The 88,682-nt window shown below is 60.2% G+C and carries 95 protein-coding genes and 2 pseudogenes; 60 read left to right on the top strand and 37 right to left on the bottom strand.

Going from position 1 to position 88,682, the window contains the following annotated elements; translation table 11 throughout:
• Nucleotides 1-239, top strand: a 239-nt coding sequence (locus tag ROSMUC_RS16615; RefSeq protein ID WP_146005704.1) for an IS6 family transposase, incomplete at its 5' end; no start/stop codon positions are given.
• 197 nt (nt 240-436) lie between these two features.
• On the opposite strand, the gene ROSMUC_RS16610 is transcribed toward ROSMUC_RS16615, so the two are convergent.
• The 4 genes from ROSMUC_RS16610 to ROSMUC_RS16595 all read right to left on the bottom strand — a co-directional run bounded on the left by ROSMUC_RS16610 (nt 437) and on the right by ROSMUC_RS16595 (nt 3,518).
• Nucleotides 437-1,507, bottom strand: a complete 1,071-nt coding sequence (locus tag ROSMUC_RS16610) for a DUF1513 domain-containing protein (RefSeq protein WP_037275472.1) — start codon at nt 1,505-1,507, stop codon at nt 437-439.
• Between the two features lie 4 nt (nt 1,508-1,511).
• Complete coding sequence (locus tag ROSMUC_RS16605; protein ID WP_146005703.1) at nt 1,512-1,931, bottom strand: imelysin family protein; 420 nt, start codon at nt 1,929-1,931, stop codon at nt 1,512-1,514.
• Nucleotides 1,932-2,124: 193 nt separating this feature from the next.
• Nucleotides 2,125-3,249: an MFS transporter gene (locus tag ROSMUC_RS16600; protein WP_281256636.1), complete on the bottom strand. Its 1,125-nt coding sequence runs from the start codon at nt 3,247-3,249 to the stop codon at nt 2,125-2,127.
• 8 nt (nt 3,250-3,257) lie between these two features.
• Nucleotides 3,258-3,518, bottom strand: coding sequence for a metal-sensing transcriptional repressor (locus ROSMUC_RS16595; protein WP_007120627.1), 261 nt, complete (start codon nt 3,516-3,518; stop codon nt 3,258-3,260).
• A 501-nt stretch (nt 3,519-4,019) separates the two neighbouring features.
• Between ROSMUC_RS16595 and ROSMUC_RS16590 the strand changes: the two genes are divergently transcribed.
• The 12 genes from ROSMUC_RS16590 (at nt 4,020) to ROSMUC_RS16535 (ending at nt 12,160) form a co-directional block, all read left to right on the top strand.
• The gene (locus tag ROSMUC_RS16590; RefSeq protein ID WP_009820205.1) at nt 4,020-4,748 is read left to right on the top strand and encodes a HupE/UreJ family protein; all 729 of its coding nucleotides are present in this window, start codon (nt 4,020-4,022) and stop codon (nt 4,746-4,748) included.
• A 17-nt stretch (nt 4,749-4,765) separates the two neighbouring features.
• The gene (locus ROSMUC_RS16585) at nt 4,766-5,389 is read left to right on the top strand and encodes a hypothetical protein (protein ID WP_037275469.1); all 624 of its coding nucleotides are present in this window, start codon (nt 4,766-4,768) and stop codon (nt 5,387-5,389) included.
• Between the two features lie 775 nt (nt 5,390-6,164).
• Complete coding sequence (locus ROSMUC_RS16575; RefSeq protein WP_245875214.1) at nt 6,165-7,484, top strand: multicopper oxidase family protein; 1,320 nt, start codon at nt 6,165-6,167, stop codon at nt 7,482-7,484.
• Nucleotides 7,485-7,524: 40 nt separating this feature from the next.
• Nucleotides 7,525-7,980, top strand: a complete 456-nt coding sequence (locus tag ROSMUC_RS16570; RefSeq protein WP_009820203.1) for a DUF411 domain-containing protein — start codon at nt 7,525-7,527, stop codon at nt 7,978-7,980.
• 66 nt (nt 7,981-8,046) lie between these two features.
• Nucleotides 8,047-8,181 (top strand): hypothetical protein, encoded by a 135-nt coding sequence (locus ROSMUC_RS21610; RefSeq protein WP_007121580.1) that lies wholly within the window; start codon nt 8,047-8,049, stop codon nt 8,179-8,181.
• Between the two features lie 149 nt (nt 8,182-8,330).
• Nucleotides 8,331-8,756 carry a c-type cytochrome gene (locus tag ROSMUC_RS16565; RefSeq protein ID WP_037275465.1) on the top strand — a complete coding sequence of 142 codons (426 nt, stop codon included), beginning with the start codon at nt 8,331-8,333 and terminating at the stop codon, nt 8,754-8,756.
• Entirely contained in the window at nt 8,753-9,349 is a 597-nt protein-coding gene (locus ROSMUC_RS16560) for a DsbE family thiol:disulfide interchange protein (RefSeq protein WP_009820201.1), read from the top strand. Before ROSMUC_RS16565 ends, ROSMUC_RS16560 begins: the two co-directional genes overlap by 4 nt.
• Nucleotides 9,346-9,858 (top strand): TlpA family protein disulfide reductase, encoded by a 513-nt coding sequence (locus ROSMUC_RS16555; protein ID WP_037275463.1) that lies wholly within the window; start codon nt 9,346-9,348, stop codon nt 9,856-9,858. The genes ROSMUC_RS16560 and ROSMUC_RS16555 overlap by 4 nt, the downstream gene beginning before the upstream one ends.
• Before the next feature lie 82 nt (nt 9,859-9,940).
• A complete protein-coding gene (locus tag ROSMUC_RS16550; protein ID WP_037275462.1) occupies nt 9,941-10,231 on the top strand; it encodes a hypothetical protein in 291 nt (96 codons plus the stop codon).
• Nucleotides 10,231-10,935 carry an SCO family protein gene (locus ROSMUC_RS16545; RefSeq protein ID WP_037275461.1) on the top strand — a complete coding sequence of 235 codons (705 nt, stop codon included), beginning with the start codon at nt 10,231-10,233 and terminating at the stop codon, nt 10,933-10,935. The genes ROSMUC_RS16550 and ROSMUC_RS16545 overlap by 1 nt, the downstream gene beginning before the upstream one ends.
• On the top strand, nt 10,932-11,423 hold the full coding sequence (locus tag ROSMUC_RS16540; protein ID WP_037275459.1) for a hypothetical protein: 492 nt from the start codon (nt 10,932-10,934) through the stop codon (nt 11,421-11,423). The genes ROSMUC_RS16545 and ROSMUC_RS16540 overlap by 4 nt, the downstream gene beginning before the upstream one ends.
• Entirely contained in the window at nt 11,420-12,160 is a 741-nt protein-coding gene (locus tag ROSMUC_RS16535; protein ID WP_037275457.1) for a cytochrome c biogenesis CcdA family protein, read from the top strand. The genes ROSMUC_RS16540 and ROSMUC_RS16535 overlap by 4 nt, the downstream gene beginning before the upstream one ends.
• On the opposite strand, the gene ROSMUC_RS16530 is transcribed toward ROSMUC_RS16535, so the two are convergent.
• The 6 genes from ROSMUC_RS16530 to ROSMUC_RS16505 all read right to left on the bottom strand — a co-directional run bounded on the left by ROSMUC_RS16530 (nt 12,157) and on the right by ROSMUC_RS16505 (nt 18,481).
• Nucleotides 12,157-13,266: a permease gene (locus ROSMUC_RS16530; RefSeq protein ID WP_037275456.1), complete on the bottom strand. Its 1,110-nt coding sequence runs from the start codon at nt 13,264-13,266 to the stop codon at nt 12,157-12,159. The genes ROSMUC_RS16535 and ROSMUC_RS16530 overlap by 4 nt on opposite strands.
• An 87-nt stretch (nt 13,267-13,353) precedes the next feature.
• Nucleotides 13,354-14,127 (bottom strand): glutaredoxin, encoded by a 774-nt coding sequence (locus ROSMUC_RS16525; protein WP_281256635.1) that lies wholly within the window; start codon nt 14,125-14,127, stop codon nt 13,354-13,356.
• Nucleotide 14,128: 1 nt separating this feature from the next.
• Entirely contained in the window at nt 14,129-14,998 is an 870-nt protein-coding gene (locus tag ROSMUC_RS16520; RefSeq protein ID WP_052115426.1) for a DUF305 domain-containing protein, read from the bottom strand.
• Between the two features lie 99 nt (nt 14,999-15,097).
• Nucleotides 15,098-15,514 (bottom strand): ion channel, encoded by a 417-nt coding sequence (locus tag ROSMUC_RS16515; RefSeq protein ID WP_037275452.1) that lies wholly within the window; start codon nt 15,512-15,514, stop codon nt 15,098-15,100.
• An 11-nt stretch (nt 15,515-15,525) separates the two neighbouring features.
• Nucleotides 15,526-15,948: a Cu(I)-responsive transcriptional regulator gene (gene cueR, locus ROSMUC_RS16510; protein ID WP_009820195.1), complete on the bottom strand. Its 423-nt coding sequence runs from the start codon at nt 15,946-15,948 to the stop codon at nt 15,526-15,528.
• A gap of 13 nt (nt 15,949-15,961) precedes the next feature.
• Nucleotides 15,962-18,481: a heavy metal translocating P-type ATPase gene (locus ROSMUC_RS16505; protein ID WP_037275450.1), complete on the bottom strand. Its 2,520-nt coding sequence runs from the start codon at nt 18,479-18,481 to the stop codon at nt 15,962-15,964.
• Nucleotides 18,482-18,618: 137 nt separating this feature from the next.
• Between ROSMUC_RS16505 and ROSMUC_RS16500 the strand changes: the two genes are divergently transcribed.
• Nucleotides 18,619-18,825 (top strand): heavy-metal-associated domain-containing protein, encoded by a 207-nt coding sequence (locus ROSMUC_RS16500; protein WP_075571761.1) that lies wholly within the window; start codon nt 18,619-18,621, stop codon nt 18,823-18,825.
• A gap of 201 nt (nt 18,826-19,026) precedes the next feature.
• Here ROSMUC_RS16500 and ROSMUC_RS16495 read toward each other — a convergent pair whose 3' ends face one another.
• Both ROSMUC_RS16495 and ROSMUC_RS16490 read right to left on the bottom strand, forming a co-directional pair.
• Nucleotides 19,027-19,521 (bottom strand): c-type cytochrome, encoded by a 495-nt coding sequence (locus tag ROSMUC_RS16495; protein WP_245875213.1) that lies wholly within the window; start codon nt 19,519-19,521, stop codon nt 19,027-19,029.
• A complete protein-coding gene (locus tag ROSMUC_RS16490) occupies nt 19,503-20,891 on the bottom strand; it encodes a multicopper oxidase family protein (protein WP_037275448.1) in 1,389 nt (462 codons plus the stop codon). The genes ROSMUC_RS16495 and ROSMUC_RS16490 overlap by 19 nt, the downstream gene beginning before the upstream one ends.
• 122 nt (nt 20,892-21,013) lie before the next feature.
• Here ROSMUC_RS16490 and ROSMUC_RS21225 point away from each other — a divergent pair, with 122 nt between their 5' ends.
• Nucleotides 21,014-21,235 carry a hypothetical protein gene (locus ROSMUC_RS21225; protein ID WP_206018470.1) on the top strand — a complete coding sequence of 74 codons (222 nt, stop codon included), beginning with the start codon at nt 21,014-21,016 and terminating at the stop codon, nt 21,233-21,235.
• Between the two features lie 4 nt (nt 21,236-21,239).
• On the opposite strand, the gene ROSMUC_RS16485 is transcribed toward ROSMUC_RS21225, so the two are convergent.
• The 5 genes from ROSMUC_RS16485 to ROSMUC_RS16465 form a co-directional block, all read right to left on the bottom strand.
• Nucleotides 21,240-21,698, bottom strand: coding sequence for a c-type cytochrome (locus tag ROSMUC_RS16485; RefSeq protein ID WP_037275446.1), 459 nt, complete (start codon nt 21,696-21,698; stop codon nt 21,240-21,242).
• Between the two features lie 31 nt (nt 21,699-21,729).
• Complete coding sequence (locus ROSMUC_RS16480) at nt 21,730-22,308, bottom strand: L,D-transpeptidase (RefSeq protein WP_037275444.1); 579 nt, start codon at nt 22,306-22,308, stop codon at nt 21,730-21,732.
• Nucleotides 22,309-22,759: 451 nt separating this feature from the next.
• Entirely contained in the window at nt 22,760-23,080 is a 321-nt protein-coding gene (locus tag ROSMUC_RS16475; RefSeq protein WP_075571760.1) for an SHOCT domain-containing protein, read from the bottom strand.
• Nucleotides 23,077-24,486, bottom strand: coding sequence for an ATP-binding protein (locus tag ROSMUC_RS16470; protein WP_037275442.1), 1,410 nt, complete (start codon nt 24,484-24,486; stop codon nt 23,077-23,079). The genes ROSMUC_RS16475 and ROSMUC_RS16470 overlap by 4 nt, the downstream gene beginning before the upstream one ends.
• Entirely contained in the window at nt 24,486-25,208 is a 723-nt protein-coding gene (locus ROSMUC_RS16465) for a response regulator (protein WP_037275440.1), read from the bottom strand. Before ROSMUC_RS16465 ends, ROSMUC_RS16470 begins: the two co-directional genes overlap by 1 nt.
• Nucleotides 25,209-25,406: 198 nt before the next feature.
• Here ROSMUC_RS16465 and ROSMUC_RS16460 point away from each other — a divergent pair, with 198 nt between their 5' ends.
• The 5 genes from ROSMUC_RS16460 (at nt 25,407) to ROSMUC_RS16440 (ending at nt 28,836) form a co-directional block, all read left to right on the top strand.
• Nucleotides 25,407-25,964 carry an EF-hand domain-containing protein gene (locus ROSMUC_RS16460; protein WP_245875212.1) on the top strand — a complete coding sequence of 186 codons (558 nt, stop codon included), beginning with the start codon at nt 25,407-25,409 and terminating at the stop codon, nt 25,962-25,964.
• Between the two features lie 145 nt (nt 25,965-26,109).
• Nucleotides 26,110-26,496 (top strand): DUF302 domain-containing protein, encoded by a 387-nt coding sequence (locus ROSMUC_RS16455; RefSeq protein WP_037275483.1) that lies wholly within the window; start codon nt 26,110-26,112, stop codon nt 26,494-26,496.
• Between the two features lie 38 nt (nt 26,497-26,534).
• Nucleotides 26,535-27,221 (top strand): TVP38/TMEM64 family protein, encoded by a 687-nt coding sequence (locus ROSMUC_RS16450; RefSeq protein WP_099911740.1) that lies wholly within the window; start codon nt 26,535-26,537, stop codon nt 27,219-27,221.
• A 96-nt stretch (nt 27,222-27,317) separates the two neighbouring features.
• Entirely contained in the window at nt 27,318-28,241 is a 924-nt protein-coding gene (gene lgt, locus ROSMUC_RS16445) for a prolipoprotein diacylglyceryl transferase (RefSeq protein WP_037275436.1), read from the top strand.
• 31 nt (nt 28,242-28,272) lie between these two features.
• Complete coding sequence (locus ROSMUC_RS16440; protein ID WP_037275434.1) at nt 28,273-28,836, top strand: RNA polymerase sigma factor; 564 nt, start codon at nt 28,273-28,275, stop codon at nt 28,834-28,836.
• 46 nt (nt 28,837-28,882) lie between these two features.
• On the opposite strand, the gene ROSMUC_RS16435 is transcribed toward ROSMUC_RS16440, so the two are convergent.
• Nucleotides 28,883-29,569: a DUF6629 family protein gene (locus tag ROSMUC_RS16435; protein ID WP_037275433.1), complete on the bottom strand. Its 687-nt coding sequence runs from the start codon at nt 29,567-29,569 to the stop codon at nt 28,883-28,885.
• A 358-nt stretch (nt 29,570-29,927) separates the two neighbouring features.
• Here ROSMUC_RS16435 and ROSMUC_RS16430 point away from each other — a divergent pair, with 358 nt between their 5' ends.
• The 6 genes from ROSMUC_RS16430 to ROSMUC_RS16405 are packed head-to-tail and all read left to right on the top strand — an operon-like array spanning nt 29,928 to nt 37,740.
• Nucleotides 29,928-32,294 carry a heavy metal translocating P-type ATPase gene (locus ROSMUC_RS16430; protein WP_008282905.1) on the top strand — a complete coding sequence of 789 codons (2,367 nt, stop codon included), beginning with the start codon at nt 29,928-29,930 and terminating at the stop codon, nt 32,292-32,294.
• A 16-nt stretch (nt 32,295-32,310) separates the two neighbouring features.
• Complete coding sequence (locus ROSMUC_RS16425) at nt 32,311-33,759, top strand: YfcC family protein (RefSeq protein ID WP_037275431.1); 1,449 nt, start codon at nt 32,311-32,313, stop codon at nt 33,757-33,759.
• A 23-nt stretch (nt 33,760-33,782) separates the two neighbouring features.
• The gene (locus tag ROSMUC_RS16420) at nt 33,783-35,012 is read left to right on the top strand and encodes an arginine deiminase (protein ID WP_008282903.1); all 1,230 of its coding nucleotides are present in this window, start codon (nt 33,783-33,785) and stop codon (nt 35,010-35,012) included.
• A 23-nt stretch (nt 35,013-35,035) separates the two neighbouring features.
• Nucleotides 35,036-36,037, top strand: a complete 1,002-nt coding sequence (argF, locus tag ROSMUC_RS16415) for an ornithine carbamoyltransferase (protein WP_008282902.1) — start codon at nt 35,036-35,038, stop codon at nt 36,035-36,037.
• Nucleotides 36,038-36,039: 2 nt separating this feature from the next.
• Entirely contained in the window at nt 36,040-36,951 is a 912-nt protein-coding gene (gene arcC / locus ROSMUC_RS16410; protein WP_008282901.1) for a carbamate kinase, read from the top strand.
• Nucleotides 36,952-36,969: 18 nt separating this feature from the next.
• Nucleotides 36,970-37,740: an SDR family NAD(P)-dependent oxidoreductase gene (locus tag ROSMUC_RS16405; protein ID WP_008282900.1), complete on the top strand. Its 771-nt coding sequence runs from the start codon at nt 36,970-36,972 to the stop codon at nt 37,738-37,740.
• Between the two features lie 45 nt (nt 37,741-37,785).
• Here ROSMUC_RS16405 and ROSMUC_RS16400 read toward each other — a convergent pair whose 3' ends face one another.
• The 3 genes from ROSMUC_RS16400 to ROSMUC_RS16390 form a co-directional block, all read right to left on the bottom strand.
• Nucleotides 37,786-38,820: a type II glyceraldehyde-3-phosphate dehydrogenase gene (locus ROSMUC_RS16400; protein WP_198133620.1), complete on the bottom strand. Its 1,035-nt coding sequence runs from the start codon at nt 38,818-38,820 to the stop codon at nt 37,786-37,788.
• 5 nt (nt 38,821-38,825) lie between these two features.
• Nucleotides 38,826-40,166, bottom strand: coding sequence for an SAM-dependent methyltransferase (locus tag ROSMUC_RS16395; protein ID WP_099911744.1), 1,341 nt, complete (start codon nt 40,164-40,166; stop codon nt 38,826-38,828).
• 242 nt (nt 40,167-40,408) lie between these two features.
• The gene (locus ROSMUC_RS16390; protein ID WP_008282897.1) at nt 40,409-41,077 is read right to left on the bottom strand and encodes an RNA polymerase sigma factor; all 669 of its coding nucleotides are present in this window, start codon (nt 41,075-41,077) and stop codon (nt 40,409-40,411) included.
• Nucleotides 41,078-41,332: 255 nt separating this feature from the next.
• Between ROSMUC_RS16390 and ROSMUC_RS16385 the strand changes: the two genes are divergently transcribed.
• The 19 genes from ROSMUC_RS16385 to ROSMUC_RS16300 all read left to right on the top strand — a co-directional run bounded on the left by ROSMUC_RS16385 (nt 41,333) and on the right by ROSMUC_RS16300 (nt 58,431).
• The gene (locus ROSMUC_RS16385) at nt 41,333-42,223 is read left to right on the top strand and encodes a DMT family transporter (RefSeq protein WP_008282896.1); all 891 of its coding nucleotides are present in this window, start codon (nt 41,333-41,335) and stop codon (nt 42,221-42,223) included.
• 220 nt (nt 42,224-42,443) lie between these two features.
• Entirely contained in the window at nt 42,444-43,070 is a 627-nt protein-coding gene (locus ROSMUC_RS16380; protein ID WP_008282895.1) for an RNA polymerase sigma factor, read from the top strand.
• A 92-nt stretch (nt 43,071-43,162) separates the two neighbouring features.
• Complete coding sequence (locus tag ROSMUC_RS16375; protein ID WP_008282894.1) at nt 43,163-43,498, top strand: hypothetical protein; 336 nt, start codon at nt 43,163-43,165, stop codon at nt 43,496-43,498.
• Nucleotides 43,491-45,281 (top strand): DUF3141 domain-containing protein, encoded by a 1,791-nt coding sequence (locus ROSMUC_RS16370; protein ID WP_237183599.1) that lies wholly within the window; start codon nt 43,491-43,493, stop codon nt 45,279-45,281. Before ROSMUC_RS16375 ends, ROSMUC_RS16370 begins: the two co-directional genes overlap by 8 nt.
• A complete protein-coding gene (locus tag ROSMUC_RS16365; RefSeq protein WP_008282892.1) occupies nt 45,265-45,444 on the top strand; it encodes a hypothetical protein in 180 nt (59 codons plus the stop codon). Before ROSMUC_RS16370 ends, ROSMUC_RS16365 begins: the two co-directional genes overlap by 17 nt.
• Entirely contained in the window at nt 45,437-46,279 is an 843-nt protein-coding gene (fabI, locus tag ROSMUC_RS16360) for an enoyl-ACP reductase FabI (RefSeq protein ID WP_008282891.1), read from the top strand. Before ROSMUC_RS16365 ends, fabI begins: the two co-directional genes overlap by 8 nt.
• On the top strand, nt 46,276-46,878 hold the full coding sequence (petA, locus tag ROSMUC_RS16355) for a ubiquinol-cytochrome c reductase iron-sulfur subunit (protein ID WP_008282890.1): 603 nt from the start codon (nt 46,276-46,278) through the stop codon (nt 46,876-46,878). Before fabI ends, petA begins: the two co-directional genes overlap by 4 nt.
• A gap of 39 nt (nt 46,879-46,917) precedes the next feature.
• Nucleotides 46,918-47,613 carry a CBS domain-containing protein gene (locus tag ROSMUC_RS16350; RefSeq protein ID WP_008282889.1) on the top strand — a complete coding sequence of 232 codons (696 nt, stop codon included), beginning with the start codon at nt 46,918-46,920 and terminating at the stop codon, nt 47,611-47,613.
• A gap of 158 nt (nt 47,614-47,771) precedes the next feature.
• A complete protein-coding gene (locus tag ROSMUC_RS16345; protein ID WP_008282888.1) occupies nt 47,772-48,239 on the top strand; it encodes a phospholipase D-like domain-containing protein in 468 nt (155 codons plus the stop codon).
• Nucleotides 48,240-48,705: 466 nt separating this feature from the next.
• Nucleotides 48,706-49,071, top strand: a complete 366-nt coding sequence (locus ROSMUC_RS16340; RefSeq protein ID WP_008282887.1) for a DUF5676 family membrane protein — start codon at nt 48,706-48,708, stop codon at nt 49,069-49,071.
• Complete coding sequence (locus ROSMUC_RS16335; protein WP_245875211.1) at nt 49,068-50,285, top strand: MBL fold metallo-hydrolase; 1,218 nt, start codon at nt 49,068-49,070, stop codon at nt 50,283-50,285. Before ROSMUC_RS16340 ends, ROSMUC_RS16335 begins: the two co-directional genes overlap by 4 nt.
• A complete protein-coding gene (locus ROSMUC_RS21440; RefSeq protein ID WP_245875210.1) occupies nt 50,209-50,451 on the top strand; it encodes an MBL fold metallo-hydrolase RNA specificity domain-containing protein in 243 nt (80 codons plus the stop codon). The genes ROSMUC_RS16335 and ROSMUC_RS21440 overlap by 77 nt, the downstream gene beginning before the upstream one ends.
• A complete protein-coding gene (locus tag ROSMUC_RS16330) occupies nt 50,448-51,956 on the top strand; it encodes a thymidine phosphorylase family protein (RefSeq protein WP_008282885.1) in 1,509 nt (502 codons plus the stop codon). The genes ROSMUC_RS21440 and ROSMUC_RS16330 overlap by 4 nt, the downstream gene beginning before the upstream one ends.
• A complete protein-coding gene (locus ROSMUC_RS16325; RefSeq protein WP_008282884.1) occupies nt 51,953-52,900 on the top strand; it encodes a ribose-phosphate diphosphokinase in 948 nt (315 codons plus the stop codon). The genes ROSMUC_RS16330 and ROSMUC_RS16325 overlap by 4 nt, the downstream gene beginning before the upstream one ends.
• Complete coding sequence (locus ROSMUC_RS16320; RefSeq protein ID WP_175545319.1) at nt 52,897-55,251, top strand: copper-transporting P-type ATPase; 2,355 nt, start codon at nt 52,897-52,899, stop codon at nt 55,249-55,251. The genes ROSMUC_RS16325 and ROSMUC_RS16320 overlap by 4 nt, the downstream gene beginning before the upstream one ends.
• A gap of 15 nt (nt 55,252-55,266) precedes the next feature.
• A complete protein-coding gene (locus ROSMUC_RS21700) occupies nt 55,267-55,536 on the top strand; it encodes a DUF2933 domain-containing protein (RefSeq protein WP_075571759.1) in 270 nt (89 codons plus the stop codon).
• Entirely contained in the window at nt 55,536-56,189 is a 654-nt protein-coding gene (locus ROSMUC_RS16310) for a methyltransferase family protein (protein ID WP_037275426.1), read from the top strand. The genes ROSMUC_RS21700 and ROSMUC_RS16310 overlap by 1 nt, the downstream gene beginning before the upstream one ends.
• A gap of 85 nt (nt 56,190-56,274) precedes the next feature.
• Entirely contained in the window at nt 56,275-56,979 is a 705-nt protein-coding gene (locus ROSMUC_RS16305) for a ferric reductase-like transmembrane domain-containing protein (protein ID WP_009820153.1), read from the top strand.
• Nucleotides 56,980-57,087: 108 nt separating this feature from the next.
• Entirely contained in the window at nt 57,088-58,431 is a 1,344-nt protein-coding gene (locus tag ROSMUC_RS16300) for an APC family permease (RefSeq protein ID WP_008282879.1), read from the top strand.
• Nucleotides 58,432-58,442: 11 nt separating this feature from the next.
• Here ROSMUC_RS16300 and ROSMUC_RS16295 read toward each other — a convergent pair whose 3' ends face one another.
• Entirely contained in the window at nt 58,443-59,147 is a 705-nt protein-coding gene (locus ROSMUC_RS16295) for a hypothetical protein (protein ID WP_230802100.1), read from the bottom strand.
• 128 nt (nt 59,148-59,275) lie between these two features.
• Here ROSMUC_RS16295 and ROSMUC_RS21220 point away from each other — a divergent pair, with 128 nt between their 5' ends.
• From ROSMUC_RS21220 to ROSMUC_RS16245, 10 genes are all read left to right on the top strand, one after another.
• The gene (locus ROSMUC_RS21220) at nt 59,276-59,578 is read left to right on the top strand and encodes a hypothetical protein (protein ID WP_037298739.1); all 303 of its coding nucleotides are present in this window, start codon (nt 59,276-59,278) and stop codon (nt 59,576-59,578) included.
• Between the two features lie 179 nt (nt 59,579-59,757).
• Entirely contained in the window at nt 59,758-60,180 is a 423-nt protein-coding gene (locus ROSMUC_RS16285; RefSeq protein ID WP_008282876.1) for a hypothetical protein, read from the top strand.
• Between the two features lie 49 nt (nt 60,181-60,229).
• Nucleotides 60,230-60,475, top strand: a complete 246-nt coding sequence (locus ROSMUC_RS16280; protein ID WP_232279254.1) for a hypothetical protein — start codon at nt 60,230-60,232, stop codon at nt 60,473-60,475.
• A complete protein-coding gene (locus ROSMUC_RS16275) occupies nt 60,475-61,938 on the top strand; it encodes a TolC family protein (protein ID WP_008282874.1) in 1,464 nt (487 codons plus the stop codon). Before ROSMUC_RS16280 ends, ROSMUC_RS16275 begins: the two co-directional genes overlap by 1 nt.
• Nucleotides 61,939-61,949: 11 nt before the next feature.
• Entirely contained in the window at nt 61,950-63,308 is a 1,359-nt protein-coding gene (locus ROSMUC_RS16270; protein WP_102106004.1) for a multicopper oxidase family protein, read from the top strand.
• Nucleotides 63,309-63,354: 46 nt separating this feature from the next.
• The gene (locus ROSMUC_RS16265) at nt 63,355-64,071 is read left to right on the top strand and encodes a copper-binding protein (protein WP_037275420.1); all 717 of its coding nucleotides are present in this window, start codon (nt 63,355-63,357) and stop codon (nt 64,069-64,071) included.
• Nucleotides 64,072-64,178: 107 nt separating this feature from the next.
• Nucleotides 64,179-64,712: a cupredoxin domain-containing protein gene (locus tag ROSMUC_RS16260; RefSeq protein WP_008282871.1), complete on the top strand. Its 534-nt coding sequence runs from the start codon at nt 64,179-64,181 to the stop codon at nt 64,710-64,712.
• 8 nt (nt 64,713-64,720) lie between these two features.
• A complete protein-coding gene (locus tag ROSMUC_RS16255) occupies nt 64,721-66,025 on the top strand; it encodes an ABC transporter transmembrane domain-containing protein (RefSeq protein ID WP_008282870.1) in 1,305 nt (434 codons plus the stop codon).
• Nucleotides 66,022-66,480, top strand: a complete 459-nt coding sequence (locus tag ROSMUC_RS16250; RefSeq protein ID WP_008282869.1) for a c-type cytochrome — start codon at nt 66,022-66,024, stop codon at nt 66,478-66,480. Before ROSMUC_RS16255 ends, ROSMUC_RS16250 begins: the two co-directional genes overlap by 4 nt.
• 96 nt (nt 66,481-66,576) lie before the next feature.
• A complete protein-coding gene (locus tag ROSMUC_RS16245; RefSeq protein ID WP_232279253.1) occupies nt 66,577-67,341 on the top strand; it encodes a sialidase family protein in 765 nt (254 codons plus the stop codon).
• A 19-nt stretch (nt 67,342-67,360) separates the two neighbouring features.
• On the opposite strand, the gene ROSMUC_RS16240 is transcribed toward ROSMUC_RS16245, so the two are convergent.
• From ROSMUC_RS16240 to ROSMUC_RS16210, 7 genes are all read right to left on the bottom strand, one after another.
• Nucleotides 67,361-68,977, bottom strand: a complete 1,617-nt coding sequence (locus tag ROSMUC_RS16240) for an ISL3 family transposase (RefSeq protein ID WP_075571758.1) — start codon at nt 68,975-68,977, stop codon at nt 67,361-67,363.
• A 215-nt stretch (nt 68,978-69,192) separates the two neighbouring features.
• Nucleotides 69,193-70,305 (bottom strand): ABC transporter permease, encoded by a 1,113-nt coding sequence (locus ROSMUC_RS16235; RefSeq protein WP_008282866.1) that lies wholly within the window; start codon nt 70,303-70,305, stop codon nt 69,193-69,195.
• Nucleotides 70,306-70,308: 3 nt separating this feature from the next.
• Nucleotides 70,309-73,050 carry a ribosome-associated ATPase/putative transporter RbbA gene (rbbA, locus tag ROSMUC_RS16230; protein WP_008282865.1) on the bottom strand — a complete coding sequence of 914 codons (2,742 nt, stop codon included), beginning with the start codon at nt 73,048-73,050 and terminating at the stop codon, nt 70,309-70,311.
• Entirely contained in the window at nt 73,047-74,090 is a 1,044-nt protein-coding gene (locus ROSMUC_RS16225; RefSeq protein WP_008282863.1) for an HlyD family secretion protein, read from the bottom strand. The genes rbbA and ROSMUC_RS16225 overlap by 4 nt, the downstream gene beginning before the upstream one ends.
• A 133-nt stretch (nt 74,091-74,223) precedes the next feature.
• A complete protein-coding gene (locus ROSMUC_RS16220; protein ID WP_008282862.1) occupies nt 74,224-74,712 on the bottom strand; it encodes a luciferase domain-containing protein in 489 nt (162 codons plus the stop codon).
• Nucleotides 74,713-74,735: 23 nt separating this feature from the next.
• Nucleotides 74,736-75,629, bottom strand: coding sequence for an NAD(P)H-binding protein (locus ROSMUC_RS16215; RefSeq protein WP_008282861.1), 894 nt, complete (start codon nt 75,627-75,629; stop codon nt 74,736-74,738).
• 28 nt (nt 75,630-75,657) lie between these two features.
• Nucleotides 75,658-76,470, bottom strand: coding sequence for a DODA-type extradiol aromatic ring-opening family dioxygenase (locus ROSMUC_RS16210; RefSeq protein WP_008282860.1), 813 nt, complete (start codon nt 76,468-76,470; stop codon nt 75,658-75,660).
• Between the two features lie 128 nt (nt 76,471-76,598).
• On the opposite strand from ROSMUC_RS16210, the gene ROSMUC_RS16205 reads away from it, so the two are divergent.
• From ROSMUC_RS16205 to ROSMUC_RS16185, 5 genes are all read left to right on the top strand, one after another.
• Nucleotides 76,599-76,949, top strand: a complete 351-nt coding sequence (locus tag ROSMUC_RS16205; protein WP_037275416.1) for a winged helix-turn-helix transcriptional regulator — start codon at nt 76,599-76,601, stop codon at nt 76,947-76,949.
• 193 nt (nt 76,950-77,142) lie between these two features.
• Nucleotides 77,143-77,739 (top strand): TetR/AcrR family transcriptional regulator, encoded by a 597-nt coding sequence (locus ROSMUC_RS16200; protein ID WP_232279252.1) that lies wholly within the window; start codon nt 77,143-77,145, stop codon nt 77,737-77,739.
• Nucleotides 77,740-77,892: 153 nt separating this feature from the next.
• Nucleotides 77,893-78,435 (top strand): TetR family transcriptional regulator, encoded by a 543-nt coding sequence (locus tag ROSMUC_RS16195; RefSeq protein ID WP_008282857.1) that lies wholly within the window; start codon nt 77,893-77,895, stop codon nt 78,433-78,435.
• Nucleotides 78,422-79,570: an efflux RND transporter periplasmic adaptor subunit gene (locus ROSMUC_RS16190; RefSeq protein WP_102106002.1), complete on the top strand. Its 1,149-nt coding sequence runs from the start codon at nt 78,422-78,424 to the stop codon at nt 79,568-79,570. The genes ROSMUC_RS16195 and ROSMUC_RS16190 overlap by 14 nt, the downstream gene beginning before the upstream one ends.
• Nucleotides 79,571-79,602: 32 nt before the next feature.
• Entirely contained in the window at nt 79,603-82,689 is a 3,087-nt protein-coding gene (locus tag ROSMUC_RS16185) for an efflux RND transporter permease subunit (protein ID WP_008282855.1), read from the top strand.
• Nucleotides 82,690-82,925: 236 nt separating this feature from the next.
• On the opposite strand, the gene dctP is transcribed toward ROSMUC_RS16185, so the two are convergent.
• The 8 genes and pseudogenes from dctP to ROSMUC_RS16145 all read right to left on the bottom strand — a co-directional run.
• Nucleotides 82,926-84,017 carry a TRAP transporter substrate-binding protein DctP gene (gene dctP, locus ROSMUC_RS16180; protein WP_008282854.1) on the bottom strand — a complete coding sequence of 364 codons (1,092 nt, stop codon included), beginning with the start codon at nt 84,015-84,017 and terminating at the stop codon, nt 82,926-82,928.
• A 15-nt stretch (nt 84,018-84,032) separates the two neighbouring features.
• Nucleotides 84,033-85,355: a TRAP transporter large permease gene (locus ROSMUC_RS16175; RefSeq protein ID WP_198133619.1), complete on the bottom strand. Its 1,323-nt coding sequence runs from the start codon at nt 85,353-85,355 to the stop codon at nt 84,033-84,035.
• Nucleotides 85,345-85,845 carry a TRAP transporter small permease subunit gene (locus ROSMUC_RS16170; RefSeq protein WP_008282852.1) on the bottom strand — a complete coding sequence of 167 codons (501 nt, stop codon included), beginning with the start codon at nt 85,843-85,845 and terminating at the stop codon, nt 85,345-85,347. The genes ROSMUC_RS16175 and ROSMUC_RS16170 overlap by 11 nt, the downstream gene beginning before the upstream one ends.
• Before the next feature lie 495 nt (nt 85,846-86,340).
• A complete protein-coding gene (locus ROSMUC_RS21605; RefSeq protein ID WP_008282851.1) occupies nt 86,341-86,535 on the bottom strand; it encodes a hypothetical protein in 195 nt (64 codons plus the stop codon).
• A gap of 44 nt (nt 86,536-86,579) precedes the next feature.
• Nucleotides 86,580-86,780: a transposase gene (locus tag ROSMUC_RS21600; protein WP_425442833.1), complete on the bottom strand. Its 201-nt coding sequence runs from the start codon at nt 86,778-86,780 to the stop codon at nt 86,580-86,582.
• A gap of 500 nt (nt 86,781-87,280) precedes the next feature.
• Nucleotides 87,281-87,568, bottom strand: a pseudogene (locus ROSMUC_RS16155) (transposase); the annotation flags it as partial.
• Between the two features lie 71 nt (nt 87,569-87,639).
• Nucleotides 87,640-87,936: pseudogene (locus ROSMUC_RS16150) on the bottom strand (transposase); the annotation flags it as partial.
• 16 nt (nt 87,937-87,952) lie between these two features.
• The coding region (locus ROSMUC_RS16145) for an IS110 family transposase (RefSeq protein WP_052115425.1) at nt 87,953-88,682 on the bottom strand (730 nt) is incomplete at its 5' end.

Here is an 88,682-nt window from a genome sequence, read left to right as displayed (position 1 = left end):
GGACACACAAGGGCTTGAACAACCGGATCGAGGGCTCACACCGACCAACGCGAAGGCGAGAGAAGATCATGGGGCGCTTTAAGTCCCAACGACAGGCACAGAGATTCCTCGCCGCCCATGACCAGATCAACACCCTCTTCTGCCCACGCCGCTATCGTCTCACCGTCTTTTCAAACCGCCACGCACGGGCCGACGCCTTCAGCCTGTGGGACGAATATGCGCTAGAGATGACCGCATGAGCGGTCACGCCCCGCACCCTTGCGCCCACGATCACGCAACTTGGCAATGCCTTTGACGGAAATACTACTTTGTTAGTGAACGTTAGAGATGCGTACCGGTCCTGGAGTCCTGCGGTCACAATCGCGCTCGGAACATTGCAATTTTGGCCGGCACTTAATTTTTGAGGATTGAAATGACGTCTGACGGAGGCGCCTTTTCACAATGCTACGATGTGATTGTCCCAAGCCACTGAACTTTGTGCCAGTGGTTCAGAATGTGAGCCGTCCAGCGCAAGCATGCCTCCCAGACCGTCACCGAGGAGGAAACCATTCGCACGCGGCGCGAGGCCGCAGACATCGGCGCGTGCGAGCGCGCCGAGGAAGCGACCCTCGGGCGAGAAGCGGTGCAGCCGTCCGCCGCGTGGAGAGGTGATGGCCACCTGCGCGCCATCCCCGCTGAAGGCGACGCTGCCGGCATAGCCCTGCATGGCGATTTCTGCACCCAACGGTGCCTCGGCCAATAGAGGCTCACCGCCGCGCCGGTGCAGGCCGAGGAGTGGCGGTGCGGCACCGTCTGCGCCTTCCCACTGCATGGCAAAGGCCAACAGCCCGTCGTCGCGCAGAGCAAGATGCCGGATGGAATTGTGATGCAGGTTATTGGGCAGTTCCACCCGCTCTAGCAGGTCACCCGCGAAGTCGAGATAGCTCAGGTTCGGGCGCATCGTGTCGATATTGAGCTTGGTGCGGTCCGTGCTGTCGGTGGCAATGCCGCCATTGGCAACCGCCAACGTGGCCCCATCGGGCAGGAGGCATATCTCATGTGGTCCAATGCCGCCCGAAGAAAACTCTCCGATCCGTCGATAACCTACCGCCACGTCCCAGACGCCAACGCGCCCCGCGCTAGTGGCGCTTTCCTGCTCCGCGGTGAAGAGCCGCGTGCCGTCGCGGTCATAGCAGCCATGACCGTTGAACTGACGACCCTCGGGTGGGCGTAGGTATTGGCGCACTCTGCCTGTCACGCAGTCGATCACGAGCGCATAGGTACCCGGACGTCGGGCAAAGGCAACCGCTTCGGCGTGGATGGGGTGGCCTGCCCCTGCGTGGCCGCGCGCGGGCAGGGCAATTATAAATAGGCTTAGCCCATTCCCATCCAGCCCGTGCAACGCAAAGCTTCCCGAAGCGTCGCGGGCTGCCGCCAGATAGGCTGGATTGCCTGCTGCTGCCCAGCCGAGATGCGGCGTGGCCCCCGTCGCGAGAAGCGAGGCGATAAAGGCGCGGCGCGTGGTCATGGCTTTAGTCTCCGTCCTGTGCGTTGAAGCCCGGTGCGATCCCGAGTCGTGTGCCGATCTCTTCGGCGATGGCCTCATGTAGGGCCTTGACCGCCTGTTGCAGCACCTCGACGCGCAGCCGCGCTTGCGGGTAGGTGACATCCTGAAAGGAAGGGTCCTTGATCGCTTCGGCGGTCTTCTCCAATTGCACCAGCGCGGCGTCGCTCTTGGGCAGATCCCAATCGGCAAGCGCGGTCGCCAGACTATGCGCGGCCTGCGCGGCGAGCCACACTTGCCTCAGGCTGCGGCCCGAGCGGCGTGCCTCGGCCAACGCCGGGCGCGGGCGCGCGAATGTCCCCAATGGCAGGCCGAGCCGCTTGTTCGCGGTGAACTCCAGCGTGCTCAGGACTTGCGTGTAGAGCGCGCGTTGCGCTTCAGCTGTCATTGTTCCCTAATTAATCAGAATCCGGCCTGAAATTGTCCCATGGAATCAATAGTGATTTGTACCCTTAATTTTAATATTGTACCGTTAATTACCATACTGTACCCTTAATTGCCAGACGGTTGAAACTGTGGATAACCTAACCGCTTCGTGTAGCGCGCCAACAGATATTGCCCTTCTAGGGAGCGTAAAACGTTTAGTGTCGGCCTGCAGTACGGGCTGTGGAAATATTGTAATTAGGGGTACAATCTCGCCCCAAATCGCCCTGAATCCACAGAATCTGATTAATTAGGGTACAGTGACACCCGGCGTGGGCGGAACGGCGCAGCAGTCGGCCGGAAGGGGTGAGGACAGCGGAATATCCGAGCCCCACCAGCAACCAGGCTGTCAGAAGGATGGACCAGCCAAGGCCCGCTCCAAGGACCGTCAACGCCAGACCGACCAGAGTAGCCACCATCAGCGTGGCTCCGCCGAACATCACGGGCCGGTCCGGCAACACATCGAGAACACGCGGCAGGACCAGCGCGGCGATCATCGACCCTGCGCCGAAGGCGAACATCGTCCAGGCCAGAGCACTTTCCGAAAGGCCGAGCGAGCCGCGCACAAGAACGACGGTATTGACCAGCACCATCGCACCTGCCGCCGCCGCCGCGAGGTTCAATGCCAAGAGCCCGCGCAAGCGGGGCGTGGCCAGATAGATGCGGATGCCGCGCGTAGTGCGGTCATAGACACCGCGCGGCTCGGATGGGCGGGGACTGGGCAGCACGACCGAAACAACCAGAAGGGCCGATGCGGCGAAACCGAGGACCGTGCCGAGGAAAAGCGAATTGTAGGACATCACCGCGAGCAGAAGGGCCGCCAGCGTCGGGCTGACGATGTTTTCCAGATCGTAGGCCAGCCGCGACAGCGACAGCGCGCGGGTATAGCGCGCCTCTTCGGGCAGAACGTCCGGGATCGTCGCCTGAAAGGTCGGCGTGAAGGCGGCGGAAGCCGATTGAAGAAGGAAGATCAGGACGTAGATCTGCCAGACCTCGGTCACGAAGGGCAGTGCGAGCGCGACACCGGCACGCACCAGATCGAGCGTCACCAGAAGCGCGCGGCGCGGCACGCGGTCTGCGAAAGCCCCTGCAATGGGCGCGATGCCCACATAAGCAACCATCTTGATGGTGAAGACTGTGCCGAGGACCAGCGCCGCCCCGTCGCCCGAAAGATCAAAGGCGAGCAGGCCGAGTGCGACTGTGGCGAGTCCGGTACCCAGAAGGGCTACGACCTGTGCCAGAAACAGGTGCCGATAAGTGCGGTCGGAGAGAATATCGAGCATGGTCAGCCTCAGAGATATCGGGCGATCGCCCGCAACTCGGCGCGATCAGTTTCAGAACTTTCAACGTCGATACAATGGTCCATGTGATCATGGATCAGCGCACGCTTGGCGTTCGTCACGGCCTTTTCGACCGCTTGCATCTGCTGAGCAATCTCCAGACAGGGTTTGCCCGCCTCGATCATTTCGATCACGGCGCGCAAATGGCCGTCAGCGCGTTTCAGCCGGGCGACAAGGGCGGGATGGGTTGCATGGACTGGATGTTTTGTCATAAAGTAGTTCTATCCCCCCCGGGAGGATAGAACAAGATGGTGCCACGACGCACCACGCTAGAGACGGGCAGACGGGCAGATCCTATGGATACCTTGAGGACAGTTGTAAACGCCGCGTTTGCGACACTCTTATGTTTGGCCGTACTCCTCTGGTCTGTGGTGCCCGCAACCTCGCACGCACCCTCAGTCATCGGCGTCCTTCAAGAGCACGCAGAAATGGTTGCTGAGCACGGTCATTCGCATGGACTGGAAGAAGACCTCGCCTGGGCCATGCATGGACATAGCCATGACAGCATCGATCACGATCACAGTCAGGCGGTCGTGCCTGGCCCCGACCGATCGCCGCACCCGCTCGATATTTATAGAGCCGCATGGCCGTTGAGTTCGGCCACGTCGAACACCTTGCAGACATACCAAATCGAAAGACCTCCGCGCGTCTGATCGACTGCGTGCCAACAGCGCGCTGCATTCGATCATCAACACATATGCGGAGTTCAATCCATGAATACAGTCCACCAGGGCTGGACCGATCCCGGCATACGCCGGATCGTGATCCTGTCCTTCATTGCCCTTTCGGCGCTCGTCCTGGGTGCGGAAAACGCTCTTGCCCATGCCGTCACAGAAGGTGACGCAGGCTATATCCAGGAAATCTGGGGGGTGAACATCATCCCCTTCATGTATCTCGGCGCCAAACACATGGTCACGGGATACGATCACATCCTGTTCCTGCTCGGCGTCGTCTTCTTCCTCTACAAGATGAAGGATGTAGGCATCTATGTCAGCCTCTTCGCCCTCGGGCACTCGACCACGATGCTGGCCGGTGTCTGGTTCGGCTGGGGCATCAACGCCTACATCATCGACGCGATCATCGGCCTTTCGGTCGTCTACAAGGCGCTCGACAATCTCGGGGCTTATCAGCGCTGGTTTGGGTTCCAGCCGAACACCAAGGCCGCAACGCTGATCTTCGGCTTCTTCCACGGCACGGGCCTGGCCACGAAGATCCTAGACTACGAGATCGCGTCAGAGGGCCTACTGGCCAATCTTCTGGCGTTCAACGTGGGCGTCGAGCTTGGCCAGATCATGGCGCTTGCCGTGATCCTCATCGTCATGGGCTTCTGGCGGAAATCCCCAAGCTTCTTCCGCCAAGCCTACACCGCCAACGTCGTCATGATGTCCATGGGATTCATCCTCATGGGCCTGCAAATCACCGGCTACTTCGTAGCCACCTGAGAATTTAGGAGACCAAAATGTTTAACGCAAAAAAACCGAGCCTTGATGAGCTTCCCAGCTCCGCGCAGCTTATCCGTTCCACTGCCATTGCGGCGGCCAGCGCCGTTGCGATCCTTGTGACCGTCGTGCTGCCTGCCGAATACAACATCGACCCGACCGGGATCGGCGGGGTTCTCGGGCTGAGCGAGATGGGTGAGATCAAAGCCCAGCTTGCGGAGGAGGCCGAAGCCGACAGGCTGTTGGAGATCGAAGCCGAAGAGCAGTCGAGCCTTATGAACGATATCTTTGGACTTTTTGTCGGCACGGCATATGCACAGGACGCCGAAATCTGGCGTGACGAAACCACCTTTACGCTTGCACCCGGCGACAGTGCCGAGTGGAAGCTGGTCATGGAAGAGGGCCAGACGGTGGAATACCGAATGCTGGTCGATGGCGGTCGGGTGAATTTTGACATGCACGGCCACGGCGGCGGCAATTCGGTGACCTATGAAAAGGGCCGCGGTTCGACGGGCGACGAGGGCGAGATCATCGCGGCATTCGACGGCGAACACGGATGGTTCTGGCGGAATCGGGACAGCCAGCCCGCAACCGTGACTGTCCAGGTGCGCGGCGAATACACCGAATTCAAAGACGCAAGTTGACACAAGGGCAGCCACCCGCATGAAAAGATGCGGGTGGTTGCCTGGCTCCGAAACAGACCTTGGATGAGTCCGCAGTCTCGCCTCAGATTTTCCCCCGAAACCAACCTCGGGCATCTTTTGGCCAATCAGTGAGTACCCGCGTGGCAATGTCACGCCTATGTTACGGGATACTTCTTGACCTCCCCCTACTGGAAGCTTGCATAAGGATCGCATGATCTGCGTTTTCCGCCTCATTTTGATTCTTGCATTGAGCTTCGGTGCCGTGGTTGCGCCGGATGTATCGGCAGCGAATGCGGCTGAGGCAGCAATGGCTCAGATGGTGGGCGCTGAAAGCGGGGACGACCATTGCGGCGGATGCGATCCGATCGGATTTGCTGACGGGATAACCTGCGAGGGTGGGTGTACAGTCCCTTGTGGCGCGGGAACTACGGCCGGTATCGTAGCTCGTACGTCAGCGATGACGCTTGAGATGGCCTTCGGTGTTGTCATCCCGGTCGCGGGACCTGTGATCCCGATTGGCGCGGTTCCCTCCCTTGATCCATTTCCTCCCAAGCTGCCTGTCTGAACCTGATAGCGGCCTCGCTTGTTGCGGGGCCTGACCGTTGCCTTGGCCGAAGCTGGCTGAGTGCGACCCTTTCAGATCAAGGCAGAAGTAATGACCCTCAACAGACTGATTTCACGACGGCACGTGCTGCGCACCGGTGCCGCTTTCACGGCCATATCCACTCTGTCACCGGCACGAGTAGCGATGGCAGGTCCGACAGAGGACCCATTCTTGCTACGCGCTGCGGCCGGACAAGCCGCCCTGCGACCGGCACCCTACGGCCCTACCGACGTCTGGAGCTACAACGGATCCCTCCCCGGCCCCGAGATCCGGGTGCGGCAGGGAGACCGAATTCGGGTTCTGGCCCGGAACGGGCTAAATGAAGGGACGACGGTCCACTGGCATGGCATTCGCACACCCAATGCGATGGACGGTGTGCCGTTCCTGACACAGGACCCGATCCCGGTCGGTGGCGAGTTTCTCTACGAATTCGATGCGCTGGACGCAGGTACATTCTGGTATCACCCGCACCAGCGCAGTTCGGAACAGGTCGGGCGCGGGCTTTACGGGCCGCTGATCGTCGAGGAAGCAAACCCGATCCGCGTGGATCGCGATTTGACCTGGATGCTCGATGACTGGCGGATGACCGGCGACGGACAGATTGCGACAGATTTCGGAAGCCGGCACGACGCGATGCACGGCGGTCGTATCGGCAATTCCGTGACGATCAACGGCCAGATCCCTGACCGTATCGCGGTGCGATCCGGGGAACGCATCCGCCTTCGGCTGGTCAATGCAGCGAACGCGCGGATATTCGGGCTGGATTTCGGGGGGCTTGCGCCGGTCGTGGTCGCTCTGGACGGTCAACCCGTGTCACCTCATGTACCAGACGATGACATCGTGGTGGTCGGTCCGGCCATGCGTGTCGATCTGGTGATTGATATGACCGGCAAGCCCGGAGAGAGCCTGACCATCACCGATGTCTTCTACAGGGATCTGGAATACCGTCTGGTCGATCTCGCCTACGGGCCGGATCGGTTACGGGACGCGGTCCCGGACTGGTCGATGGAACTGCCACCCAACCCGCTGGCCGAACCCGATATGCAAGCTGCCACGCGGCATCAGATCATCTTTAATGGCGGCATGATGGGGCAGATGATGATGGGCGGCGGCATGGGGTCCATGATGGAGCAGATGCGCGAAGGCAACATGTGGTTCATCAACGGCAAAGCAGCAACGGGGCACATGATGGATCCATTGCTGGTCCTGCCGCAGGGCACGTCGCATGTGCTGCAGATGGACAATCGCACCGCGTGGCATCACCCGATGCATCTTCATGGACATTCGTTCCGTGTGATCACACGGAACGGGCAACCGACACGGCATCGCGAATGGCAGGACACCGTCCTGATGGCACCGGAGGAACGGGTCGAGATCGCCTTCGTGGCGGACAATCCGGGAGACTGGATGTTCCATTGTCACATCTTGGAACACCAGGCGGCCGGCATGATGGGCATCATACGTGTCGATCCTGGCACGACCAAAACCTGAAACAATCTCACGTAACGATCACCACGAAAGGAAAGAACCGATGAAGAAACTAATTGGACTTGCCAGTCTTGGCACCGCAGGTGCTGCCGCTGTCCTTGCAATGAGCCTGAATGCCGCGCCTGCAGCAGCGCAAGAGGCCACGCTCTACAAGAACCCGCAATGCGGATGCTGCGAGAGCTATGCGGACTACCTGCGCGAGAATGGCTTCACGGTCGAGGTAAAGCCGACCCATGATCTGGCTCAGATCAGCCGTGATGCAGGTATCCCGGACGATTTCCAGGGCTGCCATACGACCTTTCTGGGTGACTACGTCGTCAGCGGTCATGTGCCAATTGATGTCGTCAACAAGTTGCTTGATGAGCGCCCGGACATTGCCGGTCTGACACTTCCCGGCATGCCGTTGGGATCGCCGGGTATGGGGGGCGCGAAGCAGGAACCGTTCAAGATTTACACCGTCGAAGAAGGTGTGAACCCGACCGTCTATGCGGTCGAATGATTAATTGCGCGGACTGGTGCGATCCCGTGCCTGACCGGTTTCAAGGGAAAACAAAGGATGAAGTGCATGATGATGGATGGTGGAATGATGGGTGGCGGCATGATGATCGCGATGGGACTGGTTTGGTTACTCATCGTGGCGGTGCTGGTGCTCGCGGCAATCGCCTTGGTCAAATACATCCGCTCGGACAGCGGAAAATAGAAATGCGCCAAGATGCGGAATGAGGGCGACAGCAACGGCGACGGCCTGTTGTCGATGGGGATTGGTCTGGGGGCGTGCGTCCTGCTTGTCGTGGCATCGATAGTAGCACTCTCGTTGTATTTGGATAGCCAGAAGAAGGCACAAGCGACATGAAAAACACCATTAGGCTCGCCGCGGTCTTGCTCGCCACAACGGTCTCTCCCGTTTCGGCGGAGAGCGACTTGCGCATGGGCGAGCGTCTCTATCAGGAGAATTGTGCCAGTTGCCATGGCGCAAACCTGGAGGGGCAGCCTGATTGGCGCACCCGATTGCCGAACGGCAGATTGCCTGCCCCGCCGCATGATGCGTCGGGTCATACCTGGCATCATACGGACCGCGTATTGTTCGACATCGTGAAACGCGGACCGGCGGCGATTGTCGGGGCCGGTTATGAAAGCGACATGCCCGGATATGAGGGCGTACTGACAGATGACGAAATCACGTCGATCGTCGACTACATCAAGAGCACCTGGCCCGACAAAGAACGTGCCTTTCAGAGTGAGCGGACCCGCGAGGACCAGCAAGCAAAGCCATGACCAGCTATCGTGACAATATGACTGTTCCCACGCCCCGCCGGAGAAATCTCGGCTTTGTGCTGGTGCCCGTCGTGGCTTTGGCCCTTATGGTCCTGTTTGGCTGGGGGCTTTTCAGCGAGGGCGATGATCTGCCGTCCGCGCTTATCGACAAGCCCGTACCGGAGTTTGCACTCGCTCCGGTGCTCGGCCGCGAGGAAGGTCTTTCGACGCAGGACCTGATCGGCCATGTTTCGCTGGTGAACGTCTTCGCCTCGTGGTGCGTGCCCTGCCGCGCCGAACATCCGCTATTCATGGAATTGAGCGCCACGGGCGAAGTGCCGCTCTACGGGATCAACTACAAGGATCCGCCCGAACAGGCGCGCGCCTGGCTAGACGAACTGGGTGATCCCTACACCCGCATCGGGGCCGACATAAACGGACGTGCGGGCATCGAGTGGGGTGTTTACGGCGTGCCTGAAACCTATGTCATCACGTCCGACGGCACCATTGCCTACCGCCATGTCGGCCCCATCACGCGAGCGATTCTGGAGGAAACCCTTTTGCCGATCGTCCGTGATCTGAAAACCCAAGCCGGCAAGGAGCCAACGCCATGAAATATCTAAAAACGGCGCTGCTCGTCTGGGCATTGTCCGTCGGCGCTGCGTTTGCCGGGCCGCAAGGCTTCGCACTGCACGACACGCCGCAGCCGGTGATCAATGTGCGCTACGAGACCGAGGACGGCAGCCGTGGGGACATGGAGGATTTTCGCGGCAAGGTGATCCTCGTGAATGTTTGGGCAACCTGGTGCGTGCCATGCCGGGAAGAGATGCCGACGCTGGATGCGCTTCAGGCGGAACTTGGCGGCGACCGGTTCGAAGTGGTCGCCCTGTCCATCGACCGGGCCGGATCGCCCGTCGTGCGGCGTTTCTACGACGAGATCGGTGTCACCAATCTCAAGATATATGTCGACAAGACCATGCTGTCGATGACCGCGCTGCGCACCGTCGGTCTGCCGACAACGATCCTGATCGACGCGCAGGGGCGGGAGCTTGGGAGACTGGTCGGCCCGGCCGAATGGGATGATCCCGAGATGGTCTCCTTCTTGCGAGGCTTTATCGAATAAGCGCCCCTGAAAGAGCGCCGCCCGCCCTTGACCGCCCAGTTATCAGAATGACCAGTACTCAAACTTCAGAAGGATTTTCCGGATGACCGACATATCATCTTCCAACGATGCGGGTGCCGCCGACATCGAAAGCGCAGGCAACTGGCCCCGGTGGTTGACACGCAGACGATTGCTGTTCGTCGGTGCGGCAACCGTGATGGGCGGCGGCATGGCTCTGAACTGGGGATGGCTCACCGCGATCGGGCTCGCGCCTGTCCTGGTCTCACTGGCACCCTGTGCCGCGATGTGCGGGCTTGGTCTGTGCATGAAGGGCGGGTCCGGCGGGAAATGCAACGATGCGGGTAGTGGCACGCCCGATCAATCCGAAAGGTGATGCAGTTGATTATCTATCTGACCCGGCGCGCCGCCTTGGTCACACTTGCGGCCACGATCTCCTTTCCGGCCTCCGCCAATCATCCGGGTGAAAATCTGGATGCGCGGATGTTCGAGATGGAGCCATACTTCCAGGCCATCGACGCAGCACAGGCCCCGGATTTCGAGTTGCGGAATGCGGAGGGCAATCCTGTGCGCTTGGCGGATTTCAGCGAAAGGGTCGTCATCCTGCATTTCATCTACGCCAACTGCCCGGATCTCTGCCCGCTCCATGCGGAAAAGATCGCGGCGGTCCAGGCTTCGATCAACGACGGGCCGATGAGCGATCTGGTGCAATTCATCTCGATCACGACCGATCCCGTGAATGACACGCCGGACGTTCTGCGCGACTACGCGGACCGGCATGGGCTCGATCCGAGCAACTGGGTCATTCTGACCAAACGGCCCGATCAGAGCGACGACGCGACGCGCCTTGTGGCGCGGGACTATGGGCTCGAGTTCACCACGACCGCCGACAGCGACATGATGATGCACGGTGCGGTCACCCATGTCGTGGATATCGGCGGGCGGTTTGCCGCAAAGTTCCATGGCATGGATTTCAAGAATGTGAACCTGATCCTCTATGTCAGCGAGTTGATCAACAATGCCCAGCATCGACGCCGGGAACGCAGTTGGTGGGACCGGGTGACAGGGGTGTTTCAATGAGTGTCACCGCGACTGGCGTCAGGCTGTCCTCGACAGACGGAATTTCACTGACAGCCCTGCGTCGGTATTTTTCGGTAATCATCCCGGCCAATCTGGTCTGGGAGTTCGCGCACATGCCGCTCTACACGATCTGGAACGAGGGCACCTGGGGTGAGATCGTCTTCGCTGCGGTTCATTGCACGGGTGGCGACATCCTGATTGCCATGAGCGCGCTGGTGCTCGCCTTGATGATGTCGGGCCGAGGCTGGCCCATTGTCGCTTCGACGCGACGCTCGGTAACCGTCCTGACGGTGGTGTTCGGGTTGGGATATACGCTGTTCAGCGAATGGCTCAACATCGTGATCCGCGCGGCTTGGGCCTATTCGGACCTGATGCCGATCATTCCGGTCCTCGATGCAGGGCTGTCGCCCGTGCTGCAATGGATCGTAATCCCGCTGATTGCCTTCTGGTGGGCATCACGGCCCTTTAGCGGACATGGAAACGCATGATGGATATTTCCGGCATCGGCATCTTCGCGGCCTTTCTGGCGGGGGCCATTTCGTTCCTGTCGCCCTGCGTCCTGCCACTGGTTCCGGGCTATGTTTCCTACATCGCTGGCCAGCCGGATTTGCGCACGACACGGTCGGTCGGTCTGCGGGCGCGCGCCGGGGCACTGGGCCTAAGCACCTGCTTCGTTCTGGGGTTTTCGACGGTTTTCGTCGCCCTCGGGGCCGGGGCCAGCGCGATCGGATCATTGCTGCTGACATGGCGCATCGAGCTGAACTATCTGGGCGGCGCGATCATCATCCTGTTCGGACTGGTCATGTTGGGCGTCTTTCGTCTGGATGCCTTCTCGCGCGACACCCGCTTCACACTCGACATTCCGGGGGGTCGCCCGCTTGGAGCCTACGTCCTGGGCTTGGCCTTCGCCTTTGGTTGGACCCCCTGCATCGGACCGATCCTTGGCGCGATCCTGACACTCAGTTCGACTTCCGGCGGTATGTCGGACGGAATCTGGCTGCTGTCGATCTATTCCGCGGGGCTGGGCGTGCCGTTCCTGTTGGCCGCGCTGTTCACCGACGCCATCGCCGCGCGGGTCAGACAGATCGGCAAGGCCGGTCGCTGGCTCTATAAGGGCGCAGGCGTCGCCATGATCATCATGGGCGTTGCCATCATGACCGGCCAATTGTCCCGGTTTGCCTACTGGCTTCTGGGAACCTTCCCATTCTTGGCCTCAATCGGTTAGTCTTCCTCGGCATTCCTGATGTGAAGCCAGATCAGTGCTGACCCGATGACGAGAAAGATCAGGTTGAGGAAGAACGTGTAATCGATGCTGAACCGGACCATTTCCTGAAGCGACGGCCGCTCGGTCGGGATCATCCCTACGAGAGCGAACAGGTAATGCACCGTAATTCCCGCAGCGACCATGCACAGGTACAGCAAGCCTGAAAGATAGAGCGCATACTGCCAGCCGTAATACTTTGCGCGCACCCAGATCACCGTGGCAGCAACAAGATCGGCTCCGAGAAAGGCGATCACGCCTCCGAACGACGCGTCGCGCGACCAGAGCATCGCGGCCAGGGGGACATTGCCCATCGACCCGATGAAGGTGAAGAAGGCCACGACCGGTGCCACCAGCGCGTTTTCAAGAACGATCAGGAAGCCCGGCGCGTCCTGCGCACCGCCATCTCCGACCAGAAAGATCGCGTTCCAGAAGCTCTGCGGCACAAAGACGGAAATGAAACCCGCGACCGTGAAGCCGAAGAGGATCTCCTTCCAGACCATCTTCCATTCCATGAAGAAAGCGCGGGCGATCCGGTCCCATCCTTCGCGGGACAGCAGTTTGTCGCGGAACGAACCCTTCATGGTCTGGTCCCTCTCCATACCTTCGTCGGACTGGGCCTTCTCCGCATGCTCTTTTGCGCTTTCGACAAACGACCTTGGAAGCCATATCAGGGTGAGGGCATAGGCGTAGATCGTCATCAGGATGCCAAGCATGAAATTTGCCACCATGAATTTCCAGCCCAGCAGGACCAGAAGGACGATTCCAAGCTCGATCACCAGATTTGTCGATGAAATCAGGAAGGCGATCGAATTGACCGGATGCGCACCCTTCACGAGGATCGAACGCGACGCGGCAAGAGCCGCGAAGGAACAGGACGATGACACAAACCCAAAGAAGCCGGCAATGCCTGCCTTCCTGGCACCACGGTCGCCAAGAACACGCGCCATCTGATCCCGTGTCACGAAAATCTGGATGCCTGCGGAGATGATATACCCGAAGATGAGCGCCCAGAGCGCCTTCCAGAGCATGCCCGCCCCGGTCGTGAATGCTTCGATTATCTGGTCCATTCAGCTTGACCCTTTTTCGCAGTGCTGTCCGACTTGCGCATCTATCGGGAGAACGAGTCCGAGGGATATGAAAACGGCACCCGCCTTTCAGCCGATCAGATAGACCCTAATCGGCATCCAGATCCCCATGACCATCATCATCAGGTTCTCTGTGAGCGAGACAAAGCCGAGCGGTACGTTGCTGTCGCCGCCGACGCAGGCGCACTTCAATTCACGCTTGTCGATATAGACCGCCTTGAAAACCGATACTGCGCCAACAGTGCCGATGAACAAGGCCACCGGTGCCGAAAGCCAGGTCAGCGCCCCAGCGACCATGAGGATACCTGCGAAAGCCTCTCCGAACGGATAGATTTTGCCATATCGTACCCACCGACGCGCCAGCAGGTCGTAGTTCAGGAACATGGTCGAAAAGCTTTCGACATCCTGAAGTTTTTGTACGGCCAGAAAGCACATCGAGATCGAGATGAACCATTCCAGGGCGCGCAGGGTGAAAATGTTCTCGAAGCTGTACCACGACAAACCGAGCGCCATCAGGAACGCGACGGCAAAGATCGTGATCACGGGCTGGTAGGACGTGTCCGAGCGTTCGTCTTCCGGCGCATCGATGCCGAAATGGACCCGAAGGTCGTCATATCCGCCGATCCGCTCTTCCCCGATCCAAGTTTGCGGGGTGGTTTCGACGCCGTGCTCTTCCATGAACGCGTCGGTTTCCTCACGCGTGGTCAGATGGTGGTCCTCAACCTCATACCCTTGCCTCTCCAGCAAGTCTTTGGACTTCAGACCGTAGGGGCAGAGGTGGCCCGGCATGACCATGCGGTACAGCGTCGCCGACTGCGCTTGTGTGCTTGAATGGTGCTTCATGTCATGCCCCGCAACTGTAGAATCCCCGGAATCCGGCGGTCAGACCGGCATCGAGCTCGATCGTCAGAGTCGCATCGACCGGTTCGGTACCTGCGGTTTCGAGCGCAGCACCGTCTTGGGGAACGCCAAGGCGGATCGACAGGCCTTCTGTGCCCAATTCGCCGGCTGCATTCTGTTCGACCCGGACGAGATCGCCGCTCAGCTTGACGAGCCCGACGGCTGCGCCATCGATCTCACCCAATGCCAGTGAGGCCGGACTGCCGGTTGTATAGTTGAATGTGCACGCCGCGCCATTCGGCAGAAGCTGCGCGATATCCTCCTTCGTCAGGAAGCCGGGGTCGAGCACTGCGACGTTTGCTGTTGACAGGGCTTGATCCAAGCTCACAATACGGGGGCTCTCGACACTTGCAGTCTCGGATGTGTCGCCGGATGCATCGATATCGTTGATCAGATAGCGCATCTCCGCGATTTCCTTATCTTGCGCATAGATGATCTCGTCCGCGAGCTTGCGCACGCGCGGATCCGAGATATCGGCGCGGCTCGATGTCATGATCGCGATCGAATGGTGTGGGATCATCGCGCGCATGTAGCTGGTATCGCCCACCGTGACCTGGCTTCGTACGAGCCAGAGCGAGGCGGCGAACACGACGACGGCACCGCTGAAAATAGCGGCATTTACGGTCTTGCTCGAATACATTGAAAGCATGAACGCCAACATGATGATCGCCATCGTCGCACCCATCAACAGCGCCATATAGGCTCGGGTTTCGGACCAGAAAACATGGGTCAGAAGATAGGTGTTGAGATACATCAGCCCGAACATCACGACCGTCGAGGTCGCGATCATGGCGGTAAATCTCCAATATGACATGACGTGCTCCTTTCGCTTGTTCCATCCCCGTTCAGAACATCAACAACCTTCCAGCGATGGAGGGTTCCAACTCTTTTGGGATGAGGTTTTGTGGCGCTCCTAATCCATCTTTCTCGTGACCACGAGGAAGATTGTAGAGGCCGAGCAGCTGATGAGGAGAAAGCCATTCAGGGCCTCGATGCCGGCAAGAAAGCGCAAATGACCCGTGGGATAAATATCGCCAAGCCCCAGAGAGGAGTAATTGACGATGGAAAAGTAGAAAACATCCATGAATGAATCGACGTTGTCTTGAGCGAAACCGCCAATACCTAAGAACTCGCCGAAACTGAAACCCAGTGCGTAAAGCCCGGCTTCACCTATGTGGGCGGTCGCGAGTGTATAGAGGGCAAATAAGAGGCGGCTTAATTGTGTGAATGGAGTGCGTTTGGTGGCCGTCATGACGAAACTCATCGCACGGACATGCACAAGTCCGCTCAAACCGAAGAGCACAATCGCAAAGAGGATCGCCCAAGCCAAACGCTCGCACCCTACAACGCAGTATTCTTGAGTTGCTCTTCGCCGCGGTGTTTCGTTGCCAAATCGGCGAGGATTGGGCAATCCGGGCGGTGATCCCCGGCACAGGCGTCCACTAGATGTGCTAGCGTCGCGCGCATTTCCTTCAGCTCCGCAATCTTGTCGTCGATCCGTTCAAGATGCTGCTCGGCGATATCCTTGACTTCGGCGCTGGCGCGTTTTTCGTCCTCGTACAGAGCAATAAGGTTGCGGCAGTCTTCAATGCTGAAGCCGAGCGCCCGGGAACGGCCGAGAAACGCGAGCTTGTGCGCATCGCTTTCACGGAATGTGCGATAGCCGTTCGTGCTGCGAAGAGGCTTCACAAGCCCGACATCCTCGTAGTATCGGATCGTCTTGGCTGGGAGGCCAGAAAGGGCGGCGACATCTCCAATATTCATGATCAGGTTCTCCTTATTCAGCGGCGACAGGGTTAGGGGATAGTAAAGTGGCCTCTTCACCACCGCGCGCTCTGGCTTCTTCCATGATGGGACGGACCCTGCGTAGCCGAAGGGCGTTGGTCAGCACGAAGACCGAACTCAGTGCCATGGCTCCGGCAGCCAGGACTGGCGAGAGCAACAAGCCGAACGTGGGGTAGAGCACACCCGCAGCCACCGGGATCAGCGCGACGTTGTAGCCGAACGCCCAGAACAGGTTCTGACGGATGTTGCGCATCGTGCGGCCTGATACTTCAAAGGCGTTGACCACGCCGCGTAGATCGCCCGACATCAGCACCACATCGGCGGATTCGATGGCCACATCGGTTCCCGTGCCGATGGCGATACCGACATCCGCATGTGCCAGCGCGGGGGCGTCGTTAATGCCGTCGCCGACGAAGGCGATCCGTCGGCCCCCTTGGCGAAGCTCGTTTAGTGCGGCCACCTTGCCATCGGGCAGAACGCCGGCGATCACGTGGTCGATGCCGGTTTCGCGTGCGATGGCATCGGCTGTCTCGCGCTTGTCGCCGGTGATCATAGCGACCTCCAGCCCAAGGCGGTGCAGCGCGCCAATGGCGGCCGCGCTGGCGGGTTTGACCGGATCGGACACGCCGAGGACCGCTGCAACCCTGCCATCCACCGCGGCAAACAATGCCGTGCGGCCCAGCACGGCCAAGCGGCCCTCCGCCTCGACCAGCGACCCGATGCTCAGTCCTTCGCGGACCATCAGGCGATCTGCACCGACAAGCACCTCGTGGCCGGCAACCTTGGCCCGAACGCCGTAGCCCGTGATGGATTCGAAGCTCTCGACGTCGTGACGTGCCGCGTTCTCGGCCTGGGCCGCGCGCACGATGGCTTCGGCGATGGGATGCTCGGACTGCGTCTCGACCGCCGCCACCAGTGCCAGGATGTCGGCCCGGTCGACCCCGTCGGCCAGGACCATATCGGTCAGTTCGGGGCGCCCTTGGGTGACGGTGCCGGTTTTGTCGAGCGCGATAACATTCACCGACGTCAGTCGTTGCAGCGCGTCGCCCTTGCGGAAAAGCACACCCATCTCGGCTGCGCGCCCAGTACCGACCATGATCGAGGTCGGCGTGGCCAGTCCCATGGCGCAGGGGCAGGCTATGATGAGAACCGAGACCCCGGCCACAAGCGCGTAGGACAGGGAGGGCGAGGGGCCGACCAGCAGCCAGACCAGAACGGTCAACGCGGCCAGTGCCATGACCGCCGGCACGAACCACAGCGTGATCCGGTCCACCAGGCCCTGGATCGGCAACTTGGCGCCTTGCGCCTGCTCCACCATGCGAATGATTTGCGCGAGCGTCGTGTCGGCGCCGACACGTGTGGCGCGGAACTGGAAGCTGCCGGTGCCGTTGACGGTGCCGCCGGTGACCGGATCGCCCTCGGACTTGGAGACGGGAACCGGCTCTCCGGTGATCATGCTCTCGTCGACATGGGCGCTGCCTTGCGTGACGTCCCCATCCACCGCAATGCGTTCGCCGGGACGCACAACGAGGATGTCGCCGGTGCCGATCCGTTCGATGGCGACGTCCTGCGGCTCCCCGTCCACTAGAACTCGCGCAGTGCGGGCCTGAAGGCCAAGAAGCTTCTGGATCGCGGCACCGGTGCGGCCCTTGGCGCGCGCCTCCATCCAGCGGCCCAGAAGGATCAGCACGACGATGACTGCCGCTGCCTCGAAGTAAACGGCACGGGACGCCACGGGCAGCAGCGCAGGCGCAAAGAGCGCGGTAAGAGAATAGAGATAGGCTGCGCCGGTGCCAACGGCGACGAGGCTGTTCATGTCGGGCGCGCCCTTCAGAAGCGCGGGGAAGCCCTTGGCGTAAAAGTGGCGTCCGGGCCAGAACAGCACAACTGTCGTCAGTGCGAACTGGATCATCCAACTTGTCTGGTGACCGATGGTGCGGCCGATCATCTCGTGCATCCCCGGCACTAGGTGTGCACCCATCTCGAGCAGGAAAACCGGCAGCGCCAATGTCGCAGCGAAGGCGGTCTTACGGGCCAGATCGCGCGCTTCGCCTGCCTTGCGGGCGCTGTGCTCCTCGGGCAAGACACTGTCCGCCGGTTCAGCAGGGTAGCCGGCGTCTGTGGCAGCTTTCATTAGATCGGAGATCTTCATCGCGCCCTCGACATAAGTCACGGTTGCGGTCTCGGAGGCGAGATTGACGTTGACCTCCAGAACGCCAGGCACTGCCGCCAGCGCCTTATCGACACGGCCGACGCAGGACGCGCAGGACATGGACGAGACGTTCAGGCGAATAGTCTGCGTCCGGACGGGATAGCCGGCCCGATCCAGCGCGTCGATCAGCTCCGGTATCCGGGTTTCCGAGTCGATTCGGACCTGCGCAGTTTCGGCCGCAAGGTTCACATTGACTTCTTCGACCCCGGGCAGCGCCGAGAGCGCGCGCTCGACCCGACCGACACATGATGCGCAGGACATGTTCTGGACAGAGACCCGCAGGTCTTGTGTGACTGGCATGAGCGTCTCCTTCGTCTCTGGGTAAGATATCTAGGGCTTCCACCAACTGGAAGGTCAAGCTTTTCAGAATATTTTTTTGCCCTTGACCTTCCTCCGCTGGAAGCGCCCACCTGAAGATAAGAGAGAAGGAGACGTATATGAGCAGCTTCACAGTTCCGGGAATGAGTTGCGGGCATTGCACCGCAACAATTGACAAGGCGATTAGGTCTATTGACCCAACTGCGACCGTTTCGTGCGACTTGAGCACGCATACCGTTTCGGTCGAGAGTTTTCTCAGCGTCAGGGCGGTGTCGGAAGCGATCAAAAACGCAGGATACGATGTGTCGGCGCCAGCCGCGACCTGAATAACCCTTGGGACTGCAATTACTGGTGCAAAACTTGCCGGATCACGTACCCAGCGTCCTGTCGTGCCAAGTCGATTAAGCGCACTCGACCAAATGATTGTCCTTGGATGGGCGGTAACTCGATTGCGTCATACCTTCGCTCGACAACCAGTCCAACTTTTCCTCGACCTCAAGATATTCAGCGCCTTTCTCGGACGCGGTTCAGTTGCCTTCCTGCTGTCGCTGGTCAGCACTTCGTTCGGCTTGAATAGCGCGCTGACGCTCCGGCCACGTTGATTGGATGTAAGCGATGATGTTCCAGATTTCGGCGTCCGACAGCTGGTCGCCGAACCCGGGCATGCCGCTTTCGAGCTCGACCCCTTGGAGGGCAAGAGCGGCCTTGCCGCCCAGCTTGGTGTAGTCAAACAGCACGCCATCGGGATGATGCCAGGTATGACCGGTTTCGTCATGCGGCGGTGCAGGCAGGACGCCATCTGGTCCGGCCGACCGCCAATCCGGCTGTCCTTCCAAATCGGCACCATGGCAGGCCGCGCAATATTCTCTGTAAAGATCTTCACCCTGTGCAATGTCGGCGGCTTCCGGCGTGGATTCGGTCAGCACACCGGCCGTGCTCATGAGCCAGGCTGCGGCTCCGCCACCGCCCAGAAAAATCACCGACAGCATCAGGTATCTTCGCATCACGTCACTCGCATCCATGTCATCATGCCGGCGGCCGCGTGGCTGAGCATGTGGCAGTGAAACAGCCAGTCGCCTGGATTATCGGCGACAAAGACAACGGTCCGCGTTTCGCCCCGGAACATCGTTATCGTATCCCGGAGCGGCCCCAATGTGGCATCCTCGCCGATTTCGCGGAAATGCATCCCGTGCAAGTGCATCGCGTGCGGGAAGGACGTGTCGTTGCTAATCTCAAGCTTGACGGTCTGCCCGAGAGCGAGACCGGCAAGCGGTGCATCGGGCATTCCGACGGTGCCGTTTAAGGCCCAGTATTCGTTTTCGTCGACCAGATCGCGGAAGGATTTCCGTTCACCGTTCAAGACCGCCGATTGCATCCGGCCCATCGCACCGCCCTCGATGTTAAGGCGAACGGGAACCGCATTGTCTAGGCCCGGAACATCCATATTCGCATTGCTCGGCAGGGCAGGGGGGTCATCCCGGCGTACGGCGGACGCCCGACCGGTCACGGTAAGGGCAACTTGTGACATACCTTCCCCATTGTCGAGGCGCACCAGATGGGCCGTTTCACCGGAGTCGGCAGTCACGTCGACGATCAGATCGGCGCGCTGGCCGGGGCCGAGAATGAGGGGTTCGCCGAGCCTCTGGGGTTGCGCCAGTGGCATCCCGTCCAACGCGATGGTCCAGCCTTCCATTCCGGCGATATCAACGACGAAGATCCGCGCGTTGGCCGCATTGATCAGACGCAGTCGAAGCCGTTCATTCTGACGCACATCGATCGCAAGACCGTACTGTCCGTTCGTCGCAACGAAATTTCCCATGCGGCCTGCGTGGCTGCGGGAATGCGCAGAGGTGAAGTCGGGATTGATCTGTGCGGTTTCGGGATCGAGAAGCCAATCGTCCAGGATCAGAACCTCCTCGCGATCCACTTCCGGAGCTTCCGCTTCCTCAACAATCAGCGCGCCGTAAAGCCCTCGGGCGACCTGTTCGAAGGACCTCGCATGGGCGTGATACCAATAGGTTCCGGCATCAGGTACAACGAAGTCGTAATCGAAACTCTCGCCCGGTTCGACGGCGGCTTGGGTCAGCCCGGCGACGCCGTCCATCGCGTTGTCGATCCGGATTCCGTGCCAGTGGACCGAGCTTGCCTGTGGCAGCGCGTTCAGTAACTTTCGCTGAACGCGGGCACCCTGCGCGATCCGCAACTCCGGGCCGGGCATCATGCCGTCATAGCCCCATATTTCCGTCTTTGGATAAGGCGGCGGCGCGAGCTGGACCGCGCTCACTTGAGCTTTGAATTCGTCAAATTGAGGCGTCAATGCGCGCCCCGCTCTGGGCAATGGAAGGACAGCGGCCGCCGAAGCGCTACGCAAAAGGAAATCCCGACGTATCATGTTCTCTCCTAGCCTTAAATAGTATGGAGCTCTGGCGCGCCCCGTCGCTTTGATCGTAGTTCGGCTGCGACACCCGTAAGGTGATTTTCTCTTCTGCTTTCAGCAACCTGATAGCCAGAAGATTGACCGACATCGCAGGCAAGTCGAAAATAGGGAGGAACCGAGTTTCGGTTTACACGACCGCGCCGAATTCCACCGAACACGTTGCCCTGCCGAGTCAAACTGCCGAGCAAATCATAGTTCAGGTCCGCGACGGTCCAGCCGCGCACGGCAAGAAGCTCTGGAAGAGTCGCGGTCGGTGGCGATTGGCCAACTTCCCGGTAAAAAAAAATTTTACCCTTTAATCTGTTAGAAAATGCCATTCGCTTCTTGGAGTTCCCGGACGAATTGCGTGACCATCTTGACATCAGCGTCTGTCAGTCCCTTGACCGGAGGCATATTCCCGAAATTCCAGTGATGCGACCGGACACCGTTTTTCGCCGCCAAGACGAAAGCCATGTCCGAATGATGTGAAGGCTCATAGATCTTGTGCACAAGTGGCGGCGCAACACCATTCTGACCTGCTGCGTTGGCGCCATGGCATTCGGCACATTTCGCCTCGAATGCGCCTTTTCCGATCTGTGCATTCGCTGACAGGTCCGTCGGCACCGAAACCTCCACGATGGGTGCCCCTCGGGCCACGCCGCTTGTGTCCGGTGGCACCATCGAGTGACCGGCCGACTGTTGCCTGGATGGGGCCGCGTTCCAATAAACGGCGAGGCCCCCGATCAAAAAAAGGGCCAGAATGGCCAGAAGCATCTTGTTCATTCTTTACTGTCCCTCGCGAGAACCACTCTGCTCAAATCAGCTTCACCTGCGTTCCCAGAGCCGTTCGTTCAAAGACTTCCTCGATATGTTCGTTGTAGAGGCCAATACATCCGTTCGACGACTTGCGCCCGATCTTCCGAGTATCCTGCGTTCCGTGGATCCGGTAATACTGCCAAGACAGATAGAGCGCACGGGTGCCCAGCGGATTGGCGGGGTCTCCGCCTGGAATAAGTGCTGGCCATTCGGGGTTGCGCTCACGCATCGACGGCGTTGGCGCCCAGCTCGGGTTCTCCCTTTTTTCGACAACCTCGGTATAGCCCCGCTTTGTCAACTCATCGGTCAGGGGAACCGATGTCGGATAGATTCGCATTTCGCCATCGGTGGTCCAATGCTGCAACACTTTCGTGATCGTATCCGAAATGATGATACCTTTGTCCAGGGACTCGAAATGGTCCCGCCACTCGTGCGTGCGGAAAGACGATAAGTTCCGACGCGTCGTTTCCACTCCCTGCGCCCGGAGTAACGACGGCGCAGCCAACGCGATTACGCCGCTCGCCGCAGCCAGTACGAAACGACGTCTATGGATTACAAAGGGTGCCTGCTCTACCATGGCATTCCTGCTACTGATTTCTTGCCTATCAGGTGTGCATAAACCACCTTCCAGCACTGGAGGGTCAAGCGAGCTCGTCTGACATAACAGTGAATTTTGTATCAGTTCGTAGCATCGCAAAAAAGTGCGCGCGAACCCGGCTGTCACCAGATCGTGATCCTCAAATATCTACCTTCGGCTTACTGACATCACGCGATTTGTTGCCGTGCCAAAATGACCTGAATGCGAGGCCTGTAAACACGAACGGCGCGCAATATGCATCCATGGAACATTGCAACCCTCATGGGCAGCACGGTTTGGAACACTGCGGTGTCGAAGCCGAAGGCGAAAACAACCTGTCCGATTTCCCAATCATTCGGCCGTTCCCTTAGTGGACACAGCGTTCCATGGCGGGAAGGTCGATAGTTAATGATTCATAGTTCGGTGGGCATCAAAAGCATCAGCCTTGGCGTCACAATTCGAGTTTCGCCTTGCGGCGCTCGTACTCCTCTTCGTCAATCTCACCTTTGGCATAGCGTTCGCGAAGAATCTCGGCCGCGTCGGATTTGCCGCCTGAGCGGGACCCGGCCGAGAACCCGCGGACGGCCAACACGATCAATGCGATGATCGCCCCCCAGAACAACAGCATCATCAAACCGCCAGCCATGCCGAATCCACCTCCCCACATCATGTGACCGAAACCGTTGCCCCAACTGTCCGCAGGATCGGCGAGCGCGGCTCCGGCGGACAATACTAGGGCTGACGGGGTTACAGCGGATACCATTTTTATCATGAGGTGTTCCTTTCTTGCTGATCAGGTTCTGTTTCGAGTGGTAAAGTGACGGTCACGAGAAGACCGCCTTCGGTGCGGTTCGTCAGCGCTACGTCGCCGCCATGGGCCCGCACAATCGTTCGCGCGATCGACAGGCCAAGACCGGTCCCACCGGTTTCGCGCGAGCGGGATTTTTCGAGCCGGAAAAACGGCTCGAACACTTGCTCGAGTTCGGCTTCGGGAACCCCAGGTCCGTTGTCGGAGACCCGTATCTGGACGTATTCGGCGTCATGTACGAAGGTGACCTCCGCCCCCCCGCCATAGCGCTGCGCGTTCTCGATGATGTTGCGCAGGGCGCGGCGCACCGATTGGGGACGCAAGCGAACGCTTATGCTGTTGGCTGTATCAAGGGTGAAGCCGTCGATCATGTCGGCCTGCAACTGCTTCAGGTAGGTTTTCAGATCCACCGTCTCGTAGACTTCGGAGCTGGCCATGCCCCGTGCAAAGGCAAGCGTTGCATCGACCATCTCCTGCATTTCCTCGATTGAGGCGACAAGACTTTCACGCGTTTCGTCCTCGTCCACCATCTCCGCCCGCACCCGCATGGCGGTCAGCGGAGAGCGCAGATCATGGCCCAATGCCGCAAGAAGTCTTGTCCTGTCCGCGACGAAACGCGTCAGTCTCGCCTGCATCCGATTGAAGGCCTGCGTGAGGCCGCGCACCTCGCTCGGACCGATCAGTGGCAACGGATCGACGGCTTCCCCCTTTCCAAGCCTGTCGGCTGCGCGCGAAACGCGCAGAAGCGGTCCGGTTAGCCGGGTCAGAAGAAACCAGCAGGCCGAGACTAGAATGATCGCCGCCGTGATTCCGAAACTGACGATTGAAGCCCATGGCCACTGCAACGGCGGCCGCTCGAACCTTGTTCCGACATTCAGCCACTGCCCGTCCGCCAGGGCGATCGACAGTTGCATTTCGATCGCGGAAAGCTCGCCCCGCATCATCGCGAGATGCATTTCGGCCATCTCCGGCGCGAGATGTGGCATCGGCGGAATGCCTTGCTCGACCTCGTGCAATTCCACGCGGATTTCTCGATCGTTCGCGCCACCTAGTAGTCCGCGAACGCGCGCCTCTACGGCTCCACCGTCTGCATGGCTTTCATGATCGACAGCGGGAATGTCCGAAAGATCGAAACGTACCAAAGGGGAATTCGCCGCTCTCAGGATCGCCTGCTGCAAGGACTCCGGCGCCTCTTCGAGCAAGAGCGCGACGTTCGCGGCCCGGCCTGCCGCTTCGAAACCCAAGGCGGCGCGCACGGCGAGACCACGCTCGTCGACGAACAGCCACAGGCTGATCGTCTGTGCGACAGCAAGCGCCGCGACGATCAGCAGGACCAACTGCCCACGAAGATTATCGAAGGGGCGCGGCATCAGCTCAACTCGTGGACATCGGCAGCCAGGCAATAGCCGCCGCCGCGCACAGTCGTGACGATGCGCGGCCGCGACGGATCAAGCTCGATCTTCCGGCGCAGTCGGCTGATCTGATTGTCTATGGTCCGGTCAAATACTGACGCTGCGCGGCCTGCCGTCAGATCGAGCAACTGATCGCGGCTGAGGACAAAACGAGGACGTTCCAGCAGGACGGTCAAAAGCTTGAATTCCGCGCTGGTCAGATCGATTTGCTCACCGTCCTCGTTCGAAAGTACCCGACTGTCCGTGTCCAGAATCCAATGGGCAAATGCGATACGTCGGCCCGAAAGTGTACCTGCATAGGGTTCGGCTTTCGTCGAACGGCGCAGGATGGCCTTGATCCGGGCGACCAGTTCACGCGGGTTGAAGGGTTTCGCTAGGTAGTCATCCGCGCCGATTTCAAGGCCAACAATCCGGTCGGTTTCCTCCCCGAGCGCGGTCAACATCAGGATCGGAACGGATCCACTTGCCGAAAGTCGGCGGCACACGGAAAGACCATCTTCCCCCGGCATCATGACATCGAGGACGATGAGGTCGTACTTGCCGTTCGCAAGCTTCGCATCCATGTCGACCGCGTCGCGCGCGGACGTTGCGCGCATCCCGTTCTTTTCCAGGTAGCGCGTCACGGCATCGCGGATTTCGCGGTGGTCATCGACGACAAGAATGTGCGGCGGTTCGCTCATAAGCCTTCCTTTAGATGAATGCCGGGTGCTTTCCCGAAGAGATTTGTCACGAAGTGTAACAGGCCCCGCGTTTGCGACCTGCCGATACAAAACGCCTGCGCTCCCTGCATTCCTTCGCGACAGGCATCTGCCATATGTTCTGTATCGCAACACTGACACGAGGTAACCTAAATGAAACGCAATACTCTACTCGCTGCAATGACCCTCACTGCAACCGTCCTTGGCGGTGCCGCGTTCGCGGAGTCCCACCACGGACACGGCGGAAAATCCGGACCCGGTGCCGCGCAAGGAGGTGCCCCCGGCATGATGGGCATGATGGAGGGCATGGATGGAATGATGGATATGATGCAGCGCATGCATGGCAACATGATGGGCGGCGGCATGATGGGCGTTATGGGCCCGATGGGCGGAGGCATGACGAAGATGCTGGACGCTGATGGCGACGGCAAGGTCACTCCTGAAGAGATGCGCACGCAGCTGCAGGCCAAGCTTGCCGAATATGACGGCGATGGCGACGGCTCCCTCTCGATTGCAGAGTTCGAAACGCTTCACAGCGCGATGATCCGCGAGATGATGGTGGACCGATTCCAGCACCTCGATGCCGACGGTGACGGCGCGGTGACGGCGGAAGAGATGGTGGCGCCTGCCGAAATGATGGAACGGATGCAGATGATGCGGTCGAACATGGCGCAGTCGCAGGGTCAGCCCGGCAATGGCCAGGGCATGGGCGACGGCACCATGATGAACGACAATTGAGAGGTTCGGCGCCAGCTCTGACTGGCGCCGCTTCCCCAAACGTCTGATCCGAAAACATCCGGACGCAACACCAGACCGCGTCCGGACTTGCCAAGTCCAGGCAATGAGCAGCAACCACAGAAAATCCGAAAGGGAGAAAATCGAATTGGCCTATACCTATGATCGTGTCTTGAAAGATGTCGCCTTGGGCGACGCTGAAATGCGCGTCCGCGATGCATTGACAGAAAAGGGCTTTGGCGTACTGACCGAGATCGACGTGAAGGCGACGATGAAAAAGAAGCTGGGTGTGGAGATGGCGCCCTATCGCATCCTTGGTGCCTGCAATCCGGGCATGGCCCACAAGGCCATCGAAATCGAGCCGCGCATCGGCGCGATGCTGCCCTGCAATGTGATTCTGCGCCAGATGGACGGAGGCACCGAAATCAGCGCCATTGACCCTGTGGCCTCTATGCAAGCGGTAGAGAACGCCGAGTTGCACGAAGTCGCCGATCAAGTCCGCGATTTGCTCCGGGCCGCTTTGGACGCGGCCTGAAGTCTCTCTCGATGCCCTTGACCTGACATGAGGCGCAGATGAACCGTAACAATACGCTCACACCAACCGTCAAGACCGCCATCGCGCTGGCATTCGCGGCGGCCTTGCTGGTCCTTGCGTTCGGACCGCTGCCCGACACCCTGACCCGCCTGAACGGCGACAGGATCTCTGCTTGGGTCATGGCTGCAGGTATCTGGGGGCCAATTTTAGTCGTCGGACTGATGACGATAGCGATCGTGGCCACGCCGATCCCAAGTGCACCCATCGCACTGGCTGCAGGCGCGGCCTACGGCCACACCGTCGGAACAGTTTACATCGTTCTCGGTGCCGAATTCGGCGCTCTTGCAGCCTTCGTTCTCGCCCGGTTTTTGGGTCGGGACGTATTGCGGCAATGGTTTGGCGACAAGATCGATGTTGGCTGGCTTGGCTCTCAGAACGCGCTAACATTCACGGTTTTTATCAGTCGGCTGTTACCATTCGTTTCGTTCGATATTGTCAGCTATGCAGCGGGGCTCAGCCGACTGCATTTCTGGCGCTTCGGACTGGCCACGTTAGCCGGAATTATTCCTGCCAGTTTCGTACTCGCGCATTTCGGCAACGAAGCCGTCAGCGGAGACACCTCCCGTGCTGCCTGGGCTGCAATCGGACTGGGCGCTCTGACCCTGACCCCGCTCGTCTTCATCGGCGTCAGGGACTGGCAAAGATGTAGATTACGCCATGACTGATCGTGACGCACACCATCTTCTGAAACGAGCACCATGGATTGAGCGCCAGGGGCATTTCGGTTTTCGGTTCCAAAGCAAAGAACAGGGACTCCCTCAATGTTGACCGCAGCGATACCATTTCCGGACATCGGAACCGATCTGTTCTCGATCGAAATCGGCAGTTTCACATTCGCGCTGCGTTGGTACGCGCTGGCCTATATCGTCGGCATCCTCATCGGATGGCGCATCTGTCTGGCCGCAGTCAATCGCCCGGCACTCTGGCCCCCGGCCGGTCCGCCACTTGATCGCGAGCAGATCGAGAACCTTCTGACATGGATCATACTGGGCGTGATCGTGGGTGGGCGCCTGGGTTTCGTGCTGTTTTATCAGCCCGGCTATTACCTGGCCAACCCGCTGGAAATCCTCAAGGTGTGGCAGGGCGGCATGTCGTTCCACGGCGGTTTTGCGGGTGTAGGGATTGCGGCGCTGATATTCTGTCTTCGTCAGAAAAGATCCCTGCTCAGCACCGCAGACCTGCTTGCGCTGGCAACTCCGCCGGGGCTGTTTCTGGGACGGCTGGCGAATTTCACCAACAACGAGCTTTGGGGGCGGCCTACGGACGTTCCTTGGGCGATAATCTTTCCGGGCGAGGCGGCGCAAGTCTGTGACGGCATCACCGGGCTCTGCGCCCGACACCCTTCGCAGCTATACGAGGCGCTTCTGGAAGGGCTGCTGCTCGGAACACTCCTGCTCTATCTCGCCTGGCGGCGCGGCTGGCTGAAGGCCCCCGGTGCTCTGACCGGGGTTTTCCTTACTGGGTACGGCCTTGCCAGAAGCTTCGTGGAACTGTTCCGGCAGCCGGACATGCAGTTCGTGACCGCCGAGAATCCGATCGGTCACGCGCTTCATTTCGGCGAATGGGGGCTGACGATGGGTCAAGTGCTTTCCGCGCCGATGATCGTGACAGGACTGGCTCTGATTTTTTACTCCTTCAGTCACTTCGGAAGCGCGGCCGACCAGAGGCCAAATACCGTCGTGTGATTAAGTGGAGCCAATAAAAGGAGGAACTCGAATGAACAGCAATGTGGAAGAACAATATAGTGGAACAGCGACCGAGAACGCACTGGTCGAAGGGCGAAAAGCGTTTCTCGGCTTCCTCGCGAAACGGGTCGGCAACCGCGCGGATGCCGAGGATGTTTTCCAAGAGTTCTGCATTCGGGTGCTGACTCGCAAGGATCAGCTTCGCGACGTGGAACGCATGGATGCATGGCTATACGCGATCCTCCGGTCCACCATGAACGATCATTTTCGCAAAGCCACTCGGCGCAGCCGCTTGGCCGTAGCTGTCGCACGAGACCCACATCAGTTGGTTGCCGATGCGCCGGTGCAGATGGCGCGGCTGTGCACTTGTCCGAGCAGGCTGCTTACCGAGCTTCGTACCGTTGATGCCAAATTGATCCGGCGGATCGATTTCGGTGAAGAGGATCGGAAAATCGTGGCCGCCGATATGGGGTTGAACCGCAATGCCCTTGGCGTTCGGCTGCACAGGGCGCGCGCTGCTCTGCGCGAGGCGATCCAATACCATTGTGGAGCCTGCTGCCTGGAGGATCCCGATGATTGCTACTGCCCAGTCTAGCGCCGAAGCGATCCCCTACTGCGACAAGCAAAGCTAGGCGACGGAATCAGGCGAACAATTCAGGGCATTCACGGGCGCATTTGTTGGTCAAAATGATGTACACCAGATGCAGCGTTGCGAGCCCCGCCAGCAGGCAGAAAAACGAAATGTAGGCAAACTGGAGAAAGGCGATATCGATCACGATCACCGCCACCAGCGTCAGGGCGAAATGGCGCATATGTTTGTAATGCGACAGCGCTGGCGGCAGGGTGATAAGGGTCACATAGATCGTATTGGTCAGCCAGCGTGGCATCATGTAATCAAGCCACATTGATTTTTCATAGGCCAGCGACTGGTTGTTGATCTCGACCACGACCATGCTGCTGTTCAGCCCGTGCGGGATGTAAAGCAATAGACCGAAGGCCAGTCCGATCAACGCCATGAGGCGGAACAACCGCTTCCGAGGGCTGTCGTCCGGTTCCAGAACGTAGACCGAGTATGGCACCCAGATCGGCCACATGAACCAGGTGAAAAAAATGAACCCCATAGCTCCCCATAAGACCGTCAGGGGATCGTTTCCGTTCATGCCGACCCAGACAAAACCCTCGGTAAACTGTTGCAGTCCGGCAAAAAGCGGCATCAGGGCAAGCGGAAGATACCGTTTGTTTCGCCGCCACGCCACAATTGAAATGGCCGTGCCGCCGCCAACAAGAAAAACGCTGGCGGCAAAGCTGACTTGCGCGGACAAGCACATGGAATTCTTTCTCCGACATATTTTTTTGGGACGGCCCAAAGTGCAAACCTAAGGCACAAACTGGGCGTTGAAAAGCAACCGGCTCATTACGGGAGTCCTCTCGGCGCCGCTGACCACCCATTGCGATGGGACGGTCGCGGGCGCAGCTCAGTCGCGATTACCTCCCTGAGCACGAGGCCTCTGCGGAGACTTGGCGCGCCCCGTCGGCAAAGTATTCGAATTGCCGAGTTGAGGAATCGCCAGTGGCTTTCATGCAAATCAATGCCTTTCGGATGGAACTGTAAGGTTTGGAGACCGGCAACGTCTATTTACCTAAACGGTCGTTCTCGATCGCAAGGAAAATCGACAGGAGCCAACATTGAAAAAATTGACCCTTGAGGTCCGCGGGCTGTTCGAGGAACTCGATCATCTCGCGGTCGAACGCCATTTGTCAGCTCTCGGCGGCGTGCACAGCGCCGAAGCGAACCCGGCATCGGCAAGCGTGACAGTCCACTACGATGAGACGGCAGTGGGCGAGGAAGAGCTGCGCAACACGGTTGAGGCCTGCGGATTCCACTGCGCCGGGGAGCGGGTTCCGAACCATGTCTGCCACGCCGACCATCAAATGTCTGGCGCGGAGGCCCCGGCTGGCCACGACGCGATGGCGCACGAGATGGGCCACGGCGGTGGTATGGACATGGCCAGCATGGTCCGCGACATGCGCAACCGCTTCTGGGTGGCGCTGCTGTTCACCATCCCGATCTTCACTTATTCGCCGATGGGTGGCCTGTTCACGCCACCCGCGCCGCCCTTCGGGCTGGAACTGGATCTGTGGCTGTTCTTCCTGGGTAGTGCCGCGATTATCTGGCCAAGCTGGCCGTTCTTCGTCGCCGCCTGGCGCGCCCTGCGCAACGGCATCCTGAACATGGCGGTCCTGGTCGTGCTGTCGGTTGGCACCGGTTATGTGTTCAGCGTCGGGTCTACCTTCTTCTTTCCGGGCGTGCAATTCTACGAGGCGGTGGCGGTGCTGCTGGTGTTCATCCTGTTGGGTCACTGGCTGGAGATGCGCGCGCGGGCCGGGGCGTCCGCTGCAATCCGCGCACTGCTCGATCTTGCACCGCCGATGGCGACCGTTATCCGCGATGGGCAAGACGTTGAGGTGCCTACCTCCGAAGTACTTGAGGGCGAGATCGTGCTGATCCGGCCCGGCAACAAGATCCCGGTGGATGGCGAGGTTGTCGAAGGCGCGTCGCTGGTCGACGAATCCATGCTGACAGGCGAATCCATGCCGGTCAACAAGGCCGTCGGCGACACCGTGATCGGCGCCACCATCAACAAGAGCGGCAGTTTCCGGTACCGCGCCACCAAGGTCGGGGCCGACACCGCGCTGGCGCAGATCGTCAAGCTGGTGCAGGAGGCGCAGAACTCCAAGGCACCCGCCCAGCTTCTGGCCGACAAAGCCTCACAATGGCTGGTGCTGATCGCCGTCGTGATCGGACTTGCAACCTTCGCGGTCTGGTTCTGGTGGATCGGCTCTCCGCTTTTGTTCGCGCTGACGCTGACGATCACCGTCTTCGTCATCGCCTGCCCGGACGCGCTTGGGCTTGCTACGCCGATGGCGGTGATGGTGGGCACAGGGTTAGGGGCGCAGCACGGTATCCTGTTCAAGAATGCCGGTGCGCTGGAAGACGCGACCAAGCTTGACGTGATCGTCTTCGACAAGACCGGCACGTTGACCATGGGCGAACCGCGCGTGGTCGAGGTCGTTGCCGCCGAAGGCGGCGCGGAGGATGACGCGCTGCGGGCTGCGGCGGCCGTCGATCGCGGCTCGGACCACCCGCTGGCGCTCGCCATTGTCGAACGCGCGGCGGACCTCGACGTCCCGCAGATGGCCGAGTTTCTCAACCTCGAAGGCCGCGGCGCGCGCGCCGAAGTCGCAGGCAAGACCGTGCTGGTCGGCAATCGGCGCCTGATGGACGAGGAGGGTATCGACGTCGGCACCCTGACGGCGGAGGCCGAGCGCCTGAAGGGCGAGGGCCGCACGGTTGTGCATGTGGCGCAGGGCGGACGGATGCTGGGCCTGATCGCCATCGCTGATGCGCCGCGTCCGAGCGCCAAGGCCACCGTGGCCAAGCTGCGCGCACGCGGCGTCGAGGTGGCGATGCTGACCGGCGACAACGAAGGTACCGCAAGGCGGATCGCGGGCGAGCTGGGCATCGACATTGTGCTGGCAGATGTTCTTCCGGGCCAAAAGGCCGAGAAGGTCAAAGAGCTTCAGGCCCAGGGTAAGAAGGTCGGCATGGTCGGTGACGGTGTCAACGACGCACCCGCGTTGACCCAGGCCGATGTCGGATTTGCCATCGGTGCGGGCACCGACGTGGCGATGGAAAGCGCCGATGTCGTGCTGATGAAAAGCGATCCCTACGATGTCGTGGGGGCCATCGAGTTGTCGCGCGCCACCTTGCGCAAGATGCACCAGAACCTGTTCTGGGCCGTGGCTTACAACGTGGTCGCCTTTCCGATGGCGGCAGGGGTGTTTTATCCGTTGATCATCAGCCCCGCCGTGGCAGCACTTGCCATGTCGGGCAGCTCCGCGCTGGTGGCGGTCAACGCGCTGCTGCTGAAACGAACGCGGCTGGAAGGTATTGGTGCGGGCAAGAGTGGGTCCGCCAGCGGCGGCGGTCAGGGCGATGCGCAGGCAGGCCAGGTGCCGCTTCACGCCGGACACTCGCAGAAATCACATTGAATAAGGGGGACTTGAGATGTCTGACACATCATCGACCAAGACACCGGACGGGAAGGGCATGGCGGCGCGGTTTCCCACCGCGTATTCCATCCTGTTCGGCCTGATCATCGTTGTCGCGGCGCTGACCTGGATTATCCCTGCGGGCCAATATGACCGCGCCATGAACGAAGAGGTCGGGCGCGAGATCGCCGTGCCGGGTACGTATCAAACGGTCGAGCCCAATCCACAGGGGGTCATCGACGTCATGCTGGCACCGGTGGCGGGGTTTTATGATCCCGACAGCTATGCCGCAAATGCCATCGACGTGGCGCTGTTCGTACTGCTTTTGGGCGGCTTTCTGGGCGTGGTGAATGCCACGAATGCCATCGACACCGGCATCCAGACGGCGATGGTGCGGCTGAAGGGGCGCGAGATCTGGATGATCCCGATCCTGATGTCGCTCTTTGCCCTGGGCGGCACGACCTATGGCATGGCCGAGGAAACGCTGGCCTTTTACGCGCTTCTGATCCCGGTGGTGATCGCGGCGGGCTACGATTCCGTGACCGGCGTGGCGATCATCCTGATCGGTGCCGGGATCGGCACGCTGGGATCGACAATCAACCCCTTCGCCACGGTGATCGCGTCTAACGCGGCAGGCATCCCGTTCACGGATGGTATTGCGCTGCGGCTGGTCCTTCTGTTGGGCGGCCTCGCGATCTGCGTGGCCTACGTCATGCGCTATGCCTCGAAGGTTAAGGCCGACCCGGCCCGGTCCGTCGTCGCTGCGCAACGCGACAGCGACCGGCAGTTTTTTCTGAACGAGACGGATGCAACGTTCGAGGAGCCGAAGCTGAGCGGAACTCAGAAGCTGGTCCTGATCCTGTTTTTTACGACCTTTGCGGTAATGATTTGGGGTGTCTCGAGCCAGGGATGGTGGATGGCTCGGATGGGCGCGCTGTTCTTCGGCATGGCCATCGTCGTCGGGCTGGTCGCCCGCATGGGGGAGAAGAAGCTAACGTCGTCCTTTGTCGACGGAGCGAAGGATCTTCTGGGAGTTGCGCTGGTGATCGGTCTGGCGCGCGGCATCGTGGTGATCATGGAGCAGGGCCTGATTGCCGACACGATCCTGAATAGTGCCGCCGATACCCTCGGCGGCCTGCCGGAAGTCGCGTTCATCAACCTGATGCTTTGGATCGAGATCGGGATGAGCTTTCTCGTGCCGTCGTCGTCCGGCCTGGCCGTCCTGTCGATGCCGATCCTTGCCCCGTTGGGGGATTTCGCGGGGGTCGGCCGTGACCTCGTGGTGACGGCCTATCAATCGGCGAGCGGGCTCGTGAATCTGATCACGCCCACCTCTGCGGTTGTGATCGGCGGTCTGGCCATCGGGCGCGTGTCGTTCGACCGCTGGGTCGTCTTCGTCTGGCCCCTGCTGCTGATCCTCGTCGTCTTCATCTCGGCCGGGATCAGCCTGGCCGCCATTCTCTGATTAGAAAGAAGGAGGCATTCCAGATGTCTGAACCAAAATTGGGCGTTCATTCCGAAGCCGGTACATTGCGGCAGGTGATCGTATCGCCACCCGGCCTGGCGCATCGCCGTCTGACACCGGACAACCGCGAAAACCTGCTGTTCGACGATGTGTTCTGGGTCAAACAGGCGATCAAGGATCACGCCGTCTTTGCCGATGTCATGCGCGGCGAAGGGGTCGAGGTGTTGGATGCGATGGCGCTGCTGGGCGAGACGCTGGACATTTCCGACGCGCGCGCCTGGGTTCTCGACCACCGCATCACCCGCAATGACGTCGGCGTGGGGATGCGGGACGACTTGCGTGCCTGGATGGAGGGTCTGCCCGGCACGGAACTGGCCCGTTTGCTGGTCGGCGGCATCCGGGTGGACGATCTGCCTTTCACGCCCTCCGGCATGTTCGGCAGCTACCTTGGCCCCCACGGTTTCGTGCTGCCGCCGCTGCCAAATTTCATCTTTACCCGCGACAATTCAGCCTGGGTTTATGGCGGCGTGAGCCTGAACCCGATGCATTTCGCGGCACGGCGGCCCGAAACGCTGCTGATGGCAGCAGTCTACCGGTTTTATCCGACATTCGCGGATCGAGTGCGGGTCTGGTTCGGCGATCCGACGCGGGAATTCGGGACGGCCACGCTGGAAGGCGGCGACATCATGCCAATCGGGCACGGTGTCGTCATGGTCGGCATGGGCGAACGATCGACCCCGCAGGCGGTGGGCCAACTGGCCGAGGCGCTGTTCGAGGGTGGCGACGTGACGCGGGTGATCGCCTGCCAGATGCCCAGTTCGCGCGCGGCGATGCATCTGGACACCGTTTTCACCCATTGCGGGGGCGATGTGGTGACCACTTTCAAGGAGGTGGCGGATGCGATCACCTGCTATGACCTGCGCCCCGGTCAGGGCAAGGCCGCGCTCGATATCCGCCGGGATGCGCGCCACATATTCGAGATCACCGCTGAAATTCTGGGCCACAAGAAACTGCATCTAGTGCCCACCGGCGGGGCCGACGCCGCGGAGCAATCGCGCGAACAGTGGAATGATGGCAACAACGTGCTGGCGCTGCGCCCCGGCGTCGTCATCGGCTATGACCGCAACGACGACACCAACGCCGCACTGAAGGAGGCCGGGATCGAGGTGCTGGCCATCCCCGGTGCCGAACTCGGCCGGGGCAGGGGCGGCAGCCACTGCATGAGTTGCCCGACGATCCGCGACGCAATCTGAACCACCGACGATAAGGAAATCCCATGTCCTACAATCTGAGAAACCGCCATTTCCTGGCCCTGCGCGACTTCACGCCGCAGGAAATCAGCTTCTTGCTGAAACTCTCCGCCGACCTGAAGGCGGCGAAATACGCCGGCACTGAAGTTCCGCGCCTGACCGGCAAGGAAATCGCCCTGATCTTCGAGAAGGACAGCACCCGCACCCGCGTCGGCTTTGAGGTGGCGGCCCACGATCAGGGCGCGCATGTGACCTATCTTGGCCCCTCGGGGTCGCATCTGGGCAAGAAGGAAACCGTCAAGGACACCGCGCGCGTGCTAGGCCGGGTCTATGACGCGATCGAATATCGCGGATTTGGTCACCCTATCGTCGAGACGCTGGCGCAATACGCTGGCGTGCCCGTCTATAACGGGCTGACGGACGAATTCCACCCGACGCAGATCCTTGCCGATTTCCTGACCATGCAGGAACATTCCGACAAGCCGCTGCGCGAGATCGCCTATTGCTTCATGGGCGATGCGGGCAACAACATGGGTGACAGCCTGCTGATCGGCGGGGCGAAGATGGGCATGGATGTGCGCCTGTGCGCGCCCGAAAGCCTGTGGCCGGGCCAGGCGATCCGCGACGAGGCCGATGACGTCGCCGTGCAGACCGGCGCGCGGATCACGATCACCGAGGATGTGGACGCCGCGGTGAAAGACGTCGATTTCGTCTATACCGATGTCTGGGTGTCGATGGGTGAGCCCAAGGAAAAATGGGCGGAACGGATCGAGCTGCTGACGCCCTATCAGGTGAATTCCGATGTGATGGCCAAAACCGGCAATCCGAGGGCCAAGTTCATGCATTGCCTGCCCGCCTTCCACAATGCCGAGACCGAAGTCGGCGCCGATATCGAAGAGGAATTCGGCATCACGGCGATGGAAGTCACCGAAGAGGTGTTCGAAAGCCCGGCCTCCATCGTGTTCGATCAGGCCGAGAACCGGCTGCACACGATTAAGGCGGTGCTCGTCGCCACGCTGGGCAACTAGCGGTGCTGGTTGTCGCCGCATTGGGGGGCAATGCATTGTTGCGCCGTGGCGAGCCGCTGACCGCCAAGGCGCAGCGCGAGAACGTCGCCACCGCGGCTACCGCGCTGGCGCAGATCATCAAGGCCGGACACCGGCTGGTCGTCACCCACGGCAACGGGCCGCAAATCGGCCTGCTTGCATTGCAGGGTGCGGCCTACAAACCCGATGCAGTGTTCCCGCTGGATGTGCTGGGGGCGGAAACCGATGGCATGATCGGTTACATGATCGAGCAGGCGCTTGAAAACGCCCTGGGCCATGACCGCCCGGTCGCGACCCTGCTGACCCAGATCGAGGTCGATCCCAAAGACCCGGCCTTCGCCAAACCCACCAAGTTCATCGGCCCGGTCTATGACAAGGCGGAAGCCGAACGGCTCGCGCAGGCGCGGGGGTGGAGCATTGCTGCGGATGGCGCGCATTGGCGCCGCGTGGTGCCGTCGCCGATGCCGAGTGGCATTCCCGACCTGAAAGTGCTGGAACTGCTGCTCGAGCAGGACGTGACGCTGATCTGCGCAGGCGGCGGTGGCATTCCGGTCGTCCGGCGTGCCGACGGTTCGCTGATCGGGGTCGAGGCGGTGATCGACAAGGATCACGCGACGGCGCTTCTGGCACACAAGCTGAACGCCGACGCGCTGTTGCTGCTGACTGACGTCGAGGCCGTGTTCCGCGACTTCGGCACCGAAACGCAATCGGCTATTTGGCAGGTGTCGCCGGAGGACGCAGTGCGTCTGGACTTGCCCGACGGCTCGATGGCGCCGAAGGTGGCCGCCGCCGCGACTTTCGTATCCGATCGTGCGCGTTTCGCCTCCGTGGGTCGCCTGGAGGATGCGCTTGCCCTGCTAGATGGCAAGGCGGGCACGATGATCGTAAACAACTGAACCCAAGGAGCATATTCGATGAAACGTCTGGCAGAAAAAGTCACCCTGATCACTGGAGGAGCGGCAGGCATCGGTCTGGAAACCGCCCGGCTTTTCTTGAGTGAGGGGGCCAAGGTTGCGCTTGTGGACCTCCACGTTGACGACCTGTCGGATGCTGCGGGGGATCTGGGCAATCCGGACGACCTGCTGACAATCGCCGCCGACGTCTCATCGGTCGAAGATTGCAAAAGATACGTCGCGCAGACCGTCGAGAAGTTCGGGCGCATCGACGTGTTCTTCAACAACGCCGGAGTCGAAGGCATGGTCGCGCCGCTGGTCGATCAGAAGATCGAGGATTTTGACCGCGTGATGGCGGTTAATGTGCGCGGCGCTTTCCTTGGGTTGCAGCATGTCTTGCCCGTGATGACTGGGCAGCAATCGGGCAGCGTGATCAACATGTCGTCGATCGCGGGCCTCAAGGGCAGCCCGAACGTCGCGCCCTATATCACGTCGAAACATGCCGTTGTCGGTTTGACGCGCGCCGCCGCGATAGAGGTCGCAGGCCACAACGTGCGTGTCAACTCGGTGCATCCCTCGCCGGTCAACACGCGGATGATGCGGTCGCTGGAGGAAGGGTTCAATCCCGGCCACGGCGACGAAGTGAAGCAACAGCTTGCCGGCACGATTCCGCTGGGTCGCTATGGTGAAAGCATAGAAATCGCCAATCTGGTCCTGTTCCTCGCCTCCGACGAGTCCGCCTTCATCACGGGAGCGCAGTATCCCATCGACGGGGGCATGTCGGCGGGCTGATCGGGTCTCTGCCCTATGGGTTTGGAACCTGTTGCTAGGGGGCTGTCAGGTCGCCGTAAATGTCCCGACCCCAAGCGCCGCGTTCGTACGCGCAATCGACGCCGATCCGTCTCGCTCGGCTTCCGTCAGGGCGCGGATCGCGTCGATGGTTTCGGGGATCACGATGGCTTGGTTGTCGACCATGTAGGCATAGTACAATTCGTCGCCCTCGACCTTGAGCATGTCCTCCCACAGAGCCACCTCATAGAGGCTGTCGTTGGGACGCCCGAAATCGGCCATCATCTCCTTGACCGCGTTAAGTGCGCCCAGCCCGTCCGCCATCCGGATCAACGCGATGCGGGAGGAGGCGCGGAACGCTTCGAGTACCTCGTCTTTGGACGCCTTGCGCGGCATCCTGACCGACCAATAATGCAGATGGGCAAGGGTCTGCGGCACCTTCACGGCCATCGTGATCACGTCGAGATCGGGATCGACGCTTTGTGCATCCGGGCCCTGATGGCTGGGAATATCGGGTTCGGGCACAAGCGTGTTCATGATTCCACCCAGATGGCTTTCCCACGGGTCGGTGGCGCGCCGCAGGAGCGTTCCGCGCGCTGAGCCAAGAAGCCCTGCAACTTTCAGCGCTGTGAGGGTGCGGACGATCGACGTCGTGTTGCAGGACACCACGCGGGTGCGATCGCGCCCAATCGCGCTTGCATAGTTTGCTTCGGCAACAAAGGAATGGCCGGTCACCTCGTGTTTTTCGCCGCCATGAACGATGAACCGGATGCCTCTTTCGCGATAGGTTTCCACATTGCGCACAGCCACTTTCTTGGGCGTGCTGTCCACCACGATGTCTGCGGTAGCAAGCAGGTCGTCGAGCCCTCCGGCCACGTCAAGGCCGGCCTCTCGCATGGCCGGGGTGCGATCCGGGTCGGCGGCATAAAGCGCGAAACCCTTCGCGCGCGCCATGCGGGCGCGCCAGTCGGAGGTGACATCCGCCACGCCAACGAGGTCCATGTCCTCTTGTGCGACCACTGCGTCTGCCACACGTTTGCCGATCACGCCGTATCCGTTTACGGCAACTCTGATAGGTCTCATGTCAGTCATCCCGCTCTCGTGAATTCTGTGCCGGTCGAAATATCCCAGGCGGATTCGCCTGCCTTGACCTTGGCGATATAGTCACGGGTCAGCGGAACCGCATCACGGCGCTTGGCAAGCTGGATCTGGAAGACCATCAACCGCCCATTCCGGAACGCCATTTCGCAGACAGCCAGATAGAATTCCCACATACGGCAGAACCGCTCGTCGTAAAGCATGCGCGCTGTTTCGCGTTCCTGGGCAAATCGTTCGGACCAGTGGCGCAGAGTCTCGGCATAATGCAACCGCAGGACCTCGACATCCGTGACCCACATTCCCGCACGCTCTGCTGCCGCGATGGTTTCGGACAGCGTGGGCAGATAGCCCCCGGGGAAGACGTATTTGCGGATCCACGGATCGCTGCCGCCTTTGGGCGCCATCCTGCCGATCGCATGCAAAAGTGCGACGCCATCGGGCCTGAGAACGCGCTGAAGGGTGGTAAAAAACGCATCGAATCCGCTGCGGCCCACATGCTCGAACATACCTACGGACACGACGCGATCGTATAGCCCATGCTCTTCGCGGTAATCGCGCCGTTCAAAGGCCACCTGATCAAACAGGCCGGTTTGCTGGGCACGTTCGCGGGCAGCGGCAATCTGTTCGGTCGAGAGGCTGAGCCCGGTCACGCGCGCCTCGTGTTGCTGGGCAAGCTCCATCGCCAGCCCGCCCCAGCCCGAGCCGATGTCGAGAACCTCCAGACCGGGTCGCATCAAGAGCTTTGCTGCGATGTGCTTTTTCTTGAAGGCCTGGGCCTCGTCCAACGTTTCGGTCCCGATCGGGAAGTAGGCGCAGGAGTATTGTCGATCCGCATCCAGAAAAAGGTCGTAGAGTTCGGTCGAGATGTCGTAGTGATGCGCCACGTTCGCGTGAGACCGGCTGATCGGATTATGATGCAGCCTGCGGCTCAGGAATGCGTCCAGCCAGCGGGTCAATCGTCTGCCAGGCAATGCGTCGATAGTATCTATGTCGGTCATGCAGATCGAGAGGAGGTCGCGCAGGCTGCCAGTTTCAATGCGCAGCGTCCCGTCCATATAAGCCTCGCCAAGTGCAATGCTGGGGTTCACCAGAAGTTGCACAGGCAGCACCTTTTCGGTCAAACGGACGGAAACGGCGGGTTCGCCGCCGGGGCCGAAATGCCACGTCTGGCCGCAGGGATCGTAGATGGTGAGGCGTCCGTTTTGAACGAGGCGTCGCAGCGATTTGGCGAGCAACCACATGGCCGCCCGTCCCGGTGCGAGACGTCCGGTTTCAATCCGGCTACCTTCTTGTTCAAAGCGTTCGTCGGGAGAGGTTTCGCTATTGGACATGATCGCTTGCTCCGTCTTGTTTTTTGTCGGCAGGCGGCGTCAACCGCCGCTTTCTGATAAAACAGACGAAAGATGACAAGGTTCATTACAGCGCAGCGGCCTGCCGACACGGTGCCCGCGGTGCACAGGCGTGCGTAGGCGGAACCCTTGGAAAACGGATCGGCGTGTCCTCGCTGGCGGACAATAGAACGCGATCCGTGAATTGCAGACACGCCGGTGAGAGAGGGCCAGCACATCGGGGCTCAGTCCGTCGTTTTCGCTCCGGCGTCGTCCTTCATCGCTTGAAAACGAGCGCGGGCCTTTTCCGCTGCGTCGCAATCGCAATCGAGAAAGCCATGAACCGGGCAGGTCAGGCACATCTGTTCCAACCTTGTCTTCAACGCCTGCCGACCCCGGTGAAGGCGGACCGTGATGTTGTTCAAGGTGATGCCAAGGTCTTTGGCGACAGCATCGCGCGGCTGCTCCTGAAGATCGACGCGCCAGATTACTTCGGCATATTCCGGTCTGAGCGTCGGCAACAGCTTGTACAGACAATTGCATATCGCCTCGTCGAGTTCTTCGTCGAACCCGTTTTGGACGCTGTCCAGGTCGGTTGGGGCCATGACTACCTCCCTCTGGCGCCTTCGCGAAACCTTGCGACCGTAGTCGGCGATGGACGACGCCAGAATCTGGCCGAGCCAGCCACGAACGGCGCGCACATCGCGAAGTTGCTCGGAGCGGTCAATGGCGCGCAGCATGAACGTTTGCAGGACATCCTCGGCTGCCTCCGGATCTCCCAGTCGCCGACGCAGGAAATTCAGGATATGCTGCCGACCTTCCACCAGCGAGCGACGGACAGCGATGTCCGCATCCTTGGCGGCTGTGTTGGGCTGATCTGCTGTGGATAACCGATCATTCGGGTCGTGATTCATGATACACCTCTGAAAAGTAAGACGCCGAACCATCGAGAACGTTACACTTTTTCGGGTGCTTCGGGTGACCTGATTGTTGGTGGTTTTGCTGTTGGGTATGCACAGGCGCGGTCTTTTGGAACCCGGGCCAACGGGCGTATGCCCAGGAATGCGTAAGGTTTCGGCTGCCGCAGCGTCTTCTTACTTCGCCCCTGAGTTGGCACATCGGAAAATTTCTGCAATTCCTGCCACTTCTGACTTGGAAAGGAAATCTCGATGTCGCCGACTGTCATAACCAAAATCGTTTTGGCCATGTTCCTGTGGGCGGCGTGCTTTCCGCTGATCACGGCGGGGCTGCAATACGCGCCGCACCTGACCTTTGCGACGATGCGGGCAGGTCTGGCAGGCGCGGCTCTGGTGGGGTTGGCCATGATTTTGCGCAGACCATTCCCGCGCGGTTGGCGCACGTGGTTGACCTTGGGGATCGTCGGGATTGGTGCGACAAGTTTGGGATTTCTGGGCATGTTTCATGCAGCAGAATTCGTGTCTCCGGGCCTCGCCACGGTCATCGCAAACGCGCAGCCGCTGCTGGCCGCAATACTGGGTGTTGTATGGCTTGGCGAAAGGCTGCCGAAGGTCGGTTGGGTCGGCCTTTCGATCGGATTCATGGGAATCCTCGTGATCGCGCTGCCGCAATTGCTTGATGGAGGGCAAGAGGGGTCGGCCATCGGTTTCGCCTATATCGTTTTGGCCGCGGTTGGGGTGACCATCAGCAACGTGGCCATCAAGTCCATCGCCGGCAAAGTGGACGGGCTTTTTGCAATGGGGTTACAGTTGCTCATCGGCAGCGCGCCGCTCGCGTTCGCAGCCCTCGCGCTGGAAGATCAAAACGCCATTCAATGGAACGCGGTCTTCACGGCATCGCTTTTGGGGCTGGCCCTGTTCGGCTCAGCGCTGGTGTATTGGCTCTGGTTTTCCGTGCTGGAGGCAGTTGAGCTGAACCGGGCGATTGTGTTCAGCTTTCTTGTTCCAATCTTCGGTCTTTCAATTGGTGCCTTGTTTTTCGGGGAACGCCTGTCCGGGATTCAATTTTCCGGTATTGCGCTGGTCATTTTGGGGATCGTGTTCGTCAATCTTAAGGGAGCACGGCGGTCTCAAGGTCGATAATACAGAACAACCTGTTAACCTGTTTTCAAACGGTCGTTTTGGCTATTGTCTTCGTCGAAAGCCTGTTTGCTTCGATACGAATGTGTGTTGCTTATTCAGAGTGACGCGCGGAGGGGCAAATTGTTCTTAGAATGACTGCGCGCATTGTACGTTAGAGAGACAATGCTCGAATCAGCGCTGATCGCACCTTCGCAAACCTCTTGGAAAGGGCAGAGACATCATGGCATCGCAAGACAGTGGCAAGCCCGATGTGCCCGACGCTTCGCCGGAACGCGCCCTGTTGGACGGGCGCGGAGCGTTTATGGGATTTCTGGTCAAACGGCTTGGCAACCGCGCAGATGCAGAGGATGTCCTGCAAGACTTCTGCATCCGCGTGCTGTCACGCAAGGATCAGCTCCGAGAGGTCGAACGAATGGATGCGTGGCTCTACACAATCCTGCGGTCCACTTTGAACGATCACTACCGCAAAGGGACCCGGCGTAGCCGGCTGGCGGCGGCGGCGGCGCGCGAACCAGAGGAATGGATTGCCGATGCGCCCTCACAGATGGCGCGGCTGTGCACCTGCCATGGCGGGTTGATTTCCGAACTGCGCCCGGCGGATGCCGAACTGATCCGGCGCATCGATTTCGGCGAAGAAGATCGCGAAAGCGTGGCAGCCGATCTGCGGCTTAACCGCAACGCACTTGGTGTCCGGCTACACCGGGCACGCACTGCTTTGCGCGAGGCGCTTACAACGCATTGCGGCAAGTGCTGCCAAGAGGACCGGGACGATTGTTACTGTCCGCCCGAGGGCTGCGAGAACGACAAACACGAGACTGATTGCGAAGAAGAGGGACAGGAACACTGATCGCCCTGTCGGCGGGTCTGTAACGATTTCCTTCTTCCGGCGTCTTCTTCTGTGACCAAGCCCGAAGGCTCAACCACAGGAGTCGCCTAGCCATGCCACGCAAGACGATGGATCGGAAATCAGGGGGAACCCGTCACTCATCATCCGACGACGATGATCTTCGGATCTTGTTCTCGCAAATGACCTGTGCCTGTGCCGAGACCTGCGGGCATGCCGACGCCCCGATGGCGCGGGCGTTGTTCAACCGGGTCGAAATGATGAACCAGCCCCCGTCACTCGCGGCGCGCGCGTTGGGCATCGAGCCCGGCGATGCGTCCTATCTGCTGACCGGTCTGCGCGAGGATGTGGCGAAGGATTTCGTGCGTGTGATGCTCGCTGGACGACCCTCCATAGACACTACCAATCAAGAGGAAGCTGATGATGAATAAGAGCCTGCGCCTTGCGACAGTGACCCCGGAACAATTTCTTGCACCCGTTTCCGGTAACGCAACGACCGCTAGTAACGTGCCTTACGTCCAAGACGCCTTTGAACGCTGGGTGCTGCTTCTCGACACGCTGCGTGAACGCGCCGACAATATGATCGCGCATGAGCGGCAGGGCATGCCGCCGCTTCTGGATTTCGATTACGAACTGCTGCTGGACGCACGCACCTTTGAGCGGTCGGCCAACTACGCGCTGCTCAGGATCACGCGGGTCGGCGACGATTGCTGGGACGATTGCGTGGACGAGGCCAAGCCGCCGGTGATCGTGATCGATCCGCGCGCCGGGCACGGGCCCGGTATCGGCGGCTTCAAGCGCGACAGCGAGGTCGGCATGGCGATGCACGAAGGCCACCCGGTCTATTTCGTGATCTTCTATCCCGAGCCCATGCCGGGTCAGACGCTGTCGGACGTGCATTATGCACTGCGCGATTTTGTATTGGAGGTCGCGCGCCGTCACCCGGACACAGCCCCCGTGCTCTACGGCAATTGCCAGGCCGGTTGGGCGGCCACGCTGCTGGCGGCGGATTGCGACGGCCTGACCGGTCCGATTGTGCTGAATGGCTCACCGCTCAGCTATTGGTCGGGCGAGGCGGCAAGCAGCCCGATGCGGATGATGGGCGCGCTCTCGGGAGGGGCCTGGGCCGCGCATATGATATCCGATCTGGGCGATGGCCGGTTCGATGGCGCCTGGCTGGCGCAGAATTTTGAGACCCTGCAACCGGAAAAGGCGATCTGGGATAAGTACGCGACCCTCTTTGCCCATGCCGACACAGAGCGTGAGCGGTTCGTCGAATTCGAACGCTGGTGGAATGGCTACTACACGCTCAGCCGCGAGGAAATCCTCGGCATCACGCAGAACCTGTTCATCGGCAACCGGCTGGAACAGGGCGAGATGCAGCTGGATGCGCATTGCACCGTCGATCTTAAGCGCATCAGCAATCCGCTGATCATCTTCGCCTCGGACGGTGACAACATCACGCCGCCCGAACAGGCAATGGGGTGGATTGGCAAGCTTTATCCCGATACCGATGCGCTCAAGGCAGCCGGGCAGCGCATCGTCTATATGACGCATCCGCGTGTCGGGCATCTGGGCATCTTCGTCTCCGGCTCCGTCGCGCGGCTCCAGCATCGTGCGATTCTGGAAAGCCTGGACGATGTCGAGGCCCTTTCCCCGGGTCTCTACGAGATGGTGATCGACAACCCGTCGGGTGACCCGGACTGCGAGACCGGCGATTTTGAGGTGCGATTCGAACCGCGCGAGGTCGATGATCTGGGCATTGCATCGGACGATGCGGCCTTGAAACAAGTGGCGCAGATATCGCGGATCAACGAGGCGGTCTATTCGATTTTCGTCAGTCCTTGGATCCGCGCCGCGACGACCCCGGCCAGCGCTGAGGCGCTCCGTGCGCTGCACCCCATGCGCTGGACCAGAACGATGTTCTCCGAACAGGTGAACCCGTGGATGGCCCTGATCAAGTCCACCGCCGAAACGCTGCGCGAGACGCGCTCACCATTGCCGGACGACCACCCCGCGATCGTGGCCGAGCGTGCGCTGTCGGCGCGCACCGGCGAGGGTATAGGCGCATGGCGCAAGGGACGCGATGCCTGGATCACCCATGTCTTTGGCGCGATGTTCGGCAATTTCCCGTTCGCCGCAGCAACCACACAGGCGGAAAAACCGTCGGCCTCATCAAAAAAAGGAATGAACAATTATGGAATGGCTTTTTGAAAACTGGGTTTTGGTTCTCGTCTTCGGCGGAATGGCCGCAATGCACCTTTTCGGGCACGGACATGGCGGACACAAACATGGCAAGTCGGCCAAGCGTCATGGTGCGCACGACAAGAAGTCCGAAGCTTCCGCCGATACCGAGGCAGTGTCGGAGGATGCCTGAATTCGACGCATGCTGCGATCCTGCGGAACTGCTTGATCTGTCCGGCCGGAAGGGTCTGGTTGTCGGCATCGCCAATGATCGCAGTCTGGCGTGGCCTGCTGCCCTGCATTTCCGTCAAGCGGGTGCCGAGCTCGCCATCACCTATGTCGATGAGCGCACCAAACCTCATGTGGTGCCATTAGCTGCACGTCTCGAAGCGCCGATCCTGCTGCCCTGTGACGTGAATGCGCCGCACGAACTCGACGCTGTCTTCGACGCCATCACGGACCGCTGGGGAAAATTGGATTTCATCCTTCATGCCGTGGGCAGCGTGCCGCCCGGCGACCTTCATGGCCGCCTGACTGACTGTTCGGCTGCAGGGTTTTCCCAAGCGATGCATGTGTCCGTCCATTCGCTGATCCGCATGGCGCATCTTGCCGAGCCCCTGATGAAAAGCGGCGGCAGCCTGATCACTCTGAGCTATCTGGGTGGCGAACGTGTGGTGGAGAATTACAACGTGATGGGGCCGGTCAAGGCGGCGCTTGAGGCCACCGTGCGCTATCTGGCTCACGAACTCGGGCCGTCGAACATCCGCGTCAACGCCATTTCGGCGGGACCCGTGATGACCCGCGCGGCGTCCGGGTTGACCGGCTTTGCGGGTCTTCTGGACGCGACCGCGCGAGTTGCCCCATTGCGGCGCAACGTCACGGCCGACGAGGTGGGCCGCGCCGCCCTGCTGTTCGCCAGCGACTATACCGGCGGCATCACGGGCGAGGTGCTGCATGTCGATGCGGGTGTTCACGTCGAAAGCCCTGTCGCCGCAGCCAAAATGAACGTCAAATCGGAGGAATCATGATGCGCCAGACCATTGACGAAACCAATCAATTGCCCGCAACAGAGCGCCGCGATTTCCTTTATTATGCAACGGCCTCAACCGGCGCGATTGCCGCAGGCGCGGCGGTCTGGCCGTTGATCAATTCGATGAACCCCTCGGCCGACGTGACCGCGTCCGGCACGGTCAAGGTTGATCTTTCCGGCGTCGAACCGGGCCAACGTATTACCGTGAAGTGGCAGGGCCACCCGGTCTTTGTCTGGCGCAGGTCTGAGGCAGCGATCCAGGCTGCACGGGCCGTCGATCTCGACCAGCTTCCCGATCCTGTTGACGAAGCGGGCGAGAATCCGAACACAAGTGGCGAGGAGCCAGCGCTGGATGAGAACCGCGCGGCGGGCGAGGATGGCGAATGGCTGGTCGTTATCGGTGTCTGTACCCATCTCGGCTGTATCCCCTTGGGCCAGGATGGGTCGGCGGTCGGCGAATTCGGCGGTTGGTTCTGCCCGTGCCACGGATCGCATTACGACACCTCGGGCCGGATCCGGAAGGGGCCGGCCCCACGCAACCTCGACATCCCACCTTACGATTTGGGCGACGACCTGCAACTCGTTATCGGCACCTGACGTGCTGAACAAGCCAAAACTCAAGAAGGAGACTATGACATGCTCGCCAAGGATATCATGACAACATCGGTGATCTCGGTCCCGCTGGAGGGACAAATCGAGGACGCGGTACGCTTGATGCTCGACCACAATATCAGCGCGCTGCCCGTCGTTGACGCCGAGGGCGACCTCAAGGGACTTGTCAGCGAAGGCGACCTCATGCGGCGTGTCCGCGAAACAGACGGACCACGCCGGTCATGGTGGCTCGAGGTGCTTGGCGGGGCAAGCGAATCCGCACAGGATTTCGTGAAGCTCAAAAGCCACCGGGTCGAAGACGTGATGACAAGGGATGTGGTTTCGGTAGAAGAGGATACGAATGTCGCGGAAATCGCGCGTCTTCTGGAAAAGCACCGGATCAAGCGCGTGCCGGTGGTGAGATCCGACAAAGTGGTCGGCATCGTCAGCCGTGCGAACCTGCTCCACGCCTTGTCGGCGCTTCAGGATGGGGCGCTGCCGGAGCCGTCGGAGGACGACCGCGTGCTGCGTGCGAAGATTGAAGAGGCTCTGAAAGAAGTGCCCGGTGCAGCGGTCAACCTCATCAACTACACGGTGGACAAGGGGAATGTCGCCGTCTGGGGTGTCGCCGACAGCGATTTCGAGGAGAATGCGATCCGGGTTGCCGTCGAAAACGTGCCCGGTGTCAGGATGGTTGAGGTCCATATGGGACGACTGCCGGCCTGGGCTTACGGGATCTGACTCACATTGCGCAGATAAACCCGGCCTGGCAGGACGCCCGCCCGCTTCCATCAAACGCCATTCCCGAAGAGGCCGACGCAATCGAAGGACTGCTGGTACCGAGCTATTCGCGCAAGTGTCAAAAGAGGCTTGCCTGTCTGCACGCGGGACTGATCGGGATGGCACAGACCTGCGTTTATCTGACGTCGCCCTATTTCGGTCCGGGCACCGTGGTCGACCGGGCGCTTCAGGATGCCGCGCGTCGCCGCGTGGACGTCCGTCTGCTGGTGCCTCGCACGAGCGATCCTATGGTCGCTGGCTGGGCGACGCGGGCGGCATATGCGCAGCTTCTCTCGGCGGGCGTGAGGGTCTACGAGTATCTGCCCCGTCCATTGCATGCCAAGACGTCGGTCGTCGATACAGGCTGGTCGATCATCGGGTCAGCTAACCTCGACTACCGAAGCCTGTTCGTCAATCAGGAGCTGGTTCTGGTCGCACATGACCGCGTCCTGGCAGGGCAGTTGCAGGCGCAATATCTGCAAGATCTTTCGGATGCCCGCGAAGTCCCTCTTCGGGCTTGGCATTCCCGCAGCTGGCGCGCGCGAGGTTTCGAGGTGATCGGATGGGCCGCGCGGCGGCTGCTGTAACCTATAGCACCGGTCAGCCGACAGCCTGCCGGGATGCAGTAACTCTGTCTGCAATATCGACGCCTTCCTACGGCAGAGCGATACACTTGCTCCTGTACTAACGAAGACCGACAGGTTGCCAACTTCTGTAATGCTTCCGGTCGGGGCGCGTCTATAGAACGAAACCAAACAAAAGGAGGTCCAGATGGACGACCGATCAACTTCTCAGACGCAAGACACAGCACAGCAAAAACAGGGCGGATGTTGCGGTGGCAAGACCGATGCGCAGCCGAAAGCAAATGTCGAACCGCAGGTCGCGGAACCCGCAAAGGCAAAACCGGCCAAATCCGGCTGCTGCTGCGGCTAGGGCCGAGGCAAAGCCACCGCAGGATGGGCGTCTGGCGCTTGGTGCGCCCATCCTGAACCGGCGCCGTCCAGCGGATGTGTTCGCGCTCCGTCCGAATCCACGACAAGAAGGGAGAAAGCCATGATGCCCATTTTCTATTTCACCGCAGTCGCGGTGATCCTTTTCCTGGCCCTGCGCATGACGTGCGGGGCCTGCGTCATGGGCGGGCCTGCCGGGGCAGGGCGCGTGCGTCTGCCGGTTGTGCCGCTTGGTTGGGCGCTGAGCCTGTTCCTGGCGCTGACCTACCTTGTGTGCATCGCATTCGATCTGATCTTTCCCGCCTATGCAATGTATGAAACCTGGTCCGGTCTGCTGCCCGGTTTCGTCTGGCTGACCCCGGTGGGCTTCATCATCGGGCTGGTCGAGAGCTTTCTCTACGGTTGGTACGCCGCGCTGATCTTCGGCGGCCTTTACAACGCCATCGCGGCAAGGGGAACAGCGACATGATCCCGACCGCACGTCCGAAACTGCGCTTTCTTGGCGCCGCCGGGACGGTGACGGGATCGCGCTATCTGGTCGAGGCCCTGGGGCGGCGCATTCTGGTCGATTGCGGGCTGTTCCAGGGCTTCAAGCAGTTGCGGGCGCGCAATCGCAAACCTTTCCCTGTGCGTGTCAACACCATCGACACTGTGCTGCTCACCCATGCTCATCTGGACCATTCGGGATATCTGCCGACACTGATCCGGGCGGGGTTTCGCGGGCGGGTTCTTTGCACAGAAGCAACGGCAGATCTGTGCGGGCTTATTCTGCCCGACAGCGGCCATATCCAGGAAGAAGAGGCGCGCTTTGCCGCGCGGAGGGGATATTCCAAACACAAGAAGCCAAAACCGCTCTATACGCTCAAGGATGCAAAGGCCGCGCTGGACCGCTTTGATCTTCAACCGTTCGACCGGCGAATAGATTTAGGCGACGGCATCGCGGCCCGTTTCATTCCGGCGGGGCATCTGCTCGGGGCGGCGCAGATCCGGCTTGAGGTCGGCGGCAGGGTTGTCCATTTCAGCGGCGATCTGGGCCATGATCCCGATCCGCTGATGCGACCGCCCCAGCCATTCGGCGGAGCAGATGTTCTGGTCTGCGAGTCCACCTATGGCAACCGGTCCCATCCCGACGTGGACCCAGAAGCCGAACTGGCCCCGATCCTCAAACGCACCTTTGCCCGCGGCGGCACGGTGCTGATCCCGTCCTTTGCCGTCGGACGGGCGCAGGGGCTGATGCTGCACATTGCGCGATTGATGGAGCGCGGCGATATTCCCTATGTCCCGGTGTTCCTCAACAGCCCGATGGCGGTGAATGCGACCGAGATCTATCACCGTCATCACGCCGAGCACCACGTCAGCCGCGAAGACTGCATTGCGATGTTCGAGATCGCCAAGAGGGTAAACACGGTCGAGCAATCCAAGGAGCTGAACACGCGCCAGGGCCCGATGATCATCGTCTCCGCCAGCGGAATGCTGACCGGCGGGCGTATCCTGCACCATCTGGCCAGCTTCGGCGGCGATCGGCGGAACGCGATCTTGCTCTCCGGTTTCCAGGCCGGCGGCACGCGTGGCGCGGCGCTGGCCGGGGGGCGCGCGGACATTGCGCATGTTCGGACGGGAGTTCCCGATCGAGGCCGAAGTGGTTCAGCTCCAGTCCTTTTCCGGACATGCCGATGCCGATGAGATCCTGCGCTGGATGTCCGCCGGTCCCGCCCCCGAGATGACCTATCTCACCCATGGGGAACCTGTCACCGCCGACACCCTGCGATTCCGCGTCGAACACGAGCTAGGGCGATCCGTGCGCGTGCCCGAACATCTCGAATCCGTCTACCTGGACAGGCCGCGATGACCGAAACGCTTGCCCTGGTCTCTTCCCGCATCGACACCTACCGGCAGCCGGTCGTCTACATGCATGAAGACTGTCACGTCTGCCGTTCCGAGGGGTTTGCTGCCCAGACACGCATACGAATCGACCTGAAGGACCGCTGGATCATCGCGACCCTGAATGTCGTCCGCCGCGGAGCATGGCTTGCCGTGGACCAGGCGGCATTGTCCGTTTCCGCCTGGGCCGCGCTTGGCGCTGAGATTGGAGACGAAGCCGCTTTCTCGCACCCTGAACCGCCCGCTTCGGCGTCTATGATCCGGGCGAAAGCCTATGGCGAGCGGCTGGACCGGGCCGGGTTCGCGACGATCGTGCGCGACACGCTCGACAGCCGGTTATCGGATCTCGACCTTGCCGCCTTCGTGACCGCCTGCGCCGGCGACAGGCTGAACGAGGCCGAAACCGTGGCGCTGACCCGCGCCATGAAGGAAGCAGGGCAGACGCTCGACTGGGGGCAGCACACTGTCCTCGATAAGCATTGCGTCGGCGGATTGCCGGGCAACCGGACGACACCCATCGTCGTCGCGATCGTCGCGGCGGCGGGGCATCTGATCCCCAAGACGTCGAGCCGTGCGATCACATCGCCTGCCGGAACCGCCGACACCATGGAGGTGATGGCGCCCGTCGCGCTTGACGCCGCCGCGCTGCGCCGGGTGGTCGAAGCCGAGGGCGGTTGCCTCGTCTGGGGTGGCGGGCTCGCCCTCAGTCCTGCCGACGATCATTTTATCCGTGTCGAACGCCCCCTCGATTTCGACTCCACCGGTCAACTCGTAGCGAGCGTACTGTCGAAAAAGGCGGCCGCCGGTGCCACCCATGTTCTGATCGACATGCCGGTCGGACCAACGGCCAAGGTGCGGTCTGCCGGAGCGGCGGAGGCACTCGGGATACGGCTGTCTTCGGTGGGCAAGGCGTTGGGTCTGAACCTGGCGCTACATATCAGCGATGGCGTGGCCCCGGTGGGACGTGGCATGGGCCCGGCGCTGGAGGCGCACGACGTGCTCGCGGTTTTGCGGCGCGCGCCGGATGCACCTGGCGACCTGCGTGCGCGGGCGCTGGATCTGGCCGGACATCTTCTGGACCTCGCACCGCACGCCGTTGCTGGGCGGGGGCGGGACCGCGCGCAGGCGCTTCTCGATAGTGGTGCAGCGGAGGCAAAGTTCATGGCAATTTGCGCGGCACAGGGCGGTTTCCGCAAACCCGGAACCGCAGCGCAGCAGATCGAAATACGCGCCCCTCATGCGGGCCAGTTGACCGCCATCGACAACCGACGCATCGCACGCATCGCCAAGCTGGCCGGGGCCCCGCGTCAGAAGAGCGCCGGCATCCGCCTTCTGGTGCGGATCGGGGATTGGGTGGACAAGGGCCAGCCGCTTTATGAGCTTCATGCCGAGACACCAGGCGAACTGGCCTATGCCCTGGCTTACGCGGAGTCCCAGACCGGGGTGCTGACGCTGTCCGAGGCAGTGTCATGATCCTTGTCGCGTTTCCCGAGATGAGGCCGCTTGCCGAAGACCTGGCACCCGCGCTTGGGGCGGACCTGCTCGCTCTCGACTGGCACCACTTCCCAGATGGCGAAAGCCTGATTTCGCTGCCCGGCGATCTGGACGGGGCCGATGTGGCATTTCTGGCGACTTTGCGCGATCCCGACCGGCTTGCCCTGCCCTTGCGCTTCGCCGCGGCGACGGCGCGCGAGATGGGCGCGCGTCGCGTCGGATTGATCGCGCCTTATCTTGGCTACATGCGGCAGGACCGCCGCTTCGAGCGCGGGCAGGCGGTCAGCGCGCCGCTCTTTGCGCAATTCCTGGGGGAAAGCTTCGATTGGCTGGCGAGTGTCGATCCGCATCTGCACCGCATCGCGCGGCTGCAGGATGTCTTCCCGATGCCTGCCATACGCGCCGTATCCGCCCCGCTGCTTGCGACCTGGATCAGCACGAACCTGCCAGACGCCGTTCTTCTGGGCCCTGACAGCGAAAGCCAGCAATGGGTCGCCGAGGTGGCCCGGCTGGCCGGACGGCCCTATGAGGTCTTGCGCAAGGTGAGATCCGGTGACCGCAGTGTCGATGTCAGTGTGCCCGAAAGCGCGGCGCTGCACGAAGGTACGCCAGTGATCCTCGACGACATCGCATCTTCCGGCGTCACGATGGCACGCGCCGTCGAAAGATTGCTTGCGGCTGGAACCGCCGCGCCTGTCTGCCTGGCTATCCATGCGGTCTTTGCGCACGGCGCTCAGGACGCCATTCTGTCGGCTGGTGCGGCAAGAATCATCACCACCGACACCATACCCCATCCAACGAATGCGATCGGAATTGCCGGTCTATTGGCCGAAGCGATCCTTTCGGTCGTGACAGCCCTTGACCTTCCAGTTGCTGGAACAATTAGGCTGGACCCGAATCCCGCCGAGAGGACAACCGAATGAACGACCAAGTAAGCCATGCTGCACATGAAACCGAATCCAACATTTACGTCTGCCCGATGCACCCTGAGGTACGGCAGAACGGTCCGGGCGATTGCCCGAAATGCGGGATGCATCTTGTGCCCGAGGCGGAGCTCGACAACCATGCCGGGCATGATCACCACGGTCATGACCATCACGCTGGTGCCGCCCCGGCGGACGGCAGATATGATACCGTCCCGGAGGGCTATGACGGCGCTGTCTACACCTGTCCGATGCACCCGCAGGTTCGCCAGGTCGAGCACGGCTCCTGCCCGATCTGCGGAATGGGGTTGGAGCTTGAGTCCGGGGTCCCGATGGACGACGGCCCGAACCCCGAACTGGTGGATTTCACCCGGCGTTTCTGGGTTGGCACGGTACTGACCATTCCGCTTCTGATCCTCACCATGGGTCCCTATCTCGGCTTTCCGGGAGTGCGCGAGATTTTCGGCGAGCGCGCAACCCTCTGGATCGAGTTGGTTTTCGGGACCCCGGTGGTTCTTTGGTGCGGCTGGCCGTTTCTGGTTCGGGGCTGGAATTCGTTCCGGACGATGAATCTCAACATGTTCTCCCTCATCGGTATGGGGGTAATCGCGGCCTGGCTCTTCAGCGTCGTCGCCGTTCTGGCACCCGGCATATTCCCGGACGGATTTCGCGACGCCGAAGGTCATGTCGGCGTCTATTTCGAGGCGGCGGCGGTGATCGTGACGCTCGTGCTGCTTGGCCAGGTGATGGAATTGCGCGCCCGTGAAGGCACCGGCAAGGCGATCCGCGCGCTTCTCGACATGGCGGCCAAGACCGCGAGGGTCATCCGAGACGACGGGTCCGAAGAGGAGATACCGCTGGAGGACGTACAGGTCGGGGACCGGCTGCGCGTGCGTCCCGGTGACAAGGTGCCGGTCGATGGCGTTGTGCTGGACGGCCGGTCCTCGGTCGATGAAAGCATGATCTCAGGTGAACCTGTGCCGGTGGAGAAGACCGAGGGCGACCCGCTGACCGGCGCGACGATCAATGGCACCGGTTCTCTGGTGATGGAGGCGACGCGTGTCGGGTCCGACACGATGCTCGCGCAGATCGTCGAGATGGTGTCGAACGCGCAACGCTCGCGCGCACCGATCCAGAAGTATGCCGACAAGGTGGCGGGATATTTCGTTCCGGCCGTGATCGGTATCGCGGTCCTGTCCTTCATCGCGTGGGCGGTCTGGGGGCCATCCCCGGCGCTGTCCTACGCATTGATCTCGGCTGTCGCCGTGTTGATCATCGCCTGTCCCTGTGCGCTCGGCCTCGCCACGCCGATGTCGATCATGACGGCAACGGGGCGGGGGGCCCAGGCCGGGGTGCTGATCAAGAACGCCGAGGCGCTGGAGCGGTTCGAGAAGGTCGATACCCTGATCGTCGACAAGACCGGCACGTTGACGATGGGCAAGCCGCAGCTTGTCGCCGTCCTGCCGCAACCCGGTCACGACGAGGCCGAGGTCCTGCGTCTCGCCGCATCGCTGGAGCGCGGATCGGAACACCCCCTCGCCGAGGCCATCGTGCGAGGCGCGGAAGAGCGCGATGTGAATATGGCGGACGCGGACGACTTCGAGGCGGTCACAGGAAAGGGCGTGAAGGGCGTCGTGGGCGGCAAGGCGGTCGCATTAGGCAACCTGGCGATGATCCGGGACCTTGGCCTTGAGGCCGGCGACCTGACCGCCAAGGCAAATGCCCGTCGCGACGAGGGCGAGACGGTGATGTTCGTGGTGCTGGATGGCGAGATCGCGGGTCTCGTCGCTGTCGCCGATCCGGTGAAGGAGACCACGCCCGCCGCCATCAAGGACCTGCATGCACTGGGATTCCGCGTCATCATGGCCACCGGTGACAACGAGCGCACGGCCAAGGCGATCGGCGCACGTCTCGGCATTGACGAGATCCGGGCCGACGTGCTGCCCGAGGACAAGGCGCGGATCATCAAGGAATTGCAGCAGCAGGGCCGCAAGGTGGCGATGGCCGGCGATGGCGTCAACGACGCGCCGGCCCTGGCCCAGGCCGATGTCGGCATCGCCATGGGCACCGGGGCCGATGTGGCCATCGAAAGCGCGGGCATCACGCTGGTCAAGGGCAACCTCGACGGTATCGTGCGCGCACGGCGGCTCGCACGGGCCACCATGCGTAATATCCGGCAGAACCTGTTCTTCGCACTGATCTACAACGCCTCTGGCGTGCCTGTCGCGGCGGGGGTGCTGTTTCCGTTCTTCGGCATCCTCATCAGCCCGATGTTTGCCGCCTTCGCCATGAGCGCCTCGTCGATATCGGTGGTGCTCAATTCGCTGCGCCTTCGCGGCGCAAAGATCTAGAAAGGAAGCCACAACGTGACCCATCAACCTGATCCATCACATGTTAATCAAAGTCAATCAGAGCATGCCCACCACCCGCCCTCATTCTGGCGATCACGCGCCGGCATCTATCTGATCGTTGCGCTGGCAGTTGGCGGCCTTCTTCTGGGTTACGAGCACCGGGTGCACATCCTGAGCAGCGGATTGCTGATCTGGCTGCCATTGCTGCTTTGCGTTGGAATGCACTTCTTCATGCACGGCGGTCATGGAGGCCACGGCGGGCACGGTAAGGGAGACGACCAGTAATGACCGATGCAGGTACTTCCTATGGACTCTGGCTGCTGGTATTTATCAATTCGGCGGTGTTCATCATTTTCGCCTTCAGTTTCTTCAAGCCGCAGACAAAACGCGACTGGCGCAGTTTTGGAGCGTTCAGCGCTTTTGTCGTAGCTCTCTTCACCGAGATGTACGGGTTCCCGTTGACCATCTTCTTTCTTTCCGGCTGGCTGCAATCGACCTGGCCGGAGGTAGACTGGTTTGCCCACGACAGCGGACATCTCCCCGAAATGATGTTCGGCTGGCAATCGAACCCGCATTTCGGGCCGTTCCACCTCCTGAGCTTCGTCTTTATCGGCGGCGGCTTCTGGCTCATATCCGTGGCATGGCACCATCTGTGGAATGCGCAGCGTCAGGGGTTGCTTGCGACGACAGGCCCCTATGCCCGCATTCGCCATCCTCAATATGTGGGGTTCGTTCTGATCATGCTTGGTTTTCTCGTGCAATGGCCGACCCTCCTGACGCTGGCCATGTTTCCGGTACTGGTCTGGATGTACGCACGGCTGGCCCGCGGCGAGGAAAAGGACAGCCGAGAACGGTTCGGCGCTGGCTGGGACAGGTATGCCAGCCGGGTTCCCGCTTTCATACCAAACGTTAACACTCTGCAGAATGTTGAACGCTGATTGGAAGCGAAAGCCGATCTGATGTGTTATTTGCCTGCCTAAAACATCTTTGGAAGACTGCAAACATACGGTATCTGAAACCATGATGAAAAAACCCGCCCTTCTGCGGCACGTACTAATCATAGGAACGTCCGTGCTGACGGGATACCTGCTGCTTGCTTCGCGTGCCGAGTGGTCGGAGATGCACCGCTACAACCGAGCGCTGGGGGATCTTTCACTGCTGCTCATCGTTGCTGCAATGGCGATTGGGCCGCTCGCACGCTTGTCGTCTGCGCCCTTTTTACGGAAGCTCATGCCGTACCGACGCGAGCTCGGTATTTATGCGGTTCTGGCGGCGACGGTGCATACCATCATCATACTGATCGGCTGGGTCGAGCTTGATTTTGCACGGCTGTTCGGTTTTGAGTATCACCCCCAGCTGCAACGCTACGTGATGCTTCAGCACGGGTTTGCGCTGGCCAATGTGGTTGGGATCGCGGCACTGCTCTACGGCTTTGTGCTTGCCGGTACGTCGAATAATTTCAGCCAAAGGGTACTTGGCACGTCCGTGTGGAAATACATCCAGCAGGGCGCTTATGTTCTGTGGTGGCTGGCAGTGCTGCACACGGCCTATTTCTTGTTCTTTCATTTTCTTGATTTTCACCGCCAAATGCCTGAGCCGAACTGGGCGCGATGGCCGTTCGTTGCCCTTGTGGCGTCAGTTATCGCTCTGCAAGGGGCCGCCGTTGTAGTCACATGGCGTTCGCAAACTTCCCGGCGGATCTACGGCGCACCCTCGCAACGGGAGTAGTCGCGATTTCATCAGACGCCCAGGGTCGGGACTTCTGGCGGCCTGAAACCTATCGGGTGGGCATGCGCAGAGGCGTAACGACCTAAAAAGCAACCAAGGCAGATCGAAATGCAGAAACACAATAAAAACCACGATGGGAACGACGGCTACCGTGAAGGCTCGATCAGCCTTGGCGGAGCTGTTGCCATGGGCACGGGCGTGATGATCGGTGCGGGCATCTTTGCCCTGACCGGACAAATCGCCCAGCTGGCTGGACCACTATTTCCACTCGCGTTCATCGCTGGTGCCATCGTGACCAGCTTCAGCGCTTACAGCTACATCAAGATGTCGAACGCCTGGCCCTCGGCAGGGGGCATCGCGATGATCCTTCAGAAATGCTATGGATCGGGGGCGGTCGCGGCGGGAGCGGCGCTTTTGATGGCGCTCAGCATGGTGATCGCGGAAAGCCTCGTCGCACGGACATTCGCCACTTATGTCTTGCGGCCTTTCGACATCACGGGCGGGCCACTTGTGCCCGTTCTGGCGGTTGCCGTGATCGTGTTCGCATTCTTGGTCAACATCGCAGGAAACCGCTCCGTCGGGCTATTCTCTCTAATCATGGCGGCGATCAAGATCGGGGGCATCGCGCTGTTCGGTATCGCAGCACTCTGGTCAAGCGGGTTTCAGTTCGCAGCCGCGTCAGAAACGGCCGAGACCTTTGGAGTGACAGGCTTCATCGCGTCTGTTGCGCTGGCGATCCTTGCCTTCAAGGGCTTTACCACGATCACCAACAGCGGCGGCGAAATCACCGATCCCCACCGCAATGTGGGCCGCACTATCATGCTGTCCATCGCGATCTGCGTGGTGGTCTACCTGCTTGTGGCCTTTGGCGTGGGCGCGAGCCTGACAATCGACGAAATCATCGCCGCGCGCGACTATTCGCTGGCCCAGGCGGCTGAGCCCGCACTCGGGCAGGTCGGCTTTTACTTGACGGTCGTGTTGGCGGCCGTGGCCACGGCATCCGGCGTGCTGGCCAGCGTTTTCGCAGTGTCGCGGATGCTGACCATGCTGACGGAGATGAAAATGATCCCGCACAGCCATTTTGGCATGTCCGGGGCTGTCCAGCGGCATATGCTGGTCTATACAGTCGTTATCGCCTCGACGCTGGCCGTGCTCTTTGATTTGGGACGGATCGCATCCCTTGGTGCCTTCTTTTACCTCGTCATGGACATGATCATACATTGGGGCGTGTTCCGCTATCGTCGAACCGAAGTTGGCGCCTCCAGTATCGTGCTTTTGTCTGCGCTTTCTCTCGATGCAATTGTATTGGCAGCTTTCACCGTAATGAAGCTTCAAAGTGATCCAATGATCGTTCTGTATGCGGCTGTCGGAATGATCGCTGTCTTCGCTTTCGAGCGCGTTTACTTGTCGCGATGGTTGGCACCTCAGGCCGCGCATTCCCACGGTGAATAGCCAGCCATCATCTAGCCCTGAAGGTATGCGATGCCTTGTGCACCGATTGCGATCAATCCGACCGACAGGGCAAACGCAAACAAGGCGAGCAGCATCAAGCCCGCTTTTATTGGCAAGCGACGAACAGTCGGTCCAAGAAATTCCGACTGCCCGAAAGCTGAAACATATAGCGGCAGCGCGCTGATCATTGTCGCATAAAGATAAACTCCGGAGATGTTCTCAAAAAACGCCGAACGCGCAAGGGTTGGGGCAACGACCGACAACGCGGTTGCACGACTGCCCCCGAATGACTCGAACCAGTCGGCAGACAAAACGTAGATCAATGCGTGGAGGCTTGGAAAGAGAATGGCTCTGAGCAAGATATCCACCAGCACGAAAAACGCCGTATCTCGGCGGGCGACCTTTGGTTTCTGTATCACCGCGAAAAGAAAAAAACTGACATAGTTTACGGCAAAAACTACGGGCAGACCGTTGGTCGTAACTTGCCTCAGAAAGCGGGCCAGCGATGGCCCGCCGGCGGCAAGAGCCGCTGCAAAGCCCGGCGAAAGCAAGATATAAAGGCAGAGGACCGGCAGTAACGCTGCGAGGCTGAATGCCAAGACAATGCTCACAAACTGAATACCGGGCATGTCGACGGAGAAAAACCTCTGCATGTAAGAACGTTGGCACATATACGGCTTGAGATCGAGGATGTTGAACCTGCGTTTGGGAACCAAGCATTCGCTCCAGGTCTTTGGGACGAATGAAATTTAAGTTTCGAAATCTCCTGAACCGCGTTCCATGTCTCAACTGCAGGCCGAGCGACATAACAAATGGTAGGTTACTGCCGGACCTAGTTGCGGAAATGTTGATAGCATTGGAAAGTAGCTTTTCTGCATGTCTTACGCTGGCGGTGATTTTCAGAACGGAATATTCCTATCCGAGTGGGCGGACTCCTTTCAGGGTCTATTGCAATCTGCGCGGAGATCGCGGCCATCGTGCCGCTTCCATGCAAAAGCCCATCATGGCTGCCGACCCAGATGCAAAAGTTTCGTGCGATCTGACTGCACCTATCGTCGGCGTCGACAGCACTCTGGATGAAACTGCATTGGCCGCAGCGATCAGCGGCGCGGGCTATGGCGCCGAGAAACTGGCTGAAGTTCGGTAGCACAAGACGCGTCAGCAACGCTCCGGCGAGCGGGAGCGAGGTATTGGCTGTTCATATGTTTCTGATATGCAACATTTTCTGGCTGCAGTGGCCGTATCCCGCCTGTTTCACAAAAAAGCGACAAACCTTCCCGCGCAGGACGGATTGACAGAATTGCTTCGGTATCCGATGTCTTGGACATGAGCTTTCGAGTTGTCATATCAAGCTGGATCAAGGCGTTTACGTGCATTGCGTTTGCGTTGGCCTTGGTGTTTTCACCACCTTCTGCCGCTCACGCGGCGTCCGGCATGCATGACGGACATCAAGCCAAGTCTGTTAGTATCGTTGGTGCTGCCGAGACCCATGACACTGGAAGCGATGCGCATCACGCGCATACGAAGCTTAAGGTCACAAGCGACATCGACATCGCAGCGTCCGACAAGGATGGCAAAGAGAAGCAATCCCAAGAGTGTTGCAACGGTATCTGTATTTCTGTCGTCTTCATCGAAGACACCAAGATCAGAGCAGAGCCGGTTGGTACAAGTGAATATGTCATTCTGGACGGTCAAACGTATTCGGTAGAAACAGCAGGGTTTCTGCGGCCCCCTCGATTCCTGATCTGAACCGGCACCCAAGTCGGGTGTGAGCCTTGCGCAAATTCTGCGTGAGACAATGTTCATCAATCAGGTCACGTTCATGAAAATTCATCTACTTATGGGGGCTTCGGCCCTCGGGCTTGGCGCATGCGCCTATGAGCCCACCCCGTTGCCGTCCGTCGCGACCCAACAGGCCGTCATCAACACGGCAGTTTCATCGCCGATCAGCTATCAGGACCCGTTGGCGGGCTACACCTATCGCGGCCCTACAGGTCCCCGCGACTGGCGTTCCGTCAATCAAGAACAGACGGAGGGCAACTGATGCGGGTATCGAAGTTTCCGCTGGTTTTCGGCTTTCCGCTAATCTTGGGTGCCTGTGCTACAGCTGTACCAGGCATCTACACGGAACCAAAAGCTGGCTTCGCCAATATTTCCAGCCAGGTCACACCAGCCATTGGCAAACGGACAGCCTTCGCCGAAACCCAGGCCGAAAACGAGGCACTGAAAAAGCAGGTGCACGCAATGGTGCATCGCAAGACCATTTCGGCGGACACCGCCGTTCAGGTCGCGCTTCTGAACAACAAGGGGTTGCAGGCGTCCTATGCGAACGTTGGCCTATCGGCCGCAGAGGCCTGGCAGCAATCGACGCCGGAAAACCCGATCGTCGCAATCGGTATACTGGGCATCGGTGCGCCCGAACTGGGTGCCTACAGGGCGATCGAAGGACTGATCCGGTCGAACGTGCTCGATGCCACCACTCGCAAGCAGCGTACGGCCATTGCAGACGCAAACTTCCGGAAGGCTCAACTGAGCGCCGTGAACGACACACTCGCACTGGCCAATCAGACGCGGAAGGCATGGGTCGATGCCGTAGCCGCCTTCGAGGCCGTGAGCTATCTGCGCCGTGCGAAAGCGACGTCTGACGCCGGATCGGAATTAGCGATGAGACTGGGCGAGACCGGCGCGCTTAACACAGCCGGGCAGGCCCGTGAACAGGCATTCAATGCCGAACTCGCCGGACAACTTGCCCAGGCACGCTTGAATGCTACCCGGTCCAAAGAGCAGCTGACCAGGCTCATGGGGCTGTGGGGCACCGAAGTCGACTATTATGTGCCCGATGCCCTTCCTGCGCTGCCGCGTTCCGTCGGCCGTGTGACTGACATCGAAGCGAAAGCATTGCGAAATCGGGTTGATCTGCGCGTTGCCAAACTTGGCCTGGAAGCACAGGCCAAAGCGTTTGGTCTGACTGATCAGACTCGCATTATCAGCGATCTCGAATTCATTGCCGGGTTCGAAGCGGAGCGGGAAATTGAGGACGGAGAAACGGAGACCGTGACCACCCCTCAGGTGGAGGTGGAGTTCGCAATCCCGATCTACGACACCGGGAAGGCACGGATGCGCAAGGCGGAATTGTCGTACCTGCAAGCAGCCAACGTGCTGGCAGAAAGAGCCGTCAACGTCCGGTCCGAAGCGCGTGGTGCTGAAGCCTCCTATCACGCCGCGTATAAGATCGCCCGCCACTATCGCGACGTTCTGGTGCCGCTACGCACGACCGTCGAAGAAGAGGGTCTGCTGTCCTATAACGGCATGATCACCAACACTTTCGAGCTGCTGACAGACGTGCGCGAGAAACTGGGCGCATCACTGGAAGCGGCAAACGCAAAACGCGAATTCTACATGGCACAGGCTGATCTGACCGCTGCGATCTATGGCGGCGGCGAAGGCGGTGGCGGTGCTGGTGGAGAAGGCGCGACACTTGCCGCCGGTGGCGGCGCAGGACACTGAAAGGAACTGACATGCTAAATAGACGTCAATTACTCGGAGCCGGCGCGGCAGGTGCAACGCTGGTCTCTTCGAAAGCCTGGGGTCAAACCCTGAACATGGGCCTGCCCGAAGCTGCCCAAATGGATAGCGCAGCAACGGCGATCACGGCGCGTCCCAATTCCGGGCCGGACTACACACCTGTGGTCACATTGAACGGGTGGACCCTGCCGCACCGGATGAACAACGGGGTGAAAGAGTTCCACCTCGTGGCCGAACCGGTAGAACGCGAGCTTGCCGACGGCATGATTGCGCATTTGTGGGGCTACAACGGCCAATCCACCGGCCCGACGATCGAAGCTGTCGAAGGCGACCGGGTGCGCATCTACGTCACCAATAAGCTGCCGGAAGGCACAACGGTGCACTGGCACGGACTCATTCTTCCCTCAGGCATGGATGGGGTCTCCGGGTTGAGCCATCCAAGCATCCCGCCGGGCAAAACCTTCGTCTACGAATTCGACTTGGTGAAGTCCGGAACGTTCATGTACCACCCCCACGGCGACGAAATGGCGCAGATGGCGATGGGGATGATGGGCATGTTCGTGGTCCATCCCAGGGATCCGGCCTTCATGCCGGTGGATCGCGATTTCCTGATTATGCTGAATGCTTTCGACATCGATCCGGGGACATATGTACCCCGCATCATGACGATGACGGATTTCAACCTTTGGACCTGGAACAGCCGGATCTTCCCCGACATCGATCCGCTGGTCGTGAACAAGGGCGACCGGGTGCGAGTACGGGTTGGGAACCTTACGATGACGAACCACCCGATCCATATGCACGGCTATGACTTCAAGGTCACCTGCACGGATGGCGGCTGGGTGCCGCCTGAAGCACAGTGGCCGGAGGTCAGCATCGACATTCCCGTAGGTGCGATGCGCGCCTACGAATTCGTCGCCGATCATCTGGGAGATTGGGCGATCCATTGCCACAAATCGCACCATACGATGAACGCCATGGGCCATGACGTGCCGACGTTCATCGGGGTGAACAAGAAGCCGCTGACCCAGAAGATCCGTCAATTCCAGCCTGAATACATGCCGATGGGCATGTCCGGCATGGGGGACATGGCAAAAATGGAAATGCCGCTACCCGACAATACCATCCCGATGATGACGGGTTGGGGCCCGTACGGACCCATCGAGATGGGCGGCATGTTTTCGGTCGTGAAGGTGCGGGACGGCATCGACGCGGACGATTACTCCGATCCCGGCTGGTACGAGAACCCTCCGGGCGAGATGGCCTACGAATGGACTGGCGAATTACCCGACTTTGCCTCCAACAACAGCCCCAAGACCATTCTCACACCGAAACCAACCTCGAAGGGCTGAGCGGCCCTTCGTCATCTCCAACCGAACCAACCTACAGGACAATAAAATGAAAAATCTTCTTTTGACGACAAGCTTCGCGATCGCGCTATCAGCACCGGCCTTTGCTGCAGGTACACACGACGGCGGACATGGGGAGACCAAGCCAGCCGCAATGATGGTCGGCATGCCGGGTGACGCCGCCAAGGTTGACCGCACAATCGACGTCACTTTGCTCGAAAACGATGAGGGCCAGATGCTGATCGAGAGTGAGCCGATGGATATCAAGGAGGGCGAAACCATCCGCTTCAACATCACCAACAAGGGTGAGCTGGAGCATGAATTCGTCCTCGACACGGTAGAGCGTAATGCCGAGCATAAGATCGAAATGGCCAAGATGGACATGGAACATGACGATCCGAACCGTATCCGTCTCGATGCGGGCGCTTCGGGCGAGGTTGTCTGGACTTTCGCAAATTCTGGCACATTCGAAGCGGCATGCTTGATCGCCGGCCACTACGAATCCGGCATGCACCGTGAGGTCGCAGTAGGTGAGCAGATGGCTCAGGCTGACGTGGAATACACGAGCGGCACCATCAAGAAAATCGACGCCAAGGCCGGCAAGGTTACAATCATCCACGGGCCGTTGGTCACGCTCGACATGCCCGCCATGACCATGGTGTTTCGCGCGGACGAGACGATGATCGCGAACATGTCGGAAGGTCAGGACATCGAATTCGTCGCTGACCGGGTCAAGGGCAAACTCACTGTCACACAGATCAAGTGATGAAAATCCATGGGGCCAGGGCAAACGCCTTGGCCCCATCGCTTTGAGGCTTGGCCCGAGCAAGCAAGAAGATCCCAAAAAATCAAGCGCTACGGAGGTAGCCGAGCATGACGAATTTCCTGAGAACCTGCACCATCGCCCTTGCGCTCGTCCTTCCGGCTTTTTCAGTGGGCGCTTCCAGTGGCAAGGGCCAGCAGCCTCACGCCCGAGCCTTCGAAGTGCCTGGCCATGATCCGATCGGGAAACCCGGTGATGGCTCCTCAATCGACACGACGATTGAATTGTCCATCAGGGAGACAGAAAGCGGCTACATGCTTTTCGAGCCGGACGCACTCCACATCGAGAGCGGTTCAGTTATCCGCTTTTTGATCAGCAATCTGGGCGGACTGGATCACGAGTTTTTTCTCGGCTCCTTTAACGAGGTTGCAGAACACCAGCAGTGGATGCGCGAACATCCCGATATGCAACATGACAACGCCAATTCAGTTTCTATCCCTAGTGGACAAAATGCCGAGTTGATCTGGGAGTTCTCCGATATGACCAACCTGGAGTTCGTATGCTTGATCCCCGGCCACCGGGAAGCGGGCATGTGGGGCGTCATCATCGTGCACGATCACCTTGCGCCGAAATCCAAGGGCTAGACTTTTCCATGTCACTCTTGGATAGATATCACGTGTTTGTACATAACGTATCTGCCGCGTTCGGATACGACTACAACGATGCCACGCCAGACTGGGTTCACCCGTTCATTCATCTCATACTGGTCTTGGCGCCTGCGCTGCTGATCAGTGTTGGCTTATATCTTGCAATTCGCGGCGTTCTGAAGCTTTGGAAGGACCGCAGCATGCCTGCGTTCCACGCAGAGCCCATACGAGGGCTCGAAGGAAGTCTTTTCAGCACCGTCTTGCGCTATTCAAGAAGGCAGCAAGCGTTGATGATCATGGTTAGCCTCATCGCGATGCCTATTCTCTATCTGACGCTCGAATTGCCAAAGCAGATCGTAAACAACGCTTTGGACTCTGATCGCTTCCCCATTGCCGTTTTGGGACGCGACCTCGACCAGGTCGTTTTTCTCATGCTGCTTTGTGGTCTCTATCTTCTGGCGATCATCCTGAACGGGCTAAACAAATATGGTCTTAACGTCTTCAAAGGGTATGTCGCGGAGCGGTTTCTGCGGCGCTTCCGCCTGCTGGTCTATCGGCAATGGCGCAGCGATGCAGACTCCCGAAACCAGAGCGAAATCATCCCTATTCTCGCACAGGAAGTTGAGCCCATAGGTGGCTTTGCTGCAGATGTCCTTGCGCTACCAATCCTGCAAGGCGGTACGCTTCTGACGATCCTGTCTTTCATGTTCGTTCAGGACCCTGTGTTGGGTGCCGCCGCACTGACGGTGCTGCCAATTCAGCTCGTGCTGCTGCCCAAGCTACAACGCCGGGTCAACGCCCTTTCACGCACAAGGATCAGGGAAGTCCGACAACTTGGCAGGCAGCTCAGCGATCAGTTGCGCGAACGACAGGTCAATCCGGCCGGGCTGCTGCCAGTGAGTACAAGTTTTAGAGAGCTTGAGCGCGTGCGCAGGAAGATTTTCCGTCTTAAGTTCTTCATCAAGGCCCTCAACAATTTTCTGACCGCGCTGACGCCATTCCTGTTCTACTCTTTGGGTGGATATTTTGTCATTGAAGGTCGCATTACACTCGGCGCGCTGGTGGCCGTCCTGGCAGCACACAAGGACTTCTCGGCACCGCTGAAAGAGCTCTTCAATTACTATCAGACGCTGGAAGACACGCGGATCCGGTATCAGGAAATCATGGCTTTTTTAAGCAAATCGATTCAGCCATTGGGGCATGCTCAGCCAGACAACACTGTGCCACAAGAGGCTGGCCAATTCGAGCGATCCAAGCAGAGATACCCAGCTTTGTCTTTGGTAGGGCAGGGGGCCATAGCAACATCATGAAGGAGTTTGATGGGATGAAATGGGCAGCAATATTCTTTGCTTTGATCGCCGTTGCTTCTGCAGGCTGGTACATCATGCAGCCGGATTACTCTCAAACAGGTACGCAGACGGATGAGGGCGTCGCGCTTCCCGCAGGCGCGCTTGTAACTGTCACGCTACCAGCAAGTTTTACAGAGCAAGAGCAAATCGGCGCAGGCGCTTATGATGCAGTCTGTGCCGTGTGCCACGGCCTGAACGGGCAAGGCCGGGATGGCGTTGCTCCACCGCTTGTTCACAAGATCTATGAGCCGAGCCATCACAGCGACATGGCGTTTGTCCTCGCGGCGCAAAATGGAGTGCGGGCGCATCATTGGAAATTTGGAAACATGCCAGCGGTTGAAGGCGTGACGCGATCAGAGATCCTTGCTATCGTGACGTACATTCGAGCATTGCAGCGTGCCAATGGGATCAATTGAGCCGTTTCGACGGACAGAAGGGTGGGATTTGGTTCGCGGTCAACGACCATTCGGCTCGCCGCGACATGGCCACAACTGTTGGGGAAAATTCTCTAGATGAGTAAGTGTCTCGCTGCATCGATCCTGATCCTTGCTGCATTTTTCAGTTCTTTCACCGCAACTCATGCCGGGGAAACCGGCCTCTTCAGATTGACCGACCGTGCAGCACCGGTCGGCATCGGTGCCCGTGAACCATCACTTGCAACCTTGCCGGATGGCCGGATCATATTGAGCTGGACAGAAGAAAAAGGAGCCGAAGCGAAAGTTCGCATGGCCATCCTCGATGGCAGTGAGTGGTCTGACGCTCGTACAATTCATAAATCCTCAAAGATTTACATCAACTGGGCCGATTTCCCGTCGGTGATGGCACTTTCCAATGGTACGCTGGCAGTACAATGGCTCGAACTCAATGGTACGAGCGATTACCAATACGACGTGAATATTGCTTTTTCCCTCGATGAGGGCAAAAGTTGGTCGGTCCCCCTTATCCCCCATGATGACAGATCTCAACGCCAGCATGGGTTCGTTTCGTTGGTTCCCCATCAGTTTGGCGGATTGACGGCGCTGTGGCTGGATGGCCGGAAGTATGAAAGTCAGACAGAAGGCGACAGTTTCGAGAATGCAATGCAGTTGCGTTCGCGGCAGATCAACTCTGACGGAACGATGAAGCCAGAAAGCCTGTTGGACGCGCGCGCTTGTACTTGTTGTCAGACGTCCGCGGCACGGACCGGCTCGGGCGACATGGTTGCGGTTTATCGTCACCGAACCGCCGATGAAATCCGCGACATTTCGATTGTTCGATCTACCGGAGGTGTCGCGTAGCCCTTAATTGGGCTCTGCCTCAATCTGTGTGGCGGAACGGTAGCATTCTCGCCCGCAACAATTCTGGACCGGCCCGACCGTACATGGCGCGTTTGAGCGTCTTCAGGCGATTGATCTGACCTTCCGCCTGGCCGTTGCTCCATGGCATCTCGATGGCGTTTTTGACCGCATCGAAGTCCCGATTCAATGTGCGGGCAAAGCGCACGAGTGGCGCCAGGTCAGTTTCGATCGCCTCGTCGATCCATGCCGGGAGCGGGTCTGCTTCGCGGCCGCGCAGGATACCGTTGAACCGCATGGCGAGGCGGCGCATCGTTGCGAAGTCGGGAGAGCCGGCCTTGAGCGCGTCGACTTTCCGCGCCTGATCCGAAGTGAGCTTTCCGCGCGGTTTGATGCACAGCGCGGCCGCGATGACCGGGGAGATCGCGTGCCCCGTTTCCGGGTCCCGGACTGGCTTAAGGATTTTGTGCTTTACCTTGGGGCCGCTCGCTTGCTGTTCGGCTCTGCGCCAACCCGCCAGCAACCGCTGCAGATGCGTTTGACTCCCCTCGTAACCGCGCTCTCGGATCAGACGGAACAGGGCGCTTCCAGTTCGAATGCCATCCTTCCAGCTTTGGCCCAGGAACTCTTCAAAGTACCACGGCGAAGTCCGCTTCAAGGCTGCCCGCCTGCGGTCTGGTGGTGTCTCGAACTGCAGCCATTTCGCGATGCTGCGACGCGGGAACCCTGTTCGCCGCCCGATCTCACTGCAGGAAAGCCCTTGATTTCGGAGAGCATGGATGGTGGCGAAAACCTCCTCCCGAGATGTTCTGTGCGCAAGGCGTGACTTCAGAAGGCTGCCGGCTGCGGTGATGTTGTCGGCGTCGGACAGCAGCGCCCGGCCGGTCGCACGGCCGTGAAGGTTCATTTGTTCCTCGATGGCCTGCCGCAGGTTTTGCACGATATGGAACCGGTCAGCGACCTGCTTCGCCTGCGGTGCCCCTAGCCGTGCAGCCTGGGCGTAGAGACCACACCGATCTCTGCTGATCACTTCAACCTCGGGGTGTCGCTTCAGCCAGTTGGCGCAGGTGGCGACATCACGATCCTCAAGAATGTCGATCACCACGCGACGCTCCAGATCCACAATGATCGTGCCGTAGGTTTGCGACTTCCGCCAGCTCCAATCGTCGATCCCGATGACCGTTGACGCCTCGGCGGTGCCTTGAACACACTTCTTCAGCTGCCTGAGCACCGTGTCATCGCTGACCCCAAGGCCCAAACGATGCAAGAGCCGCTCGGCAGGCCGTCCGCCTGTCGCATGCCCAAGAAGGCTGACTATTTCCCCGACACGCGAAGTACGACGTGCAAATGGACACGCAATCGCGGCGATCTGATCGGAGAAAGTTCGGCGTGGGCAAGTGGGTGCCTGACATCGCCAACGGCAAATCGCGAGATCAACCGTTACCTCGTCTCCATGGGCGGGATAATCCTGCAACCGCCGACGCCGCCAACCGTGACGTCGGCGTGAATGCAATCCACAGTCTGGGCAAACGCCGATGGGCGCCAAGACACCAGATACAATCCACCCGCCGGATTCACTTCGCTCAACGCTATGAACGGCAACATCGCTCCCGGGCGACCAGTGCTTCTTCGAACTCACAACTATCCCTCCTGAATTTTCCAGTTTCAGGATAGTTGCGCCACACAAAGTGAGGCAGAGCCCAATTAAGGGCTACGCGACATCTGCCCAGGGAAAGGGGCCCCTCGGCCATCAGCCGATTTGTGCAACAGAGTCGCAAAAGGTCGTCAAGGAGTCTGAGCTTTCCACCAAGGCTGAACAAGTATAGCCGAAAAGCGGTTACGCCGCCCCCGCAGTCAGCGCAGAAAGGCGCGGAACCGGTGCAGGGCGAAGGCGAACATCACCGACCCGATCAGCATCAGCGCCACAAGTTGCGGCCAGACCACGGACAGCCCGGCCCCGCGGAACAAGACCCCTTGTGCCAGCGCGATGAAATGCGTGTTGGGGGCCGCGAGCATGATGTATTGCACGGCTTGGGGCATCGACTCGCGCGGGGTGACGCCGCCCGACAGGATATCGAGCGGCAACAGCACCAGCAAAAGCAGCATGGCAAACTGCGGCATAGAGCCTGCGATGGTGGCCAGCAGGATGCCCATCGAGGTCGTTGCAAAAAGGTGCAACGCCGCGCCCACAAGATAGAGCGCAACCGATCCCCCGATCGGGATACCCATCCCCGCCTGAACCACCAGAGTGAGCGAAAGCGCCGTCGCCACCAGCACCACGCTGCCCATGCTGAGCACCTTGCTCGTCATGATCTCGGCGGCGGTCACGGGCATGACCAGCAGATGTTCCAACGTGCCGTGGTCGCGCTCACGGATCAGGGCGGCACCCGAAAGGATGATGGACAGCATGGTCACCGTACTGATGACCGAGGTCACCGCCCCGAACCAGGCCGGGTCGAGCGAGGGGTTGAAACGGGCCCGAACGGCCAGATCAACCGGCATCCCGACCGGGGCGGCATCGCGTGCCAGCCATCCGGCAATCTCCTGATTGACAATGGCGCTGATACTACCCGCCCCGGTAAAGGCCTGGCTGACCCGTGTCGCATCGACATTGAGCTGTAATTCGGGCCGGTTCCCGGCCAGCAGGTCGCGCTGGAACTCGGGCGGGATCACCAGCGAAAAGGTGTCGATCCCGGCATCCATCCGCGCATCCATTTGCGCGATGTCGATCTGGGCGGGCGGCATGAAATACGGCGGCAGGAACGCATCGGCCACCCGCCGCGACAGCGGCGAGGCGTCTTCGTCCACGATCCCGATCGTGGCGCTGTTGAGCGATTCGGGGATGGCGGTCGCGCTGACATAGACGTCGAGCGTGAAGGCATAGGCGACCAGCACCATCAGAAGCGGATCGCGCAACAGCCCGCGAATTTCCTTCAACGACAGTTGCAGAACATGCCTGAGCCGCATCGGTTATTTCTCCTGTTTGCGCACGAAGATGGCACCCAGCAGCACCACCACGGGCACAAGCGCCAGCATCGGCAGGAAAGACCCGCCCAGATCATCGAACCCCAGTGCCTTGGAAAAGGTCCCGCGCGAGATGGTGACGAAATGGCTGGTGGGATAGATTTCACCGATCACCCGACCCATGCCGTCCATTGACGCAACCGGATCGATGATGCCACCATATTGCATCGCCGGGATAAGCGTCGCCATGAAGGTGAAGAACAGCGCCGTGACCTGGCTTTGGGTGAAGGCGGAAATCAGCAGGCCCAGCCCGGTGGCCAGCACGACATAGATCAGCGCCCCGAGCGAAAGCGCGAGCAGGCTGCCCTTGACCGGCACCCCGAAGACCACCACCGCCAGCGCCAACAGCAAAAGGTAATTCATGAAACCCAGAACGACATAGGGCACCTGTTTGCCCAGCAGGAATTCCAGCCGTCGCGCCGGGGTGACATAAAGATTGACGATCGAACCCGTTTCCTTTTCGCGGGCCACGGACAGGACGGCCAGCGTGGCCGGAATCAGCATCAGCAACAGCGGGATCATCGCGGGCACCATGGCCGCCAGGCTCTCGACATCGGGGTTGTAGCGGTAGCGCACCTCAAGCGTGAAGTTACCCGCCACCGCTTGATCGCCAAAGACCTGACGCATCTGCTCGGTCAGCCAGTGGGCGTGCATCCCCTGGATATACCCGCGCACCGTATCGGCGCGCATCGGCATGGCCCCGTCGAACCACGCGCCAATGGCGACGGGGCGGCCGCGTTCAAGATCCGCGGCGAACCCCGGCGGAATTTCCAGAGCCAGACTGATTTCACCCGCCCGCATCCGGTAGTCAAGATCGGCATGATCGACAAGCGGCGGTTCCTCGTCAAAGTAACGCGACCCGGCCAGGTCGTTGACATAGGATTGGCTAAGGATGCTCCGATCGAAATCGAGTGCCGCGAATTTGAGGTTTTCGACATCCATGGACACGCCATAGCCCAGCACGATCATCAGGATCACGCTGCCGAGGCTGGCAAGCGTCAGGCGGATCGGATCGCGGCGCAACTCCAGCGACTCGCGCCATGAAAAGCTCAGCAGCCGCGCCAGGCTGAACCCCCCGCGCCGCCGCCGGGCGGAGGTGGCGGGCCCGGCGGAAAGCTCTTCTTTCATCTCGGGCGCAGGCGGGGTATCCTGATCCTGCGCGCGTTGCAGATGGTGGACAAAGGCATCGTCCAGCGTCTCTGCGCCGACCTCCTCGCGGATCGCTTCGGGCGTGTCGCTTACAAGCACGCGGCCCTGGTGCATCAGCGAAATCCTGTCGCAGCGCGTGGCCTCGGCCATGTAATGGGTGGAGATGAAGATCGTCACGCCATCGTTTCGGGACAGATCTATCAGCGATTGCCAGAAGATATCGCGCGCCACAGGGTCCACCCCCGATGTCGGCTCGTCTAGGATCAGGATTTCGGGGCGATGGATCAGCGCGACCGCCAGCGACAGGCGCTGACGAATACCCAGCGGCAGGCGCATCGGCAGGCTGTCGAGCACGTCTTCAAGATCGAACCGCTCAGCGAGTTCCGCGATCCGCGGCACGATCTCTGCGGATGTCATGTCGAAAAGCTGCCCGTGCAGATCAAGGTTCTGCCGCACCGTCAGCTCGGAATAAAGCGAGAAGGATTGCGTCATGTAGCCGATGCGCTTGCGGGTGGCCATGTCATGGGCATCGACCTTGCGACCGTAAATCTTCGTGGTGCCGTCACTCGGATCCAGCAGCCCGGTCAGCGCCTTCATGGTGGTGGTCTTGCCGCACCCGTTGGAGCCCAGAAAGCCGAAGATCTCGCCCCGCTTGATGCGAAAGCTCACCTGGTCCACAGCTGTGAAATCGCCAAACCGCACGGTAAGGTTCTCGGCCTCGATGACGTTTTCCCCGTCGGACGCCGGATCGCGCGGCGGGATGCTCAGGTCTTTGTGGCGGCTGCGGTTTTCCTCGGGCAGAAGTGCGATGAAGGCCGCATCCAGATCAGCGGCACCGGTGCGTTCCAGGATTTCGGCCGTGCTGCCGGTCGCCAGAACCTTGCCCGCGTCCATCGCCACCAGGTGATCGAAGCGCGCGGCCTCTTCCATATAGGCGCTCGACACCAGCAGGCTCATATGTGGGCGATCAGCGCGGATTCGGTCGATCAGGGCCCAGAATTCGCGCCGCGACAGCGGATCGACGCCCGTGGTCGGCTCATCGAGAACCAGAAGGTCGGGGTCGTGGACCAGCGCGCAGCACAGGCCCAGCTTCTGCTTCATCCCGCCCGAAAGCTTGGCCGCCGCGCGGTCGGCAAACGGGGCGAGACCGGTCGCCTTGAGCAGTTCGTCGATCCGCTGCGCGCGTTCCTGCGCGCCCTCGCCAAAAAGGCGCCCGAAAAAATCGACATTTTCGCGGACCGAAAGCGTCGGGTAAAGGTTCCGCCCCAGCCCCTGCGGCATATAGGCAATGCGCGGGGCGATGCGCGCGCGATGCCCGGCGCGGGCCATGTCGCCCCCCAGCACCTCGAGCCGCCCTGTCTGCATCCGACGCGCCCCGACGATCAGCGCCAGAAGGCTCGACTTTCCCACGCCGTCCGGCCCAATGACGCCGACGGAACGGCCTGACGGCAGGTCGATCGAAACATCGTCCACGGCCAGGGTATTGCCATAGCGGAGCGAGAGCCCCTCGGCACGCACCGCAGGCATGGAATCGGTCATTCCAGCACCTTGCCCTGTGCCTCGGCCGGCCAGGGCGCGGTCGGATCAAGCCGCACCCAGGCGACGCCGGGAAGCCCGGTCTTGACCTGATCGAGGTGCTTTTGAAGGAGCTCCGGCGCGATCCTGGCCCGAACCCTGAACATCAGCTTCTCGCGCTCAACCTCTGTCTCGACCGTCTTGGGCGTGAACTGCGCCACGTCCGACACGAAGGAAACGCTGGCGGGGATGACGATGCCGGGTGCCGCATCCAGCAGCAAGCGCACCTCGGTTCCCAGCCCGATACGCCCCGCATCCGCCGTCGAAAGGAAAAACGTCATGTAAACGTCGTTGAGGTCCAGCATGTTGACAACGCGACCGCCGGCCCCCACGATTTCGCCCGCGCGCGCGACGATATATTGCACCCGCCCGGCACGCGGCGCTTTCAATGTGCTATCCTCGATCTGCACGTCGATCGCCTCGATCGTCGCCTGGGCCGCGGTCACCGCCGCCTCGGCCCCAATCACCGAGGCTTTCGCCGATGCGACCCCCGCCCGCGCCGCCGCAAGCGACGCCTGTGCAGAGGCAACCGCCGCCGCGGCGCCAAAGGCGTTGGCCCGGTCGATCTCGAATTGCCGTTCGGATGTGATGCTGTTCTGCGTCAGAGACTCGGAGCGCTCATACTGGCGCCGCGCGACATCCTCCTCCGCGCGGCGCTGTTCCAGAAGGGCCTCGGCCGCGCGTACTTCGGCCGCGCGCTGTTCGACAAGCAGCGTGGCGTTTTCCACGGCGATTTCAGCGCGGCGCAGTTCCGCCACCATCTGGTTGCGATTGGCCTGCAATTGCCGCGTGTCGAGCGTGGCCAGAGGCGCACCTGCCGTCACGAGCCCTCCTTCGTTCACAAGCACCGTGTCAATTCGCCCGGGCAGCTTGGCCGCAACGTCGATTTCGACCGCTTCGATCCGCCCGTTGCCGCGCGCGAATCCTTCCGCGTCCGTATCGGATAGGGTGCTTTGCCAGATCAAAAAGCCGGATACGGCGACAGCGATGACGATCGCGGCCATGATAACGGGTCTGTTTTTTGCCACTGGATACTCGCTTGTTGTGATGATTCGGGCGTGTTTTTTATTCTTGCGACGCGCCTGAACCCTAAATCATCCGCATGCGGTTTCACAACCGGATTGAACGGCGCATCCGTTACAGAACGATGTTGTCCACCCGTCCGAGCCGACCCCGGGCAAAGTCATAGGAAAGGCCCAGCAGGCCCAGAACTGAATCGATTTCGGGCTCATTTCTGGGCGCATAGACCATGACAGCCGTGGGCGGGATCATGCCCGCCGCAGCCATCGGATGTGGCTCTGCCCAGCCAAGATCGACGATCTTCGGCACCGCATCCTCTGGCAGCATCATGTGCAGGCTGCCGTCCTGCGGCGGATGGACATGGGCGAACTCGGTACCGATCATGAACGCCTCACGGCAGCCGCAGCCGCGCCCGTGTTCGAGGCAAAGTGCCTCGGCCCCCGGCACCGAGATCATCGAGGGCTGGCGGATGACAAAGGGAAAATCGAAGGCCCTGTCCTTGAAAGCGCGATATGACGCGGCATCAGGGTTCTGACTGATCTGCGTATGCGGGGCACAAGGCGTGGTGACGGGCCTTGGCCCCTCGCGCGGCGGGATATTCAGCATAACGGGGCCTCCGTGGGTGTTGTTTACGCCTGCCCGGTCAGTGCGGGCGTGTTGGCCAGCAGGAAATCGCGGACCGATTGTGGCCTTAGTCCGGTCAGCTTTTCCACGTCATCCGAGGCCATGTCGAGATTCCCCTTGGCAATGGCGACATCGAAGGACGAGAAGACATTCGCCATGAACTCCGGCAGGCCATTCGTGACCATCGCCTCAACCAAGGCGTCGCGCGTGATCGGGACGTAGGGGATCTCCTTGCCGGCAACTTGGGACAGTATCGCGGCGATCTCGGCATGGCCGACGGCCTCGGGTCCGGTGATGTCGCGCAGGGTCGATCCGATCTCGGACAACAGGGCCGCTGCGGCGGCGCGGGCGCAATCGGCGCGCGTGACATAGCCCGCCTTGCCGTCACCCGCCGCCGCGTAAAGCGCCCCCGCGCCAATCGCCTGCGCCCCGCTCATCAGCAAGAGATCGGCGTAAAGACAGTTGCGCAGGATCGTGTGCGGGAGGCCGGTCTGCTTGATCAGCGCCTCGCTCTCGCGGTGATCGGCGGCAAAGGTGATCGGGCTGCTTTCATCTGGATTGGTGAGCGACGTATAGACGATATGCGTTACACCGGCCTCCTGCGCGGCGGCGATTGCATTGCGATGCGCGGCAAGCCGCTTGCCCGGCTCAAGGTCGTCCGTCGAGATGATCAGCAGCCGCCCGCCACCGGCAAAGGCCGCGCCAAGCGTGGCCGGATCATTGAAATCGCCCGCCCTGACCTCAACCCCGCGCGCGCGCAAATCGGCGAGCTTGTCGGGCGTGCGGGTGATGGCGACAACGGGATTCGCGCCCTTCGCAAGCAGGTTCTCGACGACCTGACGGCCAAGCTGACCGGAGGCGCCGGTGACGATGAAGGGGCCTTGGATGCTATCGGACATCTTGTGGTTCTCCTTTTGCGTTTTCTGTTCAACCGAAGCGGAAGGCGCTTTCGACAGCGCCAAGAACGTGATCCTCCAGCGTCTTGCGACCGATATCGTTGCCCGCCGCGCCCACCACGATATGCAGTGGGATCAGATGCTCTTCGCGCGGATGGGCATCGCGACCGCCCGGTGCGTCTGACCAGTGCACGAGCCTGCGGTTGCGTTCCTCGGGATCGGGACAGGTCATCACCTCGGTCAGCCAGGCGTCGAACGCGCCGCCAACGACGGGGCCGCGCGGCCCGCCACGCAGGCTTTGCATCAGCACGCCCATGTTGTGATAGGTGTTGCCGCTGCCGAGGATCAGCACGCCATCATCGCGCAGGGGGGCCAGGGCCTGACCGAGCGCAATGTGGCGCGCGGGGTCCAGATCGCTGGCAACCGACAGCTGGACGCAGGGAATGTCAGCCTCTGGAAAGGCGACCTTGAGTGGCACAAAGACGCCGTGGTCAAAACCCCGTGCGGCATCCTTCGCGGCGGCAAGACCGGCGGCGCGGATCAGGTCATGCACGCGATCGGCCAGCGCCGGATCGCCGGGGGCGGGCCAGGTCAACTCGTAGGTATGCGGCGGAAAACCGCCATAGTCGAACAGAAGCGGCGGGGTGGGACTTGTCTGCACGGTAAACGCGGGTTCCTCCCAGTGACCCGAGATCACCAGAAGCGCCCTGGGGCGCTCAGGCAGTGTGCCCGGAAGATTCTCCAGAAACTGCCGGTGTCGGTCCCATTCATCGGGCGGAGTCCAGTCCATGAAGAAGCAGGGGCCGCCCCCGTGGGGAATGAAGAGCGTGGGCTGGCGGGCCATGTCCGATTGTCCCTCCCGGTTGCCAAGGTAACCCTCGAGTGCCTGTATCAGGAGGTGTAATAGTTGAGTTATGGAAAAAATTAAAGTAGGGACGATAAAGTAACCATCTGGGAAGGAAGCGCACAGCGATGTCCAAAACGCCGCCACAGTGCCCGATGGATGCGATCCTGCGGCTGCTCATGGGGCCGTGGACCACCTACATCATCTGGGTCCTGAACGATCAGGGGCCGCAAAGGTTCGGGGTGCTGAAGCGCTCTGTGCCGGGGATATCGACCCGAATGCTGACCGAGCGTCTGCGGATGCTGCAAGGTGCCGGGGTCATCTGGCGCGAACAGGCCGAGACGATCCCGCCTGCGGTCACCTATGGCTTGACGCCACGCGGGAACGACCTGCGAAGCGTTCTGGACGCACTGGGAACTATCGCGGAACGCTGGAAAGCTGAGGGGGTGTTTCAGGACGATGACTTGGGCGCTGTTTGACTGCGCCAGCCCGAAAAACGCGTGCGTTTACCAGCTTTGGGCGGTGCCGATTCATGACGGTTGTGTTTGTGAGCTACGCAGCGCCGCTCGGCTTTTGCGAATGACAGTTGATGGACCTGTTGGACGCCTTTGAGCGCGGCCAGTCATGTTGCGCTGTGCGATCGTTATCACGTTTTGGAAGCAGGTGATCACCATGAGAGAAAGTAAAGGTGCCGATGTGCTCAGAGGGGCCAGGGAGGTCTTTTTGAAGTGCGGCTTCGAAGGCGCCAGTGTCGATGCCATTGCCGAACAAGCCAAGGTTTCGAAGGCGACCCTTTATGCGCATTTCTCAAGCAAAGACAGGCTCTTCTTAAGCGTTTTACGAGCTGAATGCGACAGACTTTCTGAAGAAATCTGCCGTCCGCTTTCAAACCTGGGCAATGCACAAGATGCCCTTGAAGAGCTCTCGCGGCGCATGATCGGGCTGGTCATGGATGAGGGTTACATTCGTCTCCTTCGTGTTTGCATCGGCGCGGTTCCGGTTCTGCCGGAGGCAGGCGAAATATACATGGATGCAGGCCCAACGCGCGCTATCACACACGTCGCGCAAATACTCAAAGACTTGCACGAAACGAAATCACTGAACGTTGAAAACGTTCAAAACGCCGCCAGTCAGTTCATTCACCTGTCCATCTCCGACGTCATCATGCCGCGATTGCTGGCCGTCGACCAGCCTGTCGATGCATCTGAGCATTCAAAGAGGGCGGTTGACGCTTTTCTGGCGGTATATGGCCGACGCAATGACTTATAGCGTGGGAGGCCCAAACTTGCCTTCTGGTGCTTCGACAGGTGCCATGCCGCGCCTCAAGGTGACTGATCCGGTTGAACACTTGACCCAGATGGTGCCGGACACTAGCTACCCTAGCATATGCACCGACCGGACGGTACAGTTTTGAGTGAGCACATGACCCCAGCAGAAACCAGAAGCGCGTCTCGCAGGATACTGTCTGCTGCGCGCGCTATCGCCGCGCGCGCAGGTGCGGGAAAGATAACGATCGACGCGGTTGCAAAGGAGGCGGGCCTCAGCAAGGGGGGCGTGCTTTACAATTACCCGACAAAGAAGGCCCTGCTCTCGGGGCTGCTCGATGCGATGTTGGCCGAACATCGGGAGCTGCTGGACAGCGTGCCGGAGCGGCACCCCGCGCGAACCCTGCGTGGGCATCTCGAAACGGTTCTGCAATCGCAAGAGGTGGATGATGACCTGTCGATGGCGATCCTCGCGACAGCGGCGTCAGATCCGCAACTGCTCGATCCGCTGCGGGGAGAATTGAGCGACGACATCGGGCGTATCCTGTCCGACACACAAGACCCGCAGGGTGCCATGGTGGTTTTTTGGGCGATTCAGGGGGTGCGCTTCCAGAAACTTCTCAAGCTGCCAGACGGCGGGGCGGATCTCCGTGGTCGCGTCATCGAAAGATTAAGGACCCTGATCGATGAACTCGAATAGAATGAAGCAGAGCTGGAAACGGATCGCATCGGTTACCGTGATCGCGGCTGCGGCGCTGCTGGTTTTGTCGGTGTTTCCGGCGCTCCGGACCGATGTCCGGGCCCAGACAACGACTGACGCGACAAAGCCTGCGGCCGAAACCAGCGAGGGGGCTGAACACGACCGGAAGGTCACAGTAGAAGTGACCCGAGCAACAAGTCGCACCGTCACGCGTGGCCGCACCGTTGCCGGGCGGGTCGCGCCAGCCCGCACCGTAGACATCGCTTTCCAGGTTTCTGGACAGGTCCTGCGCCTCGAGGTGGATCCGGGCGACAAGATCAGCGAAGGCGATCTGATCGCGGAACTCGATCCGGTCGATTTCGAACTTGCGGTGGATCGGGCGCGGGCCGCCTTTGACCTGGCGAAATCCGAGCTCGAGCGCGCGAAGAGCCTTGCCGAACGAGGGGTTGCGGCCGAAGCGCGCTTCGAAACCGCCCGTGCCGAATACGCGCAGGCCGAAGTTGCGCTGCGCGAGGCCGAGCGGCGCCTCTCACAGACGCAGATCATCGCGCCTTTCGATGCAATCGTGGCGCGCACCTTCATCGAGGAATATGTCAACGTCACCTCCGCGGCGCCGGTTGCGCGTCTTCAGGATGTCAGCGAGATGCGGATCATGATCTCTCTGCCGGAAGAACTGGCGGCGGTCGCACGCAGCGCACCCGACGCCTTTGATCTCGTGGCAAGTTTTCCAGCCGTGCCCGGCTACACGGCTCCGCTCATGCTTCGGTCCTTTGCAACCGATGCTGACCGCACGGCGCAGACCTACGATGTGGAATTCGCCATCACGGGCGATGTCGACTCGCGGCTTCTGCCCGGGATGACGGCCAGGGTGCGCCTTTCAAATGCGGCGGCCGAATCCAGTGCACAATCTGCCATGGTCCCCGTGTCAGCGATCGATACCTCTAGCCGAACCGAGCCTTCGGTCTGGATTTACGACGAAGAGTCGGGGCAGGTCAGGCGCCGGACCGTGCGTCTGGGCCTTCCCGTCGATAACGAGATCGTGGTTCTGGAAGGTCTCCAAGGCGATGAACTGGTCGTCTCCGGCGGGTGGTGGCGGCTTCGCGACAATCAGACCGTGACGGTTGCGGGGCTCTGATCCCGCCCCCTTGACAGGACACGAACAAATCCATGGCATTCAGCATTTCCGGCGCAAGCATCCAGAGGCCCGTGGCGGTCTGGCTCCTCATCCTTTTTTGTCTTTTGGGCGGGTATTGGGGGCTGAACACCGTGGGCCGCCTTGAAGACCCGAGTTTCACGCTCAAGACCGCGCTCGTGTTCGTGCCGTATCCCGGCGCGACAGCAGTCGAGGTCGAGGAAGAGGTCTCGGACGTCATCGAAAACGCGCTGCAGCAGATGAAGCAGCTTGACCGGGTCGAATCGAAGTCGATGCCGGGCATGGCGCAGATCACGGTCGAGATCGAGGGCACCTATGGCCCGGATGAGATTCCGCAAGTCTGGGACGAGATGCGGCTGCGCATCAGCGACGTGCAGGACGACCTACCCCAGGGCGCGCGCGCACCCATTGTCAACGACGATTTCGGCGATGTCTACGGCATGTTCTACGCGGTAAAAACCGAAGGTCTCAGCCCGCGCGAGGAGCGGGATCTGGCCACGCGATTACGGCTTGGGCTGGTGACCGTCGACGGCGTTGCGAAGGTTGAGGTTCAGGGCCTTACGGAAGAGACGATCACCCTCTCGATCCCGTCCGCGCGCCTGACGGAATTGGGCCTGCCGCCAAACCAGGTTCTGGGCGTGCTGAACGATGAAAACCTCGTTTTCAACAATGGCGAGATCACCGAGGGCCCCGCCCGCATCGGCCTGTCCGTTCCGCCGGGTTACGTGACCCCCGAGGGGATCGAACAATTACGGCTTGGCGCGGCCGGAGAGGTCGGACAGGTTGCGATCCGTGACATCGCCCGCGTCTCCCGCGACGAGGCGGAACAGCCGAGCCAGGTGATCCGCCACAATGGCACGGCAGCCTTCACCCTCGGGGTTTCGGCGTTGACGAACCGCAACGTGGTCGAAGTTGGTTCGGCGGTCGCGGCCCGGCTTGAGACGTTGAAGGCCGACTTGCCGGACAGCGTCGAGATCACGCCGATCTACGAACAGCACGTCGTCGTTGACGAGGCCGTCTCCAGCTTTCTCCTGAGCCTTGCGATGTCGGTCGCCATCGTTGTCGGGGCGCTGATGATCACAATGGGCTGGCGCGCCGGCCTGGTGGTCGGCACGACGCTCGGGCTCACTGTGTTCGTCACGCTGTTCTTCATGTCGGTCTTCGGGATCGCGATGGAACGGATCAGCCTTGGTGCCCTGATCATCGCGATGGGGATGCTGGTCGACAACGCCATCGTGATCACCGAAGGAATGGTGATTGGCATGGCGCGCGGAAAGAGCGCGATAAAAGCTGCGGCCGAGACCGAAAGTTCCACGTCCATTCCGCTGCTTGGAGCCACCGTGATCGGGATCATGGCCTTTTCCGGGATCGGACTTTCGCCGGACTCCACCGGCGAGTTTCTGTTCTCGCTCTTCGCGGTGATCACCATCTCGCTGCTGATGAGCTGGATTCTGGCTGTTACGGTCACGCCATATCTCGGCATGCTGCTGCTCAAGGCGCCAAAAAAAAATACCTCGGATGATCCCTACAAGGGCGCGTTCTACGCGATCTATCGCGGGTTGCTCTGGCTCGTGCTGCGCGCGCGTGTGCTGGTTGTGCTTGTAATCGTGGGAATCACGATTGTGTCGGTGATGGCCTTCGGGCAGGTCAAGCAGGCCTTTTTCCCGGCGTCAAATACCCCGCTTTTCTATGTCGAATTCCAGATGCCGCAAGGGACCGACATCAACGTCACCGACCGTGAAATGAAACGGCTCGAACAGTTGATCCTGTCTGAAGACAAGGTGACCGACGTGACGACCTTGGTGGGGCGCGGCGCGAGCCGATTCATGTTGACATACAACCCGGAGCAGGCAGATGCCAGCTATGGCCAGCTTATCGTTCGTGTGGCCGACGCCGAGGCGATCCCGGCTATGGCCAATCGATTGAATCGTGATCTGCCGGCCGAATTTCCCAACGCGCTCGTCCGGGTCGAAGAGCTTGTCTTCGGCCCGCCCTCCGGTGCCGATGTGGCGGTCCGGTTCTCTGGTCCCGATCCGGTCGTTCTGCGCCAACTCGCCGACGATGCATTACGGATATACGAGGCCGCCGGCACAATTACCAACCCGCGCACCAATTGGCGCCAGCGCGAAATCCTTGTTGAGCCGATCGTCGATGAGTCGCGCATGCGGCTGGCCGGGGCCACGCGCAGCGCGATTGCCGATACCGTCCGCTACGGAACGTCGGGCTTGCGAGTCGGTGAATTGCGCGAAGGCGACGAGGTCATCCCGATCCACCTGCGGCTGCCCGCGACCGAACGGGACGGGGTTGACCGCGTTCGGGATCTGTCGGCCTGGTCCGATGGTGCTGGCACCTACGTTCCCATGGCCAACCTTGTGGAACGGTTCGAGCCGCGCCTCGTCGAGGCGCTGATTCACCGGCGCAACCGCGAACGCACCATTACTGCCCTTGGCGGTGCACGGGCGGATCTCACCGCCGATGAGGCCTTCAAAAGCGTGCGGGCCGAGATCGAGGCACTCCCGCGTCCCGACGGCTACAGCATGGAGTGGGGTGGCCAGTATGAAAGTTCAACCGACGCCCAGACCAGCCTTGGCAAACAGCTTCCCCTAGGCTTCCTTGTCATGCTGACAATCTCCATTCTCATGTTCAACAAGGTGCGCCAACCCCTCATCCTTTGGCTTGTCGTGCCAATGTCCGTGACGGGCATGGTGCTCGGGCTGCTTTTCACCGGCCTGCCTTTCACCTTCACTGCTCTGCTCGGCTTCCTTTCGCTGTCGGGAATGCTGATGAAGAACGCGATCGTTCTGGTCGAAGAGATCGACGTTCAGCGCGCAGAGGGTGTGGCGGATTACAAGGCAGTGATTGACGGTTCGGTCAGTCGTCTACGCCCTGTGGTGCTCGCCGCAGGCACGACGATCTTCGGCATGATACCCCTGCTGCCGGATGCGTTTTTCGCGTCTATGGCGGTGACGATAATGGGTGGCCTCGCGTTTGCCTCGGTGCTGACCCTTGTCGCCGTGCCGGTACTTTACGCACTTCTTTTCCGTATCCGTCCACCAAAAGAAGAAAGCACCGACTCGAAAACCGGAACAGCCTCTGGTTGAAGTGGTTCATGCTTCAAGTAGGTAGGGATCACCCTTGGAACAAAATGCCTTTGTAGAGTAGCGCCAGCTTCTAAATCGTGGCGAAGGCAGGCGATATTTTCTTTAGACCATCAACATTTCTTGCTTGCGCAAGGGTCAGCTACGCCCGGAAAAGAGAATGTTGCCGCAAAGCGGTCCGTTCGTTAAACGCAAAAGGCCCACCAGTGATGGTGGGCCTTCCGGTTGAATTCTCTGTATCAGTTCGCGCAGGCGCGGATGGCTTCGATGTCCGGCCCATTGGGTGACCGACCCAGATTGAAGGGGGCGGACGCATCGCGCCATTTGGCGTAATCGGCCAGATATTCGAGCTGGCTGAGATAGACCTTGGCCGAGGCGGGGTTTTCGCAGGCGGTCTCGATGATCACCTCATTGGCGAGTTCCTGCACGCGCGCCAAGGTCTCGTCGTCGTAGCGGGTGATCTCGATGCCAGCGTCCTTGAACTGCTGATAGGCCTCGGTGGCGCGCTTTTCGGTGAAGGAAAGCGACCAGATCAGATTGGCCTGAGCCGCGATTTTCAGATCCTCCTGCGTTTCAGGAGAGAGCGCATCCCACGAGGCCTTGTTGATCATCACGCCAAAGACCGAAGCCGATTGGTGCCAGCCCGGAGTGGCCCAGAACTTGGTCACCTGATGGAAGCCGCCTGAATAATCAACATTGGGGGTCGAGAATTCTGCGCCGTCGATCACGCCGCGTTCTAGCGACTGATAGATTTCGCCACCGGCCATGGAGACCTGATTGCCGCCGAGTTTTTCGAGCAGGCGACCCTGTTCCAGACCGGACAGGCGCAGGCGTTTGCCTTGCAGATCCTCAAGGGTCACGATGGGCTCATTGGTACGGAAACCGGATTCGTTGTTGGTCACGCCGTAGGGCAGGTAGACCATGCCGAATTTGCCGTAGATCTCGTTATAGAGATCGGCACCACCCCATTGTTCGATCCAGTTGACGTAGTCGATGGCGTTGAAGAGGCTGGCGGTGGTTGCCAAGGGGGAGAACGCCGAATCGCGGCCTGCCCAATAGCCCGGCCAATCCCCGCCAGCCTGAATGGTGCCAGATTCCACTGCGCCAAAGACTTCGCCTGCGGGCACAAGCGCGCCTCCCTCGAAGAACTCGATGGTCAACGCGTCGCCGGTCAGCTTGTTGGCGAGGTCGACGAAATGCTTGTCGATCTCGATCAGCTCCAGAGAGCTGGGCCATGTGGTTGTCATGGTCCAGCTTTCCTGCGCGGCAGATTGCGTCGCAATCCCTGCGGCCAGAGCGAGGCCGGTTACGAGAGTAATCTTCGTCAGCATGGGTAGTCTCCTTGTTTACTTGGTGTAGAGCGTCTCTGGTAGCCATGTGACCAGTTGCGGAAAGATGGCTACACCGAGGCACATGATCAGGATCAAGCCAATGAATGGCAACACCCCGATGATGATCTGTGAGGTTTTGACCGACTTGGGCGCGATAGCGCGCAAATAGAACAAGGCATAGCCAAAAGGCGGCGTCAGAAACGAGGTCTGCAACACCACCGACATGAGAACAACAAACCACAAGAGGCTGACATCCATCTCTTGCACGATGGGCAGAAAGATCGGGAACGAAAGCAAGACAATCCCCGTCCAGTCGAGGAAAGCGCCCAAAATGAACACGATGAACAGCATCATCGTAATGAGCATCCACGGCTCCATATCCATGCCCCGGATGATTTCCTGAGTGGCGCGCAACCCGCCGGTGATGTTGAACACGCCGGTAAAGGCGGTTGCTCCGATCACGATGAAGAGGATCATCGCCGAGGTGCGCCCGGTCTCCAGCATTGCGCCGTAGAAGCTGATCCATCTGAACTTGCCGCGAAAGATCACGATCAGCAGCGCCAGCATGGCCCCGATGGCAGAGGCCTCTGTTGCCGTGGCTATGCCCGCTAGGAGCGAGCCGAGGATGCCGAGGATCAGCACCAAGGGCGGTACGGCCTCAATCGCCAGCATCTTGAGCAGGGCGCTGCGGCTGACCTTTTCGTCCGACTCAACGGCGGGGGCCATATCGGGGCGCACGAAGGCCACGATCACAACCCAGACGGCGTAGAGCAGTCCGAGCAATATGCCGGGGATCATTGCACCGGCAAACAGTTCGCCCACCGAGAGCGGTGAGTAGCTGGCCATCAGGATGAGCATGATCGAGGGCGGAATGAGAATGCCGAGGCAGCCCGAGGCCGCGATGACGCCGGTGGTGAGCGTCGGGCTATAGCCATATTGCAGCATCGGGCGCAGGGCCATGACGCCCATCACGGTGATCGAGGCGCCGATGATGCCGGTGGTCGCCGCCAAGAGGATCGAGATGAACACGACCGCCAGTGCCAGACCGCCGCGCACATTGGACATCATCAGCCGGAGGGATTCGAACATTCGGTCGGTGACGCCGCTGTCCGAGAGAAACCGGGCCATCAGCACGAACAGTGGAATGGCAATCAGCGTGAAATTATCCAGCACATCGCCGAAGATGCGATTGATGACGATGCCCAGCACCATCGGCTTGCCCGCGATCAGCGCACCCAGAACGGCGGTGCCGCCCAGCACAAAGGCCAGCGGATGGCCCATGAAGAGGCCAAGCAGCAGCAGGCCGAACATGCACAGGGCGATGACTTCAGGCGTCACTGCGCACCTCCTGACGATTGAATACGAGTTTCAGAACCTCTGCGATCCCCTGCAACAAGAGCAGGGCCGCCGCCGCAGCCATCGCCATCTTGAGCGGATAGACGGGCAATTGCACCGAGCCATAGGTGGTTTCACCCTGCGCATAGGACCGCATCGCAAATTCATAGGAGCGGGTTGTGAACACCCAGGCGAAGGGAAAGAAGAAGATCAGATAGCCCAGAGCATCGACAATACGGGCCGGGGTCTCGGACAGATTGGCGGTCAGCAGATCCACCCGCACATGCGCCTGATGCCGCAGCGCATAGCCGCCGAGCAGCACAAAGTAGAAGCCGAACATCTGCTTTGTGACGTCAAACGCCCAGCGGGTCGGATCGTTGAGCACGTAACGCATGAATACGTCATAGATGATGAATGCCGCGAACACGATCGCCACCACAGAGACGATTCTGCCGACGGTTTCGTTAAGCCCGTCAATGGCGCGAATGATCATGGTTTCCTCCGCCAGTATGTGTCAGCATACTATCCGGACACGGGCAGGATACAAGGCGAGGAATTGAGAAGAAGAACTATTTTAGGATTGCAGAAAGACACGGTAACTACTCACGGTTCGTTAAGCCGGTGAGCGTCACTCGGCTCGCTTGACGTTTTCAAGCGGCTTCGGTGCAGGCGAGTCGGGCTTTTGTATTAAACATCGGGCTGAACGCTCCACGAAGATAGAAGCCATAGCTTCATATCCAAGCAACCAAAAGGGTAGGTAAAGCACCCAATCATCAAGATCTTGATCGTGCCTAAAATCACTTGGACCCGCTAATCGTAAGTGGCGGAATTCCCCGCCATCCAGTCTTGTACTCTCCGTGGATATCGAGCAAAAAATGGCATTTACCTGAGTCCAGCCGAACGGTTCTCCATCGGCGTATGCACTTGGCACCTTTACCGGCGGACAGGAACTGTCAGGCCTCTGTGGGCGGTTCGGAAATCATCGTCCTCAGGTTTGTCTGTACCAGCGCCGCTCTTCCAGAAAGTGCAAGTTGTGGGTCGAACGCACCGCCAGCGCATAGGGCTGACCACGATCCTCCAGCATGTGCGGGAACCCATAGTCCGAGCTATAGACCACATGGGTGAGGACAAAGGCGCTTGGCGCCCCCTCACCCAGCAGCTTTTCTGTCATTTCGCAGGCCATGGCCGACTTTGTGGCAAATATAACGTTTTCCGGCACACGCGCCTTTATGCACCGCTACAACTCGTTGGCCCAGTCCTTCGGCAGGTAAAGCCGCCGATCAAGCAGTGCGTGATTCCCGCGGCTGGCATAGGCGGCGAATACACCGATCTGGCATTCTCAATCCGGTCTGCCGTACCGGAATACTGTCGACCAACACCGACGGAGTGAGCCTCCTTCTTCAGAAACCTGGTATCATCGATGACCAAAACCCCATCGAGATCACCGAGCGCCTTTAGGCGCGTAGCTTCGAACCCGCCCAATCCGAAACGGAAATGGCACAACCATCCGATCAGAGAGAGTTTAATCTGAGGTCGTTCAAAACGCAAATTCTGTGGTTGCCGCCCGTCAGGCAAGAAGTTTCTGACCCCAGGGGCGTGTGATCGAGTCGTCTAATCGCAGCCAGAATTGCAAGCATTTTCTTTGCACCACCGGGCGTTGGACGGCGGGAGGTCGGTCTTCAGGTCATGCGTGAGACCAATGCGCCTGAGGCTCCGAGTGCGCGTCGTCGAAACGTTTGCCGGGTCAGGGTCGTCTTCGCGGTCGACACGTCGGTCGCCGCATGATGGGTCTTCGCGGAGGAGCCTTCCAATGTGCGAAACGCACTCAGCTGTTTTAGCTGGTGCAACTCGATCAGCGGAATGGCTCGACCTACGTCCCGGCAGGGACGCCTTCGCGCGCTCGCGACTTGAGCGCTATTGGTGACGTGTCAGGTTGCGGCCTTTGCGACCCGCACGAACGGGGTGTCATCCCGGAGCATTGCATGCATTATGACTGCGAGTTTTCGAGCCACCACGACGGCAGCGCGTTTGAAGCCGATGCGTCCCTTGAGTTTCAGCCCCCATGTCCGCAGATCGCTGTCGGCAAGACTGCGGGTCAGAATGACCGTTGCCGCCTCATAGAGAAGGCTTCTCACATGGCGGTCGCCGCGCCGGGATGTGTGACCGTCGTAGTCGACTTCCCCGGATTGGTATCGCCGGGTGGTCAGGCCCAGCCAAGCCCGACAGAGAGGTGGTTCGGTTGATCTGAACAGGTTCCGGGCGTTTTCTAAGTGGTTTTCCGCCTTTTTTATGCCGCTACCGCCTCGGGCATTGGCTGGTTGAAGTAGGCCTGATCGGGGGTTTTCCCGTCAAGCGATGAATTCGGGCGTCGGCTGTTGTAGAAGGCGAGATACCGTCCGATTCCGGCCCGGGCCTCGGACACGCTGGCATAGGCCCGCAGGTGGACCTCCTCGTATTTGATGGTCCGCCAGAGCCGCTCGACGAAGACGTTGTCGCGCCAGGCGCCCTTGCCATCCATGCTGATCTTGATCTCACGGGCGGCCAGCACCTTGATGAAGTCGGTGGATGTGAACTGCGATCCCTGGACGCCCTTCTAAGTGTCAAGCCGCGATTTGAGCCTGATTGATCTGTTTGTGACGTCGCGCGATGATGTTGAAGACTTCACGTGCGATGTATCGTTTCAGGCACCGAATAGCTTCCAGCTTTGAATGGCCTTGAGCTATTCGTCGCGCAACGTATTCCTTTGTCTTCGAATCCAGCCGTAACCGCCCAATTGCGATGATGTGGAGTGCGCTGTTCGCGGCTCGGTCGCCACTCCGGTTCAATCGGTGTCGTGTTGTTTTCCCCGAGGATGCAGGAACTGAGCTGACGCCGCACAAAGCAGCGAAGCTGGCTTCGGATCTGAGCCGTTCAGGATTGTCGCCTGCGGTCAGCAACAATTGAGCCGCGCTGGTAAAGCCGATCCCGCTGCATGCAATCAGATATCGGGCAAGGTCAGTGACGATTGCTTCGATCATGTCGTCCAGATCGGCGACCTCATCGTGCAGCTCAAGGTATCGACGTGCTAGCGATTTGAGCGCAATCTTGTAAGATTCTTCGACATCCCGAAACCCTGTCAAATCCGGACGCCAAGCTGCCAGTGTCCTGATCAATTGCATGCGGGTCATATTGCGCAAAAGATCACGTAGACGGTCAGGTGCGCAGATGATTGTGGTTTGGATGATCTGCAATGCAACCCGCCGGGCTTGAACAGCCGTTTTGCGGCAAACCCTTAACAGGCTGCTGAAGAAGTCAGCCTTGAAGGACGTTATTCTTCCCCCACGGTTTGAA

Source organism: Roseovarius mucosus DSM 17069 (assembly GCF_000768555.3).
Lineage (GTDB): Bacteria > Pseudomonadota > Alphaproteobacteria > Rhodobacterales > Rhodobacteraceae > Roseovarius > Roseovarius mucosus.
Note: the sequence above shows the minus strand (reverse complement) of the source record. Positions and strands in the feature narration are given on the sequence as shown.

Bases quoted from the DNA above. Each gene is read 5' to 3' on its own strand.
- ROSMUC_RS16610 (WP_037275472.1), bottom strand. From the start codon at position 1,507: ATGACCACGCGCCGCGCCTTTATCGCCTCGCTTCTCGCGACGGGGGCC.
- ROSMUC_RS16605 (WP_146005703.1), bottom strand. From the start codon at position 1,931: ATGACAGCTGAAGCGCAACGCGCGCTCTACACGCAAGTCCTGAGCACG.
- ROSMUC_RS16600 (WP_281256636.1), bottom strand. From the start codon at position 3,249: ATGCTCGATATTCTCTCCGACCGCACTTATCGGCACCTGTTTCTGGCA.
- ROSMUC_RS16595 (WP_007120627.1), bottom strand. From the start codon at position 3,518: ATGACAAAACATCCAGTCCATGCAACCCATCCCGCCCTTGTCGCCCGG.
- ROSMUC_RS16590 (WP_009820205.1), top strand. From the start codon at position 4,020: ATGAATACAGTCCACCAGGGCTGGACCGATCCCGGCATACGCCGGATC.
- ROSMUC_RS16585 (WP_037275469.1), top strand. From the start codon at position 4,766: ATGTTTAACGCAAAAAAACCGAGCCTTGATGAGCTTCCCAGCTCCGCG.
- ROSMUC_RS16570 (WP_009820203.1), top strand. From the start codon at position 7,525: ATGAAGAAACTAATTGGACTTGCCAGTCTTGGCACCGCAGGTGCTGCC.
- ROSMUC_RS21610 (WP_007121580.1), top strand. From the start codon at position 8,047: ATGATGATGGATGGTGGAATGATGGGTGGCGGCATGATGATCGCGATG.
- ROSMUC_RS16565 (WP_037275465.1), top strand. From the start codon at position 8,331: ATGAAAAACACCATTAGGCTCGCCGCGGTCTTGCTCGCCACAACGGTC.
- ROSMUC_RS16560 (WP_009820201.1), top strand. From the start codon at position 8,753: ATGACCAGCTATCGTGACAATATGACTGTTCCCACGCCCCGCCGGAGA.
- ROSMUC_RS16555 (WP_037275463.1), top strand. From the start codon at position 9,346: ATGAAATATCTAAAAACGGCGCTGCTCGTCTGGGCATTGTCCGTCGGC.
- ROSMUC_RS16550 (WP_037275462.1), top strand. From the start codon at position 9,941: ATGACCGACATATCATCTTCCAACGATGCGGGTGCCGCCGACATCGAA.
- ROSMUC_RS16545 (WP_037275461.1), top strand. From the start codon at position 10,231: ATGCAGTTGATTATCTATCTGACCCGGCGCGCCGCCTTGGTCACACTT.
- ROSMUC_RS16540 (WP_037275459.1), top strand. From the start codon at position 10,932: ATGAGTGTCACCGCGACTGGCGTCAGGCTGTCCTCGACAGACGGAATT.
- ROSMUC_RS16535 (WP_037275457.1), top strand. From the start codon at position 11,420: ATGATGGATATTTCCGGCATCGGCATCTTCGCGGCCTTTCTGGCGGGG.
- ROSMUC_RS16530 (WP_037275456.1), bottom strand. From the start codon at position 13,266: ATGGACCAGATAATCGAAGCATTCACGACCGGGGCGGGCATGCTCTGG.
- ROSMUC_RS16525 (WP_281256635.1), bottom strand. From the start codon at position 14,127: ATGAAGCACCATTCAAGCACACAAGCGCAGTCGGCGACGCTGTACCGC.
- ROSMUC_RS16520 (WP_052115426.1), bottom strand. From the start codon at position 14,998: ATGTCATATTGGAGATTTACCGCCATGATCGCGACCTCGACGGTCGTG.
- cueR (WP_009820195.1), bottom strand. From the start codon at position 15,948: ATGAATATTGGAGATGTCGCCGCCCTTTCTGGCCTCCCAGCCAAGACG.
- ROSMUC_RS16505 (WP_037275450.1), bottom strand. From the start codon at position 18,481: ATGCCAGTCACACAAGACCTGCGGGTCTCTGTCCAGAACATGTCCTGC.
- ROSMUC_RS16500 (WP_075571761.1), top strand. From the start codon at position 18,619: ATGAGCAGCTTCACAGTTCCGGGAATGAGTTGCGGGCATTGCACCGCA.
- ROSMUC_RS16495 (WP_245875213.1), bottom strand. From the start codon at position 19,521: ATGGATGCGAGTGACGTGATGCGAAGATACCTGATGCTGTCGGTGATT.
- ROSMUC_RS16490 (WP_037275448.1), bottom strand. From the start codon at position 20,891: ATGATACGTCGGGATTTCCTTTTGCGTAGCGCTTCGGCGGCCGCTGTC.
- ROSMUC_RS16485 (WP_037275446.1), bottom strand. From the start codon at position 21,698: ATGAACAAGATGCTTCTGGCCATTCTGGCCCTTTTTTTGATCGGGGGC.
- ROSMUC_RS16480 (WP_037275444.1), bottom strand. From the start codon at position 22,308: ATGGTAGAGCAGGCACCCTTTGTAATCCATAGACGTCGTTTCGTACTG.
- ROSMUC_RS16475 (WP_075571760.1), bottom strand. From the start codon at position 23,080: ATGATAAAAATGGTATCCGCTGTAACCCCGTCAGCCCTAGTATTGTCC.
- ROSMUC_RS16470 (WP_037275442.1), bottom strand. From the start codon at position 24,486: ATGCCGCGCCCCTTCGATAATCTTCGTGGGCAGTTGGTCCTGCTGATC.
- ROSMUC_RS16465 (WP_037275440.1), bottom strand. From the start codon at position 25,208: ATGAGCGAACCGCCGCACATTCTTGTCGTCGATGACCACCGCGAAATC.
- ROSMUC_RS16460 (WP_245875212.1), top strand. From the start codon at position 25,407: ATGACCCTCACTGCAACCGTCCTTGGCGGTGCCGCGTTCGCGGAGTCC.
- ROSMUC_RS16450 (WP_099911740.1), top strand. From the start codon at position 26,535: ATGAACCGTAACAATACGCTCACACCAACCGTCAAGACCGCCATCGCG.
- lgt (WP_037275436.1), top strand. From the start codon at position 27,318: ATGTTGACCGCAGCGATACCATTTCCGGACATCGGAACCGATCTGTTC.
- ROSMUC_RS16440 (WP_037275434.1), top strand. From the start codon at position 28,273: ATGAACAGCAATGTGGAAGAACAATATAGTGGAACAGCGACCGAGAAC.
- ROSMUC_RS16435 (WP_037275433.1), bottom strand. From the start codon at position 29,569: ATGTGCTTGTCCGCGCAAGTCAGCTTTGCCGCCAGCGTTTTTCTTGTT.
- ROSMUC_RS16425 (WP_037275431.1), top strand. From the start codon at position 32,311: ATGTCTGACACATCATCGACCAAGACACCGGACGGGAAGGGCATGGCG.
- ROSMUC_RS16420 (WP_008282903.1), top strand. From the start codon at position 33,783: ATGTCTGAACCAAAATTGGGCGTTCATTCCGAAGCCGGTACATTGCGG.
- argF (WP_008282902.1), top strand. From the start codon at position 35,036: ATGTCCTACAATCTGAGAAACCGCCATTTCCTGGCCCTGCGCGACTTC.
- ROSMUC_RS16405 (WP_008282900.1), top strand. From the start codon at position 36,970: ATGAAACGTCTGGCAGAAAAAGTCACCCTGATCACTGGAGGAGCGGCA.
- ROSMUC_RS16400 (WP_198133620.1), bottom strand. From the start codon at position 38,820: ATGAGACCTATCAGAGTTGCCGTAAACGGATACGGCGTGATCGGCAAA.
- ROSMUC_RS16395 (WP_099911744.1), bottom strand. From the start codon at position 40,166: ATGTCCAATAGCGAAACCTCTCCCGACGAACGCTTTGAACAAGAAGGT.
- ROSMUC_RS16390 (WP_008282897.1), bottom strand. From the start codon at position 41,077: ATGAATCACGACCCGAATGATCGGTTATCCACAGCAGATCAGCCCAAC.
- ROSMUC_RS16385 (WP_008282896.1), top strand. From the start codon at position 41,333: ATGTCGCCGACTGTCATAACCAAAATCGTTTTGGCCATGTTCCTGTGG.
- ROSMUC_RS16380 (WP_008282895.1), top strand. From the start codon at position 42,444: ATGGCATCGCAAGACAGTGGCAAGCCCGATGTGCCCGACGCTTCGCCG.
- ROSMUC_RS16375 (WP_008282894.1), top strand. From the start codon at position 43,163: ATGCCACGCAAGACGATGGATCGGAAATCAGGGGGAACCCGTCACTCA.
- ROSMUC_RS16370 (WP_237183599.1), top strand. From the start codon at position 43,491: ATGAATAAGAGCCTGCGCCTTGCGACAGTGACCCCGGAACAATTTCTT.
- ROSMUC_RS16365 (WP_008282892.1), top strand. From the start codon at position 45,265: ATGGAATGGCTTTTTGAAAACTGGGTTTTGGTTCTCGTCTTCGGCGGA.
- fabI (WP_008282891.1), top strand. From the start codon at position 45,437: ATGCCTGAATTCGACGCATGCTGCGATCCTGCGGAACTGCTTGATCTG.
- petA (WP_008282890.1), top strand. From the start codon at position 46,276: ATGATGCGCCAGACCATTGACGAAACCAATCAATTGCCCGCAACAGAG.
- ROSMUC_RS16350 (WP_008282889.1), top strand. From the start codon at position 46,918: ATGCTCGCCAAGGATATCATGACAACATCGGTGATCTCGGTCCCGCTG.
- ROSMUC_RS16345 (WP_008282888.1), top strand. From the start codon at position 47,772: ATGGCACAGACCTGCGTTTATCTGACGTCGCCCTATTTCGGTCCGGGC.
- ROSMUC_RS16340 (WP_008282887.1), top strand. From the start codon at position 48,706: ATGATGCCCATTTTCTATTTCACCGCAGTCGCGGTGATCCTTTTCCTG.
- ROSMUC_RS16335 (WP_245875211.1), top strand. From the start codon at position 49,068: ATGATCCCGACCGCACGTCCGAAACTGCGCTTTCTTGGCGCCGCCGGG.
- ROSMUC_RS21440 (WP_245875210.1), top strand. From the start codon at position 50,209: ATGTTCGGACGGGAGTTCCCGATCGAGGCCGAAGTGGTTCAGCTCCAG.
- ROSMUC_RS16330 (WP_008282885.1), top strand. From the start codon at position 50,448: ATGACCGAAACGCTTGCCCTGGTCTCTTCCCGCATCGACACCTACCGG.
- ROSMUC_RS16325 (WP_008282884.1), top strand. From the start codon at position 51,953: ATGATCCTTGTCGCGTTTCCCGAGATGAGGCCGCTTGCCGAAGACCTG.
- ROSMUC_RS16320 (WP_175545319.1), top strand. From the start codon at position 52,897: ATGAACGACCAAGTAAGCCATGCTGCACATGAAACCGAATCCAACATT.
- ROSMUC_RS16310 (WP_037275426.1), top strand. From the start codon at position 55,536: ATGACCGATGCAGGTACTTCCTATGGACTCTGGCTGCTGGTATTTATC.
- ROSMUC_RS16305 (WP_009820153.1), top strand. From the start codon at position 56,275: ATGAAAAAACCCGCCCTTCTGCGGCACGTACTAATCATAGGAACGTCC.
- ROSMUC_RS16300 (WP_008282879.1), top strand. From the start codon at position 57,088: ATGCAGAAACACAATAAAAACCACGATGGGAACGACGGCTACCGTGAA.
- ROSMUC_RS21220 (WP_037298739.1), top strand. From the start codon at position 59,276: ATGTTGATAGCATTGGAAAGTAGCTTTTCTGCATGTCTTACGCTGGCG.
- ROSMUC_RS16285 (WP_008282876.1), top strand. From the start codon at position 59,758: ATGAGCTTTCGAGTTGTCATATCAAGCTGGATCAAGGCGTTTACGTGC.
- ROSMUC_RS16280 (WP_232279254.1), top strand. From the start codon at position 60,230: ATGTTCATCAATCAGGTCACGTTCATGAAAATTCATCTACTTATGGGG.
- ROSMUC_RS16275 (WP_008282874.1), top strand. From the start codon at position 60,475: ATGCGGGTATCGAAGTTTCCGCTGGTTTTCGGCTTTCCGCTAATCTTG.
- ROSMUC_RS16270 (WP_102106004.1), top strand. From the start codon at position 61,950: ATGCTAAATAGACGTCAATTACTCGGAGCCGGCGCGGCAGGTGCAACG.
- ROSMUC_RS16265 (WP_037275420.1), top strand. From the start codon at position 63,355: ATGAAAAATCTTCTTTTGACGACAAGCTTCGCGATCGCGCTATCAGCA.
- ROSMUC_RS16260 (WP_008282871.1), top strand. From the start codon at position 64,179: ATGACGAATTTCCTGAGAACCTGCACCATCGCCCTTGCGCTCGTCCTT.
- ROSMUC_RS16255 (WP_008282870.1), top strand. From the start codon at position 64,721: ATGTCACTCTTGGATAGATATCACGTGTTTGTACATAACGTATCTGCC.
- ROSMUC_RS16250 (WP_008282869.1), top strand. From the start codon at position 66,022: ATGAAGGAGTTTGATGGGATGAAATGGGCAGCAATATTCTTTGCTTTG.
- ROSMUC_RS16245 (WP_232279253.1), top strand. From the start codon at position 66,577: ATGAGTAAGTGTCTCGCTGCATCGATCCTGATCCTTGCTGCATTTTTC.
- ROSMUC_RS16235 (WP_008282866.1), bottom strand. From the start codon at position 70,305: ATGCGGCTCAGGCATGTTCTGCAACTGTCGTTGAAGGAAATTCGCGGG.
- rbbA (WP_008282865.1), bottom strand. From the start codon at position 73,050: ATGACCGATTCCATGCCTGCGGTGCGTGCCGAGGGGCTCTCGCTCCGC.
- ROSMUC_RS16225 (WP_008282863.1), bottom strand. From the start codon at position 74,090: ATGGCCGCGATCGTCATCGCTGTCGCCGTATCCGGCTTTTTGATCTGG.
- ROSMUC_RS16220 (WP_008282862.1), bottom strand. From the start codon at position 74,712: ATGCTGAATATCCCGCCGCGCGAGGGGCCAAGGCCCGTCACCACGCCT.
- ROSMUC_RS16215 (WP_008282861.1), bottom strand. From the start codon at position 75,629: ATGTCCGATAGCATCCAAGGCCCCTTCATCGTCACCGGCGCCTCCGGT.
- ROSMUC_RS16210 (WP_008282860.1), bottom strand. From the start codon at position 76,470: ATGGCCCGCCAGCCCACGCTCTTCATTCCCCACGGGGGCGGCCCCTGC.
- ROSMUC_RS16205 (WP_037275416.1), top strand. From the start codon at position 76,599: ATGTCCAAAACGCCGCCACAGTGCCCGATGGATGCGATCCTGCGGCTG.
- ROSMUC_RS16200 (WP_232279252.1), top strand. From the start codon at position 77,143: ATGAGAGAAAGTAAAGGTGCCGATGTGCTCAGAGGGGCCAGGGAGGTC.
- ROSMUC_RS16195 (WP_008282857.1), top strand. From the start codon at position 77,893: ATGACCCCAGCAGAAACCAGAAGCGCGTCTCGCAGGATACTGTCTGCT.
- ROSMUC_RS16190 (WP_102106002.1), top strand. From the start codon at position 78,422: ATGAACTCGAATAGAATGAAGCAGAGCTGGAAACGGATCGCATCGGTT.
- ROSMUC_RS16185 (WP_008282855.1), top strand. From the start codon at position 79,603: ATGGCATTCAGCATTTCCGGCGCAAGCATCCAGAGGCCCGTGGCGGTC.
- dctP (WP_008282854.1), bottom strand. From the start codon at position 84,017: ATGCTGACGAAGATTACTCTCGTAACCGGCCTCGCTCTGGCCGCAGGG.
- ROSMUC_RS16170 (WP_008282852.1), bottom strand. From the start codon at position 85,845: ATGATCATTCGCGCCATTGACGGGCTTAACGAAACCGTCGGCAGAATC.
- ROSMUC_RS21605 (WP_008282851.1), bottom strand. From the start codon at position 86,535: ATGGCCTGCGAAATGACAGAAAAGCTGCTGGGTGAGGGGGCGCCAAGC.